Source organism: Alteromonas sp. LMIT006 (assembly GCF_024300645.1).
GTDB lineage: Bacteria > Pseudomonadota > Gammaproteobacteria > Enterobacterales > Alteromonadaceae > Opacimonas > Opacimonas immobilis.
Window position 1 is genome coordinate 230,686 of record NZ_CP101291.1, and the last position, 115,343, is coordinate 346,028.

Consider the following 115,343-nt stretch of genomic DNA (forward strand, 5'->3'; position numbering starts at 1 on the left):
AACGCTTCAGCACGGATTACGTCAAGCGTGGTCACACCGAATAATTTGTTTTTGTCGTAAACGCCTTTTGCTTTCAAGGTTTCGGCTGCAATCGCAACTGTCGTGTTCACAGGGTTAGTAATGATGCCAACACATGCGTTTGGACAGTTATCGGCAATTGCTTCAACTAAGTTTTTAACAATACCAGCGTTGATATTAAATAAATCAGAACGATCCATACCAGGCTTACGAGGCACACCCGCTGGAATCAAAACAATATCACAACCTGTTAATGCGTCTGCTAAATTATCCGCACCATGACCAGTTACTGCAACAGCAGTTGGGATGTGGCTTAGATCAACCGCAACACCAGGAACCACTGGAGCAACGTCATATAACGCAAGTTCAGAACCCGCAGGCAATTGCGTTTTAAGTAATAAAGATAATGCTTGGCCGATACCGCCAGCAGCGCCTAAGACTGCTACTTTCATGTTTTTCTCCTAAACGATAGTAGATAGTGTGTTGTTGCCTTCCACCCTAATCGACATGGCTTGAGTAAGCAATTGTCCATTAGTTGTAGGTATTAGTTGTAGGTGATAGTTATAGGTACGAATTGCTTTATTTCAAGCCCTAATGCAAAATACCAATAAAAATAAGTATTCTTGATCAAGGGATCATTATGCCTACCGCCAAACAAGAAGAGTTGATTAAAGCGTTTAAAGCGATTCTTACCGCCGAAACCTGTGGCTCTCAAAGCGATATTGTTGAACAACTCAAAGCGAGTGGGTTTGACAATGTCAGTCAATCAAAAGTCTCTCGCATGCTGACCAAGTACGGCGCTGTGCGAACACGTAACGCGCTCGGTGAAATGGTATATTGCTTGCCGCCTGAATTGGGTATGCCCACTGCCAAGAGCCCTTTAAAACAGCTGGTGTATGATGTCACTCATAACAACGTGATGGTGGTTATTCGCACAAGCCCTGGGGCCGCACAGTTAATTGCAAGACTACTGGATTCACTGGGCAAGAAAGATGGAGTATTGGGGACCATAGCTGGGGATGATACGATTTTTATCGCCCCCGCTGACATCGCCAAAATAGACGATGTGTGTCGCTACGTGGAAGATTTATTTGAAAATGTGTAACTAAGCGTCTACTCTCCCGTTTGGGAAAAGGCAACATCACGGATAATTATGTTCAACAGACGCTTCGTTTATTCTTTCTTTCTGGCATGTACATTGACCGCATGTGGCGGTGGTGGAGGTGGCAGTGCAACACCTCCTCCCTCCAATAATACTGGTACCCCTTCACAGCCTACTGCAAGCGACAGAGACGTCATTAACAATGGCCTAAATCGCAGTCAAACCGAGCTTGAACGCGCCGCCAAAGGCCTTGTTGATAGCAGCTATACAGGAAGCCAATCCCCATCCACCATGAGCCTGAGCAATGTGTTACAACAATACGATATGCTCATTGGGAATATGCAGATCAATACCGTCGATATTGCACTGGAAAATGCTTTGGATTTTGAAATTGGTTCTGCTACGAGTTTTTCTAGTGTCTGTAATTATGGTGGCAATATGGTCATCGCAACCAAACTCAACAGTGATGCAGAAGGTAATATCACCATCAAATTTAATCGGTGCCAAGCTAACCTTGACATTATTATCAGCGGGCAAATGACAGTCGTCATCACCGAGAACACCAACTCATTTATTAGTATGTCTGCTTACTTTAGCGACATTGCTGTGAATTATTTCGATGAACTGGTCACCATGAATGGCTTCATAGACACCCGTTTTCCAACTTATGGCGTCACATCAACTGCTTCTGAAACACAAACTATGTACTTGCATTTTGCTCGAGCAGGCGAACCTGATATGTGGCTAGATAGCTCCGCTACGATGTCAGGCAATACTCAATTTGGTTTAATGTATTCTGGAAATGGTCGATTGTATGTTGCAGACGCAGGATATGTGGATTTTAACTACAGCAACTTTGCTGATTTGAGTCCTTATTCCACTCTTGGCAGTATTACTTTTACCGGTTCACAAAAAGCCCGTTTCACCCATGAGATGGCTTCGAACGGTCAAAATGTCATTCGTTTAGAATTCGATGAAAATAACGACGGAACCTATGATAGAGGCACTTACTTTAGCTCTCCAAACGCCTTAATAGAAGCTGATCCAACAACATTTGTTCTAGTGCCTGTCACGGACATGTCTATTCCACCAAGTCCATATTATCCTAACTTTGTCAACTATTCTGCCACTACTGAAACCCCTATTCAAGTCTATTCAAATGGAGGCCTAGCCAGCGACCCGGATACTCCAGAAAATGAATTAACGTTCAGCTTTAGATGGTACCTGAATGGGCAAGAGCTCACCGAATATACTGGCGATACGTTACCAGCAGGCATTGCTGTTTACGGTGACACCGTCGCAGTCAGCATTGTCGCAAGTGATGGTGGTACCCCAATTGTTGGTCCGCAAAGCAGTATTGCCCTATCCGATACCCCGCCACAAATTCGCTTTAGTGACGCTCCCACCACCGCATCCCTGGGAGAAACAGTAATGTTTTCAGTCAGTCTTATTGATCCTGATTTAGGTAACAGCGAAACTATACCCGTCCAGCTTTCCGGACCTGAGGGCGCGGCCATTGGTGAAAATGGCGTGATTGAATGGACAGTGCCCGCTAGTCAGCTGTTTCCTACTCAGTTTTACACCTTTACCGTAACAGCACCAGACTCAAGTGAAGTAGAAGGTGAGTTCACTCATTCGATTGCCGTCAACTCAACTACCGCTAATTTGGCTACCTTGGCAAAATTTAGTTTGTCACAAGATTCAAGTCTGCATGCTAAAGGCGATTTTGATGGTGATGGTCAAGTCGAATTAGCGATAAGCAGTTCTAACGGTTTGATTAATATCTTTAAGTATCAGAACGGCGATTTTACGTTGGCTTGGCACACAGCCTTTAACTACGGGGTACAGGACGTCCGTCGTATTTACGCAGCGGATATTGATGAGGATGGCGCTGATGAAATCATCGTTGCCAGTAGCAACAAGATTGTCATCCTTAATGCTTTTCAACATATTGATGCTATCGTCAACACCATTGATTACAGCGACTATGAAAATCGCTTGTTAGCTGACATCAACAATGATGGTGTACCTGAGATTTTTTATGTAGAAGACGATTACAGCGCTTCTTCGTATCGCGGCAACCTCGTAATGGCCTATTTATCGTCCCCAGATAACACACAAATTATTGGCTCAGTTACCGAACGCGTCAATATGATTAAAGTTGGTAACGTCGATAATGACAGTGCTTTGGAACTTGTCACCAATACCGGCACCATAATTGACCTCGCAACCATGTCTAATCAATGGATGAGCAGTGTGCCATTTGGAGATAGCTTGCTGGAGTTAGTTGATGTCGATAATGATGGAGTTAAAGAAATTATAGGTAATGACCGTTCCTTATCCTTGTATCTATACTCGGCCACAGCACAAACCCAGAATCAACTTGACTTTAACGAGGGTTACTGTGATTTGATAGTGGCTAATGTGACTAACGATGAAAGACCAGAGCTTTTAATGTCTCCATGCTACGGTAACACACCTGTTATTGGAGTGGATTTAGCCAATGGTAATCTTGAAACTGTATGGGAATACACGCCACCGGGTGAACAATTTGAAAATGTCTATTTTATGGCATTGGATGATTTTGACGGAGATAATGCTGATGAGTTGATTGTCAGCATTAGCGATCGTTACTCTGCACCAAAAAGCTTTTACTCTCTAGACATCACATCTGGTAACAATGAACTAAGACAATACAATAACTTTGTTGAGTTTGAGTCCATCAATGCACTTGGCTGGCATTCAGCGGATGGAGTGAACGACAGCCCTGTTTTTGCCTTGGCAACCAACGACTACGAATTAAATCGTCAATTTACATGGTGGGACATCAACAACCAAACTGTCAATTCGCCTCGTTTTAGTTCATCTTCATTTCAAGATGTCCATCACAGCCTTGCTGATATCAATGGTGATGGGGTCAGTGAAATTTTGCTCGGTGCCAATGGTTATGATTCAGGAATGGTTGCGAAGCAAATAACCGATGCTGCGGATCTTTATAGCTACCAGTCGTCAGGCTTTTTTAGTCCTACTGGTACACGTGTTGTTGATTTTGATCAGGATGGTCAACTTGAGTATCTAGCGCTCCATGACAATGTAATGGCCTTGTATGAGGTTATGGAATCGTCGCCTATCGCAACACGGACATTATCTACTTATGTCAATGATTGGCTCATCGATGATGCTGGGACTATAAGCTATGTGTATGTTTCTCAATTCAATCGCATTTCAGTACTGACCCAAAATACCAATGCATTTGCTGAGCTGAGCTTTCTCGATGTGAACTGTCGCAGGATATTTCTACTCAATGATGATACGGATCACCAGGCAGAACTTGGCTGTGTTGAAGATAGTTATGGTGATGATAGTACGATCAACATTTATGACAATGATGGCGGTACATTGACTTTGAAACGACAAATGACTCTGCCTATTACAGGCATTGATGAGGTTATCGCTGATCCGACTAATACAAATGAACAGTCGTTTTTGGTGTATTTCACCGTCAATGACCAGTCTTCCTCATACAACTCTCCAGCAACGCGCAGTATTGGCTATATCAGTCGAGATGGAAAGTTAATATGGCGCAGTGCTGGATTGTTAAATGCCACTCAAGACGCTAATTTGCGCGCCAAACAAAACGCGTCTGGTAAGTTAGAGTTAATCTTCAACACCTTCACAATCGGCTACTGGGTCAAACAATAGACCCAGGGTCATAAAGGGGCTAACGCAAATGCTCAGGGAAGTCTTGGGCACTGTGTCTTTGAGCAAGTTGAACATCTTCCTCACCCCAAACCTTGTTGACTAAGCGCCCCCGCTTAACGGCTTTACGAGCATTGAGTTGCTTCGCCCAGCGCAGCACGTGCTCGTATTCGTGCACCGACAAAAACTCAGCCGCTTCGTACAGTTTCCCCAAAACGAGATTGCCATACCAAGGCCAAATCGCCATATCGGCAATGGTATAAGCATCACCCGAGACAAATTCATGTTGCGCCAACTGCTTATCTAACACATCTAATTGCCGTTTGACTTCCATCGCGTATCGATTAATTGGGTATTCGTATTTTTCAGGGGCGTATGCATAAAAATGCCCAAATCCACCGCCTAAAAATGGCGCAGAGCCCATCTGCCAAAATAACCAGTTTAAGGTTTCCGTACGAGATGGGCCTGATGAAGGTAAAAAAGCTTTAAATTTTTCAGCTAAATGCATCATGATGCTGGCAGACTCAAAGATTCGCACTGGTGTATCGCCTGAATAATCCCATAGGGCTGGGATTTTTGAGTTTGGATTAGCCGCGACAAAGCCACTGGTAAACTGATCGCCCTCTTGAATATTGACAAGCCACGCATCGTATTCAGCATCGGTAAAGCCCAACGCCAGCAATTCCTCAAATAAAATAGTCACTTTAACCCCATTCGGCGTTGCGAGCGAATACAGTTGAAATGGGTGGGTGCCTCTTGGTAACTCAGCGTCTTTCGTCGCTCCTGAAATAGGACGATTAATATTGGCAAATTTACCACCATTGGCACTGTCCCATGTCCACACTTTTGGAGGAGTATAGGTTGTCATTGCAATATCCTTTAAAATTAATGAGTACGGTAATAGACCTGATTCGGACTGAATAATTTCACAAATACAAAAAAAGCCCTAGATTGTTTCCAATCTAGGGCCAACTTTACAACTAATTTTGTTCAGTTTAGAAGCGGTAGTTTACGCCTACACGCACTTCCCACTGAGACGCGCCATTGACGACGCCATCGCGTTGTCCAGCAGGTAGATATGTTTCATACACATACTGACCTGCATCGTTAACAGATGCTTCAACAACTTCTTCAGACACGAAGTTACCTTGCTTCAACACGCCCCACTCATCGTTGAGTAGATTGCCTAGGTTTTCAATGACGAAGAACGCTGATGCACTATGGTCTTTGTGGAACGCAGGTAACTGTTGTGAGATACGCACGTCAACTTTGGTCCACCAGTCGCCGTTGACTGAGTTACGACGCATGATTTGACCTCGAGTTAAGCCTTCATCTGCAATAAACGCGTTGAATGCTGCCAAGTCAAAGTCAGGACCGTACACAACATTTGCATCGTTTTCAGTTGGGATATAAACCAACTGTCGACCGTTTGCATTGCCGTCACCGAAGTAACCATCAATTCCCTCTTCAAACGTGTAAGACATGCCGCGACCTTCGTTTGCAGTAGCGAACATTGAGAAGCGCGTGTCATAACCCGCAATCAATTCAGCGCTGTAAGACAAGTTCAACGTGAAACGATTAGGGATATTGTAGTTTGACACCGCTGGACCAGGGTTATTCGGATCAAACGTCGCAAAGTTATTGTAGTTTGAACCGGCCACCGAGCTGGTCATCGGGTTAACGTCTTTAGAATCGTTGTAAGCGTATGCAAACGTCATGTCGATGCCGTTATCAAACTCTTTTGATACCGCTAGTGACAAGGTTGTCGCATCACCGCTGTTACCGTCTACGTTAGACAAGATGTAAGTGCTGTTAGAACCCGAGTACACAGGACGACCGTCTGGTGCAGTCCCCGTTTGTGTGCGTGCAGTTTCTAAGTAAATAGCCGCGTCACGCTTCTTCGTATACAACAAGTCACCTTGGATCAAGTAATCTTGATCAGATAGATACGTGAAACCCAATGCGTATTTTTCTTCAGAAGGCATATCGTAATCAGGGTCAATTGCTACGACGAAACGTGAAGAACCATTGGTTGGGAAGTCTGCAACATAATCAAACAGAGCCTGAGCAGGTGAGTAGATTGGATTGCCACCGCCTACTAGATCTAAGTCGAAGATGCTCGTAGTACCAGCATCAAAACCTGGAATATTACGCTCACGTGCAAAAACCTGAGTCACACCGTCATTTGAATATGCATTAGATACCCAAACATTTGGATTACCACCAGAGTAAATACCAAAACCACCACGAACTTCTAACTGATCATCTACAGTGTAGTTAAAACCAACACGAGGCTGGATTAAGCTAATACCGTCAAGGTTGTTGGTATTGGCATAGCCATAATCCGCTTCAAACGCCGAGTTATAAACAGGACGGTCATCTGACGTCCACTTGTCGTAACGCAGACCCAAGGTCAAGGTCAAATCATCCGTTGCGTTCCACTTGTCTTGGATGTAGAACGTCGTGTTGGCATATTCAAAGCTTGCCGCGACGTCATTTGGATCATTAGTACCCGCTGCGTTATTGTAGTAAATACGTGCTGGGGTGCCGTTGCGGAAATCTTCGATTGAATTAAAACGATACTCACCAATGCGGTGCTGCATGAACAGGTTAAACACATTCAAGTTTTCATACTCTACACCCGCTGTGATGGTGTGATCACCGTGGTAGTAAGTACCTGCCAACTTAAAGGTGTCCGCTTCCCAGTTCAAGTCGTTTGCTTGACGTGAATCATCCGGGCCTAGATAAACGGTTGCGCCACCTGGTACGCGAATTTGGACTTCACCGAAGCCTGTCGCGGCATCAACTGAGATTTGACGATTATCTAGTGTCGTATTACCGATGCGAAGTTCAGTTGAGAAATCATCGGTCCAGTCAGAGAATAACGAAAGAACTGTGGTTTCGATTTCCGCGCCACGCTCATAGAAGTGACCATCAAACGATACACGAGTTGAACCAGTGTCAGATTCACTGATGGTAAACCCGTCATTCCAGTTATAGACGAATGAAGCACGGTGCTGGTCGTTGATGTTCCAGTCAATTTTGGCAATGATCTTTTCATCTGTTACTGGTGAAGACCCTTTGAAGCCACCCGGATCGTAACCGTAAACGTCACGAGAAATTTGTGCGATTTCATCCAATTCTGATTGCTCAACACGAGAGAAGTTATAGTTGTGCAAGCGAACGCCTTCTTTTTTCTCATAAGCACCAAAGAAGAACAGCTGGTCTTTGATTAATGGGAAACCAACGGTTACACCGTAACGCTCCTCTGTGTAATCACCTAAGTTGATTTCACGACCATCAACTTCATCTCCTTTGAATGAGTCAGATGTGTAATCAAAAAATACTGAACCAGAGACATCGTTTGTACCTGATTTAGTCACAGCATTGATGTTACATGCAGTAAAACCACCGTACTGTACGTCAAACGGTGCTAACTCAACTGCAACCTGCTCAATTGCAGAGTATGAGAAAGGCATTGCTTCGGTTGGGTAACCATTTGAGTTCAAACCGAAGTTATCGTTTAAACGCATACCGTCAAGCGTTAAGCTGTTAAAACGAGGTGATGCACCCGCACACTGAACGGCATCAGAAAATGACTCGTCAATATAAATACGTGGATCGGCACGAATGACGTCTTTAATATCACGGTTAACAGAAGGTGCATTTTCTAAGTCTTCAAGGCTGAACACTGTTCCTGGACCTTGTTGACCAAATGCAAGAGAACTTACTTGTGAAGCGGTAACGGTGATTTTTTCAATGGCTTGTTCTTCCGCTAGTTGGAAGTTAAACAACGCCGGCTCACCTAGTGACAAGAAGATATCACTCACTAAAGCATCTTCAAATTTATCAGAATCCAAAATAATTTGATATGGACCACCCACACGAAGACCTGATAGGTTGATTTGACCGTTTGCGCCAACCACAACTTGTTTTGTTGTCCCTGACGGTAAGTGAGTCACTGTCACTTCGGTGCCGGCCGCTGGATTCCCTTGAGGACCAGTAATCGTTCCGCGAATTGATGAGGTAGTTTCTTGAGCCATGACTGGTACCGCGAGGCCAACAGACATAGCAACTGCGACCGCAATGCGGTTTAAGCGCTTATTTATAATCATAGTATGTGTTCCAAATAGTCGTTATATATAAGGTTTGTTACCGTGTTATGATAAATTATCATCCATGACGACGCATTTGTTTCTTTGGTATGCGTTTAATTATTATCCTAATTGATTTGTGTGACAGTTCTATTAAACTGCTCATCACATACACACGAATCAAGTAATCAGTAATTCAGATTATACTACGCAAAGACGATAGAAAAAATGCTTAATTTCACATCATCATCGAATGTACATAGGCCCTATTTAATAAGGATTTGTGGTGCTTCTGGTTCAGGCAAATCACTTTTTACCTCAAACTTAGTCAACAATTATTTACAGTCAAATTGCCAAAATATCCTTGTTTTGCAGGAGGATAGATATTATCGAGCACAGGATGACAAGCCAATGGCTGAGCGTGTAATTACCAATTATGACCATCCTGATGCGTTTGAACACAGTCTTTTGCGTAAACATTTACACAGTTTACAATCTGGAGGAAGCATCGACTATCCTGAGTATTGCTACAAAACCCACACTCGCCTACCCGACACTACGACGGTCGATGCTAAAAAGGTGATTATCGTTGAGGGTATTATGGTGATGTCTGCACCAGAATTAGAAGGCGTGTTTGATTTGAGTTTGTTTGTCGATACCCCACCGGACATTTGCCTATTGCGCCGAATGCAACGCGATATTAACGAACGTGGACGCACAGTAGATTGCGTTTCCGAGCAGTATCAAAATACCGTCAAACCGATGTACCACGCATTTATTGAACCGAATAAATACAGTGCAGACATGATTATCACTGGTGGAGGTGAAAACCAAACTGCTTTGCAAGTGGTAGCGCATCACGTACAATCTGTTTTAGAACAAAAATAATAAAGGCTTCTTATGCTTGGAATCATCGGCATCGTTTTACTTTTCGCCATTGCGCTTATGTTTAGTAGCAATCGAACCGCCATTAATTGGCGTACGGTTGGAGGAGCGTTTGCGATACAAGCTGGCATTGCGTTATTTATTCTATACTTCCCGCCAGGTGTCGCAGCACTTCTTGCCGCAACCGATTTCATCGCCAATATAATCAGCTATGCCGATGCAGGGATTAACTTTGTTTTTGGTGCGGTTGGCAACAAATCTTTAGGCTTTATCTTTGCGTTTAATGTATTACCAGTCATCATCTTTTTCTCAGCGCTTATTGCTGTGCTGTATCATCTAGGCATAATGAACGTCATCATCAATATCATCGGCGGTGGCTTGCAAAAACTGCTTGGTACCTCAAAGCCAGAGTCGATGTCTGCTGCTGCTAATATCTTTGTCGGTCAAACCGAAGCGCCATTAGTTGTTCGGCCGTTTATCCCTAAAATGACTGATTCTGAATTGTTTGCGGTCATGGTGGGTGGTTTAGCGTCTATCGCAGGCTCAATTATGGCCGGTTATGCAGGCATCGGCGTTGAATTAAAGTACTTACTGGCAGCGAGTTTTATGGCCGCTCCGGCAGGCTTAATGATGGCCAAAATCATCTTACCTGAAACCCAAACTGCCAATAACGAGCTCAGTGAGGTTGATGAAGATAACACCGGATATACCAACGTGCTTGATGCTGCCGCATCTGGCGCCTCATCTGGCTTACAACTTGCGCTGAATGTTGGCGCTATGTTGTTAGCATTTGTCGCGTTGATTGCACTTCTAAATGGGCTTATTGGTTGGGCGGGCGCTCTGTTTGGCTACCCTGAACTCACGTTTGAACTCATTTTGGGTTATTTATTGGCACCACTCGCATGGGCGATTGGTATTGATTGGTCAGAGGCTGTGGCAGCTGGCAGTTTTATCGGGCAAAAAATCGTCGTCAATGAATTCGTTGCCTACTTGAGTTTTGTAGAGGTAGCTGAAACCTTAAGTCTTAAGAGTCAAGCGATTATCACCTTTGCTTTATGTGGCTTTGCTAATTTTTCTTCGATTGCCATTTTGATGGGTGGGATTGGTGCCATGGCACCAAATCGCCGTCCGGATATCGCTCGTCTAGGGCTCAAAGCTGTTTTGGCTGCGACCTTAGCCAACCTCATGAGCGCTGCTCTCGCTGGTATTTTTATAGGATTAAGTTTATGAGTCAATTAATACCCGTTGATTACCAAGCACCTGATGCCAAACAACAATTTGTCTCTTCATTACGTGAAACTGGGTTTGGCGTATTAACCAACCATCCAATTGAACAGCATGCCGTTCAAGATATTTATGAGCGCTGGCAGTCCTGGTTCGATCTGAGCGATGCCGACAAAGAAGCCTATTTGTATAACAAGGGCACGCAGGATGGTTTTTTTCCTGCGCGGATTTCTGAAACCGCCAAAGGACATGTCAAGAAAGACATCAAAGAATACTTTCATTACTATCCTTGGGGACAGTGTCCCGATGCCTTGCGGGGTCAGCTTGATGATTATTATCGCTCGACGACGGCATTTGCTGCCGAGTTGCTCAGCTGGATTGAAGAATTATCCCCCTCTGATGTGTCAGAAGGCTATTTTGAACCCTTGTCCAATATGATCAACGGCTCAAATCAGACACTGTTAAGAGTATTACATTACCCACCATTAGATGGAGCAGAAGAGCCTGAAGCCATTCGTGCTGCAGCTCACGAGGATATTAATTTAATTACTATATTGCCAGCTGCCAATGAGCCCGGTTTACAGGTGAAAAGCAAAACAGGCGAGTGGCTCGATGTACCCAGTGATTTTGGCAATCTGATCATCAATATTGGCGATATGCTGCAAGAGGCTTCAGGTGGATATTTTCCATCCACATCCCATCGGGTGATCAATCCTGAAGGCGCGGATATGAGAAAATCTAGGATCTCTTTACCGCTATTTCTTCATCCTAGACCGGATGTACAACTGTCGACTAGGCATACGGCTAAGTCGTACCTGATAGAACGCTTAACAGAACTTGGCGTTATTTAAAGACAAAGATTAGGGCGTATCAAGGCGCCCTACTTCTAAGACTGGTGCGGCATCAATCTCGGCCGCATCCATCATAGTTGCGATGCGCTGCATCGTGGAGACCATCAAAGATTTTTCCCATTCTTCTAGGCTATTAAAGCGATTGAGAAAGTGTTCTTGCAACGGTAATGGCGCAGCAGCTAAGGCGGCCTGTCCCGTTTCACTCAAAAACACCCCGACTTTGCGCTTGTCTTCGGTACTCCGCACACGGTTGACCAGGGCACGTGCTTCCATTCGATCCAGAATGCTGGTAATGGTTGCCGGACTAAGATTAATACTTTGAGCAATTTGTTTGACCATAACCCCTGGGTTTTTGCCGACTTCTTGCAATACGAGTAACTGCGGACCAGTCAGCCCTACGTCTTTGTTGAGTTGGCGTGACCGCATATCGATTGCTCGGATCACCTTACGTAAAGCAACTAACAGTTCTTCGTCTTTTTGCATGCTCAAATATTCTTTTAAAGTTGTTGTAGAAAGTGCACGTGTTTTTGGTACTGCTCAATCACGTCGTGAATGATGGCATCTTTTGACCAGCTCATCACACAATAATCTTGGCCACCCTGGGAAAGATGAACCTCTGCGCGATAATACTGATTTTGTGTGCTGTTGTCATCTTGAGTTAGACCGTCTGGCTGGTGTGCAACTCGAACCTGGACACTATAAACAAAATCAGGCTGGTCACCATGACTTATCATAAGACTGATACGATCTGCACTGGTAGTGAGTTCTGCATCAAGAGATTGAGAAATCATCTCTTGTTGCACTTCAGTCAACGCGTTTTTTACTTTTGATTGAAGGAATTGCTTAACGCTATGCTGATTAGGAAAAGCAACGACCTGTGCGAGTTTTTCGCGCCAATCAACCGATTCAACGCCAATCATCGCAGGTGATAACTCCAAACTTTGCTGTTTAGTCGCATCGATACTCAACGCGCGATATGTGCCAAACAATGCCATCAGGAGGACTATCGTAAAGGGTAAGGCTGACGCTATCGTCAACGTTTGTAATGCACCAAGTCCGCCAGTAAATAAAAGAATTCCAGCCACAACACCAATCATTCCAGTCCAGTACAAACGTTGCCAAATCGGTGTGTTATTTTCTCCGTATGAGGCTAGCATATCAACGACCATCGCCCCTGAATCGCATGAAGTGACAAAGAAAATCACCACCATAATCAGCGCAACACAAGATACCAAGAAGCTCAATGGGTATTGCTCTAAAAAAGCAAACAGCGCCAAGCTGGTATCGGCTTTCACCGCCTCTGCTAAACTGGCTAGATTTTGGTTATTGATCAAATCAATAGCGGAATTACCAAAAAACGTCATCCACATAAAGGTGAAAAAAGACGGTACGATCAATACCCCGACAATAAATTCTCGAATTGTTCGACCTTGTGAAATACGAGCGATAAACATTCCGACAAAAGGCGACCATGCTAGCCACCACGCCCAGTAATAAATCGTCCAGCCACCTAGCCAGTCCGTTTGTTCGTAAGCAAAGAGGTTAAATGTGTTGTACACCAGCTCGGATAAGTAGGCTCCCGTATTTTGAACCAGTGCCTGCATCAAAAATAAACTCGGTCCATTAAGTAACACAAACAACAATAAGGCAACGGCTAGTAGCATGTTAATTTGCGATAGAAGTTTGATACCCTTATCCAAGCCTGAAGCAACAGAGACTGATGCAAGTACCACGACCACCAACATAATTACTAACTGAACCGTCTTACTGACACCAATATCAAACAACAAATTAGCACCCGCATTAATCTGTAAGACACCAATCCCCAGAGAAGTCGCAACACCAAATACGGTCGATACCACAGCAAAAGCATCAATCAAATCACCACGCCATGAAAAGATTTTGTCTCCCCAAACTGGGTGTAAAGCCGAACGCAAGGTCAATGGTAGATTGTGACGGAAAGAAAAGTAAGCCAGAATTAAAGCCACCGTGGCATAGATAGCCCAACCGTGGAAACCCCAATGGAAAAAGGTCATCTTCATCGCTTCTTTAGCTGCCTCAACCGACTCTGGCGTAGCGGTAGGTGGAGTGAGATAATGCATCACCGGTTCAGCGACGCCATAAAACATTAAGCCAATGCCCATACCTGCCGAAAATAGCATCGCTAGCCATGTACTAAAACGATATTTAGGCTGTTGATGGTCTAAGCCAAGTTTTATGTCGCCGTATTTGGAAAAACACAAATAAATAGTTGTCACTAAGATAAAGGCAACACACAGCACGTAAAACCAACCGGCGGTATCGACAATAACGGTTTGCAAACTTTGAAACCGTTCAGTAACTTCTTCTGCATTCCACAGTGTTAATGCAACCAATAGCGCGATGATGAGAGAGGCCGAAGCAAATACACCATAATTTAAATTATTTTTATTCTTATTAACTGACCCAGACACGAATCTTAACTCATAAAACCAAAACGCCTATAAGATACGCAATATCCCATCAAAAATCCATCCACACCTCCAAAAACCCAACCATTCGAACAAAAACCAATCAAAATTAGCACTAAAAATCAAGCAGGCAGTAAACCCAAATAGTTTGTATTCTAACTAATTTGCATAATTTTTCCGTTTTGCATACAATGTAAGCGTTAAAATTAAATTGAATTAAAACTATCAGGACACACATGCAATACCCTAAGTCACACTCAATGCCTTTAAGTGCATTATCTATTGCAGTTATCACTGCTTTTTCTGGTCAGACTCTCGCTGATGAATCGAAGAACAAAATTGAAACGATCGAAGTCACTGCAACCAAGCGTTCGCAAAATATTCAAGAAACACCAGTGGCAGTGTCAGCATTAAGCGCCGAAGCGTTAGCCGAACAAAACATTGGCAACTTTGATGATTTTGCACGTTATGTACCTAATTTGACTCTGGGTGGACGCGGTCCTGGTCAGAATGATGTATTTATTCGTGGTATGGCAATCCAACCGATTACCGTAATGCTCTCAGGGGCTCAAGGCACCATGCCAAATGTGGCACTGTACGTTGATGAACAACCGGTTACCGCACCTGGCCGTAATCTAGATTTGTATGCAACGGATTTGCAACGTATCGAAATTTTACCTGGACCACAAGGCACACTCTTTGGTGCAAGCTCTCAAGCAGGAACCATTCGATATATCACTAATAAACCGTCGACCGATGGTTTTGCTGCAGGATTTACGACACGTTTGGAAAGTACTAAAAACGGCGAGATGTCGACGACAGGGGAAGGCTTTATCAACCTCCCATTGTCTGATGATTTGGCATTCCGCGCCGCGATTTACTCTGTTCAGCGTGGTGGTTACATTGACAATGTTGCGGGTGAATTTACTCTTGACCCAGCATTGAACCCAAACAGCTCAGTTGATCTTGGCCCAGATGCAACCTACGAAAGCACTAGCAACTTACCATTAGTCGAAGAAGACTTTAATGACTCTGCATACGAAGGTGGTCGTTTTGGTTTGCAGTATTTCATCAATAACGATTGGACTGTGCTTTTGCAACACACCACACAATCATTGGTTGCTGACGGTGTGTTTGATTTCGATCCTGAAGTGGGTGACTTGCAAGTACAGCGTTATTTTCCTGACTCCCTAGAAGACGATATCAACCTTACAAACATGGTAGTCGAAGGGGACTTGGATGATTTGAACGTAGTCTATGCTGGGGCTTTCCTAGACCGTGATGTAGAACAAAATATTGATTACACCGGTTACAACAACTCAGGTGGCTATATCGCGTATTACACCTGTACGTATACTAACCCTGATTACATCGTTAACTACAATATCGATCCTCAATTCATTACTGAAAATCGTGAGTGTAAAGACCCAACAAAGGGCTTTATGGGCAAACAAGAACACAAACGCATGACACATGAATTGCGTGTTTCTGCTGACGTATCTGATCAAGTCAGTATTACTGCAGGTGTGTTTTATGATGATACCGAACTAAAAACACAAGATGACTATGTATATCTTGCGGTTGAGGAGCTTGGTTTTGCTCCTAATGCACCAATTAGTATTTCAAACAGCATTAACCCAACTACTCGTCCTGCAGGCGTAGCATTCTTCAATGACATCACTCGATCAGAAGAACAAGTTGCCGTATTCAGTGAAGTAAATTGGAAATTCTCTGAGCAATGGGCAGCGACGTTTGGCTTGCGTTGGTACGAAATAGAAACTGACTATACTGGCTCATCTAACTTTGCTGATGGCATTTTCCAAGGTTCACAGAATACCGACCGTGGCCGTGATTATGATACCTCTGGAGGACATTCAACGGATCCATTGTCTGAATCTGGTGTCATTCCAAAATTCAATGTTGCCTACACAAGTCATGCCGGTGATTTGTTCTATGCAACGTATTCTGAAGGTTTCCGTCCAGGTGGATTCAACCGTGGTGGTGGTATTCCTTCATCGAATCCAGAGTTTCCAACAGTTGGAGTTACTTACGAAACGGATGATGTCAAAAACTACGAATTTGGTTGGAAAATCCTAGACTGGGATGCGGGTTATAAGTGGAATGGTAATATGTATTACATCGATTGGTCGAATATGCAGACTTCTCGTTTTGACCCACAAAACGTATCGATCCTAACCTTTATTGAAAATGCAGCTGACAGTGAAATCCGTGGTATTGAGACAGATATTGAATATCTCGTTAACGACAACACTACCTTGTATGCAGCGTTCTCTTACAACGATACGGAGTTAACTGCAACCAACGCACAAGTTATTGAAATGGCGCCTGTGGGTTCCGAACTGCCCCTCACGCCTAAATTCCAGGGTAACATTCGTGTGCGTTATGATTGGGAAGCCAGTGGCTATAACATGGATATACAACTGGGCACACAATTCGCTGCCAAAAGTTACAGCTCGATTGTAGCAAGTGAACGAGAAGCACAAGACAGTTATAGCATCTTTAATGCCTCTTATGGTGTCACTATGGACAGCTGGCGTATCAAGTTCTATATCGATAACATTTCGGACGAGCGTGCAACATTATTTATTAATAATATGGATGACATTCGTCGTATTAGCACCAACCGTCCTCGTACAGTTGGTATGAGTGTGAACTACTCTTATTTTTAAATTACGATAATTAGATTTATAACCCCGTCTATTTTCAATATGCGGGGTTTTTCTTTATACTAAATTCATGACTGACACGATTCGACAAGCTGTTGCCTTGATGCAACAACAACAATTTGAACAAGCTTATGACGTTTTGTCTGCGGATTCAGTTGCCACCGACTCTGACCCCAAAATAAAATTTTATCAAGCCGTTTGTTTGCGTTATTGTGGGCGATTTAATGAAGCTTTGGATGTATTGTCAGCTTTGTTAAACCAATATCCTGACTACGCTAAAGCCTATCAAGAAATCGGTCATTGCCATCGCGACCAACACGAAAAACATCTCGCGCTAAGTGCATACGAACATGCCGTTCAACTCAACCCAATGCTCAACGCGAGTTGGACCAATATCGCCCAACTTCTCAAACAACAACATTTACATGCCGGAGCACAACAAGCCCAAGACAAAGCGATGTTCAACGCTTCGTTACCGGTGCCAGTGCAGCAAGCTTACCACTGGTTTTATGAAGGCAAAATCAAACAAGCAGAACATCAGGTCCGCAGAATTTTGCGAGAACAACCTCATAATATACCTGCAATGCGCCTCCTCGCTGAGATTGCAGTAAAATTATATGTATTACAAGATGCAGAAACGATTTTGCGCAAAGCGGTAGCTTTAGTACCAAACGAGCGCGATGTTCGTCTTGAATTAATTCATGTGTTACAAAAACGGCAAAATCACTCTGATGCCATACATGTAGCCCTCGAAGGTCTCAAACAACATCCCAATGACCCCTTTTTGACTTTGTCTTTGGCCTCTCAATATGCTGGATTGAGTGATTTTAATCAAGCAATGCCGTTATTTGATAAGGCATTGAATATGTTACCCGACTACGCATTGGGCTTTTTGCAACGAGGACATCAACACAAGACCCTAGGCAATATCAATGAAGCCGTTCGTGACTATCTTGAAGCAATGCGCTTAAAACCCGACTTTGGCGATGCGTATTGGAGTTTAGCCAATACTAAAACCTATGAGTTTACAGATGCTGAAATTACACAAATGCACACTCTACTTACTTCTGGGCATATCAGGAAAGTCGACCAATATCACATTGCTTTTGCCTTAGGTAAAGCCTACGAAGACCGTAAATCATTCGATAATGCCTTCCAGTATTATCAGCTTGGCAACGCGACTAAACGCCAGGTTTTACGCTACGATCCAGATATTGTGACGGCTGAAATGGATGCGCAAAAACGCGCCTGCCCACCCGCATTTTTTGATACAGTCTCTAGATGCACAGACCCTGATCCAATATTTATTGTCGGTCTCCCCCGTGCAGGGTCGACCCTTATTGAACAAATTTTAGCTTCGCATTCGTTAATCGAAGGCACCAGCGAATTGCCCTATATTATTGGTCTATCACGATACATCAAACAGAAATATGGTGAGTATCCTGACGTGCTTCACACCTTATCAGAGGATGAGTTGACAGAACTCGGAGAACGCTACTTATCACAAGCGCGTGCCCATCGCATTACAAACAAACCATATTTTATCGATAAAATGCCCAATAACTTCAGGCATCTAGCCTTAATCAAAAAAATCCTGCCCAACGCCAGAATCATCGATGCGCGAAGAGAGCCTATGAGCTGTTGTTTTAGCGGTTACAAACAGCTCTTCGCGGAAGGTCAAGAGTTTAGCTACGACTTAGACGATATTGCTCAGTATTACAAAGATTATCTAGCGCTCATGACGCATTGGCAATTGTGTTTTGGTGAAAATATCTTGTTGGTTAAACATGAGGACGTGGTATCTGATTTAGAGAATAGTGTACGAAGGATGATGAGGTTTTTAGGCGTTGATTTTGAACAAAGCTGCTTACAATTTTATCAAACCGAGCGAGCTATCAAAACCCCCAGTGCCGAGCAAGTCCGACAACCTATAAATCCAAATTCAAATGAGGCATGGAAACGTTTCGAGAAACATTTAAGTTCCTTAAAAGAGCGTTTCTTTATTTCGACTAATTAATACACCTTGACAGCGTTAGTGGCACTTTTTAAGTCTTTTAGGCGCATTTCACCTTTGGGATCTATGTCATAAAGCTGTGCATAGAATAACTCCAATGTAGCTTGAGCATCGGATAATGCATTGTGCAATGGCGAAGAGAGTAATTCAAAGCGTCTACGACAGCTATCCAGTGTTGCTGCATCGTGTTTGACACCGTATTGTCCCGTACCTTTACTTAGCTTATGCAGTGCAAGTTGCATCGTATCTATAGTAGTGATTGCAGGCATTGCCTCGCCAAACCGATACGCTAATTCTTTGAGCATATTCATGTCGAGGTACGCATTGTGCAATACCCAAACATGGGTAGTTGCATATTGCATGAGTGAGCTATACATCTCTTTGGCATGTACCCCTTGAGCAATATCACGCGCTGTCAAACCATGAATGATTGGTGATTGCTGCAAATCGCCTTTAGCCCGAATTAATCGATAATAACTTTGGTCGTAATCAATTTGGAAATGCTGACCTGTAACCCATCCAGCCGACATGAATTTAACTTCTTTTTTGTGTAAAGAATTAAACTCAAAATCCAGAGCAAGTAATGGCAAATCAGCCAAAGGTGAATGGACGTAATCTGCTAACATCCCTTTACCCACCATACTTGCCAACCAGTTTTTCATCTTAACTCAACCCTCCAGAGAAGCGATTGACTGCCACATCTTGAGCGCGCTGAATACTTTTGAATGCGGCTTTTAACTGATGCCTTTCGATGGATGATAAGTCTGAAATACTGATGATGTTATCCGTCGCATTATTGCGCAGTTGATGACGCCAACGCAAACGATTGAGGAATAACCAAATATCTCTGAGGTTGTCTGCATCTTGTTTATTTATGGTTCCGATTTCACCTAAAATATTAAGCCTATCCACCGTCCCAGGAATGGTAATACCGGCAGACAATGCGTATAAACGAGCTAAGTCATTAATCAATGCTACCCCGTTGTTTTTGATATTGATACAGTCTTTTTTGCCGTTGTGTTTTTGATAAACAAACTTGTTAAAAATCGATAAAGGCACCGCTTGGCTGCTCGCTGTGCGCGCCACTGCAGCTAAAAACATGCTTTCTTGGAAAGATTTTTTGCGCTCTTGCTGTAAAGTTTTAAATAGCAATCTCTCTCCAGCTACCGCTCTGGCGTCTAAATAGATGTTAAACTCTAAAATTGCCTCAGGCGTGAACTGGCGTACCCAGCCTCTAGCCTGTTTAAGTGCCGCCCCCACACTTAAACGCAATTTGGGGTTAGAGGCCATGATATTGCCTGGGCAAAGTTTAATACCGCATTTCCCCAAACTCTTGCAGACGTATTCGGACATTCTGGCAAAATATTTAGCTTGTGCTTCGTCGGGTTCTTGGGCAAGTAAAAGAGCATTATCTTGGTCTGAACCCATCGTCTGGTCTTGTCGAGCCTGAGAGCCGTAGACGACCCAACAATAATCAAGTGGCGGTTGACCATGCTGATCGATAAAAAATTCAATGAGCTTTCGCGTCATAATATCCGTTGCTTGAGAAAGTACTTTACCCGCAATATCAAAGTCCCCTGCACGTTTCGCATTGGCTGCAAAATATTGCGGCATTTGCCAGGCCAGACGAGTGAGTTGATACAAGTTTTCCGCTTTGGCAATTTCACCAATCATGAATACGACGTTTCCGCGTTGTTGCCTCACTACATCGGTAGTCGTTACCATGCCCATCGGCTTGCGATCATCGGAATGCAAAATAGGAAGGTGATGGATATTTTTTTCACTCATCAAAGCGATGGCTGAGAACATATTCTGATTGTGCAAGATATACGCAGGCTTTTCAGTCATTATGGTATGTACCGGCATCTGAATATCTAACCCTGTGGCCACCACTCGGTTCCGCAAATCTCGGTCGGTGACAATCCCAATCAAATGATCGTACTCGGTAATAATGATTGAACTCACACCGTTTTCAGACATGACTTCAGCCGCTTTTTGTATAGAAACATCCTGCTCAATGGCAATAGGTGGGCGCTCTAAAATTTCGCATAAAGGACGATATAACCACATGGTATTGGATTCAGATACCGCCTGGTTCTGTAACACATCGTCTTTGGCTGCTTTAAAAAAACTCAGAAATTGCCGATTCTCACAGCTTTCAATAAAGGACGTTTCAGAAATAGCATAAACAATCCCAGGGCTATCCACATCAATCTTGATATTACCCACCTGTTTATCGAGTAATTTTATATAGCCAAAATAATCGCCTTCACTGAGAAATCTCTCGTTGCCATTTTCATCGTGAATCGTAAATTGCCCAGATTGAATCAAAAACAGACTCGGCATCATCTTCATGAGTGTTGCTTCGCAGTTGTGCGGGGTCACATAAACAACTTGAACATGCCTAGCTATTCCATGCAAAGTATCTTCATCAAAAACATCAAACGGAGCAGATGCACCTAAATACTGCACGACTTGTTGTGGTATATCTGACATAACGACCCTTGACTACAAAACAAACAACTGCTTGAAAGTATAAAACAAATTTATTTAACTAATATTGATCTAAGCCTAAAAGCGTAAGATTGAGTTTTAAATACTATTCGTGATACTCTGCTGAAACAAGAATGTAACACAATCAGCAAGTGAGTTCCTATGGCCTTCGGATGGGTGGCGTTAGCCATTACCTACCTTTTGATCCTATTTTGGATCGCACAATGGGGAGATAAAAATACCCCTCTCGCTCGACGCATTACTTCAAGCCCTTACGTTTACTCACTTGCACTTGCTATCTATTGTACCGCTTGGACCTTTTTTGGGGCAGTGGGCCAGTCTTCTCGTGATCAGTGGATGTATTTGCCGGTTTTACTTGGCCCAATTCTCGTTTACCTATTTGGTGCCCCTCTTATTCGTAAACTGATCCTAGTCAGTAAAAAACAACACATCAATACCGTAGCCGATTTCATCGCCTCGCGTTATGGTAAACGTCAGACGGTTGCTTTGGTGGTCACTATCATTGCACTGTTAGCCACCATTCCATATATTGCCCTGCAACTTAAGGCCATTGGCGCCATGTTCTTGGTTATGTCGGGGCAAGGCAATGGGCAGCTGGTCGTTTTGATCGCGACAATATTTATTGCGGTGTTTGCGATTTACTTTGGTACCAAACAAACCGATGTCACCGAGTATCGTCGAGGTCTGATGTTAGCCGTTTCGTTTGAGTCACTGATCAAACTCATCGCGTTATTGGCCATTGGGTACATTGCCTTTACCTTGTGGTATAACAAGCCACATCAACCTTTTTTGCAAGATTATTATACTCCTGAGGCTCTCGGCCAATTTACTTCCTTGTCATTTTGGGCACAGACATTAATGGCGGCGGCTGCCGTAATATGCTTGCCCCGACAGTTTCACGTTGCGATTATTGATAATTTGAACATTGAACATTGAACATGTCAAAACGGCTCGTTGGTTATTTCCTGTATACCTAGTCCTCATGTCCGCGACGATACCGGTGATTGCCATGGCGGGCAGTAATATTTTTGGTGCAGCGGGCACGGAACCCGACCAATATGTTTTAGCCTTTGCCGTTTTAGCTGATTCGTTATGGATTCAGATATTAGTATTTGTAGGCGGGTTATCTGCAGCAACGGCCATGATCATTGTCGCAACACTCACCTTATCGACTATGTTGGCGAATGACGTCGTCTTGCCTAAATTATTATCTATCAATTCACAATCTGGGCAAATCACTAACTACAGCAACAAAATTCGTGTTATTCGGCGGATTATTATCGGAGTGGTTCTGCTCCTCGGCTTCATTTACCAGCAACAGATGACCGAAACGAGCTCTCTTGCGTCCATTGGTTTAATTGCCTTTTCACTTGTGATTCAGCTATTACCGTCGATCATTGGCGGGCTCTACTGGAAAAAAGGCCACGCGCATGGTGTCTATGCTGGCTTACTGATGGGCTTTGTGTCATGGGTATTTTGGCTGATTTTACCTCTTACCGACATGACAATTAGCGGTTATACGCAAACCGAGATTTTAAGTCAGGGCGCAATAGTAAGCTTATTGGCAAATACCATCGCTTATTACACCTTTTCTCGGATCGCGCCTGCACGTCTGATTGATAAGATCCAATCGGAAGCATTTGTTCACCCGTTGGACACCTCGCGCACCAATCACAAATCCACTCAGGTCAATATTACTAACGGCGATTTGGTCACGTTACTGACGACATTTATGGGCCAAAGTCGCTGTGAGCAATTACTGTCAGAGTATTCGCGGCGCAATAATGTCAATGTTGATTTGTCGGATAAACCCAATATTCAAATTCTGTCATTCTGTGAACGCGCATTGGGTGGGGTAATTGGTTCATCGAGTGCTCGTGCTCTTGTGAATAGTGTTGCTGAAGGCAAAAAGCTTGACTTCAGTGAAGTCATAAACTTCTTTGATGGCACCACACAAGCTATGCAGTTCAATATGACAGCACTGTTAACTTCATTGGAAAGCATGGAGCAAGGGATCAGCGTTATTGACAAAAATCTCAACCTTGTAGCTTGGAATAAGCGTTATACTCAGCTATATGAATATCCTGAAGAATACCTAGCTGTTGGTACCCCTATTGAAAAACTCATGCGATACAATGCATTAAAGGGAGAATTAGGCCCTGGTGACGTGGATCACATGGTTACCAGACGTTTAGAGCACCTTCGTAACGGAACGCCGCATCGTTTTACTAGGCAACGAGCTGATGGTCACGTAATCGAAATGGTAGGCAATCCACTCCCTGGTGGAGGCTTTGTTACCAGTTTTAACGACATCACTAGTCACGTAGAGATACAACAAGCACTTGAAGAAGCCAACATTGATTTAACCACTCGCATCAAAAAACGCACCGAAGAGGTCCACTCAATCAATGCCGACTTGCGCTTAGAAATTGAAAAGCGCGCCGAAGTTGAACAAGAACTCATTCACGCACGCAAAATTGCCGAGGAAGCCAATGCCAGTAAAACCCGTTTCTTGGCTTTGGCAAGTCATGACATCATTCAACCCCTCAATGCAGCAAAGCTGTATTTATCAGCATTACAAGACTCCACGTTGAGTGAAAATGCGCGCGACATATTGTCAAAACTGAACCATTCTGTGAATTCTTCAGAACATCTAATCAGTACTTTGCTCGATATTTCGCGTCTTGACCAAGGTGAGATGGCACCGACTATTACCAATATACATTTTAAAGAGATCATCGAACCATTACTTTCTGATATGACCGTCAAAGCCCACAATAAAGGCTTGGAATTTAAGCATGTAGTACGCGATTTGTGGATCAAAGCGGACAAAACCTTTACCTATCGCATCATTCAAAACTTGATCTCCAATGCCATCAAATATACCGATCAGGGCAAGGTCTTAGTGACCGCTCGTGTGCATAAGGGTAAAGTCGAAGTGCGCATCTATGATACGGGTATTGGAATTCCCAAAGACAAACTCAATGCCATTTTTAGCGATTTTTACCGCGTCCAAGAATCCAATGAATCGGGAGTTGGCCTCGGTTTAGGTGTGGTACGCCGCTTAACTCAACAAATAAATGGCACGATTATAGTGGACTCCGTAAAAGATAAGGGTTCGTGTTTTACATTATCCTTACCTTTAGGCGAAGCACAAGCGACTCAACAGACCGATGCGCGGACATCAAATAGCACTTTAAGCGGTCTGAAAGCGCTGTGTGTGGATGACAAAACAGAAAATCTTGATGCACTTAGCTTGTTATTAAACAAGTGGGGCATTGAAGCAGAACTTGCCAATACATATGAGACAGGTCTGGCCAAAATAGCTGACTTTGATGCGGACATTCTTCTGATTGATTATCAGTTAGATAAGGACCAAAACGGTGTGAGCCTGATCCAAGAGCTACAGGTTGCGGCGCGTAAAGAAACCCCTGCAGCAATATTGACGGCTCTACACGATGAGCAACTCAAAGAGCAGTGTAAGTCACTCAATATTCAGCACCTCAATAAACCATTAAAGCCCGCAAAACTGCGAGCTTTAATAACGACTATGGCCAAACAGGCCAAAAATGTGAACCGCTATTAGTTATTAACTGGCGGTTCTAATTCAAGCTGAGAAGCAATCAGTACTGCTTGTGTGCGGTTGTTAATGCCTAACTTGCGGAATATAGCAGTAACATGAGCTTTGACGGTTGCCTCAGCGATATCTAGGTTGTAGCCAATTTGCTTGTTCAATAAGCCATCGCGCATATAACACAATACTTTGTACTGTGACGGCGTTAAGCTCGCAACACTGTCTGCTAACTTAGAGAATTCCTCATCCACTTCTTCAATCTTGTCAGAAATACCTTCAGGCAACCAAACATCACCATCTAGTATCGTTTGAATGGCCTTGGCAATTTCATCAGAGCTAGCGGTTTTAGGAATAAACCCTAAAGCACCTACACCCACGATTTTGGAAATAATGTTCGCGTCTTCTGTACCTGAGACAACAGCAACTGGAAGATCAGGATAGAGTTTTAAGATGTGTAACAAACCAAACAGATCATTACTACCCGGCATATGCAAGTCGAGTAGTAATAGATCAATATCGGTTTCTTCAAGCACCTTGATGGTGCTAGGAAGATCTTCGGCTTCGAGTAGCTTCAGATCTTGGAGCGAGACTGACAACGCTCCCCTTAAAGCATCCCTATACAACGGGTGATCATCTGCGATAAGTAAGGTTGCCATGCTTGCTCCTTTTTATTGTTACTTGTTAAGGCGTTCCTCAATCAATGATTCAACAACTGAAGGATCGGCTAAGGTAGACGTATCACCAAGTTGCTCGTATTCATTGGCGGCGATCTTACGTAAGATACGACGCATGATTTTACCAGAACGGGTCTTAGGTAAACCGCGAGTCCACTGAATCAAATCAGGTGTTGCAATTGGGCTCAATTCCTTGCGAACCCATGCACGAATCTCTTTGGTTAAGGCTTCATCTGGTTCAACACCCTCAATTGGTGTGACATATACGTAGATGCCTTGACCCTTAATGTCGTGAGGATAACCCACAACCGCTGCTTCTGCAATCACTTCGTGTGCCACCAATGCACTTTCGATTTCAGCAGTACCTAAACGGTGACCAGATACGTTTAATACGTCATCTACACGGCCAGTGATCCAGTAGTAACCATCTTCATCACGACGACAGCCGTCACCGGTGAAGTAAACATTGTTGTAAGCTGAGAAGTAAGTTTCGATGAAACGCTTGTGATCACCGTAAACTGTACGCGCTTGTGAAGGCCAGCTGTCTTTAATGACTAGGTTACCTTCAGTTGCACCTTCAAGCTCGTTACCGTCTGCATCGAACAATGCAGGCTGCACACCGAATAGAGGCTTAGACGCAGAACCAGGCTTGTTAGAAGTCGCCGTTGGAAGTGGAGCAATCATCATGCCACCAGTTTCTGTCTGCCACCAAGTATCAACGATTGGGCAACGCTCTTGACCGATGACACGGTAGTACCATTCCCACGCTTCTGGGTTGATAGGCTCACCGACTGAACCAAGAATACGTAGTGAAGATAAATCACAACCTTCTACTGGCTTCTCACCGTGTGCCATTAACGCACGAATTGCAGTAGGCGCAGTGTATAAGCTATTAACTTTGTATTTTTCAACAACTTGAGCAATACGACGTACGTCTGGATAGGTTGGAACGCCTTCGAAGAATACTTGCGTAGCACCCGCGATTAATGGACCGTATGCCATGTAAGAGTGCCCCGTGATCCAACCCACATCAGCTGTACACCAGTAGATGTCGTTTTCACGATAATCAAAACCGTATTTAAACGTCATTGCTGTATATACACAGTAACCACCCGTAGTGTGTACAACACCTTTTGGCTGACCGGTAGAACCCGATGTGTAAAGTATGAATAGCGGGTCTTCAGCTTTCATTGGCTCTGGCTCACACTGAGCAGAACAGTCTTCTACAAGCTCGCTCCAGATAACGTCTACGTCGTTGTTATAATCAACGTCGCCACCGGTTAATTTGTGAACGATGACGTTAGTAATTGAAGGACAGGCACCGTTTGCTAATGCTTCATCAACGTTTGCTTTCAGTGGCACTGAACGACCAGAACGACGACCTTCGTCACATGTGATAACCACTTTAGCAGACGCGTTGTTGATACGGTCTGCAATGGCATTTGGCGAGAAACCACCAAAGATAACTGAGTGAACCGCACCGATACGCGCACACGCAAGCATTGCATAAGCAGCTTGTGGTACCATAGGCATGTAGATAGCAACTACGTCGCCTTTCTGAACGCCTAATTTTTTAAGACCATTAGCTAGCTTACAGACTTCATAGTGAAGCTCTTGGTAGGTTACGTCTTGGCTATCAGTAGGCTCATCGCCTTCCCATAAGATAGCTGATTTCTTCGCATTCTGTGCTAAGTGACGGTCAATACAGTTGTAAGAGGCGTTTAATACGCCATCTTCAAACCAGCGAATATCAACGTTGCTTGGATCAAAAGATGTATTTTTGATGATTGTTGGTTCTTGGATCCAATCGATGATGTTCTTGTGTTCGCCCCAAAATGCTTCTGGGTTTTCAATCGATTGCTTATACATCTCTAAATATTGTTCTTCCGAAAGAATACCCTCTTCTTTCAACGACTCCGGTACAGGATAAGTTTTGGCAGTCATATTGCCTCCATTGCAGTTTTAAATATTTGTTAAATTACTAAGGACTAATGTAGCGATTCTGAGGTTTTTAAAAATAGGACTTTGGTCTATGCAAATGGTTTTACCAAACACAGCAAAGCTAATCATACCAAGGTATGTAAGACGAACGCAGTAGAAAAAAAACACCTACTGCGTTAGGTAAAAACCACCAAAATGAGCGTTGTTTTATAACAATATTTTTTAACAAATGGGCCATTAAAAGGCAATTGGATAGCGTTTGAAGATGGCTTGAATACTGTCAAACTCACTTTCCGTTAGAGGCGTTGCAAAGGCATCGATATCTTCTTCAAGCTGACTGAGTTTAGTGGCGCCAATAATGGTTGAGGTCACCCCATCAATGTAATCACACCATTTGAGTGCGAGTTGTGAGGGTGTCATGCCAAGGTCTGATGCTAGTTGTACGTATTCCGCTACAGCTTTATTGGCAATTGGCGTATCTCTAAACAGTCCCATGCGCTGCTCCATACTCCAACGAGACCCTTTTGGACGTGCGCCGTTTAGATATTTACCCGATAACATCCCTGCAGCAAGGGGCGACCATGGTAAGTACGCTATGTTTTCAAACACACAGGTTTCGATAAGATAAGGCCAGTCTTTCGCATGCAGTAAGTTAAACTCGTTTTGAATGGAGACCGGACGAGGGACCCCTAACTCATCACACAAATTTAAAAAAGTATGAATGCCCCATGGCGTATCATCAGATAAGCCCCAATGACGAATTTTACCCGAATTTATTGCATCTCCAAGTGCCTCTACCACGCCTCGCTTGCGTTCGATTTCTTTTTGCACATCGGTTTTAGTTGCTTTGATATCATTTGGCCAATGCGTGCCAAAATGCGCAGTCCCACGGTTTGGCCAATGTAATTGATATACATCAATGTAATCTGTATGAAGTTGTTTGAGTGAACCTTCTAATGCAACAGATATTGACGCTTTATCAATGCCTTTGCCGCCTCTGATCCAAGGAAGGCCTTTGCCAACAATTTTGGTCGCGAGGATCCAATCACTGCGTTTAGTTGGATTGCGAGAAAAATAATCGCCAATGTAACGTTCGGTTGCGCCCACAGTTTCCGCTGAAGGAGGCACTGGGTACATCTCGGCCGTATCCATAAAGTTGATGCCGCGCTCAAACGCATAGTCAATCTGTGCATCAGCATCAGCTTGATTGTTTTGCAGGCCCCATGTCATAGTGCCCAAGCAAACACGAGAGACATTCAGGCCAGAAGTCCCAAGAGGAGAAAATTCCATACCGGTTGTCCTTATTTATTATTATAAAAGAGTTATGAACAGTACTATGGTTGATCTAAACATACCTTACCTAGCCTTGCCATGTAAAGTCAGAATAACATTCTGTAATTTCATTTAGCCCCGCTTACAATAGCGCTTTCACATGCGCCACCACTGAACGCCCTAACGCACTCAAGGCGTAACCGCCTTCTAACATAGACACCAACCGACCTTGGCAATGCTTATCGGCTAATCTGCGCAATTCCCGTGTGATCCACATGTAATCGTCTTCAACCAAACGCACATGCCCCAAATCGTCTTCTTGGTGCGCATCAAACCCAGCAGAAATCAGAATGAGTTCCGGTGCAAATTCATCAATGGCTTTAAACCAATGTTCTACAGCTTGACGAAACACATTGCCGTCATCCCCCGCTTTGAGTGGCACGGGATAAAAATGGTCTGGCTGATCATCCACGCCGCCAAACGGATAAAACGGATGTTGAAACGAGGAGCAAAACAACACCGACGGCTCATGTTGAAAGATATCTTCCGTGCCGTTGCCATGATGCACATCAAAATCCACGATGGCAACACGCTCTACCCCATAACGATGTTGCGCATAAGTTGCTGCAACGGCTACATTATTGATCAGACAAAATCCCATTGCTTTGCTGTGACAAGCATGGTGGCCAGGTGGTCGAATCGCACAAAACGCTCTAGTATCTTGCCGCTGAAACACCTCATCAACAGCATCTTTAGCACACCCTGCTGCGTATAACGCAGCAGTCAACGAATCTTGCATCATGATCGTGTCATCGTCGAGCCAAATATGCGGATTGTCCTCCGTTTTGGCTTTCTCTTGGAGCAGTGCGTCTTGATAAAACAACTCATCAATGTATGGGTGACTGTGGGCGTGGTAGAGATGCTCACGTTCAATTTTACTGCCTTGGACTTGTTCCACCACCGTCGCAAGCCCTGAGGCAATAAGCTGATCTTGAATTTGGCTCAAACGCTCTGGACACTCTGGATGCTCAGGATCCATATTGTGTTTGCGACATTTTGGATGAGAGAAGATACTGATTGCCATTGGCCTGTCCTTGTCTGATGTTCGGTAACGCTATGCCTTTACCATAGCAGGTGTCTATCTACTGCGCATTACAACTTCAGCAGGAGTTCTTTTTCATGAATATCGCTATCGTCTATTACCGCAAAGCCAAATTTATAAAATACCGCCAACATAGGCTTATTTCGGGATCTGACCATCGCATAAATAGATGACAACCCCCTATCTCGTGCAATGCCGATCAAGTTCTCCACAAGGTAAGAGGCCATGCCCTGACCTTGGGAAGCTTCTCGCGTCACAAAGGCGATTTCACAACCTTGATTTTGAGTCTGATAAAATCGTCCCACAGCATGAATGATGTCATGTTTCCCTTGTTCCTCGATGATCGCAATCGCACAATCCACAGACTGATCCACTGAGACCAATGCGCTGGATTTTTGTCTCGATAGCTGCTCTGGTGTATATCCGTAGCGCAATACGAGAGTATCATCCGAATGAGAATAGAAAAAATCTTGCAACGAACGTTCGTCCGCAGGATGTAAGGGTCTCACTATATAGTCTTTATCTTTAAAGTGATGTTTACGCAACTGAACCGTTCCCCATTCAGGGATTTCTGCGACCGTTGGTGCTTGATAATCTGGTACCCAATAATACTGACGTACCTGTTCTAATAACTCTGCACGAAACTTAGGGTGTGCGATTCGAATAAGCTCCAAGGCTCTTTCTCTGACTGATTTACCTTTGAGCGCAGCAATCCCATATTCGGTGACAACATAATCCACATGTCCTCGGGAAGTTACGACGCCCGCACCTGGCGTGAGTGTGGGCACAATGCGAGAAATCGAACAATGCTTGGCCGTAGAAGGTAACGCAATAATGGCCTTACCACCAACGGACATTGTTGCTCCAGAAACAAAGTCCATTTGCCCACCAATGCCAGAATAAAAATCATGACCGATCGAATCAGCGACCACTTGTCCAGTCAAATCCACCTGTAACGCGCTATTGATGCTGATCATGTTGTCGTTTTTGGCAATATTCGATGGTAAGTTCACATACGAGCTTGGCAAAAACTCTATATGAGGATTATTGTTGACATAATCATACAAGCGTTGAGACCCCATGCAAAAACTAGTCACAGACTTACCCGGATGAAAAGTTTTGTACTTATTGGTGATGACGCCATATTCCATAAGCTCCAATAACCCATCGCTGAACATCTCCGTATGCAGTCCCAAATCAACATGGTTTTTTAACGCGCTTAATACGGCATTTGGGATCACGCCAATACCCAATTGCAACGTAGCTCGGTTAGGCACCAACATAGATACATACTGACCAATGCGCTGTGACACGTCATCAATCGGCGGTATCGGTAACTCTGGTAAAGTCTCCTCCGCTCTGACCATGGCCGCAAATTGCGACACATGCAAAAAAGAATTCCCAGAAGTGCGAGGCATCAGAGGATTGACTTGGGCGATGACTTTTTTGGCAGCTCGCGCAGCGGAATGATTGACATCCACTCCGACTCCACAGGAGACATATCCGAATTCATCAGGAGGTGAGACCATGATCAGCGCTACATCCAAGGGTAAGGTGCCCGTGCGAAATTGCGTTGAAATCTCGGATAAAAAGACAGGTGTATAATCCGCGCGTCCTTGTTCCACCGCTTGTCGCACATCTTGTCCATGAATGAATAACGCATTGACCTTAAAATGCCCTTCGCATTCCTGTCTTGCCCAAGGAGCCTCGCCAAGTGTTGAGATCTGAACGATCTCAATATCTTGGAAATCGGCTTTATGTACAATCAGTTGATTGATTAATGTTCGAGGTAAACAGGCATTTGAACCGATGTAAATGCGCTGGCCAGAATGGATGTACTTGATCCAGTCACTTTGACTCATTTGCGGGCCTTTTGAGAAGCTATGTCATTATGTATCCGTTGTATTATGGAAAAACTGAGTAGAATATTATTGATCTAAAGCAAAAAACAATTGATTGAACTGTGCGCATTTTACTCCGTTATATCGGACAATTATAAACGAGGTATTAAACGTCCCTTACAAGAGGACCTTGATGAATTATTAAGCCGCTAAGTGACGAACTGCAACTTAGCCAGATCGTGATATAAGTCGCAACGCAGCATCAACTCCTCATGCGTACCGCTATCCACTATCTGACCTTGATCCATGACCACGATGATATCAGCGTGTTTTACCGTCGCGAGACGATGTGCAATAACAATCGTGGTGCGATCTTCCATCAAATTGGCAAGACCTTGTTGTACGGCTTGCTCACTGCCCGCATCCAACGCACTGGTTGCTTCATCTAACAACAAAATAGGGCGATTGGCGAGAAAGGCTCTGGCAATGGCGATGCGTTGTTTTTGACCACCTGATAACTTAATGCCTCGCTCCCCAACTTGGGTGGCATATTGTTCTGGCAAAGACATAATAAAATCATGCGCATTAGCGAGTTTAGCTGCCTGTACAATCGCCTCTCGGGATGCGTGATGATCACCATAACCGATATTCTGCGCGATATCAGTAGCAAAAATAACTGGGTCCTGTGCCACTAAAGCAAACGATGCCCGGATTTGCGTTTGCGATAATTTAGAATATTCAGTGTTAGCAAGAGTTATTCGGCCAGATGTTGGCGGATAAAAATCCAACAGTAGATCCATCAACGTAGATTTACCAGCTCCACTAGGACCAACTATCGCAACAGTCTGCCCAGTACTGATGGAAAAATTGAGATTGCGCAAAGCGTATTCGCCTATGTCTTGGTAACGAAAAGAGAGTGCTTCTAGCCGCAAAATGTCCTCTATCGTTTCAGAAAACACCCAATCTGGTTGCATAGTTTCCCGTATCTGTACCGGCTCGTGCAATAATTCACGGACCCTTGCGGAGGCACCTTTGGCTTTTTGGATCTCACCAATCACTTCGCTGATCGTCGCCACAGCACCACCAGCCATGACTGCATAAAAGATAAACGCACTCAAACTGCCTGGACTTAACTCACCGCTGATCACAGCTGTCGCTCCAATCCATGCGACAAACACCACCGCAAAAATACTGATGGCCATAATACAAATGATCAATAGTGCGCGATAATGAATGCGTTGTTCCGCTGCACCCATTACTTGCTCGACTTTGCGGTGTAAAGACGAGACATCATGCGCTTCTTGAGTGTAGGCCTGAATCGTGTGAATGCCATGCAAAGACTGGTCGATATGCGCACTCATATCTGCTACTTTGTCTTGTGAGACTTGTGCGTAGTAGCGGACTTTTTTACCCAGCAATTTAATAGGCAATAAAATAAAAGGGATCGCCAACATGACAAGGCCGGTCAGTTTCACGCTGGTAAAGAGCATCAAAATAAACGCGCCAATGAACGTCACTGAGGAACGAATGGCCATCGATAATCCCATCCCGATGACGCTTTGTAACACCGTGGTATCTGAAGTAAATCGTGAAATGACTTCGCCAGTGCGATTGCGACTGTAAAAACCCATATCTAAGCGTAACATTTGCGCGTAAAGCGCATTACGTATGTTAGCACTCACTCTTTCGCCAAGCCATAGCATATTGTAAAAACGAAAGTATGTCGCAATACAGCCAACCACTGCAATGGCCACAACCGCCAACAGCATTTGATTGAGGAAAGCTTCGTCATTGGCAACAAACCCGCGGTCAATCACAAGCTTTATGCCTTGTCCGAGTACCAACCAGCTCCCAGCACTGATAAGCAGTGCAACCATTGCAATGGCAATGCGAAGTTTATGAGGTTTTAGAAACTGGTATAACCATAAAATTAAAGAGGATTGAGCCATTACCTGACCATCAAGAACGTGATGATTGCATCCTAGAAGGCTTTGCACTGAGTGTCAAATAGGGCAGCTTGCACAACCACTTTACACCTTAGCCTAAACGCAAATGAAGCGATAAATCACTATTCCGAAACTAGCCTCCCATAAGGTCTTTTAGTTTATCTTTCATTTTGTCTTTAAGTTTGTCTTTTTGTTTATCTAGCGCTTCATTGATTTTGTCTCTAGCGGCATCCTTAGCTGCCTTTTTGGCCTCTGCCTTAGCTATTCTAATGACTTCAGTGAGTAGTGCATCCGTCACCGCAGCGCCGATCTGATCAGCCGGGATCCCGTTCGGTTGCCCAATGGCTCCCAAATGAAAACTAGGTAACGTTATTGCATATGCGGTTTGCTCAACGCCCAGCTGCTCCACTGGCAATGCGGAAAAATCCAACTTTAAGCGCGTAGCATCAATCACTATATCATCAATGATCATCATGGGTTGTGCTGTCTTGGTAGGCGTTGGTGTGGCTTCTTTTCTAGGTAGTTTAGACTGTATATGATCTTTGATAGTGAGAAGATTACTGCCTGTACTGTTATCGGTTTCATAAAGAATTTCAGGTACATTAATGACAAATTGATCCACAACATACGCATCACCGCGTGGTGCCCCCAGATCCAAGGTGATAAGCTGTAAAGACAAAGCATTATTTTGCGAGAAGCCTTGTGGGTTTTGCACGTTTAAATCAGATAAAGATAACCGACCATCAGAGAGGGAAAGCTCTGCATTGCCAAGAGATACCTTAGTGCCAAGATATTCCGAACCTCGTTGTTCTACTTGTTGCTTGATTAACGTGTCAGTTTGACTAAAGACATACCATATACCTCCAGCAATCACAGCAATAATAACAGATATGATAATGACAATTTTTTGCATGGAGAAACATCCCTTGTTTTATTTAAAGATTTCTTTTAACTATAGTCTAGTTGACGCATTATGGTCGATTAATTCGGTAATTCAAAATCAAAAATGCAATAATAACTGAGTCATTTTTTTTCATTTGTACCATCTTAAAAGGGAACTTTGGAAACTCACGGTATAATGGGATAGCACACTTCATAAGCAGGCCTTTTAGTAATATCTTCGTAGAAGAAACGTATTAGTACTCCGGGCCTCCTGCCCTCCGCCCTTCGGGCCAAATAAAAAACCCAGCCGAAGCTGGGTTTTATTATTCGTTCTAATTTGTTCCAGACAAATTAGTCGATGATTTTCGCTACAACGCCCGCACCTACTGTACGGCCACCTTCACGGATTGCGAAGCGTAAACCTTCGTCCATCGCGATAGGTGCAATTAGCTCAACAACAAACTTCAAGTTGTCGCCTGGCATTACCATCTCTACGCCTTCAGGTAGCTCTACCGCACCTGTTACGTCAGTCGTACGGAAGTAGAACTGTGGACGATAGCCTTTGAAGAATGGCGTATGACGGCCACCTTCGTCTTTGCTTAGTACGTATACTTCTGCTTCAAACTTAGTGTGTGGGTTGATTGAACCAGGCTTCGCCAATACTTGACCACGTTCAACTTCATCACGCTTAGTACCACGTAATAGAACACCAACGTTCTCACCTGCACGACCTTCGTCAAGCAGCTTACGGAACATCTCTACACCAGTACAAGTAGTAGTCGTAGTCTCTTTGATACCAACGATTTCGACTTCTTCACCAACTTTGATGATACCTTGCTCAACACGACCGGTTACAACAGTACCACGACCAGAGATTGAGAATACATCTTCGATTGGCAAGATGAACGGCTTATCGATGTCACGCTCTGGCTCTGGGATGTATGAATCTAGCGCTTCACCTAATTCAATGATTTTCGCTTCCCACGCTTCGTCACCTTCTAGGGCTTTCAGCGCTGAACCTTGGATAACTGGTAAGTCATCGCCTGGGAATTCATACTCAGAAAGAAGTTCACGAACTTCCATCTCGACTAATTCTAATAATTCTTCATCATCAACCATGTCACACTTGTTCATGAATACGATGATGTAAGGTACGCCAACCTGACGACCTAATAGGATGTGCTCACGAGTCTGTGGCATTGGGCCATCAGTCGCCGCAACAACCAAAATCGCACCGTCCATCTGAGCAGCACCAGTGATCATGTTTTTAACATAGTCAGCGTGTCCTGGGCAGTCTACGTGCGCGTAGTGACGAGTAGGTGTGTCGTATTCAACGTGAGACGTTGCGATTGTGATACCACGCTCACGCTCTTCTGGAGCGTTGTCGATTTGATCGAATGCTTGCGCTGAACCACCGTAAGTCTTTGCTAGTACAGTAGTGATCGCTGCGGTTAATGTCGTTTTACCGTGGTCAACGTGGCCGATTGTACCTACGTTAACGTGCGGTTTCGTACGTTCAAACTTTTCTTTTGCCATTGTTCTCTTTCCTAGCAAAGTTAATATTAAAGGTAAATTTTCAAAAAAGTTGATGATGGTGCTGATAGGCAGATTTGAACTGCCGACCTCACCCTTACCAAGGGTGCGCTCTACCAACTGAGCTATATCAGCAACTTTCAGTCAACTGGAGCGGGCAGCGGGAATCGAACCCGCATCATCAGCTTGGAAGGCTGAGGTAATAGCCATTATACGATGCCCGCAACTACTTTTTGTAAACCCGTTATTCGAGTCTAAAAACTTATGTAGCCTCGCTTTTTTCTAGCGCCATCAAGTCTTCTCGAAAAAAGTCCGTGTATTATAGTGAGTGGTTATCTCGCGTCAAGTGATTTTACAAGTGATTTTTAGATACCAAACACAAAAAAACCACCTTAAGGTGGCTTCAGAGCAGTTTGAGTAATCACTCAAACCAAAAATGGTGGAGGGGGCAGGATTCGAACCTGCGAAGGCTGAGCCGGCAGATTTACAGTCTGCTCCCGTTGACCGCTTGGGTACCCCTCCGAGTTGATGGTGCCGACTGCCGGAATCGAACTGGCGACCTACTGATTACAAGTCAGTTGCTCTACCAACTGAGCTAAGTCGGCACGTCATCAAGAGGTGCGCATATTAGAGTAAACCACGGTGCTTGGCAACACTTAAATGCAAAAAAATATCAAAAAAGTGGGTTTTTTATTATTTGTGTACAAAACGCGCCCATAATCCCAATAAAACCGCGTTTTGCAGGTGTTTTTTTGGTCGATGTTGTGTGTTCAACAATCTATAACCATCACCACCACTTAATATGAGTAAATATTGCTCAGAATATTGTGCAATTTGTGCTCGTGCGACTTCAACTATCCCTTGCAGTTGGGCTAAACAGCCATTTCCGACACATTCGTCTGTATGTTGACCTAACTGAATGTGGATCGGCCAATCTTCTGGCGCAAAGACTCTATCAGTATTTTGTAATAATATTTCTTGCAGTTGATGTAAGCCTGGCGCAATGAATCCTCCCTGATGCTGTCCTCTCACCACCACATCACAGGTTATCGCGGTGCCAGCATCCACCACCAAAAAGCTATCATGCTCGCATAATTGTGCCAAATACATGCCAGCACACATAGCCAGCCAGCGATCCACGCCCATATTTGCAATATTGGTGTATGAATTTTGTAGAGTTTCCCCTGCAATAAGTGCGTATTTTTCGGACTTGGCAATCGTCACCGGACATATGGTTGCAAGTGTTCGGGCGAAAGTTTTTGCACGTTCCGGATGTTTGACTGAAGAAATATACGCCGCATCTAAAGGCCCAATATTGTTTAATAGCGTCTCTGGTGAATCAACAACCGCTTCTTCACCTGGTCCATATTTATCAGCAAGACAATATTTGACTCTGGTATTGCCAATATCAATCAACAGGACGGACACTGATTTCACCTCCGTGATATGCTTTAATTTCGCCATTAACCTGAACCAGTAACGCGCCTTGTTCATTTACCCCCATGCAAATCCCTGTAACTGTTTGTTTGCCAAGCAGGAGTTTCACTGGTTGGTGGTTAAAGGCATTTAGACGTTCCCAGCGCTCCTGGAACGGCGACAAGCCTTGCGTAGAAAACACCGTTAAATAATAATGCATTTTGGCTAGTAAGTTCGCCACTAACACATTGCGTTCAATCGGCGTATCAATATGACGCTGGGCACTCGTATAAGCCTGACCCAAGTCCAAGTCGTCGGGCAGATCAACATTTAATCCTATGCCAATCACTGTATGAACATCGTCCGCCACTGTGCCTTCGACTTCAACCAAAATCCCCGCCACTTTTGCCATATTAATATACACATCATTTGGCCACTTGAGTCCGATTTGTTGTATCCCCAAATCATCCAACACATCGGCGACCGCAATCCCGACTACCAAAGATAGACCAGCAATAGTTTGATAGCCTCCACTAAAACACCAATACAAGGACAGATATACGTTGCTTGCAAAAGGTGAGTGCCACTGTCGTCCATGTCTTCCTCGTCCGGCAGTTTGCGCCTCTGCGACACATGCATTGCCGCTATGCAAATGCATGATCCGGTCTTTGAGATAGGTGTTGGTCGAATCAATGACAGGTAAGACTATACAATGAGCACTTCCTTGTCCTGTAAACTGATGATAATGATGATTAATCATATTGGCATCTAACAGAGACAACGGTTTAGCTACGCGATACCCTTTGCCTTTTACCGAATAAATATCCACACCGATATCTTGCAAAGCTTTGATGTGCTTACCAATGGCTGCACGTGAAATCGAAAAGTACTCACCCAGCTCGGTACCCGAATGAAATTTGCCATCGGCCAAAATCCGCAGTAATTCATTGCGTAAATAGTTCATTTATAATTCAACCAGTCCATTACGTCCCAATAAGCGGACTTCGTTTTCTAAACGGATGCCAAATTTTGCCCAGACAGTTTCGCTGATCGTGCGCGCAAACGCTAAAACGTCTTGCCCTTTGGCATCTTTATAATTTGTCAAAACAAGTGCCTGTGTAGGATGGCACTGCACACCGCCGTGAGTAATTCCTTTAAATCCACATTGCTCAATCAACCATCCTGCTGCAATTTTAACCTGTCCATCCGCTTGTGGGTAACGAGGCACGTTGGAAAATTGAGCCAAAATCTCGTTCGCTTTGTCCTGAGAAACCACGGGGTTTTTGAAAAAACTCCCCGCATTACCAATCACAGATGGGTCTGGCAATTTGCTTCGTCTGATATCGATCACTTTGGTGTACACATCATGCATGGTCGGATTATCAAGCGCAGCGAGTTCACCATAGTGAGTCGCTAATGAATAGTCTTTGGGTAACCTAAAATTCACTTGCGTAATAAAGACCCTGCCATGCAATGATTGTTTAAAAATGCTATCTCGATAACCAAACAAGCATTCATTCGCCTGCTTAGTATGGAATGTATCTTGGTGAATATCATAATATTCTACAGAATGGATCAAAGTGCCTACCTCGACCCCATACGCGCCGATATTTTGAATGGGTGCAGCCCCTACTGTACCAGGAATCAACGCTAAATTCTCAAAGCCTCCAATGTTTTTATCCATACACCAAGTTACTAGGTCGTGCCAGTTTTCACCTGAAGCAACGGATAACCAATAAGCCTCTTCGGATTCTTCAAGTGAGATCCCTTGCAATTTGTTGAGAACGAGCGTACCAGAATAGTCATCGATAAAAACCGTGTTACTCCCCTGACCTAATAAATAGAAAGGAGTAGATAGTTGGGATAACTGAGAGACATCGTTTTGACACAACAACGAGATACAATGCTGAGCAGAGTGTTGAAGGCCAAAGGTATGGAGGGATTGAGCGTTGATCACAAGACAAAATTCGTTTTTTGCTTAGTATACCAACGCTCAGGTTCGTTACACAAGGTTAAGCATCAACCATCAGATAAGGCATCGTGTTTTCAACCGAAACGGGCAGGTCATCATTCAGTTTTGCTCGAGCCTAAATGTTCCAATCGGTTTAAACAAAAGATGACACGGCGCAGGCAATTTCGTTCTGCCTCAATCTTTAAATGGTAGTTTTGCACTGGCGTCCGCGAATGTGGCGCTGGCGTGAATTAAAAACATGGGGGCTCGGTGTATTTCAAGGTCGTAATTCACTCGATTACACTATCAAGTACAAGGCCCGTAAATTATTTGTTAATACTGCGGAACTATTTACATTATATTCACTCATAGGCATGTGTGTAATTTTGTATCGTAGTAAGCCATAGGATGGGCTGATTTGGTAGGTGATAGTATGTTTGAGTTCAGAAGTCTTGTCTCATTGAGTTTACTGGCTTTTTGTTTATCGGGTACTGCGGTAGCAATGGAAGCGAACGTTGATTCCAACAACAATGCTGAATGGAAACTAGATCAAGACTTTTTGGAACGCCAAGTTGCACAGTCAATGTCTCCAGGTCGTTCGGTAAGAACGCTTATTGGACACTACCCAGAAAGTATCAGGAGCATTGTTTCTGTCGCGCTAGACACTTACCCAGATAATTACAAAGAAATTATCCATTCTGCTATTTCTGCACAACCATTTTCTGCTGAAGATATTGTGACAATTGCGGTTGAGAAAGGGATAACAGAATGCGAATCGATTGTTGAAACTGCAATCAAAGCTGAGCCGAGTTATGTGAGCTTCGTGACTCGTGCTGCAGCGAATGCTTCACCTGAAGATTTTGAGGATATTTTGCGTGTTGCTGTGGTCACCGAGCCCGAATCAGCAGACAAAATCATTCAAATTGTAGCCAAGTCATATCCTGAACGCATTGCCGAAATTTTGTCTAACACATTACAGTATGTACCCTATGTGGGTGAGTATGTTGTCGATGCCCTGCTTGCAGTATTTCCAGACAAAGCCGAAGAAGTTGTTGAGGTTTCAGTGCGAGAAGTACGCGCGGAAACTGCACAAGTGGAAAAAGTCATTTCCGCTGCCCTTAATGCAGGTGTCGATGCTGAAGTGGTTTCTCAATCTGCAATCAAAGGGGGGGCTACCTCTGACGAAGTGATGGCAGCCATTAATAAACAGAGCAATAATTAATTGTAATCAGTGCCCAGATATAGTGCCACACAAAACAAAAAACCCGCCATCAAGCGATAGGCGGGTTTTTAGTATTGAGCAATAATTACTCTTCCGTTGCTTCCACTACTTCTTCAGCAGCTTCAACTTCTGGACGGTCTACTAATTCAACGTAGGCCATAGGTGCTTTATCACCAGTACGGAAACCGCACTTTAAGATACGTACGTAACCGCCTGGGCGAGCTTCGTAACGTGGGCCTAGTTCGTTAAATAATTTACCAACAACTTCTTTATCACCGGTGCGAGCCATCGCTAAACGACGGTTTGCAACGCTGTCACGCTTAGCCATAGTAATTAATGGCTCAATAACACGGCGTAATTCTTTTGCTTTAGGTAAAGTCGTTTTAATCACTTCATGCTTAACCAATGAACCGGCCATGTTTTTAAACATAGCTTTACGATGGCTGCTGTTGCGATTTAACTTACGACCACTTTTAAGATGGCGCATAGCTTTATCCTTCTATTCCGCGATGCTTTCTGGTGGCCAGTTCTCTAGGCGCATGCCTAAAGACAAACCACGTGAAGCAAGCACGTCTTTAATTTCTGTTAATGACTTCTTACCAAGGTTAGGAGTCTTTAATAACTCAACCTCAGTACGTTGTACAAGGTCACCAATGTACTGGACTGCTTCAGCTTTTAAACAGTTCGCTGAACGTACGGTCAATTCTAAATCATCCACTGGACGCAATAGAATTGGATCAAATTCAGGCTTCTCTTCTTTGGCTTCTGGCACAGAAACATCTCGTAAATCTACGAATGCATCCAGCTGTTCAGCTAAGATAGTAGCAGAGCGACGAATCGCTTCTTCTGGATCTAAAGTACCGTCAGTTTCCATATCGATAATCAACTTATCTAAGTCAGTGCGTTGTTCAACACGCGCTGATTCGACTGAGTATGCGATACGAGCAACTGGGCTGTATGAAGCATCAACCAGTAAACGACCAATTGGACGATCATCATCTTCTGAAGAACGACGCACTGATGCAGGAACATAACCACGACCAAGCTCTACTTTGATGCGCATTGCAACGTCAGTATTACCGGTAATCGTACAAATAACATGGTCAGGGTTTGCGATTTCAACATCACCATCGTGCTGGATATCACCAGCAACAACTACACCAGGACCAGATTTTTGTAGGGTTAGTGTCGCTTCAGTTTTACCTTCAAGACGTACTGCTAAGCCTTTTAAGTTTAAAAGGATTTCGATGACGTCTTCTTGCACGCCCTCTTTTGAGCTGTATTCATGTTCTACACCGTCAATTTCTACTTCAGTTACCGCTACGCCAGGCATAGACGATAAAAGAATACGACGTAGTGCATTACCTAGAGTATGACCGAAGCCACGCTCTAAAGGCTCTAATACAACTTTTGCGCGTGTTGGTGAAACGTTTTCAATCTCAACCAATCTTGGTTTTAGGAATTCAGTTACAGATCCCACAATGCATCCTCTTTAGTTAACTTACTTAGAGTAAAGTTCGACGATCAACTGTTCGTTAATTTCTGCAGATAGATCTTCACGCTCAGGTAAACGTTTAAACGTACCTTCAAGTTTAGAACCATCTACTTCGATCCACGTTGGCTTCTCACGCTGTTCAGATAACTCAACAGCTGCAGTGATACGAGCTTGTTTCTTAGCTTTTTCACGAACAGATACAACTGTTTCTGCAGAAACCTGGAATGAAGGAATATTAACCACTTGTCCGTTGACACAAATCGCTTTGTGGCTTACAAGCTGACGCGCTTCAGCACGTGTGCTTGCGTAACCCATGCGATAAACGACGTTATCAAGGCGTTGTTCTAACAACTGTAACAAGTTTTCACCTGTGTTACCTTTTAAACGAGCCGCTTCTTTGTAGTAGTTACGGAATTGCTTTTCAAGTACACCGTACATACGACGTACTTTTTGTTTTTCACGTAATTGTAAGCCGTAATCAGATAAACGACCGCGACGAGCACCGTGCTGGCCAGGAGCGTTTTCTAATTTACACTTAGTATCAATTGCACGAACGCCACTCTTAAGGAACAAGTCAGTTCCTTCGCGACGACTTAGTTTGAGTTTAGGACCCAAATATCTTGCCATGATCTTTCTCCAACTGTCCGTCGATTAAACGCGACGTTTTTTCGGTGGACGACAACCGTTGTGAGGAATAGGCGTCACATCGGTAATGTTAGTGATCTTGTAACCAGTTGCATTCAAAGCACGGATCGCAGACTCACGGCCTGGACCTGGACCTTTAACGAACACTTCAAGGTTCTTAAGACCATATTCTTGTGCTGCTTCACCAGCGCGCTCCGCCGCAACCTGTGCAGCAAATGGGGTAGATTTACGTGAACCACGGAAACCTGAACCACCAGAAGTCGCCCATGCTAAGGCATTGCCTTGACGGTCGGTGATAGTCACAATCGTATTGTTGAAAGAAGCATGGATATGAGCCATACCATCAGCAACTTGACGTTTTGCGCGTTTACGCGCACGAGTAGGTGCTTTTGCCATTACTTTATCCCCCGCTTACTTTTTAATTGGCTTACGAGGACCTTTACGGGTACGCGCATTGGTTTTAGTGCGCTGACCACGTAGAGGTAAGCTACGACGGTGGCGAATACCACGGAAGCAACCTAGGTCCATCAAACGTTTGATGCTCATTGATACTTCACGACGTAAGTCACCTTCAACAGTGAACTTAGCTACTTCATCACGAAGTTTATCAATAGTTGTTTCGTCAAGATCTTTGATCTTGGTTTCTTCTGCAACACCAGCAGATGCACAAATGCTTTTTGCACGTGTAGCACCGATACCGAAAATCGCTTGTAGCGCGATTACTGTATGCTTGTGTTCAGGAATGTTAATGCCGGCTATACGGGCCATTAACAGCACTCCTCTAGTTTTGGGTTGACTAATCGTAAAAAGCCCGTAAGGATACTTACTTGTCAACAATTTTGCAAATAAAAGAATAAAACACCTAACCTTTGGTTAGGTGTTAAACATTCTCAACTTTGATTAACCTTGCCTTTGCTTATGCTTAGGCTCGATGCAAATCACTCGAACAACACCGTTGCGCTTAATGATTTTGCAATTACGGCAAATCTTTTTTACGGATGCACGAACTTTCATTTCATCACTCCGAATGGCAAACTTATCGGTAACAGCCTTAGCGGCCGTAACCTTTAAGATTCGCTTTTTTCAGCACTGACTCATACTGACTCGACATCAGATGGGTCTGTACTTGTGCCATGAAATCCATAATTACGACCACAATGATCAATAATGATGTGCCGCCAAAGTAGAACGGAACATTCCACGTTAACAACATGAATTCAGGCACTAAACAAACAAAGGTAATATAAATCGCACCAGCTAGTGTTAAGCGCGTCATTACTTTGTCGAGATAACGTGAAGTTTGTTCACCAGGACGAATCCCAGGGACAAACGCACCAGATTTTTTGAGGTTATCTGCTGTTTCTCGCGGGTTGAAAGTCAACGCCGTGTAGAAGAAGCAGAAAAACACAATTGCTGCTGCATACAAACCCACATATAACGGTTGACCTGGCGATAACATTAACGCCACGTCTTGCAACCAAGAGGTCGCTTCATTCTGTCCAAACCAACCAGCAATCGTGCCGGGGAATAGAATGATACTTGAGGCAAAAATAGGAGGTATAACACCTGCCATGTTCACCTTTAATGGTAAGTGTGAGCTTTGTGCTTGGTACATCTTACGACCCTGTTGACGTTTTGCGTAATTCACAACGATGCGACGCTGTGCACGTTCAACGAACACGACCAAATAAGTAAGACCCATCACAATCGCAGCAATCAAAAGCAAGAAAATTAAATTGATCTCACCTTGACGTGCTTGCTCTGCAGTCTGACCGATAGCCGTCGGTAAGCCTGCCACAATACCTGCAAATATCAGAATGGAGATACCGTTACCAATACCTCGTTCCGTAATTTGTTCACCTAGCCACATTAGGAACATGGTTCCTGTGACCAAACTAACTACTGCTGTAAAATAGAATCCGAAGCCAGGATTAATCACTAGACCACTGATCAAGTTAGGTAAACCAGTCGCCACACCAATTGATTGGAATGTAGCAAGTACTAACGTCAAATAACGTGTGTACTGGCTAATTTTACGACGACCTTGTTCACCTTCCTTCTTCAATTCCATCAGCGGAGGATGTACCGCTGACAACAATTGAACAATAATCGATGCAGTGATGTAGGGCATAATCCCAAGCGCTAATATCGATGCACGCTCTAAAGCACCACCTGAGAACATGTTAAACATTTCTACAATAGTGCCTTTTTGTTGCTCAAATAATTGAGACAACACAGCTGCATCAATACCAGGAATTGGCACGTATGAACCTAAGCGGAATACGATTATCGCACCGAGTACGAAAAACAATCTGCTGCGTAGTTCACTTAAGCCGTTCTGCGCGCCTGAAGTCATACCTGGTTTCGCCATCGGATTAGTCCTCTACCTTACCGCCAGCTGCTTGAATCGCTTCGAGCGCGCCTTTAGTTACCTTCAAACCACTTACAGTTAGCGCACGATTTACTTCACCACTTAAGATAACCTTAACGAATTGAATTTCTTTCTTCACTAAGTTTGCATCTTTAAGAGCTTGTAACGTGACTGTATCGCCTTCTACTTTGCTGATTTCAGTCAAAGTAACCTGGTCAGTAACAAAACCTACACGAGATTTGAAACCGAACTTAGGTAGACGGCGTTGAATTGGCATTTGACCGCCTTCAAAACCTGGCTTCACAGAACCGCCTGAACGACTCTTTTGACCTTTGTGACCGCGGCCACCTGTCTTACCTAAACCAGAGCCGATACCACGACCCACGCGCTTACCAGAATTTTTAGCTCCTGGTGCAGGAGCAAGAGTATTTAAACGCATCTGTTACTCCTCCACTATCTCAACCATGTACTGTACACGGTTGATCATGCCACGAACTGCTGGAGTATCTTCAAGTTCACGAACTTGGTTGATCTTACGTAAACCCAAACCTACCAACGTAGCTTTGTGCTTAGGTAGACGACCAATCGCACTTTTAGTCATTTTAACTTTTAGTGTTTTAGCCATGATCAATTACCCCAAAATATCATCTACTGATAACCCACGCTTAGCAGCCACACCCTCTGGAGAGTTCATGTCTGTAAGGGCGTTAATCGTTGCACGAATAACGTTCATTGGGTTAGTAGAGCCGTAACATTTAGAAAGTACGTTCTGTACACCAGCCACTTCTAATACTGCACGCATTGCACCACCAGCGATGATACCCGTACCTTCAGAGGCAGGCTGCATGTAAACTTTAGAACCCGAATGGCGACCTTTAATAGGATGTTGTAACGTATTGCCGTTAAGCTCAACTTGAACCAAGTTACGACGAGCTTTTTCCATTGCTTTTTGGATTGCAGCTGGCACTTCACGTGCTTTACCGTAACCAAAACCAACGCGGCCATTGCCGTCACCAACTACCGTTAACGCAGTAAAACTAAAGATGCGACCACCTTTAACTACTTTTGATACACGGTTTACAGCAACGAGCTTTTCGTTTAAATCACCCTGTTGTTGATTTTCTACTTTAGCCATTATCTTCTCCTAGAACTGAAGACCAGCTTCACGAGCTGCATCTGCTAAGGCCTTAACACGACCGTGGTATTTAAAACCGCTACGGTCGAAAGCCACTTCTTTGATGCCTTTCTCGATAGCACGTTCAGCGATCGCTTTACCTACCGCAGTTGCTGCTTCAACATTACCTGTTGAAGAAACAGCGCCTTTGATAGCTGCTTCAACCGTTGACGCCGCCGCTAATACTTCAGAACCGCTAGGTGCGATTAACTGTGCGTAAATGTGGCGTGGAGTACGGTTAACGACCAAACGGTGCGCGCCGAGTTCACTGATTTTCTTACGTGCGCGAGTTGCGCGACGTAAGCGAGCTGATTTTTTATCCATCTCACCCACCTACTTTTTCTTAGCTTCTTTACGACGAACAATCTCATCCGAGTAACGTACACCCTTGCCTTTGTAAGGCTCTGGTGGACGCCAGCCGCGAATGTTCGCTGCGATCTGACCAACCGCCTGCTTATCAGCGCCTTTGACGATGATTTCAGTTTGGCTAGGAGTTTCTACAGTGATGCCTGCTGGCATTTCTACCACGACAGGGTGAGAAAAACCTAAAGTCAGGTTTAACTTGCTACCTTGTGCTTGCGCACGGTAACCAACACCGTTTAACTCAAGTTTCTTTTCGAAACCTTGTGATACACCAATAACCATTGCGTTTAGAATTGAACGCGCTGTACCTGCCTGAGCCCAACCGTTTGGAGCGCCTTCACGAGGAAGTGCTTTCAACTGGTTGTCTTCTTGGACAACTTCAACTTGTTCATTAAACGTACGTGATAATGTACCGTTTTTACCTTTTACTGTAACGTCTTGACCGGCGATAGATACTTCTACGCCTGATACAACGTCGACAGGTGCTTTTGCTACACGTGACATTGATAATCTCCCGTTACGCTACATAACCGATGATCTCACCACCCATGCCCGCTTTACGCGCTGCACGGTCAGTCATCACACCTTTTGATGTAGATACGATTGCGATACCTAAACCACCCAATACTTTTGGCAACTCATCTTTTTTCTTATAGATGCGTAGGCCTGGGCGAGATACACGCTCGATTGTGTCGATTACACGCTTGCCTTCAAAGTACTTTAATGTCACTTCTAAGACAGGCTTAACGTCACCAGATACTGCATAATCAGTGATGTAACCTTCTGCTTTCAATACTTCAGCAATCGCTACGCGTTGCTTTGATGAAGGCATAGCTACTGCCACTTTAGATGCTAACTGGCCGTTACGGATGCGGGTGAACATATCCGCGATAGGATCTTGCATACTCATAGACTGCTACTCCTTACCAACTTGCTTTTTTCAAGCCAGGGACTTCACCGCGCATCGCTGCTTCACGCAACTTGATACGGCTCAGACCGAACTTACGTAGGTAACCATGTGGACGACCTGTTACACGGCAACGATTTTGTTGACGTGAGCTAGATGAATCACGTGGTAGTTGTTGTAGCTTAAGTACTGCATCCCAACGCTCTTCTTCAGAAACGTTGACATCGCTGATAGTCGCTTTAAGCGCAGCACGCTTTGCAGCATACTTTTTCACTAATTTGGCACGTTTTGCTTCGCGCGCCTTCATTGATTCTTTTGCCATAACCCTACACCTTATTTTCTAAACGGGAAGTTAAACGCTGTTAACAACGCTTTCGCTTCTTCGTTAGTGTTTGCGCTAGTCGTGATAGTGATATCCATACCACGCACTTTATCTACTTTATCGAAATCGATTTCAGGGAAGATAATTTGCTCTTTAACACCCATGGAATAGTTTCCACGGCCGTCAAATGATTTAGGATTCAAACCACGGAAGTCGCGGATACGAGGAATTGTAATTGAGATTAAACGCTCAAAGAATTCCCACATACGCTCGCCACGCAGGGTTACTTTACAGCCAATCGGATAACCTTCACGGATTTTAAAGCCCGCTACTGATTTTCTCGCAACTGTGACGACCGGTTTTTGACCAGCGATTGCAGCCATATCTGCCTGCGCCGCTTCCAATACCTTCTTGTCAGCAATTGCCTCACCTAAACCCATGTTTAGAGTGATTTTTTCAATCCGAGGGACTTGCATGACGCTTTTGTATCCGAACTGCTTAGCAAGTTCAGCTACGACTGTTTCTTTATAGAAATCATGCAGTTTCGCCATCGTACTCTCCAATTAATTAAACTAAGTCGCCGTTAGACTTAAAGAAACGAACTTTCTTACCGTCTTCTTCACGGAAACCAACGCGATCTGCTTTGCCCGTTGCTGGGTTAACAATCGCTACATTTGAAACATGTAAAGACGCTTCTTTTTCAATGATGCCACCTGGCTCACCCAATTGTGGGTTAGGCTTAGTGTGCTTCTTGACTAAGTTAATGCCTTCTACAACGACACGGTTATCAGAGGTTAATACTGATTTTACTTTACCAGTTTTACCTTTATCTTTACCCGCTAATACGACTACTTCATCATCACGACGAATTTTTCTAGCCATTATCGTGACTCCTTATAGTACCTCAGGGGCCAGTGAAATAATCTTCATGAAGTTATCTCCACGAAGTTCACGAGTGACCGGACCAAAGATACGCGTACCAATAGGTTGCTTGTTTGCATTAAGCAAAACAGCAGCGTTGCCATCAAAGCGGATAGTTGAACCATCTGCTCGACGAACACCATGTCTAGTACGCACCACCACCGCATTTAAGACGTCACCTTTTTTCACTTTACCGCGAGGAATTGCTTCTTTCACAGTAACTTTGATGATGTCGCCAATATGTGCATAACGGCGATGCGAGCCACCTAGAACCTTAATACACTGAACCCTGCGAGCGCCAGAATTGTCTGCCACATCCAGGTTAGTTTGCATTTGGATCATGTTAGTGCTCCGCTAATAAATTACGCCCAAAACGGGCTATTAAGCCGCTAAAACCCACAAAAACCCTGAGGTTTGTGCAAATTTTAGACCATACCCCATAAAAAGGGCGCGCAATGATAACAGATATTTACAGACGATGATAGTGTTGATTGCAATAAAAAGGCCACCATTGCTATGATGGCCTGTCAATATAAGAAAAGATTGGTATGAGAGTTTACTTTATGTCGAAGTACTTATCGTCAAAGCCTTTGAAGGTTCTTCTGGTCTCTGCTACCCAAATAAGATTCCCGTTAGGGTCTCTCATTAACGTGTAAGTTACCTCGTACTCCCAGATTAACCCATTCTCACTTCTGACAAATTTATATGTTGCTACATCCCCTTCCTCATTAAAAATACTAGGAAAAGGAGGTGGAGCAGAACCTCTTGTCATTTTTTTCATTGGTTGTGCCGAATAAGTAACGGTACTCGAAAAATCTAAAACTGTAGCGTCACCACTTAATTCAACCAATTCATTAATAAGAGATTCTGGCAACCAATTTAGGTCAAGCAGCTCCTGTAGACTGTATTGTTTAACCAGTTTGCCTTCAACAATAGAGCCACCTCTATCATAAATATCGGCGACCGCACTCGATGTTAAAAATAATAATGTAATAATAATAAAATAATTTTTCATAATATCTCTATCTATATCAATTAAATTTTTTAAAATATTACACTTGTTCATAATAACAAGAAATTCGATATTATCGTGGGTATTTTATCTGTCAACATAATGGATTTCATCCATTTTCTTCATAAAAAACCCCGAAGGTTTTGTTAAACTTTCAGAGGAATTTTACATACTATAGACATTTGTGATTTGAGGTTTTTATCCCCACCGTTTGGCTCGGCGACGCAATGAAAGCACCAACCTAGAGCCAATAGAGCTAATGCATCAGGTTCTTTATCCGGATTCAGGCAGCCGTGATGTCTAAATACTAGATTATCGATACCACCAGAACTTGAATACCTTATTACCATACAGTTAATTCCAGTGGCATTAAAGGCTTCGCGTGTAAAATCACTATCGCCAGTGTTTGGCACAAATCCATATGTTTTTTCATTGTTGCCTTCATAAAACGAAATACGATTTTTGTCGTTGTTGCTGCCTTCTTCAAAATCAAAAAAGTCTAAGCTGAGAATATCAACCAAATCAGCAAATACAAATTCGACACATGAATTATTTAAGCCCCCCACGCTGCCGCACCACTTCATACAAACAGACCCCTGTCGCTACGGATACGTTTAAACTAGAAACGGAGCCATACATTGGTAGTTTAATCAACTCATCGCATTTTTCACGAGTTAAACGACGCATCCCTTTACCTTCAGCGCCCATCACCAAAGCGATAGGTCCTTTAAAATCACAATCATACACCAGCTGAGTGGCTTCCCCTGCTGTACCAACAACCCATACTCCTTGGTGTTGTATATCGACCAACGTCCGCGCAAGATTAGTGACTTGGATCAGTGGAATCACATCTGCTGCGCCACAAGCGACTTTGCGCACAGTGGCATTGAGCGTAGCCGACTTATCCTTTGGCACAATAACCGCATCGACACCAGCAGCATCTGCTGAACGAAGCACAGCACCGAGGTTATGCGGATCGGTCACTCCATCTAAAACGAGTAAAAAAGGCTTTTCGGCCTGTGCAATAATTGTATCAAGGTCATTTTCATTTAAAGGTTTCGCCGCGATAGCTCGTGCTAGGACACCTTGATGCTGTTCACCTTGAGCTTTATCATCTAGCGCCTTGCGCTGCGCAAACTGCACACTGATACGATGTTTGCGGGCAAGATTAACAATATTATGCAGACGCTCGTCATCGCGACCTTTGGCGATGAATATTTCTAGAATCCTCTGTGGCTCTCGCTGTAAAACAGATTCTAGTGCGTGAATACCATATAACCACTCATGTGACTGTGCCATATTAAATTATCTCTTTTTATTGCGTTTAGATGCTTTGTTTTTTTTCTTTTCGCGGGTGCTTTGCTTCCGTTTTTGACCTTTACTGGTTCTAGAAGGTGAGCTTCGCTCTGCATCAGAAGGTTTACTGCGTTTTGCTTTACGCGGTTTTTTACCACCTTTCGTAATTGGCTCATCTAAGATCAAATCAATTTTGCGTTCATCCAAGTTAACCGATGCCACTTTGACTTCCAATTTATCACCTAAACGGAATACTCGACCAGAAGCCTCTCCTACAAGTGCTTGGCGCACATCGTCAAAATGATAATAATCATTACCCAGTGCAGTCACATGCACTAAACCATCTATACCAAACTCGAGTAAACGAACAAACAAACCAAAATTCGTAACAGACGACACCACAGCAGGGAATACATCTCCCACGTGATCTTGCATAAACTCACATTTCAACCAATCAGCTACATCTCGTGTTGCTTCATCAGCACGACGTTCCGCCATCGAGCATTGCTCGCCCAACTGCTCAACTTCTTCATGGACGTATTTTTTGGCACCGGTAGTGGCTTTTTTCTGCGCCTTAAGCACTGCTTTTATCGCACGGTGAACCACCAGATCGGGGTAACGTCGTATAGGGGATGTAAAGTGCGCATATTCTTCTAAAGCTAGGCCAAAGTGTCCAATGTTTTCGCAATCATACTGAGCTTGTTTCATGCTGCGCAACAACATGCTCTGAATCACCTCGGCATCCGGTCTAGCTTTGATCTTGTGGATGATTCGGGTGAACGCACGTGCAGAGGGTTCTGCTTCGAGCTGATGCGCAACGCCGACTTCATTGAGATACGTGGTAAACGACAGTAAACGGTCGCTATCAGGTTTATCATGGATACGATACAGTCCAAGGGCTTTGTTCTTTGTTAATAGCCGAGCCGCACAGACATTGGCCAAGATCATGCATTCTTCAATGAGTTTGTGCGCATCATTACGGACTAACGGAACGATATGTTCTATTTTGCGCTCCGCGTTAAAAACAAATTTGGTTTCTCGGGTTTCAAATTCAATTGCGCCACGCCCATCCCTAGCGCCTTTCAAAATGCGATAAATATCTTCTAGGTGTTTCAGATGCTCTACAAACGCCGAATAGCGCTCAACAAGTACTTCATCACCTGACAAAATACCGGCGACTTTGTTGTAGGTTAAACGCGCATGAGAGCGCATGACCGCTTCATAAAACTCAAACTGTGTGACTTGTCCAGTAAGGTCTACCTGCATCTGGGCAACCATGCATAAACGCTCAACATCAGGGTTTAGTGAACATAATCCGTTGGACAAAGCCTCAGGCAACATGGGAATGACTTGCTCAGGAAAATACACCGAAGTCCCTCGATTAATAGCTTCCTGATCCAAAGCAGTTCCGGGTCTGACATAATAAGAGACATCTGCAATGGCGACATATAATTCATACCCTGTAACTATGCCTTCTTTACAAATAGGCTGACAAAAGACCGCATCATCAAAATCACGCGCATCTTCACCGTCAATGGTCACTAATGGTAAGTCTCTTAAATCTACTCGGCCAACTTTTGCTTCTTCCGGCACAGACTCCCCATAAGCTTTTGCTTGCTTAGTGACGGCTGGTGGCCAGACATGAGGAATATCATAAGTACGCAAGGCCATTTCAATTTCCATCCCTGGCGCCATGTGTTCGCCAAGGACTTCAGTTATTTTGCCTACCGCAGAGGATTGACGACTGGGGCGCTTGATAACTTGCACCACTACGACATTACCCTGTCTTGCGCCTAAGGTATCTTTCGCACCAATATAAATTTCATGACCAATTCGTTGATCATCAGGAATGACCAAACCCACACCGTGTTCGGTAAAATAGCGACCGACAATGGATTCTTCGCGTGGCTTAATAACGCGTGTAACACGCCCTTCCGTTTTTCCCTTTCGGCCTGAGCCTTTACTCACCACCTCGACTTCATCGCCGTGCATCAGCTGCTGCATTTGTCCTTGGGATAAGTACCAATCAGGCTCATCTGAGGAAAATGATACAAAACCAAAACCATCGCGATGACCAATGACTCGACCGACCATAACGGCTTCCGCTGCAAGTAATTCGTATTTTTTTTGCCTATTGAATTGCAGTTGGCCTTCTCGCTCCATTGCCCGCAGTCGGCGTTGAATACCAACTTGCTCAGCATCGGAAGTAGCATTAGCTAAATGACAGATATCGAGAAAACTAAGAGCCTGATTGGCCCCTTGAATCAAGGCTAGTAAGTGCTCACGACTAGCTACAGGGTTTTCATATTTGACCTGTTCACGTTCAAAATAGGGATCGTTGGACATTCAATCACATCGTTCTTTTTAAGTGGTTCAATTATAACATGCTGACGGTGTTTAACGCACCAGTTCAATTTGATCCCTTTCAAACTCTTGCTGTTCTAAATTTGAGTTTGCCTAACCGGTCAATCAGTTTATTCCAAATTATTCAGGGTGAGGATGATCAATAAAGGTATTGCTCTGGTATAATTGACCATAATTAACCTAAAACTTTGAATAGGTTTTGTAATGCAATACAAAGATTTACGTGATTTTATCGAGCAATTAGAGGCTCGCGGTAAATTACTCCGCATCAGCCAATCCATTGATACGGATCTGGAAATGACCGAAATTGCTGACCGCACCCTTCGCGCTGGGGGCCCGGCGCTGTTGTTCGAAAATCCCAAAGGTCATGATATGCCTGTATTAGCAAACTTGTTCGGTACCCCTGAACGCGTCGCAATGGGTATGGGCCAAGACAATGTTGAAGCACTGCGCGAAGTGGGAAAATTACTGGCCTACCTCAAAGAGCCCGATCCACCCAAAGGCATTAAAGATTTGTGGAGCAAACTCCCTGTCTTTAAACAGGTATTAAATATGCCAGCAAAAGTGGTACGCAAGGCGCCTTGCCAAGAAGTTATCCTAAGCGGCAATGAGGTTGATTTGAGTAAAATCCCCGTCCAACGTTGCTGGCCGGGGGATGCTGCTCCTCTTATTACTTGGGGTTTAACCGTCACCAAGGGGCCACACAAAAAACGTCAAAACTTAGGCATCTATCGTCAGCAAGTTATTGCCAAAAACAAAGTCATCATGCGTTGGCTATCGCATCGAGGTGGGGCTTTGGATTTTCGCGAATGGTGTCAACAACACCCTGATAAGCCATACCCAGTTGTGGTTGCGTTAGGTGCAGATCCAGCAACCATACTCGGTGCAGTCACTCCAGTTCCAGATACACTATCTGAATATGCCTTTGCTGGACTATTGAGAGGCAGTAAAACCGAAGTAGTCAAAGCAATCAGTTGTAACTTACAAGTACCAGCTCAATCTGAAATTGTATTGGAAGGTCATATTATGCCCGGAGAAACGGCTCCTGAAGGGCCTTACGGTGATCACACCGGCTACTACAACGAAGTAGATGAATTTCCGGTGTTCACTGTGACTCACATAACAATGCGCCAGAACCCAATTTATCACTCAACCTATACTGGCCGACCACCCGATGAACCAGCCATATTGGGTGTAGCGTTAAACGAAGTTTTTGTGCCTATTTTACAAAAGCAATTTCCTGAGATTGTGGATTTTTATCTACCTCCGGAAGGTTGTTCATATCGTATGGCAATCGTCACAATGAAGAAGCAATACCCTGGACATGCGAAACGAGTGATGTTAGGTGTTTGGTCGTTTTTACGTCAGTTCATGTACACCAAGTTCGTGATTGTATGTGACGATGATGTCGATGCACGCAACTGGGAAGATGTCATATGGGCGATTACCACTCGTATGGATCCCTCCCGTGATACGACAATGATCGACAACACACCAATAGACTATTTAGATTTTGCCTCACCTGTGTCAGGCTTAGGCTCCAAAATGGGTATGGATGCAACGAATAAGTGGCCTGGTGAAACCGACCGTGAGTGGGGTGAACCCATCGTAATGGACGAACAGGTCAAAGACAAAATCGACGCAATGTGGGATGAACTCGGGATCGAAGCCCATTGCCAAACCCCTTCAAAAAGGTAACCAATACTTTGATGCAACTCAACTTAAAAACTATAGAAAACGTCGGCCATGACGTCTACCGTATAATTTTGTCTGCAGATGACGAATTACACTATTTTGCGGGCCAGTATCTACTGGTGCATATGGGCGAGGATGATGCTCGTCCTTTTTCTATTGCAAGCAGCCCAAGTAAAGATAAATTTATTGAATTACATATTGGCGCAGTACCAGAAAATCCTTATGCGTGGGATGTAATCGAGCGTTTGCGAACTCTTGGTAATATTCAAGTCACTTTGGCTAACGGTAATGCCTATTTACAGCCTCAAGAGGACAAGAACATTGTTTTGATAGCTGGTGGTACTGGGTATTCTTATCTCAAATCCATCGCCTTTGAAATTGCAGAACAGCAACTTGATGCGCCTGTGCATATTTTCTGGGGGGCCAAACAAGCCAGCCAATTATATGAATTTGATATCATGCAAGCGTTATGCGACAAATATGATAATTTCTATTTTCACCCAGTCGTTGAAGAAGCTGAAGCCGATTGGGAGGGTCAAACGGGTTTGGTTCACCTTGCAGTTATTGAACAAATGCAATCACTAGCTAGTGCCCAAGTCTATATTGCAGGGCCCTTTCCAATGGCAAAAGTTGCTAGAGAAGACTTTATGAAAGTAGGCTTGAAAAAAGCTTGTTTATTTGGGGATGCTTACGCATTTATCTGAAAAGGGATATAACTCGGTACTTAAACATGTGAATCTTTGACAGGCTTACAACAGCTAAGTACCGAGGTTTTGAATGATATCAATTAGACGCTAACAACGTTTGCTGCTTGCAATCCTTTTTGACCTTCTTCAATTTCAAAAGTTACCTTTTGACCTTCTGGTAAGGTTTTATACCCTTCGCTTTGAATAGCACGGTAATGCACGAATACATCCTTGCCACCATTGTCTTGAGTAATAAAACCATAACCTTTTTCGGCATTAAACCACTTTACAGAACCTGTATACTTTGACATATCGTCACCTTGTAACTAAATAACTAACCACTTGCTAAAAATGCACTGCGTGCATACTTGCGTTCCATGTATTCATATCAGGTAATTGGCGATACCTGTTCCACATATAACACAAGTCTTTTGCCTGTTTCGTTATTGTAGACGTCAAAGGCCTATCAATCAATTACATATAAAGTCTAACACTTCATTTATATTTATAAAAGTCTGAAGGTTAATTATTTATCAATATGAATATTGATTTATGTCAAAAGATTGTTAACCGTACAATAAATATACAAAAATTTAATGCCGAAATCCTGAAAAGTTACGGTGTTAAAGCTCTTTCACCACGTGCCAAACCACAAATACCCGTGCGCGCCGACTCAATAATCGTCGCATTGTGAGACAATGTAGCAATAAACGCGTCCAGCTTTTCTTTCGCCCCAGTCAATTCTAAGGTGTAGTTGGTTGCATCCACATCCAAAACTTTTGCCCTGAAGATATCTACATTACGAATAATTTCAGAGCGAATTGCTTCATTATTAGCAACGACTTTTACTAACATTAATTCACGCTCAACGTGCGCTGACTCTGTCAAATCCGTTACCTTTAACACGTCAATCAACTTGTTCATTTGCTTGATGATTTGTTCATTGACTTTATCGTCTGCGATGGTAGCGATCGTTAAACGCGACAAGCTCGGATCATCCGTATTGGATACGTTTAGCGAGTCAATGTTAAAACCTCGTTGTGAAAATACACCAACTATTCGCGATAAGGCGCCAGGGGCGTTTTCCATTAATACAGAAATAATACGTTTCATTAGGTACGCTCCGTTTTACTTAGGCGCATGTCATCCATTGCACCATATTTGATTTGCATAGGATATACGTGCTCGTTTTGGTCAACGGCGATATCCATAAATACCAGACGGTCTTTTTCGGCGAAACAACGCGCCATCGCATCATCTAATTCGTCCAATGAATCTACTTTAATACCAACATGACCATAAGCTTCAGCTAGTTTTACAAAGTCCGGCATCGAATCCATGTAAGAATGTGAATGACGGCCTTTGTAAATCATATCTTGCCATTGACGTACCATACCCAACGCACGGTTGTTCAATGAGATGATTTTGATCGGCAAGTTATATTGTAAACAGGTTGATAACTCTTGAATGTTCATCTGAATCGAGCCATCACCTGTGACCACTACAGACGTCGCATCCGGATGTGCAAACTGGACACCCATCGCCGCTGGTAAACCAAAGCCCATCGTGCCAAGCCCACCAGAATTGATCCAGCGACGCGGTTTAGCAAAAGGATAATATAGCGCTGCAAACATCTGATGTTGACCAACATCTGAGCTCACATAAGCATCACCATTGGTGTGCTTATACAACGACTCAATGACTTTTTGTGGCTTGATGACCTGACTTTCTTGATTAAACGACAAACACTGCTGAGCGCGCCATGAATTGATTTGTTCCCACCAATCGGCTTGTTTTTCAACTTGCTTGCTCAAATCTTCATTGGTAAGTTCTTCTAAAAACTGCTTCACCACAACGTCAACGGAACCCACTACCGGGATATGTGCATTCACTGTCTTAGATATTGAGGCAGGATCGATGTCAACGTGAATGATGTTCGCGTTAGGACAGAATTTTTCGACGTTATTCGTTACCCGATCATCAAAACGCGCGCCGAGTGCAATGATACAGTCTGAGTTGTGCATGGTTTTGTTCGCTTCAAGCGTACCGTGCATACCGAGCATACCAACAAATTGCTCATGTACTCCCGAAAAGGCACCTAAGCCCATAAGCGTACACGTTACTGGACAACCTAGCTTTTCAGCAAGCTCAGTTACCTCACCCTCTGCTTGAGCAGCTATGGCACCACCGCCAACGTATAATACTGGACGCTTGGCTTCCATGATGGCGTTAATGGCTTTGCGAATTTGTTTGCTATGCCCTTTGGTCACAGGGTTGTAAGAACGCATTGTGACATCGGTTGGAAACTCATACGGATGTGAATCGGCAATGTTTACAATGTCTTTAGGCAAATCAACTACTACTGGACCTGGACGCCCAGAGTTTGCAATATAATAAGCTTGCGCAATGGCTTTAGGGATATCAACGGCGCGTTTTACCAAAAAACTATGTTTTACGATTGGACGAGAACAGCCAACCATATCCGTTTCTTGGAAAGCATCTTCGCCAATGTGCTGTGAAGGAACCTGACCAGATAAGACCACCATTGGAATAGAATCCATATAAGCGGTCGCAATACCAGTTAAGGTGTTAGTTGCACCAGGACCTGAAGTGACTAAGACAGTACCAGTAATACCAGTCGCACGGGCATAACCATCTGCCATATGCGCAGCAGCTTGCTCGTGACGTACTAACACGTGCTTGACTTCGTCTTGGGCAAATAACGCGTCATAAATATCTAAAACGGCACCACCAGGGTATCCGAACACATGTTTTACACCCAAATCATTGAGTGTTTGCACCACCATTGCGGCACCAGACATCATCTTCATGAGTCTCTCCAGGTTGTTATCTTTAATGAATGTGTATTCTACGTTAGGGATTAGGAAGAATAAACACGAATAAATCAAAAAGTGAAATTTATATCCTATATATACTTAATTTTAGGATAAAAATTTTAATAATAGCGGAATTTTGTAGGTTAATTAGGATTTTTAACATTATAATTACATCGCACTAACTTAACATCCTACACGAATGAGATTTAATAGTGAATCAGACGTTTGGTTAACGCTTCTTAGGTATCCATGCCCACACATAGGATGTCGCAACAGGTTCGATTCCCGCTTCGTCGGTAATAATCACGGTGACTTCCACTTCACCTTTATCTTTGGTAAGCATCATCTGGATCTGTTCATCCGTTAACGATGCCCTAGCCTCAAGGGTACCCGTCGCCCGTTTGAGATAGTCGACGTGCATGGACTTGAGTAAGGGTAACTTATCTCCCGGTAAATTGACACCCACCACAAAACCTGTAGCGGATTCTCCCAATAACGCTGTTCCAGCGGCATGTACCCCACCAATGTGGTTTTGTACCCGTTTAAGATTGCGTTGACGAAACGTGACTGTTTTGAGATCCGTTTGCAGAATATCTTGTTTTGCAGTACCACTGAGTTTCACGGTATACCGAAATAATCGGGTCAAAAGAAACTGCTGAAACCATAGCGGTTTATCCATCAGCTTTAGTACCATTTTGCGCAATGGATTGTTGCGATGATCGGTCATATTATTGCTCTTATTATACTCTGGTTAGACCAGTCTATGCGCTTTTAAGTATTCATGCAAGGGCTCAAGTGCTGGGCCAAATTTTTTCCAACGACCAATACTCGAAGTGTTAATCGGTTCCCTTACTTGAACTTTACTTGCAGTTGAGACTGGCGTTTTATTTTGTTCAACGTGAAGGCATTGACTCTCAAAGGGCAAATCACAAAACTCGAGCAATTCTTTTACCTGCGCTTCAGGGTTAGTAGCAAGTAATTCGTAGTTTTGCACCCGAATAGCGGAGCCATAGCGCTCATGCATTAACTCAATATGCTTGCGAAACGCCACATAAAACTCACCAATACTCTGTAAATCAAATGCATATTGATAATACGGAGAGTTCAGAGAAAACATTTGGCGGTAGTTGCCAATACAGGTGTCCATCGGATCGCGTAACATGACGATGATTTTGGCCTGAGGCAACGCCGCACGAATCAAGTCGATATAAAAAAAATTAAACGGTAATTTGTCGATAAAGTGCTGTTTATCTGAAGCAATACGCTGAGTTTTTTTAATGTAAAATTGCCCCAACTCAGCCATATCTAGGTTCACAGATTGCTCAACTGTCAATGGATCCAGCACAAGTTGGCCTGGCGTTTGGGTTAATTGCTTCACCGCAATCCCAAAATCCTGTAGTTCACCACCAGACCCGACCTGAGAGTGATGAGATAAAATGCGCTCAACCAAGGTAGTACCGGAACGAGGCATGCCAACGATAAAAATCGGACGCTTAGAGTCATGACCAACCTGCATGGAAGGCAGAGACCATTGCTGACAGGCTGCGAAAATGCGCTCATCGCGTGCAAAATCATATCGCGTTTGGGTCAGTTTGCGTTGTTTGGCTTGATGCAACACTTCTAAGGCTCTAGGGTGCTGTGCCGTGTTCTGATACTCAATTGCCAAGGCATGAGCCAGGTGTAATTGAGCATCTGGATCTTGTGGTGGTGATGCCAAAAGTGACTCAAGCTCTTTTATTCTTCGCTCGTGCTGATCGTGTTTGGGCATATCCGATATGGCAAATTGCGTTGGCGGATGAGAGGGGTCGATGTGTAAGACTTTGGTAAATTGAACTAAAGCAGATTTGAACTCCCCGGCAAACTTTAATGACATACCGTAATTATAAAAATACATCGCTTTAGTATTATCTAACGCAATAGCCGCTTCAAAAAACACTCTTGCACGCTCATGAAATCCGAGTCTAGATAGTGAAACGCCTACAGTATCCAACGCATTTGGTTGCTTTAATGCAGCAACATCAATGTTATCAGCTGCCTCTAGCGCTTGATTGCTATTGCCTAAAAGCGCTTGGCATTTGCAATAGTACGCTAAATATTCTGGCTTAACGTTCAGGCTCAATGCTTTTTCAAAACACTGACTGGCTTTGTTAAACTGACCTAATTCCGAATTAATGATACCCAGTAAAAAATAGCCTTCGGCTTGTAAAGAAACATCTGCTTGCTGTTGCAAAAAAGCCACAACCAAAGGGTGTGCTTGGATAAACTGACCTTGGTTGAGGAGTTGGTTGATCTGAGACAGTGCTTGAACAGGATTCATAAGTGATAAGCATTTTTTTTAGGTATTAAAACAAAAAAACCGGCTCATTTGAACCGGTTTAACACGTACTTAAATGGTTTAAAGTTCAAACTTATAAGTGAACTTCACACCAATCTTACGCGGTGGGATCAAGAAGCGACCATAATTACGTAGCTGGTCAACCCCGTTCAAATCACCCACTTCATAGCTATTTAAACCTAAGTCACCACGATCTCGGCGGATTGAGCTGTAAGCGTACTTGTCAAATAAGTTGTTCACATACAATGACACTGCCCAGTTGTCCTCGGTAAGCGTCGCACTAATGTTACTGAGTGCGAACCCAGGAATGAGTTCACCATCAGCACGAATACCAACCTTAGATGCAACCTCATCCTGGTAAGTCAAACCATACACTAGGTCTAAACCTTTGCCATCCAAAATTTCAGTTGAATATTTAAGGCCGAATGACGCTTGTGTTTCTGGTGAGCCAGATAAGCGGTCGCCTGCTTTACCGTCATAGTAATCTTGGATCAAACCTTCTTCGGCGAGGATATCGCCAGAACGGTCGAATTTAACCCCAAATAAATACGGAGCATCTTCAGTCAATTTTGCATTTACCGATGAGAATGTTGCATAAGCAGTTAACTCATCAGTCACGATTGCACGAGCTGACAATTCGATACCTTTACTCTCAGCACCTTTCGCATTAGCCGTGATCGGTTGAGCACCATTTACTGTTGCACCGGCAACTTGGGCATCATCCCATTCAACTAAGAATGCTGCTGCATTGATTTGTAATTTATTACCCAATAACGCTGATTTAACCCCCACTTCATAATTCGTGGTGGTATCGGCTACGTACACTTGCTCATTTGGCAAGGCGCAAACGATTTGGTTTTCAATTTCATTGATGTTAGAAGGACATGCCGCCACACCATTCGCACCACCGATACGGAAACCTTCAGACAGGGTAAAATACGTCATCACATCACGGTTTACTTGATAAGAGGTATTGAATTTTAACAACGTGCCACTGTCATCGGCACTTTCTGAACCGTAATCAAGAACGATTGAGTCCTGCGCTCGGCCAGTGAATACTGTGTAGTAAAGCGGTAAATCAATCGCTGAACGCGTTTCGACTTCGTACTCATAAGCACGGAAGCCAAGCGTCACATCCCACTTATCGTTAATCTCATAAGTCGCTTCACCAAAAATGGCTGATTCCGTTACGGTTGATTCACTCACAGATAAGTATTCCAAATCGTCAGGACGATTTTGCTCGGCTCCCCAAACGTCAACTGCGTATTGCGAGAAGCCTGGAGTGAATTCTGAAGAAGAACCATCCGATTCAGCCTTGTTGTAAAATGCGCCGACAATCCAGCTCAATTTGTCCGTGTCTTTAGATACTAAGCGAACTTCCTGAGTAAAGATATCAGTGTTATCTAACTCGCGGGTAAAAGCAGAAAACGCTGGAAATGCTTCATAGCTATAATCAAGGCGAATTAAAAGGTCAGTCTGATCACGTTGACCATCTGCTTCAAACGAAGACAAACCTGTTGCGGACACTAAGTCAGCAAAACCAAGATCCGCATTCACTTCGAGACTCAATAGTTGATCTGTTTTTTCACGCGGCTCTAAATAACGGTACGCCGAGCTATATTTACCCACATCCGCTTGTGACAATGGATTGCTCTCAGGAAGTGCGTTGTAATGAGAAATAGAGCGGCCTTCAACGTCTTGATTTTGGTAAAAATATGATAATGTCGCATCAATATCATCTGTTGGTTGCCAGCGTAAGGCAGCTCGTCCTGTGAGTGTTTTTTCGCCGTTTGCGTCCTTGACTGAACGCAAATTCGCATCGACTTCAGAAGCGTTATTCCAATCTACGTCTGGAAGAGATACTCCCCCTTGTCGAACCACATAATCATAGTCGATGAAACCTGGATCATTGTAAAAATTAACCGATGCACGGAAACCTAATTCATCATTGATCAAAGGCGTATTAAAGACAAAACCGTATTCACCCCCTAAGCTATCTGATTCAGACATGGATGAGATGTTTCCGTAGACTTCGCCTTCAGTTAAATCCAAATCCACGCCTTTAGGGATGTAGCGAATTGCACCGCCTAACGTGCCCGCGCCGTATAAAGTTCCTTGTGGACCAATCAATACTTCTACGCGTTCGATATCTGTCAAACGCATATTGAGTAACACAGGAATTTCACCAAAGTAGGTCGCAACCGTGCCACCATTGGCACCTGGACCAAGTGTATTGGTGTTTAGACCACGAACAATAATAGGTGAGTCACTGCGTCCACCTTGATCTACAACGGTTAAACCTGGTACCCAGCGCGCAACGTCTTCTAGTTGGCCAATATTTTGCTCTGAGAGCGTGTCGGCTGTTAACGCTGTAATATTCAAAGGTGCTTCTTGAACGGTACCCGTACGGCGAGTTGCCGTAATTTCGATACGTTCAACTTGAGCTTCTTGCGTTTGCGCTAAGGCCACTGATGTGGGTGCTATACTTGCAGCAATAGCAGCCGCTACCAACGAGGTTTGAAACTTCGGTAGTGTTTTCATGATGTGTTTCCCTAAAAAGAGTGGATATCAAATTGATAGATTATTATTAGTGTTATCACACGATAATATGTCAGGGATACAAAATGTACAATAGTTACCTAAAATTCGTACTAAATTTTAAATACGTGTTTGCGATAATGAATCAGCTCGGCAATGGACTCACGGATATCGTCTAAGGCCAAATGCACGCCTTTTTTGACGACTTGATCCACAATCTCTGGTTGCCATCGACGAGTCAGTTCCTTGATGGTCGATACATCGATATTGCGATAATGGCAATAACCTTCAAGGCTAGGCATATATTCAGCCATGAAACGACGATCTTGACCTATACTGTTACCACACAAAGGCGACTGTTGTGGACCAACCCATTGCTTAACAAAATCCAAGGTGATCTTCTCTGCATCGGATACAGAGTATTCACTCTCTCGACAGCGTTGAGTCAAACCCGTTGCACCATGAGTTTTGATACACCATTCGTTCATGTTGTCCAAAATATCATCAGATTGATGAACCGCTACGACTGGACCTTCGGCAAGGATATTTAGATCTTTATCGGTAATGATGGTTGCGATTTCTAATACGACACATTCTTTAGGGTCGAGTCCGGTCATTTCCATATCAATCCAAATTAAATTATCCGAAGAAAGTACTGGGGTCATGCAAAAATTCCTATATCAGAGTAGCATTAGCATTATAGCTAGCTTAACGGTAATATATAGTCAGTTTTTAATTTATCTTGTAATATTTCGTGGCCAAAAAACCAAAACTCAGCGACCGTCAACGCCGTCAGATTGCGCATAATCGGCGTAAAAAACAAGCCGCTCCCAAGCTCGATGTCGCCCACCTTGGCCCACTTACGACGGGTAAAGTCGTTAGTCGCTTTGGCAAGCAAGCCATTGTAAGAGATCCGCAAGATAACCAAGTACAAGTTCACATTCGCCGAACCATTGATTCAGTAGTATGCGGCGATGACGTGCAATTTTATCCTCCCTCAAGCCCTGAAAGTAGTGACTTGGGCGTAATTGAGCTGGTTGAGGAGCGACAATCTGTACTAACACGCCCAGATTTTTATGATGGAGTCAAACCCATTGCGGCCAATATCGACCAAATCATCATTGTCAGCTCCATTGTGCCAACCCTGTCGCCCCATATCATTGATCGCTACATAGTCGCTTGTGAAGACGTCCATATCACACCCATTATCGTCATTAATAAAGTGGAATTACTCGATGACGAAGACTTTGCCATCGTGGAAGAAATGACTCAAGTGTATCGAGATATCGGCTACCAAGTGCTGTATACCTCGTGTAAAGCCAATATAGGTATTATCCAGTTAGCGGATTTATTAGTCGATAAAATCAGTGTGTTTGTCGGACAGTCTGGAGTTGGCAAAAGCTCATTAGTCAATGCTCTATTGCCTGAATCTGAAGAGTTAGTTGGCGATGTTTCGGCCAATTCAGGATTAGGTCAACACACCACAACCGCTGCCAAGCTCATTCCTTTTGCAAAAGGTGGAGAGCTGATTGATTCCCCTGGAGTACGTGAATTTGCCTTGTGGCACCTACCTGAAGAACAAATTACTCAGGGTTTTATCGAATTCAGGGAATATTTGGGTGGCTGTAAGTTTCGCGACTGCAAGCACCGAGACGACCCTGGATGCTTGTTACGGCAAGCTGTTGAAAATGGTGACATTGATCCTGAGCGCTTTGCCAGCTATCACAAAATCCTTGAGTCTATGTCAGACAAACGTCCTAATTTTGCAAAGGATTTTTAATTCTTTCTGCGTCAAATCCATGTACAATATGCGCTCTTATTTATGGAGAAAAACACCGTGCTGGATTGGTTCAAAGTTCGTTTACAGTATATTCTACCGAAACACGCTTTATCGCGCTTAGTCGGCAAATTTGCCGCCGGCGAATATGGCAAGGTCACCACAGCTGTGATCAAGGCATTCATCAAGCAATTTAATGTGGATATGAGTGAAGCTAAATACGAAGATCCAGCTCACTACTCAAGTTTCAATGCTTTTTTTACTCGTGAACTTAAAGACGGTTTACGCTCTTTTTCTGACAATACAAATGAACTCGGTCATGCTGTCGACGGTACTGTCAGTCAATGTGGTCCAATCGAGGGCGAACAGATTTTTCAAGCCAAAGGACATCATTACAGCCTAACGGCGCTACTCGGCGGGGATGCAAAATTGGCCGCACCATTCAAAGGCGGGGATTTTGCGACTATTTACTTGTCACCTCGTGACTATCACCGGATTCACATGCCATTGACAGGCAAGCTTACCGATATGGTGTACGTGCCTGGCGAACTTTTCTCAGTGAACCCTCTGACTGCTGAGAACGTGCCGGGTTTGTTTGCTCGCAATGAGCGCGTGGTGGCGATATTTGATACTGCCATTGGTAAAGTCGCTATCGTCCTCGTGGGTGCGACCATTGTTGCAAGCATCGAAACATCTTGGGCGGGTACTGTGACACCACCTGCTGGCAAAAACGTCACCCATTGGCAATACACAGACAGTGCCGGTGATAGTATCACGCTACAAAAAGGGGAAGAAATGGGCCTATTCAAATTGGGCTCTACTATTGTCGTGTGTTTTGAGCCAAACCGTGTCGATTTGCGCGATTTAAGTGCCGGTCAAGTGACACGTTTAGGTGAAACCTTCGCCACCATCCAAAATGCTGACATTAAGTAATATTGATGGATCCCGTTAAACGCAGTCTTTATTCACTACACTTTACAGTGATGTTGTTGGGTGGTACTGCATTATTTTCGCAAATCATTCCGTTAACCGCCCTCGACATCACTATCGGTCGCTCGATCTTCGCCTGTTTGTTTTTGTACACTCTGATTAAGCTCATGGGAGAATCTTGGCGCTTGGACAATCGTCGCGATTATTGGGTGGGTGCCGGATTGGGTGTGATCATGGCAGTGCATTGGATCACTTACTTTGCTGCGATGCAATATGCGGGTGTATCCGTTGGCATAATTGCGCTATTTACGTTTCCAGTCATCACGGTGTTGCTCGAACCATTTTTTGAGAAAATTCGACTGCTTTGGCAAGATGTTATCAGTGCCATCGTCGTCTTCATTGGGATCATGTTGATCGTCCCAGAAAACAACCTCGATAACGACATTACCATGGGTGTTGCCGTTGGGGTCTTTTCTGCGTTGTTATACGCTTTGCGTAATTTGTTACACCGACAGTATTTTTCGCATTACAGTGGTGCCAAAGCAATGAGTTATCAAACTTTGATTGTCTCAGCATGCTTAATTGGATTCACATCAGAAGAAATGCTGAATATGTCCGGACATTCTTTGCTGTTACTGTTCGTATTAGGTACTTTATTTACTGCCGTACCACATGCCATGGTTGCCGCTTGTTTACAACACTTACGCGCCAAGACATTTTCACTGGTTGCTTGTATGCAACCGTTTTATGGGGTGATTTTGGCTATTTTACTGCTTGGCGAACAGCCTAACTGGCAAACTTACATTGGTGGGCTTTTAATTGTTGCGGCAGCGGTGTATGAAACCATCATAACGGGTAAACGTCATGCAGATACTCGCACATAGAGGAGCTTCAAAGCGCTTTTTAGAAAATTCGATGGAAGCGTTTCGCTCTGCCATCAGCAGTGGTTGTGATGGAATAGAATTTGATGTGCATTTTTGTAACGGGCAAGCGCTGATCATCCACGATACAAACTTATTGCGTACGCATAAGGTGGATGTGAATATAACCGAACTCAATGAAACGCTCCGACAACAATATCAAATCCCTACCTTGACACAAGTAATGGCGTTACTGCCACCGGATTTGATTATTAATATCGAAGTCAAAAGCTGTGATGATGTCCCGTTTATGCAAGAATATATGGCAAAGTTATCTCACTTAGGTTTGTTCGGTGACCATGTTGTCCTATCGTCATTTGATAAACGCCTTTTAGAGCATCTGCAATGTATTAAATTGCCTGTGAAGTGGGGATGGTTATCGGAAGATAACCATGCAGAACTGCCATCAATCCGTGGAGATATTATTTATGATATTGTCGGGATCAGTTCTGAAATAGCCACTGCACAACGCATTACTACGATTAAGCAAACTGGTAAATCCGTATGGGTCTTTACCTTAGATGAACCTACTCAATGGGAGGATATGCTTCAACTTGGCGTTGACGGATACTTTACCAACACCCCGCACGAAGCCGTTAATTGGTTTAATGCCCGTTAAGAGGGGCTAGCAACCTTACTGCCACATCCTTTACACGCTTTGCACAGGCGAATATTAAGGATGTGAGAAGCGATGATCAACACTGCACCAATAGTCACTACTAATGGTTCAAAGTGATGTCCAAACATATCTTTTTGCCAATAGATAAAACCGCCCATGGCTAAAGAATAAATAGGATACAATTGTCTATGATACTTGTAAAATCCGATGAGCAAAGCAATAAAGCCGACCACAATTGAGAGTAACAAAACCATACGCTCAAACCATTCTTCTGCAAAAAATGAACCGGCAAGCAATGGCACTAAAGGAAGAATAACGGGCACTGCAATACAATGAAGCGCGCACAAGCTGGTGAGCCATACACCCACTTGGTCTATCCTATTGTCTTTGCTAAATATGAAACGCATTTTTAAAGTGACTTACCTTACAATTGTTATATTGTAACATCATAATAAAGTGATCACTAACTTATTTTTAGGTTATGGAATTATTTGCACATTGATGAGGGTTCGTTCTTGTGTTTGAGTTACTGCAAGGTTGTTATTTTTATTGACTCACGCAATGCAACATATTCAGAAATACTGATAAGTTCAACCCAAAACGGTTAAAACAACTAAAGAAATAGGAATATTTAATGAGCAAACCATTGTTTTGGATTCAGAGGAATGCCTTTGTGTCTGAGTTCAAAGTAGAGATTTGGCGTGCTCTGGCCGCCACTTTGTCCCATAAGCGCAATGGTCTCACCGCGATTTACGAGATCGCCTACAGACTTTAATAGCGCTTGATTATGACCGTAAACCGTCATATACCCAGCCCCGTGATCCACAACTAGAACCAAGCCAAAACCGCGCAACCAATCTGCGAACAGAACCTTGCCGTTCGCAACCGACGTAATCGAGGTTCCAGAATCGCCGTTAATAACAACACCTTTCCACTTGAGCTGCCCTTCCCGACGTTTACCAAAATGGTACTGAACCACTCCATCCGCTGGGATTGTTAAATCACCTTTAAAATCGGCTAAGCCGACAAGAGACTCGGTCAATGTTTGTTTTCTAGTTGCTTCGGCTATGGCTTGAGTTAGTTTTTGTTCGTCGACTTGCAATCGCTCAATCCGAGCAATATCAGAATCTATTTGTGCTTGCAAAGCATCTAGTGATTTTTGTCTGGCTAACTGCTCACTGGCTAGTTCAATAGACTGGCCTTCTAACCTTGCTAATAAACGCATGGTGCGTTCTTGCTCAACCTCTAGTGCTTGCTCTACTTTTTGGATCCGGGCAATCCCTTGGCGAAACTCATCTATCGCGGTTTTTCGACCTTTATAAATGTACTGGTAGTAAGTCAACATTCGCTCAAGTTCTGCAATGTCTTGTTGATTAAAAATCATCTTTGCCAAATCGTAATCACCCGCGACAAACGCTGAACGAATTTGTTGGCCTAGATGGTCTCGTTGAATTACCAGTGCATTTTTTAGTGCCGCTATTTCTTGCTCAAACGTCTTTATCTGAGCGTTATTTTGTTTGATTGCAAGATTAATTTGATTGAGTTCTTTCGCAATATTACTGATTTTTTTTTCTTGGCTTTGCAGCGTGCCTAAGATTGCATCGCGTTTAGCTTCGCGAGCCGCTTTCTGTTTTTGCGCTTCCGCAATTTGTTGTTGGATATTTTCTAAATCAGCTTGTTGCGCAAATACCGGAGGAATAACAGCATACAGGCAGGCAAGCGCAATGACGCTTGCCTTGATGATGCCTGTCGCCACTATCCTTCCCCTATTCCGCTAGGGTGACGATAGGGGTACCGGTCATTTCGGTGGGCTGCTCCATACCTAAAAGATGTAACATAGTAGGCGCTACATCACTGAGTGTGCCACCGGTTCTAACTTCAGCTTTTCGACCATAATAAATAAAAGGCACTGGCTCACTGGTATGTGCCGTATGCGCTTGTCCGGTGTTTGGATCCTGCATCTGCTCAGCGTTACCATGATCAGCCGTAATCAGACACTCACCACCCACTTCAGCTAACGCGGCAAGCACACGACCAATAGCTGTATCAACAGCTTCGCACGCTTTTACAGCCGCATCAAAATTACCAGTATGCCCAACCATATCGCCATTCGGGAAGTTACATATGATCACATCGTGACGCTTATTTTTGATCGCATCGACCAACTCGTCAGTTAACTTAACTGAGTTCATCTCTGGTTGTAAATCATACGTAGCCACATCTGGTGACGGAATTAACACGCGCTGCTCACCATTAAATTCATCTTCTTTACCTCCAGAGAAAAAGAAGGTCACATGGGCAAATTTCTCTGTTTCAGAAATACGTAATTGAGTCTTGTCATGCTTAGCTAACCATTCGCCAAGTACATTCGTGAGTTTTTCCGGAGGAAAGGCACATGGGTTAGTAAGGTTACTTTCGTATTCGGTTAACATCACAAAGTCACATAGCGCTATTTTGTCACCACGGGCAAAGCCAGTAAATTCGTCATCCACAAAGGTATGTGCGAGTTGCCTTGCGCGGTCAGCACGGAAGTTCATGAAGATGACTGCATCTCCAGCATCCATTGTGACGGCTTCGCCAATCACAGTGGCTTTGACAAACTCGTCATTTTCATCGCGCTCATACGCAGACACCAAACCAGCCACAGCATTATCGGCTTGATAAGCGCCTTCCCCTTTGGTTAAAAGCTGATAAGCTGTTGCAACGCGATCCCAACGATTGTCACGATCCATCGCAAAGTATCTTCCTACAATAGTAGCGGTTCGACCGACACCAACTTCAGCAAACACCTCGTCAGCTTTTTCCAAACTGGCTTGAGCTGAACGAGGTGGCGTATCACGTCCATCTAAGAAGCCGTGCAAATAGATGTGCTGTGCGCCACGTTGAGCGGCTAGGCGAATCGCTGCAAAAATGTGGTCTTCATGAGAATGCACGCCACCTGGTGATAATAAACCCATGATGTGCACGGCTTTGTTTTGGGCAACCGCTTTATCAATCGCTCCAGTTAACGCCGGATTTTGTGCAAAATCCCCATCTGCAATGCTTTTGGTGATCTTCGTAAAGTCTTGATACACAACCCGTCCAGCGCCAAGATTGACATGGCCAACTTCTGAGTTACCCATTTGACCATCAGGTAAACCAACATCGAGTCCAGAACCTGATATAAGTGTATTTGGATAGCTCTGAGTCAACTCATCTAATACTGGAGTGTTTGCTGCCAAAATTGCATTGTTTTCAGGATCTTCTCGATATCCCCAGCCGTCCAAAATTAACAGTGCCAGGGGTGCCTTTAGTTGACTCATACTCGCCTCAAATAATATAAAAAAACGTCAAAACTTTAGTGCGTATAAAATACCATTTTTTCCAGATTGGGAAAAGACACATTATCGGCACTAGTCAAATCAATGAGATGCGTTATACTGTGCGTCGTTTTTTTATATTAATACGTGAAATAGGGTTATTCATGGACCAACTTATCGAGTTTGCTACCGCTAATGCATTATTATCTGGGATTTGGTTAGCGCTAGTCGCACTTCTTTTATACACGTTTATTGCGCCGTTACTTTCTCCAGTGAAAAATCTGACCACCCACGAAGTCACTCAGAAAATCAACAAAGAGGACGCCGTTATCCTTGATATCCGCAAACCAGAAGAGTTCAAAAAAGGGCACATTACTGGAGCGCGTCAACTCAAGGCAGACGAAATAAATCAAGCCAATTTTACCAAGCTTGAAAAGTACAAAAACACCCCCATCATTGTTGTATGCCCTTATGGTATGAATGCTGGCAAAACAGCTCACAAATTAGCTAAAGCCGGTTTTTCACAAGCCTTCACATTAAAAGGCGGTATGGAAGCTTGGTCGAGCGCCAACTTACCGGTAACCAAATAACCTTGCAGACAACGACAAGAGAACAATATGGCTAAAATCGAACTCTACACCAAAGATTACTGCCCTTACTGCAAGCACGCTTTGGCTTTATTTGCCAGTAAAGGGGTTGAGGTGAGCAACATTGAAATCCAAGCAGAACCAGGCCAACGAGGTGTGATGATTGAACGTGCTGGCGGACGCACTACTGTGCCGCAAATTTTTATTAACGATCAACACATTGGCGGATGTGACGACCTTTTTGCGCTTGATGCTCAGGGTAAGTTAGACCCGCTCTTAGCGTAATTTAATACTTTAAACATTTAGGAATTCCCATGGCTGACGAACAAAATCAAGCCGCTGCTGAGCAGCAACCACAACAAGCACCTATTAGCATTCAGCGCATTTATGCGAAAGATATTTCTTTTGAGACGCCTAATTCTCCTGTCATATTTAACGAAAAGTGGGAACCAGAAGTTAAGTTAGATTTGGACACTAAGAACAACACATTAGGTAACAACTTACATGAAGTTGTATTGTCCGTCACTGTTACGGTAAAAGTGGGCGAAAAAGTCGCATTTTTGTGTGAAGTTCAGCAAGCTGGTATTTTCTATATTGCTGATATGCCTGAGCCAAACGTTAAGGCTGTTATTGGTACCTTCTGTCCAAATACCTTGTTCCCATACGCACGCGAAACTATTTCAAGCTTGGTAAATCGTGGCACCTTCCCAGCGTTTAACCTAGCTCCAGTAAACTTTGATGCCATCTTCCAAGCGTATATGCAACAACAAGCGCAAGAAGAAGCTCAGAAAAAAGACCAGCTTGACGCTTAAGTTATGACTGAACGCAGGATTGCGGTGTTTGGTGCAGGCTCTTACGGCACTGCTCTAGCTCTACAACTCTCACGCAACGGTGTAGAGACCTTGTTGTGGGCTCGCAATCCGGAACATGTTCAGCAAATGCAACAAGAGCGCGCCAACTTGCGCTTTTTGGATGCATCTTTTCCGGACAATCTCTCGGTGACAGCTCATATGCAATCTGCAATTGAATTTAGCCGAGAGATCTTAATAGTGGTGCCTTCTGCTGCCTTTAATGAGTGTATCATTAACATCGCCCCTCACCTGCGAGCTCAGCATCGTATAGTCTGGGCAACGAAGGGGCTCGAGCCCAAGACAGGTCGTTTGCTATCTGAAGTTGCAATGGATTATCTTGGTCCTGATCGACCCATGGGGGTCTTATCCGGTCCGACTTTCGCCAAAGAAATGGCTGCCAATCTACCCACAGCAATAAGTTTAGCGACGACTTGTGACGAATTTGGCCAAACCATAGCTGATTATTTGCACAATCCCAAAAGTTTTCGTGTGTATTTGAATCATGACATGGTCGGCGTTCAATTAGGCGGAGCTGTTAAAAATGTCATTGCCATTGCGGCTGGGTTGGCAGACGGTTTGGGGTTTGGCGCGAATGCACGAACGGCCCTCATTACTCGTGGCTTGGCTGAAATGGCCAGACTAGGCGCAACCTTAGGCGCTCATCCTGAAAGCTTTATGGGCATGGCTGGGCTTGGCGATTTGGTGCTTACCTGTACCGATAACCAATCGCGTAACCGTCGCTTCGGCCTTGCTTTGGGTGAGGGCATGGATGTAAATTCGGCAATCGAGAGCATCGGGCAAGTCGTTGAGGGTTATCGCAACACGGAAGAGGTGCACATCTTGGCACAAAGACAAGGAGTTGAAATGCCAATCACTGAACAACTTTTCGCCGTTTTATACGGTGGTAAAGATGCTAAGGATGCAGCAATGGCATTATTAGGTCGTGATTTGACAAATGAGTGATGCTTTCTAGCCAGCGAAGATGACGCTATACCGCGCCATCAAACCCCAACTGACGCCATGCCTCATAGACAAAAACCGCAACGGAATTTGACAAATTCATGCTTCTAGAGTGAGGCAACATTGGGATCCTGACTCTCTGTTCGGGTGGTAAACTAAAAATAAAATCTTCTGGCAATCCTCGAGTTTCCGGGCCAAAAATCAAGGCATCCCCCGCTTCATATTGTGCTTTATGATGGTGTTGTGAACCTTTTGTAGTACAAGCCAAAATGCGCTTGGGTTGGGCTGCTTGTAAATACTCATCTAAGGTCTTGTGAATTTGTACTGGCGCTAACTCCGAATAATCCATACCTGCCCGACGCACTGATTTTTCATCTAATGAAAAGCCCAGTGGCTCAATCAAATGCAAACGAAAGCCTGTGTTACCACACAAACGAATGATATTGCCGGTGTTGGGCGGAATTTCTGGTTGGTATAACACAATATCCAGCAAAGTTTATTCCTCAAAAAAAGTCATAATTGCATCCAGTGTCGCATTTCTGTACACATCCGTTTCAAATAATAGCTCGTGATATGCCCCATCAACACTGTGCCAACTCGCATTTGGCATCAGGTTAACGATGCGTTGTTGAGCTTCATTGTCTACAATTTTATCTGCTCCAGCACTGATGCACAATAACGGAATATCGGTGTGAGGTGCCTGTTTTTCGAGGGTGTATAGGGCTTGTATTGCCGCAGCTACCCAAGCATAAGTGACACCGCCTAACTGAGTATCAGGAAAAGCCTGTTGTTGCTGACGAAATATCTCATAACGAGTTGGACTATGGGTGAGCTTATTATTAGCAAATGGTTCGGGCAGGTAGTCCTTTTGACCGATAAAATATAAAGGTTTTTGCAATAAATTACTGCCCATCAAGCCCAATGCTAAGACAAGCTTAGTTAACCATTCTGGAAGCGGGGCTTTTAAGCCGAGCATAGGTGCCGTTAAAGCTACTTTGGCAAACCAGCTTGGCTGTTGTTGTACAAGCATTAAACCAATCGCACTGCCCATCGAATGACACAATAACCACGGCTGCGCAAACCGAGGCTGAACGATTTCTTGTATGAACTCAGCCAAATCATCTCGATACGTAGTAAAGTCAAGAATATGCCCATGCATTCGGTTAGGACTTATCCGCTGTGATAAGCCTTGGCCACGATGGTCACATGAAAATACCGCGATTCCGCGTTGTGCCAATTCATAAAACAGTGCATCGTATTTGAGGTAACTTTCCACCCTGCCAGCGCTTATCACAATCGCTTGTTTGGCATTGTCCGGAATATGTAACGCATACGCTAATTTAATCCCTTCCTTACTATGCAATACATCCTGCTGTACATGTTCTAAAAACCAGCTTGAGATAATGGGTTGTTTTAAGAGCAGTTCTTGTTCAGATAGCCAGTTCATTGATTCATTCACACTAATTTTATCGATTGGGCCCAGAGCATTTATGCATGTCTATAATATGCGACTGATGCATTATAGCCTTTTTTTGCTGCTTCTTGCAGACTGTTCTTATGTGGTAAACACAGTGCACTAACAATAAATATTTCTGAATATAAATACATTTTTATTGCATAAAAAATCATTTTTACTATAATTAGCTAAATATATATATAAATTGACAGTTTAGAATATGTTCGATTTTTTAACGACACACTACCGATTTAACACTCTCCCTGCCTTGCTGGATGAGGTTATTTGACGAAAGCTAGATAATACTCTGTAAAGCAACACTTTTATCTTTACCCGATAATTTGACGGTAAGGATAAAAGTGATTTTTCTTTTTTAGGAACCGAGAGATGATCAAAACCTGTATTATAGGCGCAAGTGGATACACCGGCGCAGAACTTGTAAGACTCATTAGCCAACACCCGAGTTATGTATTGGATGCGATATTTGTGTCATCCAACTCTCAAGATGCACATAAATCCATAAGTGATTTGCACGCTGCCTTAATTGGTGTGACCGACCTTAGCCTATGCCCACTGCAAGATGATGCACTAGAACAGCTTGCATGGGATTACGATGTGATTTTTTTGGCAACGCCGCATGAAGCCTCACATGAATGGATCCCAACACTTGCCGGTAAACGCGCAGTGATTTTGGATTTATCGGGCGCCTATCGACTACAAGATAGAAGCGTCTTTGAGCAATATTATGGCTTTGCCCATACCGACCAAATTTGGTTGGAGCACGCTGTATATGGCCTCGCTGAGTGGTATCCACAACAGATCAGTGATGCCTCAGTGGTTGCTGTTCCTGGCTGTTATCCAACCGCAAGCTTATCAGGCTTAAAACCTCTGTTTAATGCAAACTTACTTGATACGAATGTGAGACCTGTGATTAATGCAATATCAGGGGTATCAGGTGCCGGTCGCAAGGCTGCACTGAGCAATAGTTTCTGCGAGGTCGGCTTGCAAGCCTATGGAATTTTGGCGCATCGCCATATGCCCGAGATCACTGAGCATCTCGGTACCGAAGTCATCTTCACTCCGCATTTAGGAACATTTAAACGCGGTATTTTGGCCACCATTACGGTCAAATGCTCTGACAATACCACGATTGAACACATAAATAGTGCATTCGAACAAGCCTATCCAAAGGGGGGCTTGGTTCGCTTGAGACGTTCCGCACCAAAATTAGACGATGTTGTGCATACGCCCTTCTGCGATATTTTTTATGCTTATGACGCTACCTCACAATATGCAGTTATCACCGTCGCAATTGATAATGTCCTTAAAGGTGCAGCAGCACAAGCTCTGCAATGTGCAAATTTGACTCAAGGCCTTGCTGTGAATTCAGGTTTGATCGCGGAGGCAGAATGAAACCTTTAGTCATCAAAGTTGGCGGTACCTTTTTGGAACACCCCAATTATCACACTGACTTTTTTGCACATGTAAAGGCGTTACAAAAAAACAGACCCGTCGTCCTAGTACATGGCGGTGGTTCATTAGTCCAGGCACTGTTTGATAAGCTAGGCAAGGCCACGCAAAAACGGGAAGGCCTTAGAGTAACTCCCAAAGACGACATGCCATATATTGCTGCCGCATTGGCTGGTCAATGCAGTACAGCACTGTTATCGGCTGCATTACAAAACCAAATCACCGCAACGGCAATAACATTAGCCGATGGGAATATAACTTATTGTACCTTAGATAATGCTGAGTTGGGTCAAGTTGGTACCCCACATCAAGGCACACCAGATTTTCTCAATGCTTTACTTGAGCTAAACGTCCTACCAATCATCAATTCAGTGGGGGCTACGCAAACTGGCGAACTAGCAAATGTCAATGCCGACCACGCTGCAACGATTATTGCTCAGTTGATTGAGGCAGATTTATTACTGTTATCCGATGTGCCTGGAGTGTTAAATGCTGACAAACAATTGTTACCTACACTCAACATGGAAGAATTCACTCAGTATGTGGAAAACGGTGTTATTACCGATGGCATGATTGTCAAAGTCCAAGCTGCTTTGGACACCGCCAGTCAATTATCCGCACCGGTTATTATCGGGGCATGGCAAAATACCCAGGCGCTCATGAGCGGTAACTTAACCGGATTTGGCACGACTATTCATCCACAACAACAGACAGAAACTGCTTAAAAAAGCAAAAGGAAACATAATGCAACAGGATTTATTGACCTTTAAACATTCTACTCCAGAGCAGATGCAGGAATTGCTAAATTTGGCTTTAGCCGTCAAACGCGCACCATCTGATTATCGCAATGCCTTGCAAGGCAAATCTTTGGTTGCGTTGTTTGAGAAACCCTCTTTGCGCACACGAGTGAGCTTTGACATCGGTATCAACAAACTAGGTGGGCATTTGGTGTATTTGGATGCGCAAGCCAATAACCTGGCCGGGCGCGAAGACACCAAAGATATGGCGCAAAATTTATCGTGTTGGGCGGATGGCATCATTGCCCGAGTCTTTGCTCATGAAACGCTTCAAGAGCTTCAAGAGTTTGCCAGTGTTCCCGTAATTAATGCACTGTGTGACCGCTACCACCCATGTCAAGGCTTGGCTGATTATCTCGCGATGGCGGAAGTATTCCACAATGTGCAAGGTCGCACTATGGCCTACATCGGTGATGGCAATAATGTCACTCATTCATTGCTTATCGTGGGTAGTCTCCTTGGTGTCAATCAAGTGGTGGTCACGCCAGAAGGCCATGAAGCAGACGCCGATATCGTGGCGTGGGCAAAGCAAATGGGCGAGACGACCGGTGCAACGATCACTGAAATCAATGATGTTAGTCAATTAGGCGTAGCCGATGTGATTTATACTGACACTTGGCTATCCATGGGGGATAATACACCGTTGGCTGAAATAAAAGATAAATTCATGCCTTATCAGGTCAATCACGCACTCATGGAACAGTGCGGTGCACAATATGTGATGCATTGCCAACCGGCGCATCGCGATTTAGAAATTACCGGCGAACTAATGGATTCGGACGCCTCATTATTAATGTTACAAGCAGAGAACCGTATGCATGCTCAGAACGCGATTATGGTGACCTTGCTTGGTGCAAATGTGTAAGAGTTATCATTCATGAAAAAAGATATCAAAAAAGTCGTTTTAGCTTATTCTGGCGGTTTAGATACTTCAGCTATTATTCCTTGGTTAAAAGAAAACTACGACTGTGAGGTCGTTGCTTTTGCGGCCGATGTTGGTCAAGGTGATGAAGAATTAGAAGGTTTGCATGACAAAGCCATCGCCAGCGGCGCCAGCGAGTGCTACATCATGGATTTAAAAGATGAGTTCGTAGCAGATTACATTTTCCCTACGGTCAAAACTGGCGCCGTATATGAAGGTGAATACTTACTTGGTACCTCAATGGCGCGTCCAGTAATTGCCAAAGCACAAGTAGAAGTTGCGCGCAAAGTGGGTGCAGATGCATTGTGTCACGGTTGTACAGGTAAAGGTAATGACCAAGTTCGTTTCGAGTCAACTTTTGCCGCTCTCGCACCTGATTTGACGGTTATTGCGCCGTGGCGCGAATGGGATATGGTTTCGCGTGAAGATTTGCTTGATTATCTAGCTGAGCGCAATATTCAGACAACTGCTTCTGCGACTAAGATATATAGCCGCGATGCGAACGCATGGCACATTTCACATGAAGGTGGTGAATTAGAAGACCCTTGGTGTGAGCCAACTAAAGGCATTTGGACACTCACTGTCGATCCAATGGATGCACCTGATACACCAGAAACCGTCACATTATCTTTCGCTAAAGGTGAATTAGTGGCAGTCAATGACCAAGCACTTGCACCGTATCCTGCTTTAATGGAGTTAAATCGCATTGGTGCAGCGCACGGTGTTGGACGAATCGATATCGTTGAAAACCGCCTAGTCGGCATGAAATCTCGTGGCTGTTATGAAACGCCTGGGGGCACGATTTTGGTCAAAGCTTACAAAGCACTTGAGTGTTTAGTGCTAGACAAAGCCGCTCTGAAACACCGTGAACAACTAGGCCTTGAGTTCTCTCATGTTATGTATGACGGACGCTGGTTTACGGCACTTAATGATGCCTTACTTGCAGGCGCTAACTCATTTGCGCAACTCGTTACCGGTGACATTGTGGTAAAACTGTACAAAGGCACTGCAACAGTGACTCAGCGCCGTTCACCGAACAGCTTGTACTCTGAAGATTTTGCGACTTTTGGTGCGGATGATGTCTATGACCAATCACATGCTGAAGGCTTCATTCGTTTATTCAGTTTATCAAGCCGCATCAAAGCGATGCACGATATGGATAAAGCCAAGTAAGTAAAGGTTAGGAGTACAAGATGGCATTATGGGGTGGGCGTTTTGCCCAAGGTAGTTCGAACATGTTTCGTCAGGTCAATGATTCCATTGGCTTTGACCAAGTCATGGCTGCGCAAGATATCTGGGGATCCATTATCTGGTCTCGTGCGATAGCTAAAGCTGGTGTATTGACTGCGGATGAACAAAACCAAATTGAAACTGCCTTGGATACATTACTAGCCAAAGCAAAAGCGGGCGAGTTGGATTTTTCGCAGACCGATGAAGAAGACATTCATGCTTTTGTTGAGGCTGAGTTGACCAAACAACTCGGTGATATTGGCCGCAAACTTCATACTGGGCGTTCGCGTAACGATCAGGTAGCCACAGATTTTCGCTTGTGGGTCAAAGACCATGTCAGTATGTTACGCCGTGATCTGATTGCTGTGATTACGGCGTTGGTCAATGTTGCGCAACGTACGCAAGATGTCATTTTCCCTGGCTATACGCACTTACAACGTGCTCAACCGGTGCGCTTTGCCCATTGGGCGCTCGCGTATGTCGAGATGTTCAAACGCGATGTATCACGCCTTGATGATGCCCTTGCGCGCATGAATTATGCGCCACTTGGCTGTGGCGCACTTGCCGGAACCACCTTCCCAGTGGATCGTCATGAGATTGCCTCTCAACTTGGCTTTTCTGGACCTTGTACCAATTCATTGGATGCCGTATCAGACCGAGATTTTGTTCTGGAGTTATTGTTTTGTGCTTCCACCTCGATGATGCATATTTCGCGTATGGCGGAAGATTTAATTTTTTACAATTCAGGTGAATCTGGCTTTATTTCGCTTGGCGATAGTGTGACCTCAGGTTCTTCTTTGATGCCACAAAAGAAAAATCCCGATGCGTGTGAGTTAATGCGCGGTAAGTGTGGTCGTGTCTTTGGTGCCCTGCAAGGACTACTGGTCACGATGAAAGGCTTGCCTCTTGCATACAATAAAGACATGCAAGAAGATAAAGAAGGTGCAATGGATGCCGTCACGCAATGGCACATTTGTCTAGCGATTTCGGTAGAAGTACTTGACAGCATGCAAGTGGATAAAGCTCGTTGTGAACAGGCCGCTAAGCAAGGCTATGCCAATGCTACAGAACTCGCAGACTACTTGGTCGAGCGCGGTATTCCTTTTAGAACGGCGCACGATATTTCTGGTCAAGCGGTGGTGTACGCCATCGAACAGGGTAAGGCTTTAGAGGAACTAACTGTCACAGAGTTGCAACAGTTTTCCTCTATCATTCAAGACGATGTATACCCTGTCTTGCAATTAGAGTATCTGGTTGATAAACGCAATATCCTTGGCGGTACTGGCAAAGAACCCGTCACAAAAGCCATCGAACATGCCCTTGCGTTTTTAGCCGCTCAGCAAGTATGTTAGTGTAGAGGGTTTTACTATGGTTTTAACTCACCTTGACATGATTTCACTGTTTCGCAACTCCGCGCCTTACATTAATGCGCATCGAGGCAAGACCTTTGTCATTATGTTAAGCGGTGAAGCAGTTGCAAGCCCTAATCTGCCGACCATCATTCATGACATTGCGTTGTTAAATTCGTTGGGTGTTCGATTAGTCATTGTGCACGGTGCTCGTCCTCAAATTGAGGAGCGTGTTGCGATGCGCGGGTTTGATTCACGTTACCGTGATGACATTCGTATCACTGACAAACCCACTCTTGCCTGCGTGCAAGATGCTGCGGGTTCGGTTAGGGCTCAGATTGAAGCATTGTTGACTATGGGTCTAGCCAACTCCCCCATGCACGGCTCCGATGTGCGAGTTGCTTCTGGTAATTTGGTTGTAGCAAAACCTATCGGGGTCCGCGATGGTGTCGATTTTGAAAATTCAGGTCAAGTACGCCGTATCGATAAAAGCGGTATCACCAATCACTTAAACGATGGTTTCATCGTGTTGCTTTCACCAATTGGTTATTCTCCCACAGGTGAAGTGTTTAATCTTTCTCATGAAGACGTTGCCGTTGAAGCTGCTCGTATATTGGATGCAGATAAATTGATTGCGTTTTCGGAGCACAAAGGCTTAATTGATAATCAAGACCGATTGCTGCGCAACGTTTCGTTATTACAATTAGAAACCTTGCTCGAACAAGACGCCCTAATCAACGAACCCAATGTGCTCAACGCCCTCTACCACAGTGTGGCGAATGGCACTGAACGCTCTCATTGTGTTAGCTATAATATTGATGGCTCATTACTCAAAGAACTATTTACCCGAGACGGCACCGGTTCGTTAGTAACCGAAAATCACTATGAACAGTTGCGACCGGCGACAATTGAAGATGTAGTCGGAATATTACAACTCATCAAACCGCTTGAAGAAAGCGGTGCTTTAGTCAAGCGCTCCCGGGAACGTCTCGAAAATGAAATAGAGCATTTTACTGTCATTGAGCGTGACGGTATGATCATTGCGTGCGCAGCGTTGTATCCCTATCCAGACGAGTCTTGTGGTGAAGTTGCTTGTGTGGCTACCCACAGTGATTACCGAGGAAAAAACAGAGGCGAGCGCTTGCTTGAAGCACTCATCAATGAAGCGCAGCAAAACGATCTTACCACCCTATTTGTACTGACTACACTAACCGCACATTGGTTTATGGAGCAAGGTTTTCAACCTGGGGATGTGGCAGACTTACCTACTGCAAAAAAAGAGTTATATAACTTTACTCGCAACAGCAAAGTCTTTACATTACAAGTCGCAAATTAATTTACACACTCACTCGCTTATACTCCCGATACTCCGGTTGCCAAAACTGAGCGTCAATACGCGAGAGTAGCTCTTCATCAGACACACTCAAAGCATGACCCTGTTGCATCGCCACCTTGGCCACAGCAAAACCAATCGCTTTACTGATAGAGTGAATAGCCGTGATGGGTGGCAACAACGCGCCTTTCCCCGTGTTGGCCACCGGAGAGAGCTCCGCTAGAGTGCTCGCGGCTACCATTAACATCTCATCACTGATAACGCGTGATTTGGCCACCAAGGCACCCAGTCCAATACCTGGGAATATATAACTGTTATTACACTGCGCGATCGGAAACGATTTGCCATTATGAAGCACCGGATCAAACGGGCTACCTGTCGCAACAATGACCTCACCATCACACCAGTGGATCACTTCTTCAGGGGTTGCTTCAACCCGTTTTGACGGATTGGAGAGTGGAAAAATAATCGGTAATTTATGTTGTTTCGCCATGGTTTTCACGATTTCTTCAGTGAATAATCCCGGAACGCCTGAGACACCTATCAAAGCATCCGGTTTGGCATGAGAGACAACTTCTAACAACGAAGGATATTCGCCACTAATTTGCCAATCCGAAATAGCATTTCTAGTTTGGGCTAGAGCGGCTTGAAAATCTCGAAGTTCAGGTGTGTCGTTGGTAATTAAACCTAATCTATCGACCATGTAGATCCTCTCGCGCGCATCTCCATCTGATAATCCTTCATGCTTCATTTGTTGAATGAGCATCTCGGCAATCCCGCAACCAGCTGAACCACCACCAACAAATGCAATACGCATACTCGAAAGCGTCTTACCTGCTAAACGACACGCAGATAGTAGTGTACCTAAAGCCACGGCCGCTGTGCCTTGGATATCATCATTAAAACAGCAATAGTCTTCGCGGTATTTTTGCAAAATCGGCATGGCATTAGGCTGTGCAAAATCTTCAAATTGCACCATGGCTTCTGGCCAACGTCGTTTTACCGCCTGCATGAATAAGGCGATGAATTCGTCATAAGTCTCTTGGTCAATACGCGTATGACGCTCTCCCATGTACATAGGATCGTCCAGCAGTGCCTGATTGTTCGTGCCGACATCTAGAGTAATTGGCAAGGTATAGGCAGGACTAATCCCACCACATGCGGTATATAGGGAAAGTTTACCAATTGGGATCCCCATCCCTCCAATGCCTTGGTCACCCAAGCCCAAAATGCGTTCACCGTCTGTCACAACGATGACTTTTACTTTGCGCTTTGTGGCATTACGCAGAACATCATCAAGATGATGGCGCTCTTTATAGGAGATAAATAAACCTCTTGAAGAGCGATAAATATCCGAAAAGCGTTCACATGCTTCCCCAACGGTAGGCGTGTAAATGATGGGCATCATTTCAACGATGTGCTCTTGTACTAATTTGAAGTACAAGGTCTCATTGGTGTCTTGAATCGCACGAAGATAAATGTGTTTGTTGAGCGGATCATCAAAGCTCTTATACTGTTGATAAGCGCGCTCCACCTGTTCCTCAATGGTTTCGTATCTAGGAGGTAAAAGACCCATTAAGTTAAATGATTTGCGCTCTCGCTCAGAAAATGCACTGCCCTTATTTAACAGTGGAGTTTCTAAAAGTGCAGGGCCAGCATGTGGAATGTATAAATACCCTTTATCTGTCATCGTAAATCCTGTCGTGTGATGAGGTTATTCTTATTGTTGTGTTATTTTTTATAGAGGTATTACTTGATTGTTATAATACGAGGTAGACGTTAAAAAATATCATCTCCCTCAGCAGACTCTGTTGATTTTTCTTGCTTTAAGGGATCAATCACTTGATCTGAACGCACCGATAACGTCGGTTCTGTGCCTAATGCAAAATATTCGAATAAGGCTGTATGGTCATTGCGTGAAGTCAACTTACCTGTTGCTCGATCAACTCTGACCTGAGTGATTCCCGCTGGAATCGTCACAGGTTGAAATGCAACATCCTCCAATGCAGATTGCATAAAATAAATCCAAGCGGGCTGCGCACCCTTGGCACCATCTTCAGCGCCAAACATACCATTACCAATCCAGTTAAATCGGTCCGGATTCATATTGACTAAATGCTGATTGCGTGTGGTACGTCCCAGCTGGCGACTGCTATCATCAAATCCCAGCCAACTGGTGGCGACTAAGCCAGGCGCAAAACCACTGAACCAAGTGTCACGGGCATCATTGGTCGTGCCAGTTTTACCGCCAATATCAGTTCGTTGTAAAATGTTACGAGCGCGCCAGCCAGTGCCCAACCAATACGTTTTGTTGTTCCACGAGCCGTTGGCTCGAACTGCGGTTCGCATCATTTCAGTAACTAAAAAGGCATTTTGTGCCGATATCACCTGAGGCGCCTGGCGCGAATAATCGACCTCTGATATGGCAAAAGGATCATTAGGATCTACGGTTGTAACACATGCTGGACAGGCCAACAATGGCTTAGCTTCCCAAATTAACTCGTCGTCATTGCTGGTAATTCGCTCTATAAAATACGGTTTTACCGCATGACCACCGTTGACAAACACCGCCAATCCGTTTGCCACTTCAAGCGGGGTATGCGAACCAGAGCCTAATGATAAGGTTTCATCACGCGGGATATCATCGAGTTGAAAACCAAAGTTAGCCAGATAACGTGCCGCATTTTCAATACCAATGGCTCGCAATAAGCGCACCGAAACGACGTTTTTAGATTTGCCTAGCGCAACACGCATACGAATTGGGCCATCGTATACGGCAGGTGAATTTTGTGGGCGCCATGCCACACCGGAACTGGCATCCCACTGATTAATTGGAGCGTCGTTAATCACACTCGCTAAAGTATAGCCGGATTCCAATGCCGCCGAATAAATAAAGGGTTTTATATTAGAACCGACTTGGCGTTTGGCTTGGGTCGCACGATTAAATTGCGAAGCATAAAAGTTATAACCACCTACCACTGCTCTCACTGCACCATCGTTAGGATCCAGTGCAACAAATGCAGCGCCTACGGTAGGCAATTGACTCAATGACCATTGTTCTGAAGCGATTTCACGGACATTTACTACATCACCAACGTTAACAATATCCCTAGCCGTTTCAGGAATTGGGCCTTGGCGATGGTCATTGATATATGGTCTTGCCCAAGCAAGACCCGACCATTCAATTAGAGTATCGGTGGCTGTTCCTGCAATCCTCACGCTAATATCACGCTCATTGACTTGGGTCACCAAGGCCACTTTCAGCGGTTCGACTGCATCCACCTTGTCGAGTAATGCAAAATCGCTTTCTTGGATGACAACGTCTTGAATTTCTTCAGAATTAGCTAATGGCGTTTCTTTTTCAACACTTGTTTCTATCGCATTTAATTCTTGTTCTGCTTCGCGTAACTCGCGAATAGTTGTGAGGGGACCGCGATAACCGTGACGCTCATCGTAATCGTGCATATTTTGTTGTACTGCTTTTTGTGCGGCATCTTGTAGTGCTGCAGGCGCGGTTGTGTAGACTTTAAAGCCAGCAGTCTCGGCAATCTCTTTGCCGTATAACTCAACCATTTCGTTATATACCAAATCCGCCAAATAGGGAGCAGCTAGATCAAGCTCTGCACCGTGTTTTTGTGCCGTGACAGGAGCATTCTTAGCTAATGTATACTCGTCCTGTGTAATGTAGCCTTCGTCTAACATCCGATACAAAACAATTTTGCGTCGTTCAAATGAGCGGTCTGGTCGACTGATTGGATTTAAAACTGAAGGGGCTTGAGGCAGTCCAGCAAGAGTGGCAATTTGCGCTAAGGTTAGTTCATTTAACGGCTTGCCATAATATACTTGGGCAGCCGCACCAAAACCAAAGGCGCGATGTCCTAACTCAACTTTATTAATGTAAAGCTCTAAGATTTCATCTTTATTGAGAGTTTGTTCTATGTGCCAAGCGATGAAAATTTCTTTGACTTTGCGAATATAGGTCTTTTCACGAGTTAAGAAAAAACCACGCGCCAACTGCATGGTAAGTGTCGAACCACCTTGCCCTTTTTGGCCGGTTACAACTAGGTTGACCAAAGCACGGGTCATGCCGATTGGATCTATCCCATCGTGATCGTAAAAACGGGAATCTTCAGTCGCTAAGATGGCATTAATCAGACTCTGCGGCACATCTTGAATGGCTATTGGGATGCGACGTTTAACTCCATATTGACCAATTAATTGCCCATCCTGAGTGTAAATACGCAAAGGCGTTTGCAGACGAATGTCTTTGAGCACTTCTACTGAAGGTAAATCCGGCTTGACCATAAAATAAATTGTCGCCACAGCTAGCATGCCAAGGGTTGTCCCAGCAATGAAGATGACGGCAATAAATTTAAAAGCTTGTTTTAGCCTTTGCATGGTAATCCTACTCTCAGGCGCATCCGAATTCGCAGGGCTATTCTACACATTTGCTCTGCGCACTGCATCTTCTATCGCCTTTGATTTACCCTCGATTCAGGTTGAGCAACAGTCTCTTGTTCTCAAACTTAGCAAACTGGCCACAAAACTGGCCAAACTTGTGCTCATTTAAGGATATATTTGTATACCTAAGTGTGATTTTGTGGCTCCCCTAATGACTTATCAGGGGACATTCTTAACCTAGTATTTTACAAGAGGTTTAACACGTGCAGCGTTCTTGGTTTAGCCAGAAAAAAAGACCATTACTAGGCATTGATATCGGCTCTAGTACTGTAAAAGCATTACTGTTGCAACCGAGTAATGACGGTTTTTGTGTATTGGGCGCAGCCATTGAAGCGTTGCCAGACCAAGCCTTACACAATAGAGAAGTCAAAAACTTTGACGCCCTTGCCATTGCATTAAAAAAAATCAAACGTCAAATCAAAACCCATCATTGTGACATTGCGCTAGCTATCGCTGGCTCACATGTCATTTCTAAAAAAGTGCAATTCGAAGCTCAGCTAAGTGAATATGAACTTGAAGAACAAATCCTACTCGAGGGTGATAGTTTTTTACCTTTTCCTCTTGAGGATATGTATTTGGATTTTGAACATTTAGGTATCAGCAAAACGCATCAGGGTAAAGACGATGTTCTGTTAACTGCTGCGCACCGTGAATTAGTCGATGCCCGATGCACGTTATTGCGTGAAGAGAAACTCGAACCCACTGTGATGGATGTAGAATACAATGCACTGGTCAATGTCATGCAAAGTGAACTCACAGGACGTGCTGATACCGTTGATATTGTGTTTCATATTGGTCACGAAATGATGCATATCTGCGCACTTTACGATAATGAACTTGTATATCACAAGGAACACCAATTTGGATTGAGCGCTTTAGTCAGTGATATTATGGCTTCGTACCAACTAGATCGTGATTCGACAGTCAATTCTTTGTTAGACGGAAGTATTGAGCAGACTTGGCAAGATTCAATCTATCCAATTTTTGTTGCACACTGTGCCCAGCAATGTGAACGTGCTTTGCAGCTGTTTCAGCATTCGTTTTTATCGGACCATAGCCAATGCATTTGGTTAAGCGGAGGGGTCTCACAATTACCCAATATCCAAGAATTACTTGGCAATGAACTAACTCAGCAAATTAATATATTAAACCCGCTTGCAAAGTTGAAATGCAAGAATGAAGCAGCCACTGAGCTGTTGGCTCGCCATGGTTCGCAGTTTACTTTGGCGTATGGCTTATCTTCAGGGAGTTTATTATCATGTCATCGATAAACCTTCTGCCGTGGCGTGAAAACAAAGCCAAATTGGAAAAGCAACGGTATTTAACCATCTTAATTGGCATTGCGATAAGTTGTTTTATTGTTGTAATAGCCGGTTCGCAATGGTTGAGTTACCAAATCATCCATCAAGAGGCACGCAATGCTTTTTTGACGCAGCACATCAATCAACTCGACAAAGAAATTGGTGAAATTCAATATATCAATAACAAACGCGATGCCTTAGCTAAGCGGATGCAGTTAATTGAGCAACTACAACGCTCGCGTAATACAACGGCGACGATATTTTCAGAACTGGTTACGCATACTCCTGAAGGGATTCGCTTAACTTACTTGAGCCGAGTAGATAATACCCTTCTGATCGACGGAAAAGCCAACTCCAACAACCGCTTATCGACTTTTATTCGCAATCTCAATGACTCGATCTACTTTACATCCCCTGAATTATCATCAGTGACCGCAACCAAGCCATTCTCTCAAGCAATGAGTGAGTTTCGCTTAACCATATCCTTATCGCATGAGTTAATTCCTCTTTCAAGCACTCATGCTGATACTCTAGCCGCAGCAGAGACAAACCTATGAACTTTGACTTTCAGCAACTCAAAAAACTCAACCAATTGGATTTTGACCAAGCTCATCGCTGGTCCAAAGAAATGCGTATTGTGGTTGCTTTTAGCATTGCTGTGTTTGTATCGATACTCGCCAGTTACTTACTTGTGGCGCCTAAGCTTCCGCTGTTAGAGCAAAGTCAATTAACTGAGACCGAGTTGCGAACGCAATTTTTGGCGAAACAAAGAATTGCATCAAACCTACCCGCATATCAAACACAATTTGCCAAACTAGAAGAAGATTTTTCGCAGATGCTTAAGGCATTGCCAACGAATAACGAAACACCAGGATTGCTGGATGACATCACCTACGTGGGGACAACCTCTGGCTTGCGCTTTCAACTTTTGCAATGGCAACCCGAACAACGCGAGAGCTTTTATACTGAGTTACCTATTCAGCTTGAGGTAACCGGGCAGTATCATGCGTTCGGCCAATTTGTTGCCAACATTGCGAACTTGCCGCGCATCGTGACTTTGCATGATTTTACGGTCAATTTTTCCAACAATAGTCTAAAACTGCAAATGCAGGCACAGACTTATCGCACGAACGATCCTGATGAAACCAATCTCGATCACGCGGGAGAATCGCAATGAAAATAAAGGTATTCCCTTGCTTTATATTCATTGGGTTGCTCAGCGGTTGCAGTACCGATGTAACCGACCTAGAGGTATTTTTAGAGAGCGCCAAAACTCAACCATCTGCTCCAGTTACCCCTTCACCCGGATTTGTTTCAGTGCCTAGTGTGCAATACGAGGTAAAACACTTACGCAGTCCTTTTGCGCAACTAGCGCAAGCGGCCCAAGTCGAGTCGGCAAAACGACTCAAAAACTGTTTAACACCTGATTTTACTCGTAGCAAAGATCCTCTAGAAGTCTACGGCATCGATGCGATTCAACTACAAGGCACTATCCAGTTGCAAGATGAAACCGGCGTCACGCAAAGACATTATGCATTACTCACGACCAACGATGGTCAAGTGCATAAAGTCCAAAACGGGGATTTCATTGGGCTATATCATGGCAAAATCATTGCTGTCGATAAAAGTAGTATCACGGTCAGACAAATGATCCCTGATGGAACAGGTTGTTTTATTCAACAAAGTACCACCATAACTCTAAATAACCTCCAGCTGGAGCAAGACAATGTTTAGATTTTCCGTTTTTTTTGGCTCATTGATTGCAGCCCTGGCATTGTTTGCTGCACCAATTTTCGCTAATACATTATTAGGAGTGGATTACAAACGCTTAAATGATCAAGCTGGACAAATAACTCTGACTTTTTCGGAATTGCCTCCAAGAGTCAATCAGGTGAGCGAAGCTACACAGACCTCTCTGACATTTCGCAACACCTCAATGGCACCAGAACAACTGGTACACATTGACGTGTCTCAGTTTGCCACCTTTGTTGATGCCTTGGAAACCTTCCAAGAATCCGGTTCAGCCAAACTCGTCATTAGCCATCAAAAAGCCGCAACAATTAATCAGAATCAAAACGGTAATCAACTCTTGATAGATGTGATTGCCAAACCAGAGCAGGCGTTGACTGCACAACTTGTCGCTGGTTATAGCGGTAAGCCGATTTCGTTGGATTTTCAGGATGTGCCGGTTCGTCAAGTCCTGCAAATTATTGCGCAAATCAATGGCTTTAACTTAGTCACAACCGATACCGTCAATGGTGCTGTAACGTTGAACTTAAATAATGTGCCATGGGATCAAGCGTTGGATATGATCCTAAATATCCGAGGGTTAGACAAACGAATCCAAGGCAATATCTTACTCATTGCGCCTCGAGATGAGCTCAATGCGCAAGAAGCCGCTGAGCTACAAGCGCAACAACAAGTCCAGAAGTTAGTCCCTCTTAGCAACAAAAACATTGCCGTCAATTATGCCAAAGCATCGGATTTGGCCACTCTGTTGCGCTCGGCTAACGGCGGTCTTTTGTCATCACGCGGTTCTGTGGCAGTTGATGAACGCACCAACACCTTATTGCTCAGAGATACCAATGACTCGATCGCCGCGATTGAAACCCTCCTTGCAACTCTGGACGTACCGGTAAAACAGGTCAGAATTGAATCTCGCATGGTCACGGTCAGAGACAACTTAGATAAACAATTGGGTGTACAGTGGGGTCTCACTGCCCAAAATGGGAGTTTTCGTACTGCGGGTAGCGCGGCGGCAAATAATGCCACAACCATTGGTGGTGAAACGGATTTATCGCAACGCCTTAATGTCAGTCTTCCTGTCACTTCGCCCGCTGGACGCATTGGCTTGCAAGTAGCTAAACTCATGGACGGGACGATTTTAGACCTTGAACTTTCCGCGTTAGAAAGTGAAAACAAAGGTGAAATCATTGCCAGTCCACGCATTACCGTGGCCAATCAGCAAGAAGCATACATAGAGCAAGGAACTGAAATCCCTTATGTCCAAGCGACCTCTTCAGGAGCAACGTCGGTAGAATTCAAAAAAGCCGTACTTAGCCTAAAAGTCACGCCACATATCACACCGGACAATCGGATTATTTTGGATCTGACGGTCACGCAAGATACCCGAGGAGAAACGGTTACCACTCCCACTGGGCCTGCGGTAGCAATTGATACTCAAGAGATCAAAACTCAAGTATTGGTGCAAAATGGCGAAACGGTCGTGTTAGGCGGTATTTTTCAGCAAATAAACACAGACGATGTGGCCAAAGTCCCAGTCTTAGGCGATATGCCGATTGTGGGTAGGCTGTTTAAAAACGAAGTCAATATTGAACAAAAACGTGAGTTATTGATCTTTGTTACACCTAAAATTATCACAGATTAAACTTGAACATTGGCGCTAAGACTGAGATAATCTCGCGTCTCGAAAATTTCACGAGGAAATTGGCGTCATGGCTCGTAGCATGCCTACGGCGTGACATGTGCTGGGATTAAACATTACTGAGCCCCAAGCATTTCTTTCACATTCACAAGCGAATTATCCAGATATGGCTGAAAAACGTAATATCTTTTTAGTTGGTCCTATGGGTGCTGGCAAAAGCACTATTGGTCGCCATCTAGCTGACGAGTTACATTTAGAGTTCTTCGATTCTGACCAAGAAATCGAGCGCAAAACTGGCGCTGATATCTCATGGATCTTTGACATCGAAGGGGAAGATGGTTTCCGCAAACGCGAAGCAGAAATGATCAACGAGTTAACCGACCGCCAAGGTATTGTGCTTGCAACCGGTGGTGGTTCTATTATCAATTCAGCAGTACGCAACCGTCTATCTGCCCGAGGTATTGTGGTCTATCTCAAAACAACCATTGATAAGCAGGTTGCCCGTACTCAGCGCGACAAACGTCGTCCATTATTACAAGAAGACGATCCTGAAATCGTACTAACCAAGCTTGCCGAAGAGCGCAATCCATTATATGAAGAAGTCGCAGACTATATTGTCGATACTGACGAGCAAAGCGCACGTGCGGTTGCCAATCAGATCATGCAAAAAATCGGTCACTAATATCGTTAAATTATGAGCAAAACGCCCCATGCACACTCTTACCGTTGAACTTGGGGCGCGTAGCTACCCCATTATCATCTCTCCAGATTGCTTAAACCAAGCAACTATTTCACCTTTAGTGAAAACCAATAAAGTTGTCATCGTCACGAACGAAACCATTGCGCCTTTGTATTTATCGCAAGTTGAAAACGCGTTGGACGGTTTTGCTGTATCGCATATCGTATTACCAGACGGCGAGCAATACAAAGACTTAACGCGCTTTGAGCAAATCCAGACGTTTCTACTCGAGCAACATGCCTCGAGAGATACTACGTTAATCGCTTTAGGCGGTGGGGTTATAGGCGATCTAACTGGTTTTGCCGCGGCATGCTTTCAGCGCGGAATTGATTTTATCCAGATGCCAACGACATTGTTATCACAAGTCGACTCATCGGTTGGCGGTAAAACAGCCGTCAATCATCCGCTTGGCAAAAATATGATAGGCGCTTTTTATCAACCCAAAGCGGTGTTCATCGACCCTAAAACATTGAATACTTTGCCTGCAAGAGAATTTGCTGCCGGGATGGCCGAAGTTATCAAATACGGTGTGATTTACGATGGGGCATTTTTTGCCTGGTTGGAACAAAACACGGCCGCCCTGAAAGCCTTAGATTTACCAACCTTGCGCTATGCTATTGAGCGCTGTTGCGCCATTAAAGCCGAGATTGTGGCGCAGGACGAGCAAGAGCGTGGACTGCGTGCCTTGCTTAATTTAGGACATACGTTTGGTCATGCTATTGAAGCCGAAATGGGCTACGGCAACTGGTTACATGGTGAAGCCGTTGCAGCTGGTATTAATATTGCCTCAAAAGTCGCTATGGCGCATAACATGGTGACTGCATCTGATTGTCAACGCATTGAAGCACTACTTGAGGCGTTTGACTTACCCATTGTCGGTCCTGAAGATATGAACTATCAAACCTATGTAAAACATATGGCACACGACAAAAAGGTACAGGCGGGTAATATACGCTATATTTTACCTACCGGTATTGGTTCGGCGATTGTTACCGACGCAGTGGATACTGAAATTTTGACACAAATTTTAGGTGCTTAACCATAAAATGAGCCCCATCACACGGGGCTTATCCTGATATCACAACTACATGAATGACTTGATCACTTAATTCATTACTCGTCACAGCGAATTATTGTCATCGGCGAGACAGTCGCCGAGCTGCAATTATTGTACGAGCTCTAGGACTCAAGCTTAGAACAAAATATGTTCGATAATGACGTATTGTTCAGCTTGCCTAATAACGTTTGGTTATTGCAATTAGTCGGTGTGCAAGACCACGATGCAATCATGCAATACGTTAAAACTCATGCCTTGCAGGATCAAACATGGCTGTATCAAACCCAAAAATTCAGAGGCAATTGGTATGCTCTGCTGCTCAATATTGATTTTGCAACTAGGCAAGAGGCGCTCAGCATTGTAAACTCATTGCCACCAGAAATCATTGCTGCAGGCCCATTTGCTAAATCAAGTCTTGCAGTACAACGTGAAATACTCGTAACTGATGAGAATAACCAAACACCGCGCATGTTTAAAATGGGCAGGTGGCAAAAAAAAGTTAGTTCCAGAGATCCAACGCTGTCTTCCAAAACGCGGCATTAATCGCTTAATCGAGCCTTTTGTCGGTGGCGGTTCTGTTTGTTTAAATACAAGTTATGAATCGTACTTACTCAATGATATGAATGCGGACTTGGTCGGTTTTTATCAAGCACTCAAATCTGACATTTCTCGTTATATCGATGCAACCAGTGATATGTTCACTCCAGAACACAATTCCGCAGAGTCTTATTATGCCTTACGAGATGAGTTTAATCAGTGTAGTGAACCATTTCGCCGCGCGTGCTTATTTTTGTATCTCAACCGTCATGGCTTTAATGGCTTGTGTCGTTATAACTCCAAAGGTGGTTATAACGTACCATTTGGCCGCTATAAAAAACCTTATTATCCTGAACCTGAACTACACCAAATGTCCGCCAAATTACAATCGGCTCAGTTGATGCAAGGGGATTTTGCTGATGTCTTTGCACAAGCCCAAGAAGGTGATGTGATTTATTGTGATCCGCCGTACACCCCTCTTACGGTGACCGCGCATTTTACTACTTATGCGGGGAATGCTTTTTCTCACTCAGAACAGATGCGTCTGGTTGAATGCGCTAAACGTGCTCAGCAAGATGGTATTACTACCGTTATTTCCAATCACGATATTTCAGAAACCCGGCAACTTTACACGGAAGCCACTCGGATAAAACGCTTACAGGTTCATCGCTCAATTTCACGTCTCGCTCAAGGTAGGGTGAAAGTAAGGGAGTTGCTTGCGATCTATAGCGCTTAATCAAGCTAACCTAACATTGCCTTGACCCAAACCACCAAGGTCGCAATGAAACACAATACAAAAATAACCCCAACAATGAGATAAGGCACAAAAGAATTTGCTTTAGCATCTTGTTCGTAATTAGCCTGGGATTGTACCCCGATGGCACTTGCCGCAACGGATTTGATAATTTGCCAAAGACTTGGTTTCACAATCGTTCTCAAAAAAACTATTGCGTATTAGGACGGTTTGCCCCACCTGACGAATAATCATTGTTATTATTCGGTGTGAGTAATTCGAGCAAATCAAGGTAATGAAATGTCCCTGAATTAGAATCAGAAAACACCCAATCCAACCAGCTTACTTCATTTTGTTTGGCGGCAAGACATTGATTGAGTTGTTTTTGAGCGGTTTGAGATAATTCTGCTGGTATGGAGGGACGAGTGATTGAACTTAATGGGTTAGACACCAAAGATGTCGAATGAACATCACTTATGGAAAACATGGAATCGGTCTGCAAAAAAGCATAGCAATCCTTGGTTTTGCTATGTGCCAAGTAAGAATCGATGCCTACTACTGCAACCGCGAAAACCGCAAAGGCTACTACTTTATTTGAAATAACCATAACCTGTCCTAGTTGAATATATGTATTAAGTATAAACCACTTTCCTATAAAAACAAATGCTAGATGCGTGAACACCTAGCATTCGTTTAGTACACTTTTTAAACAAATAAGTTCAAAAATTATAAGTCGAATGATTTACTCAAAGACAAGTACAAAGACTCAGAATCATCTAGGTCAGAACCGCTTACGACTAGACCTAAGCCTACATCAAACTCACCCACCGATGTACCGTAACCAAATTCAAAGTATTCGCCTTCAGTGTCCTTACCAAAGAAACCAGCCGTCGCATACAGACCGTTTTCACCTGCAACCGTTAGGCCAACAAAATCATAATCTACGTCCATTTCGGCGCCTACTGGGCCATCCCATGTACCAACTGAATACTCAAGACTGAACATACCTGCGCTTAAACCAAAGTTAAACTCGTTATAAGCAGAATCAAAATCACCTGTGTATTGATAGGTGGTATAGCCGATGCTACCACTTACTCCATCAGTGATGTCAAAACCGTACCCACCGTATAAATCGACTTCCAGACCATCTTCAACTTCAGCAGTCCAAACGCCGGCATAAAAACCACCATTTTCATAATCAACACCCGCAGAGGCTGATGCAGATTCCGTTTGCTGGATTCCACGGAAGTGATAGTCAGATACAATGCCAACATTTGCAGACCAATCAGCCATAGCCGTTGTAGATAGTAAAGCAGCACCGATTACGGTTAATTTTGCTAGTTTCATGTGTTTCTCCATTGAGTAAAATTAAATTCTTAGCACTTATCGACAGTGCTTTAGAGGAATTGAGCAAATAAAGTTCGCCTTACGAAAAGTTATTCAAAATACGAGCCAACTCTGTAAGCTGTTGTTTAATAAGAACTAAAACAATAAAATAAATAGATTTTTACATTTATTTAAACTCGCAAATGGCTTAATTGCACCAATATTGAGCATAGCGCCCCATCCTAGCTCATCACCATAAGAGCGTTACATAACTTGTATTTACCTAAACTGAGATTGCATTTGGGATAAAGAGGTAATCTCGTGTAAAATGCTAAAAATTTTTTTCCATATCCAAAAGGCCGGCCAGATGAAACCCTACTTAATCGCCCCTTCCATATTGTCTGCAGATTTTGCTCGTCTTGGTGAAGAGGTTACCTCTGTCATCAATGCGGGTGCGGATGTTGTGCATTTCGATGTAATGGACAACCATTATGTCCCCAACCTTACTTTTGGCGCACCAATTTGTAAGGCATTGCGCAATTATGGCATTACTGCCCCGATTGACGTGCATTTAATGGTATCGCCAGTCGACAGTTTAATTGAACAGTTCATTACAGCCGGTGCAAGCATGATCAGCTTTCACCCTGAAGCGTCGCAACACATTGACCGCAGTATAGAATTGATTAAGGCTGGTGGTTGCCAGGCTGGACTAGTGTTAAACCCTGCAACACCATTACACATTCTAGAACACGTATTATACAAACTGGATTACGTGTTATTAATGTCGGTTAATCCGGGCTTTGGCGGACAAAAATTCATCCCCCATACGTTGACCAAAATAGCGCAAGTGAAAGCATTGTGCGCTCAGGTGAATCCGGACATCCGCATTGAAGTCGATGGTGGAATTGGCCCTGCCAATATTGCAGAAGTGGCTGCTGCAGGTGCTGACATGTTTGTCGCAGGCTCGGCGATTTTTAATCAACCAGATTATAAGCAAGTGATATCGCAAATGCGCGAGCAACTTGCCACTGTAACATCATAAGAGAAATAGAACATGACAAAACCTGTGGTATTAAGTGGCTGTCAGCCATCTGGACAACTTACAATTGGCAACTACATGGGAGCGCTCAAACAATGGGTTGCCATGCAAGAAACACATGATTGCTTGTACATGATTGTTGATTTGCATGCGATCACAGTGCGTCAAAATCCGGCTGATTTGACAGCTGCTTGTTTGGATGGCCTTGCGTTGTACCTGGCCTGCGGTATCGACCCACAAAAAAGCACGATTTTCATGCAATCGCACGTCCCTGAACACGCACAATTATCCTGGGTGCTAAACTGCTACACGCAAATGGGTGAGCTCAATCGCATGACCCAGTTCAAAGACAAATCTGCTAAAAACGAAAACAACATCAATGTCGGCTTATACAGTTATCCCGTGTTGCAAGCAGCAGACATCTTGTTATACCAAGCCAATGAAGTACCTGTAGGTGAAGACCAAAAACAGCACCTTGAATTAACCCGAGATATTGCCACGCGTTTTAATAATTTATACGGCGATGTCTTTACTTTACCTGAGCCTCATATTCCAAAAGCAGGTGCTCGAGTCATGAGCTTGCAAGAGCCGACCAAAAAGATGTCAAAGTCGGACGACAATCCTAATAACTTTATTGGATTATTAGAAGACCCCAAAAAAATCACTAAAAAAATCAAGCGTGCCGTGACCGACTCTGATGAGCAAGCGAACATTTATTTCGATCCTGAGAACAAAGCCGGTGTCTCGAATCTTTTGTCGTTATTATCGTGCACCACAGGTCGTAGTATTGATGATTTGGTTCCTGAGTACACTGATAAAATGTACGGTCACCTCAAAAGCGATGTTGCAGATGCTGTTGTGAGCATGCTTGAGCCCATTCAAGCCCGCTTTGCAGAAATTCGCAGTGACCAAGCTTATTTGCAAGAAGTCATGCATCAGGGTGCCGAAAAAGCCTCTGCTCGAGCAGCAAAAACGCTCGCTGATGCTTATCGTGCGCTGGGGTTCATTCCTGCCCAATAACACACGACACCAAACATGATCTTAGTCATTGATAACTTCGATTCATTTACCCACAACCTAGCTCGGTATTTTGTTGAGCTAGGTTGCGAAGTAGTGGTCAAACGAAATAACGAGATAACCCTTGATGAAATCGGGGCACTTGCTCCAGATGCGATTGTAATTTCACCCGGACCATGCACTCCGAATGAGGCTGGCATTAGTTTAGAAGTCATTAAGCAGTGCCATACTCACTATCCAATTTTGGGCGTGTGTCTGGGACATCAAGCGATTGCACAAGCCTTTGGAGCTAATATCATAAGAGCACCACACGCAATGCATGGTAAAGTATCGACCATCCGCACAGCCAGTGGCGTATTATTCAACAATCTACCTGAGCAATTTACCGTCACCCGATATCACTCTTTAGTCATCGAGCCAAACCGCTTACCCAGTGGTTTTGTCGTTACCGCGACAACTGATGACAATGTTATCATGGCAATCGAAGCCCCTACAAAACGCCTATTCGGCGTGCAATTTCATCCTGAGTCGCTTCTGACAGAACACGGTCATGCCGTGTTAAACAACTTCTTATTACAAATTTAGTCGAAGTTAGCATGCGCTTTTTGGTCATTTTGACCCGCGATTAAAAAAGATAAAAAATATTTTTAAATATTTACGCACACTTTTTGAACTGAGTTCGGATACTTATGCAGAGTTTATGCATGCTTTATGCAAAACCCGCAAAACCCTTTATTTTACAAGGGATAAAGGCATTTACACCAGGCCGAAAAAGGCGTATTTTAGATACATTAAACGAAATAAAAGGTAAAGAATATGCAAGTTAATCGCGCGACATTTGATGATGTGATGGTGCCTAATTACAACCCTGCCGCGATGGTGCCAGTAAAAGGTCAAGGCTCTCGTGTCTGGGATCAAGATGGTCGAGAATTTATCGATTTTGCAGGTGGGATCGCTGTGAATGTCTTAGGTCATTGCCACCCAGAATTGGTCAATGTGTTGCGCGAACAGGGTGAAAAATTGTGGCATTTATCTAATGTGTACACCAATGAACCGGCCTTGCGATTGGCTAAAAAGCTCAATGATGCGACATTTTCTGAGGCGGTGTACTTTTGTAACTCTGGTGCAGAGGCTAATGAAGCTGCCTTAAAACTTGCTCGACGCTGGGCACTTGACCATCACGGTGCTCAAAAAGACAAAATCATTGCCTTTACCCAAGGCTTCCACGGCCGCACCTTCTTTACCGTAACTGTGGGCGGACAGCCTGCGTATTCAGACGGTTTCGGCCCAAAACCTGGCGCCGTTAGTCATTCTCAATACAACGACTTAGAAGCGTTTGCGGCGTTAATTGATGATGATACCTGTGCCGTTATGATGGAGCCGCTACAAGGCGAAGGTGGGATTATTTGTCCTGAACCTGAGTTTGTCAAAGGGGTGCGCGAGCTATGTGATAAACACAATGCGTTATTAATTTTTGATGAAGTCCAATCAGGAGTTGGTCGAACCGGTGAGCTTTATGCCTATATGGGCTTGGGCGTGACGCCAGATATTTTGACCACAGCCAAATCCCTGGGTGGCGGAATTCCTATCGGTGCAATGCTGACTACCAAAGCGATTGCTGCAAGTTTTAAACCGGGCACACACGGATCAACCTATGGTGGTAACCCTCTGGCGTGTGCGATCGCGGAAAAAGCACTTGATATAATTAACAATAAAGAAGTATTAGACGGCGTAAAAGCCAAAGAGGCACTCTTTCGCAAAGAGTTAGAACGCATTAATGCAAAATACAATGTATTTAGTGAAATTCGTGGTAAAGGCATGTTACTCGGTTGCGCTATGAACGAGCACTATCATGGCCGTGCACGTGACTTCATGGTAGCGGCCACAGATGAAGGCTTAATGTGCTTAGTCGCAGGGATGAATGTAGTGCGCTTTGCGCCCTCGCTGGTCATTGCTGACGAAGACATTCTCGAAGGCTTAGTGCGTTTTGAGCGTGGTATTGCCAAAGTGGTCGCGGCTGAGACAGCAGAAGCGTAATATTTATGAATGTCATACGTCCGATTGCGCAAAAGGACTTTGCCGCGTTGCTTCAGATTGCAGAAGAGTCTGGTATTGGTTTCACCTCATTACCGGTGGATGATACCTTGTTGCAAAACAAGATCGAAAAGTCACAAACGTCTTTTTCAGCCCAGATTAGCACTGCCGGTGACGAAGGATACTTGTTTGTATTAGAAGACTCTATCACCGGTGAGATTTTGGGCACATCGGGTATTGAAGCAAAAGTTGGCGTCACCGACCCATTTTATCACTATCACATGGGTAAAGTCGTGCACGCCTCACGTGAGTTAAACATCTACAATACCGTAGATATATTGACCTTTTGTAATGACTATACCGGAGTCAGCGAGATCTGCACGTTGTTCCTGCGCGAAACGGCTCGAGTCAAAGACATGGGCAAATTTTTGTCCAAAACACGTTTTTTATTTATGGCTGAGCACCCTGAGCGGTTTTCAACCACGGTTATCGCAGAGATGCGCGGTATTAATGACGAAAATGGTCGCTCGCCGTTTTGGGAATGGCTAGAAAAACACTTCTTCTCAATCGATTTTCCTACAGCGGATTATCTTACCGGGATTGGCAAAAAAGTCTTCATTGCTGAGTTGATGCCCAAATACCCAATTTACGTTAATTTGCTCTCTGATGCCGCCCAAGCCGTCATTGGTAAAGTACACGACAAAACCAAACCTGCTTTAAATTTATTACAAAAAGAAGGTTTCGTATGCCGAGGGTATGTTGACATTTTTGATGCAGGGCCAACGGTCGAAGCGGATTTACCTCAGATTAAAACGGTTCGGGAGTCCATTTCTAAGCCCGTCATTGCTGGCAAGCTTGACGCAAATGCTTCCAAAGCCATGATCTGCAATACCTCACTCTCTAATTTCAGGGCGGTAATGCAACCGGTAAACGAAACCCCTGACCATATCATTGTCAGCTCAGAGACACTGGCAGCATTGCAACTTGTGAACGGGGATCCCGTGCGCTTTTGTTACTTGTAAAAAACACCTATAACGACAGAAAAAATAAGGCTCCCTATGAACACACATTTTATCAATGGCGAATGGCTGGCCGGTGAAGGCCACCCAATGACCTCACTGAATCCAACCAAGAACACGGTTTTATGGGAAGGCGTGAGTGCAACGAATGAACAGGTTGATCACGCCGTTGCATCAGCCAGAGAAGCGTTTGCCGCGTGGTCAGCGCTAAGTGTTGAACAACGCTTAGATTACATCAACGCCTACGCAGAAGCACTGACAGAACACAAAGACGATATTGCTCAGCTCATCGCCCAAGAAACCGGTAAACCGCTGTGGGAAACTGCGACGGAAGCGGGCGCAATGATTGGTAAAATTGGTTTATCCATTAAGTCTTATCACACCAGAACCGGCATCACTGAAAACCCGATGCCAGTGGGAAAAGCCTTTATTCGACACAAGCCACATGGTGTGGTTGCCGTATTCGGGCCTTACAACTTCCCCGGCCACTTACCCAATGGACACATAGTGCCAGCCTTGATAGCGGGTAACACGGTCGTATTTAAGCCCAGTGAATTAACCCCAGCGGTCGCTGCCAAAATGATCGGACTGTGGGCTTCGATTGGCTTACCTAAAGGCGTTTTGAATTTGGTTCAAGGTGAGGTAGAGACAGGCAAGGCATTGGCCAGTCATCCGCAACTCGATGGGTTGTTCTTCACTGGGTCTTCCACAACGGGCAAACGATTACACGAGCAATTTGCGGGTCATCCCGGCAAAATCCTCGCGCTTGAAATGGGTGGCAATAACCCCCTGATTGTTGCTGATGTCAAAGATATTGATGCGACCGTGCATGACATTGTGCAATCGGCCTTCATCTCAGCAGGACAGCGTTGTACCTGTGCCAGACGTTTATTTGTGCCCAACACCCCACACGGCGATGCCATCGTTGAGCGTTTGATCGAGGTGACCAAAAATATCCACGTTGGCCATTACGATGCTCAACCACAACCGTTTATGGGATCAATGATCTCGCAGCGTGCTGCCACACAAATGCTAGCAGTTCAAGCTGAACTTATTTCACAAGGCGCCAAGCCGTTGCTCGAAATGCTTCATCTCGACATGCGTTCTGGCTTGGTTTCACCAGGCATTTTGGATGTGACGCCAATGCTTAACAAATTATCGGATGATGAGCATTTTGGCCCATTACTCAAAGTGATCCGTTACGATGATTTTGGAACTGCCATTGCCGAAGCTAATAACACACGCTTTGGACTCTCTGCAGGATTATTAAGTGATGATGCAGAGCAGTATGAAACGTTTTATCGTTTGATCCGTGCAGGGATTGTGAACTGGAACCGCCCAATTACTGGCGCAAGTGGCGCAGCGCCATTTGGCGGCATCGGTGAAAGTGGTAACCATCGCGCCAGTGCTTTTTATGCAGCCGATTATTGTGCGTATCCTGTGGCATCCGTTGAGTTAGAAGAAGGTCTGCTACCGGAGACTTTCAGCCCAGGTCTTAACTTCCAATAAAGAAGGAGAATAAAGGATGTCTCAACAACACCATATTAATGAATTGTTTGTCAGAATTTGGAACGATTACCTGTTAATAACCCCAAGTGCAGAGAAAGTCCACGCGTTACTGGCTGCATCGGATACAGCACCTAAAATCGTCAACGACCATATTGCTTTGCGTACACTCAATTTGCCTCACATGGGGATCAGTGTGCTGTCTCAACATTTTGAAGCGCTCGGTTACAGACATGGTGGCGACTATGATTTTGGCAGTAAAAAGCTCAACGCGATGCATTTTGAGCATCCAGATGGCAATCATCCAAAAGTCTTCATCAGTGAACTTAAAGTAGATGAATTGAGTGACGCCGCGCAAACTATTTTGCATCGCATTAGTCAATCCGTTACGCCGGAACTCATGTCTGAGTCAAACTGCTTATACTCTGGCAAATGTTGGCAGTTAACGTATAATGACTACCAGAATTTATTGGCGGAAAGTGAATACGCGGCGTGGTTTGCTGCATGGGGTTTTCGAGCGAATCATTTTACAGTAAGCGTAAACCATTTAGCGACGCTCACTGAACTTGTCGAAGTGAATTCACTTCTCAAGCAACATGGATTCGTACTCAATACCTCCGGTGGTGAGATCAAAGGCAGCCAAGACGTGTGCCTTGCGCAATCTTCGACTATGGCTGACAAGATGCCCGTTGTATTCACTGACCAAACTGTGGATATTCCTAGTTGCTTTTATGAATTTGCACAGCGCTATCCATTGCCAAATGGCGATCTATATCAAGGGTTTGTGGCAGCATCTGCTGATAAAATTTTTGAAAGTACCAATGTAAATTAAATATGTCGAATGACCAATACCAAGGTCTAATGCACCATTATGGAAGTCGGTGCGTAATAATGGTGTTATTTTGTAAAAGGATTTTAATATGTCTAGTGCGGTGCTAAGTGGGTATTCAGCAAAACGTCGATTTATCAATTCTGCTCAACTGCAGAATATCCAACTAGATGATATCGTCCGCTACTCAGCATGTGGAGCATTTCGCGAATTCATTAAACCCATTGATTGGGTGTCCATGGTGTTTCGCTTCCCAAAATTACTCTCTCTACCCAAAGGTCATGGCGAGCCCGTAGTCCTTGTGCCAGGATATTTTACCGATGAAAAAACTCTGTGTGTACTGGGGCAATTTCTCAAGTTTTTAAACTATCGGGTATTTCAGTGGGATGTTAAACACAATGCGCAGGAATTGTCGAAAGACGTTGCACTTCTCGAAGAGCATCTTGTCCAGTTGATGCAAAACAATGCCTTGCCTAAAATCAGTCTAGTTGGGTATGGCTTGGGGGGATTGCTCTGTCGAGCCATAGCGCAGCGTGAAACAATCCCGCTCAAACAGCTTATCACACTTGGCACACCGCTCAATTTAGAGAATCCGTTTACGCCTCTTTCCAAGCGTTATGCGCAACGAATTGGGGTCGACCTAGATAGCCTTTTGAACAATTCAAAAGCGATATGTGAGGCGAAACTGACATTACCAGTAACGATTCTATATGCGCCTGATGATGAGTTTGTGACACCTGAAGCCACAAGAGATAAAGTAAACGAACATGCGAACCATCATTTAATTAATGGCTCACATGTCAACTATACCCACAACGCTAAAGTGTGGGAGACCATTGCATCAACTCTCGTTACTGTCTGAATTCAACTGACTTGATTCGTCCTGTATTTCCTCTGGTGGAGTCGAATTAAGCTCCACTGAAACATAATCAACACGTTGTAAGCCACGCGGAAGTTTATTCCCTCTACGACCTCTTTCGCCTTGATAATGCAACAAGTCAGTTGCTTTTAAGGTCATGTTGCGTTTACCTGCAGATAACACAACACTAGCCCCCTCTGGCACAATGGCAGAAGCAACGACATACTCTTCTCGAGTTTTAGCTTTGGCAGAAGGAATATTGATCATTTTGTTCCCCTTGCCTTTGCCTAGACATGGTAAGTCACGTAACGGGAACAACAGCATACGGCCTTCATTGGAAACAGATAGGCACCAATCGGTTTCAATATTATTAACCGGGATTGGCGCCATTACTTTGGCTGCAGTTGGCAAGGATAAGAACGCTTTACCTGCTTTGTTCTTACTCAGCATATCTGAGAATTTACCAACAAAGCCATAACCCGCATCACTACTAATGAGATAGCGCTGTTCATCCGTTCCCATTACCACATGCGAAAAAGACTCGCCAGCGACGACATTAAAGCGCCCGGTCAACGGTTCACCCTGAGAGCGCGCAGATGGTAGACTGTGCGCATCACAACTAAATGCTCGCCCTGAGGTATCGATGAAGACGGCTGGTTGATTTGAGCGACCTTTCGCACTGGCTAGATATTTATCATCACCTTTATAACTCAAATTAGGCGCATCCACATCGTGACCTTTGGCACAACGCGCCCAACCTTTTTCAGAGAGAACCACAGTCACTGGCTCTGACGGAACGAGTTGCTTTTCACTTAATGCTTTGGCTTCACCACGCTCAACAATCGGTGAGCGACGCTCGTCACCATAGGTTTCAGCATCGGCGAGAAGCTCTTTTTTGACCAGTGTTTTAAGACGACGGTCTGAACCCAAGATAAGCTGCAATTCATCTCGCTCTTTGGCGAGCTCATCCTGCTCACCTTTGATCTTCATTTCTTCAAGCTTCGCTAGATGACGTAGCTTTAGCTCAAGAATAGCTTCGGCCTGTTTATCTGACAAACCAAAACGGGACATCAACTCTTTCTTTGGTTCATCTTCATTGCGAATGATGGCGATAACTTCATCAATATTGAGAAACGCAATCAATAAACCTTCTAGGATGTGCAAGCGAGCTAAGACTTTATCCAGACGGAACTGCAAACGTCGCGTGACCGTATCTTTGCGATAAGTTAACCATTCGCTCAAAATCACTTTCAAGTTTTTGACTTGAGGACGCCCGTCTAAGCCAATCATGTTCAAATTGACCCGATAGTTTTTTTCTAGATCTGTCGTGGCAAACAAGTGTTGCATTAACTGTTCGACATCGACTCGATTTGAGCGTGGCGTGATAACCAGTCGAGTGGGGTTTTCGTGATCCGATTCATCCCGTAGATCACTGACCATAGGCAGTTTTTTGGCCGTCATTTGAGCGGCGATCTGTTCTAGGATTTTTGCACCGGAGGCTTGATGCGGTAAGGCATTGATGATGATATCGCCATTGTCCTGCACATAGGTAGCACGCATTTTGATGGACCCGCGACCGGTTTCATAAATTTTTTGAATTTCCGCTTTGGGCGTAATGATTTCGCCATCGGTTGGATAATCTGGCCCTTGTACAATAGTAAGTAATTCAGATAGTTCTGTGCGCGAATTGTCTAATAACAACGCACAAGCATTTGCTAATTCACGCACGTTATGAGGAGGAATATCAGTCGCCATCCCGACCGCAATACCCGTGACGCCATTGAGTAAAATGTGTGGTAAGCGAGCGGGTAAAACTTTGGGCTCTTTTAACGTACCATCAAAATTAGGCTGCCAGTCAGCCGTGCCTTGACCAAGTTCAGTCAGTAACACTTCACTGAATTTAGATAAGCGGGCTTCGGTATAACGCATCGCAGCAAACGATTTGGGATCATCCGGTGCGCCCCAGTTACCTTGTCCGTCAACTAATGGATATCGGTAAGTAAAAGGCTGTGCCATCAATACCATGGCTTCATAGCAAGCAGAATCACCATGTGGATGGAACTTACCTAATACATCCCCCACGGTACGAGCGGATTTTTTATATTTGGCATTGGCACTCAAACCCAAATCGGACATGGCATAAATTATCCGGCGCTGAACAGGTTTTAAGCCGTCGCCAATGTGCGGCAACGCGCGATCCATGATCACGTACATCGAATAATTTAAATAGGCTTCTTCCGTAAAACGTCGAATGGGGAGTTGCTCGACACCGTCCTGACTAATTGTGACTTCGTTACTCATTGATTATTTTACCCACACAGCAGGTTATTTTGATTGTATTTATTCTTATTACCGCATAATAAACCACATAAACACAGAGTTACAGTGTTTTGATTCGCATAATATTAATAGTATGTACCTAAAATGGTTAGCACACGCCTTAGGATAGTTTAGGCCGAACTCTTTTGCTTATCGATCCGATACCTGAGTATCGTCACGGTATCGTTAAACTATGCCACACAGTGGGTATGTTGGTATATTCATATGAAAACCTTGCTTTGTACTCACCTAGTCGACTACACTGTGACCATATTATTGTATCAGTGTCATAGTGCCATCACTCTCACTTTAACCAAATTAAAAAGTACATTATCGGTTGAACAAAAGTTGAAACAAAACCCTATGCAGCATCGTTTGGCAAATATGTCGCAACTAAATATCTTGGCTGTTGACGATGTGCCTCTCAACCTCAAGCTTTTAAGCACCTGGCTAAAAGACACCCCAGTAAAACTGATGCTTGCCTCAAGAGGCCAGGAGGCGATAGATTTTTGTCAAAAACAAGACTTTGATCTCATCTTAATGGATATTCAGATGCCGGTCATGGATGGTATAGAAGCCACACGCCTCATTCGTCAAACCAAACTTAATATAGGTACCCCCATTGTGGCACTGACGGCACATGCTTTTAATGAAGAGCGAGATAAGTTCTTGCAATCTGGGTTTGATGACTTTATTGCCAAACCAATCAATCTGAATCATTTACTCGATATTATCGATTTGTGGTGTACACAAAAACCCGCAGACGCGGTAGAAGATGCGCATAAAACACAAGAAGTTTCTGTAATCCATGATAGTACTATTGATTGGGACCTTGCGTTGAAACGCGCCAATTACAACGCCCAGTCTGCGCAACATTTACTTTCTGAATTTAACAAACTGCTTCCTGGCATTATCAAAGAAATAAACGAACATTACACCTTATCGCGAAGTAAAGAGGTACATGCGACCGTCCACAAACTGCATGGAGCATGCTGTTATACAGGAGTACCAAAACTTCAGTCTTTGTGTGCAACAATCGAAAACTGTTACCGCAACAAAGTGACCGAAGACGTCGGAGCTCTTGTTGGTCAGCTTAACGAAGAATCGAAAAAAGTCGATACTGCGATCAGAGAGAAACTAACGGAACTGACTAGCGATTAATAGACTCCTGATTTGAATGTATTTTTTTACAATATTTGCGTACCCTTAACGTCGATTGCTGATCACGTCACTTTGACAAGCACTGAGCAACGCCACAAAGTCTTTGGGCGCTCGATCAAGTTCCGCTTCATTGATGTATATATCAAACCCCAAACGCTTCCTCAACAATGCCATTCTTTGCACAAACATAGCTTTTACCCCAGTTAACACTGTGCCATCGGAAAGTTTGACTTTGCCTTTTAACACAAGGTCTTCTCCAGCACAAAACCCCGTCGCACAACCATCATCATTGTTGTAGGCTAAAAGTGGACGTTGCTCCATTAACATATTCGTCATCAAGCGCTGTGAAACCGTGTGCAAAAATTCTGGATAGGTTTTGAGTTTGATGCCCACTAAATGCAAATCAATGAGATCAAGTCCTCGGTTTGCACGTGGTACATCTATGCGCTGCACATTATCCCAATCGATAAACCATTGACCGTAACGATGTTGATATAAGATACCCTTCTCATCGATGGTCATTGCGTAGTCAGGTTCTTTGAGCTTGTAGTACCCTATAATACTCGTAATAATGCCTAAGCAGACAATAATGAAACCAGCGATAGCCAATTCACTGGGTAAAATTTTTAAGGTAATAAACCCCGTCAATAACAACCCAACTCCAAATATACTGGTAGTTAAGCCATTAGTCTTGGATTGAGCTTTGATTAATAGCTGTTTGGGGGCAGCCACATCACTGGTAATAGACAAAGTAAACTCCCATCGCAATTAGGGCAAACAACACGAGCGCTCGTGCACGACTGCCCGCGGATTATTGGTATACCATAAGGTTTTTATGCGATGCAGCAATGAATGGTTCATTGGTTTAGAGATTTTTTTAGGCAAGTTCGGCCTCATCTGATGCTTGTTTGATTTGTTTACGCGCACGAATACGACACAATAATGCTACAACCGTTGGTGTGAAGACCAAACCTAAGATCACGGTAAATCCAACCCCACCGGCGATAACCACTGCTAGCGGGGGCCAAAACGAGCCAGTTGAAAACAATAATAGTGGTAATAACCCACCCACGGTCGTAATCGTAGTAGAGAAGATGTGACGAGTACACCCCATCGTTTCGCAGACAATTGCGTCAATGTCGCCGCGCATCGCACGAGGATTTGCCTTGATTGCAGCCATCACAACGATGGAGTCGTTAATCGCTACGCCAATCAAACCGACTGACCCAAGTAGTGGATTGAAACCCATTGGCAAACCCGACAACCACAAAGAGAGGAAACCAAATCCCACAGATAAAATGGCCACGGCTCCAATTATTCCTGCAAAACGCACACTTTTGAAGGTCAAAATCAGTGCGGTAAACATCATGACCAATAACACGGGTAAGTAAGTACCTAATTGCCCTAACGCCCTTTGCTGCTCACCAGCATCACCACCAAGCTTGATGTAATAGCCCGATGGCAGTGGATAATCAGCGAGCGCATCTTGTACTTGCTGAGCTACTGAAACGGCAGCGACACCTTGTTCAAGGAAAGCCGAAATGATATTAATTCGCTCGCCATTTTTGCGGGTAATAGAGGATACCACTGGCCGCAGTTCAAAATCTCCTAATAACGCAACTGGAAACCAAGGGTTACTGGGATCGTAAAACTGTGTCGCTAGAGGCAATGCAGCCAAACCAACCAAATCACTGCGCTGCTCATCACTTATGCGCACACGAATTGGGATTTCTTCGGTTTGCTCCACGATCGAGCCTCCTGCTTGCCCGTTTAAAGCCAGTTGCAATTGAGCTGATAAATCCGTGAGTTGGATCCCCGCTTGACTGGTCAAATCCCGAGTCGTATTGATCACCAACTCTGATTCACTGGTGGTCACCGTAGCAAATGTTTGCACAATGCCGGGGATTTGCGACATGATAAGCTGAATATCACGTCCTATTTCTTCGAGAACTGCAAGATCTTGACCATATACATCAATTTCAACTGGCGCAGGAATTGGTGGTCCTTGACCAAAGGACTTCACCACAACTTTGGCTTGAGGAAAACTCGATTGCAGATCTTGTTGTAATTTGTCTAACATGCCTCGGGCACGTTCCGCTGAATCGACTTGCACAATGGCATTGGCAAATTCAGGGGAGTTATCTCGATTCATGACAAAGTTGTAATAGACTTTGGGGGTCGACGCGCCAACTAGCCAAGTGACTTGTTCTACTCCTTCGTAAGACTGGATCACCGTATCCATTGAGAGCGCCAAGTTTCTGGTCGTTTCGATGGCCGTACCGGCAGGTAATATGGCTTCAATGGCAAACTGATCACGGTCAGCTGATGGAAAAAATACATTAGGCAAGGTCGTGGATAAACCAAACCCCATAAAGCTAAGTAAAACGACCACTGGGAGTACGATACCTGGCCGAAGAATCATTGCTCTTAGCCAATGTTCTAAGGCTAAGGCAACCGTCGGTAGTTTAAGTCCTTGGCTATACCAAGGTGCTTCGCCATCATCGATTCTTGGCAAATATCTCGCTGCAAGGGCACCAATAACTGTCATTGATATCCAAAAAGAACCAATGAGCGCCATGACCACGCTGATCGCAATCGATCCGATAAAATCCCCGACATTGCCGTTTAACAAAAATATGGGCATGAATCCCAATACCGTAGTAATGGTCGACGACAACAGAGGCACAAACAAATGTCGAGTGCTTTTAACCAACGCTTCGAGGCGAGACAATGAACGGTCAAGTAAGTTTTTGCGAATTTCATCGGTCATCACAATGGCGTTATCAATCAACAAACCAATAGAGATAATAATGCCAAAAATCGACATTTGATGAATTTCTTCGCCAAAAAAACTCAAGCTAAAAATGGCAAAACTTGCGCATAACGGCAAAGAAAGCCCGACAATCCAGGATGCTTTCAGTCCCATGAATAAAAAAATAACGGCAATCACCACTGCAAAACCCAGAATCATATTGCCTTGCAACTCAGATAAGCGATTGTCAGTATAGACGTTTTGATCAAATGTCAGTACAACATTGATAGAACCTTGGTAGCGCTCAACAAAGTAGTCCACTTGGTCTTTGACACTGGCCGTCCACTGGTCGACACGCAAGTTCGTTTGCATCCGAGCCGCGACAAAGATCACTTCTTCGCTGTCTAGCAATGCCATCTGTGACATTGGCAGTTGCCAATCTCGGGTAACTTCCGCCACATCCGCTACGCGTAAATATTCCCCATTGCCCGTGACCAGAGGAATATTGCGGATCACGTCCAAAGACGCTAACTCTTGTGCAACTTGCACACGAAGTTGTAGAGCGTCGGTATAAACCACTCCTGCTGGCAATTTAGGATCAGCACTGCGTATTGCCTGACTGACTGCTTGCCCCGTCAACCCAACCAAGGCTAATTTATCCGGGTCGATACTGACTGTAATTTGCTCTTGTGGTGCCCCGTAAATATCGACCAATTCAGTCCCCGCAATATTGCGAATCTCATCGGCTAACTCTGCAGCAAATCGCCCTGTCATCCCCAAAGACATAGTATCTGGATACGTAGCGGATACTGCATATTTTATGGTATAGGACGTCTCGTTGCGCTTTTCATCTAAGATTGGCGTCCCTGCGGTAGCTGGAAAGCGTGTTGCAGCGTCTGCTAATCGATCCCGCATTTTAGAAAAAATTTGCTGGTTATTTGTGTTATCGACCCAGTCTTGTAATTCAAAGGCAATGATTGATAACCCCGCCCGGGAGGTCGAGTCGATATCTTTTATTTCGTATAGCTCTCGTAGCTCATCTTCGATGACATCTGTAACTAATGCTTCGACTCGTTCAGCGCTTGCGCCAGGGAAAAGTGTCAAAATCTGCCCATTACGAGTATCGATACGGGGATCTTCTAAGCGCGGTAGAGTATTTATCGCAGATAGACCAGCCACTAAAACAATAATGATCGTCAGCGCCAATAAATGACCACTGCGCAAAAACATGGTGTACCATGGATAAGAATGTGTTGGCTGCATGCCCAATGCTCCTTATTGGCTTTGCGAGACTAAATTACTGCGCGTTGCGAACACTCGTTGTTGGGGCACAAAGCGATGTGTTCCGTTGAATACCAACCAATCGCCATTTGTGACAGCGCCCGTTATATAAGCACGATTACCATCGGTATAAATAACTTCAACCGCGCGCGCTTGCACCTCGGTATCCCCCAATTGCCCAACCACAAAAACGGTCCACATGCCTCTTACTCCTCGAGCAAGCGACTCAATCGGTACCCATAACCCTCGTTGTGGCAGTTCAATCTCAAGCTTAGCGGCAATCAAATCGCCAACCAACAGTGGTTGCATAGCAGGGTTGATGGCAAACAATGTATCCAGCGTCCGTGTTCTTGCATTACGCTGTGTGCCGATGCTAATTAACTGTCCGGATATCGTTTGCTCATCGACAATCAATGGATAAAATTCACCCACTTTTAAATTCGCTGCAATCTTTGGTGGTAACGGAATACGTGCGGTCAGTGACGCGTTGTTAGCCAGTTCAAAGATTGGCTGACCTGCCTCAACCACCGCTCCCGGATCGACATTACGTCTCACCACACTGGCCGCATACGTTGCGGTAATGGTGGATTTTTCTAACTCAAGTTTCACAGCATCGAGGCTGGCTTGGGTTTGGGTGACGCGTGCTTGAGCAATATTTTTGTTTTCTGCTACCTCATCAAGACGTTGCGGAGATTCAAGGCGTTTTTGCACCAAATCAATAATGCGCTTTTCGGTATTCTCGGCTAAACGCAATTGAGCTTGTGCTAGATCTAATGCGGCCGTTAATTCTTTAATTTGCGCCTCAACACGAGCCGTGTCGAGCGTTGCAATCATTTGACCTGGGACTAAGGTATCACCGTCATCTACTAACACACTTGCCACACGACCACTGCGTTCAAAACCAACCCCAGCCTGCTGCGCGGACTCGATTCTCCCCATCGCACGATAGGCTTGGGCGTAACTCTCTTGGTATTGTACCTCAATCACTGCCACATCCTGTCGCACCACGCCAGAACCTTCTTGACGGGCAAAACCATCGCCAGAAAACATCATCAATAAAACAAGCAACAATGCTCCAACAGTTATGCAGACTGTTAACGCTTTGTGATTAGGTGAAAGAGACTGTGAATCACGCATGCTATTCCAAAAAAATAATTAAAAAAGATTAACCTAATGCTAGACTTTAAATACTAGACTGTCTAGTATGATTATTAAATAAACACAAAAATTATCCGTCTTTATACAAATTTTTTGCCTTAGGAGCTCGTTTGAAACAAAGCAATAAACATGCCGCTGGCCGTCCTAAAGACATGAAAAAACGCAATTTAATATTGTGTAGCGCCAGTGAACTTTTTTTACGCCAAGGTTTTGGCCAAACTTCGATGGATGTGGTCGCCCGTGATGCTGGGGTATCCAAGCAAACAGTGTATTCTCACTTTGCTAACAAAGACGAATTATTTGAAGCGTGTATCACGCGCACCTGTCATGAATACCAACTCGATAACATTGATGCCATATCAGTCTCTCAACCTGCAGGACTTGCCGAAAAACTGCATGCAATAGCCACGCAATTTGTTGCATTAATGCATGATCCTCGAGTGATCGCTATGTATGCTGTGGTGATTGCCGAGTCCAAAAACAACCCGAGTGTGGCCGAGATTTTTTATAAAGCAGGGCCGGATCCAGCCATCTTAACGGTGTCAGAATGCTTGATGCAAGCGGATGATACGTTGCCACCAGACAAGGCGCACGAACTGGCCATTGACTTTTATAACCTTCTCAAAGGTGATTATCATTTTCGCAGTATTCTAAGTATGTCATATGCTATGACCAAAGCGGAACAACGTCATTTTGTAGACAAAACCTGCCATAAATTCATGCGTTTATTACCATCGAAATAACGCGTTTGCTATATTCTACTTTGGCGCATTTATCCCTTTTGCTATAATCCACATACTTTATTTTTTATAGTTGAATCAACCATGGCAACCGACCTGACTGGACAGCATATTTTATCAGTCACCCAATTTGACAGAGATGCAATTGAACGCGTATTTCACGTGGCAGACCTCATGCGCCCTTACGCCCTGCGTGAGAAACGCACCGAAGTTTTGCGCGGTGCTATTTTGGGTAATTTGTTCTTTGAACCCAGCACGCGAACTCGTGTCAGCTTTGGCACGGCGTTTAACTTACTCGGTGGGTCGGTACGGGAAACCACTGGCATGAGTAACTCTGCGCTGGCTAAAGGCGAGTCCTTATACGATACTGCTCGAGTACTTTCAGGATATTCGGACATCATCGCCATGCGCCATCCCGATGCGGGTTCGGTCGCAGAATTTGCCACTGGCTCACGTGTGCCAGTATTAAATGGCGGAGATGGTGCCAATGAGCACCCGACACAAGCACTTTTGGATTTGTATACCATTGCCAAAGAATGCGCAGCGCATGGCAAAGGCATCGATGGCCTGCACATCGCGATGATTGGCGATCTAAAGCATGGTCGTACCGTGCATTCACTGTCGCGTTTGTTGTGTTTATACAAAAATATTCGTTTTACCCTCATCTCACCTAACGAATTGGGCATGCCTCAGTATATTTTGGATGACATCGTCAATCACGGTCATGAGTTAGTCATCACCGAACAGCTAGAGGGCAGTGTGAATGCCGATATTTGTTATCAAACTCGTGTGCAAGAAGAACGTTTTGCTTCTCAGGATGACGCCAACAAATATCGCGGTAAATTCCGTCTTGACCAAGCCATTTATACCAAACACTTCCAGTCTAATACCGTGATCATGCACCCTTTACCTCGCGACTCACGGATGGAAGCCAATGAACTAGATAATGATCTCAACAGCCACCCCAACTTGGCTATTTTCCGACAAACCGATAACGGGGTACTCGTGAGGATGGCACTTTTTGCCTTGACGCTCGGGGTCGCTGATCAGGTCCAGGAACACGAAAAACCAGTTGTCTGGTTTCGCAACAAAAGCTAACAAGGTTGTTTTATAATATGACAATTTCAGAAGAATTATTTGCCCGAGCGCAAAAAACCATTCCCGGTGGCGTTAACTCCCCAGTGCGAGCATTCAAGGCAGTTGGCGGGACGCCTCGTTTCATCACTAAAGCCGATGGACCTTATATTTGGGATGCCGATGGCAAACGTTACATCGATTATATTCAATCTTGGGGACCGATGGTATTAGGTCATAATAACCCAACCATCCGAGAGGCGGTGATTACTGCAGCGCAAAATGGCTTGAGTTTTGGTGCGCCGACAGAAGCAGAAATCCACATGGCAGAAAAAGTCGCTTCCATGGTGCCATCAATGGAAATGGTTCGAATGGTGAACTCGGGTACCGAAGCAACCATGTCTGCCATTCGTCTTGCACGCGGTTATACGTCACGCAACAAAATCCTCAAATTCGAAGGCTGTTACCACGGTCATGCTGATTCACTGTTAGTAAAAGCTGGTTCCGGTGCATTGACCCTAGGGGTGCCTTCATCGCCAGGCGTGCCAGATGATTTTGCTAAGCACACCATTACGGTTGAATTTAATAACCTCGATAGCGTTGCGCAAGCCTTTGCTGAAGAGCCTAATGATATTGCCTGCATCATCGTTGAGCCAGTCGCTG

106 protein-coding genes, 4 tRNA genes and 1 pseudogene (2 of these 111 only partly in view) are annotated in these 115,343 nt (G+C 44.2%); 47 read left to right on the forward strand and 64 right to left on the reverse strand.

The window, feature by feature from the left end; genetic code table 11:
• Positions 1–470, reverse strand: the 5' portion of a protein-coding gene (mdh, locus tag NLG07_RS01090) for a malate dehydrogenase (RefSeq protein WP_254855854.1). Its footprint begins 469 nt before the window's first position; the window shows 470 of its 939 coding nt (coding positions 1–470); its start codon is at positions 468–470; the stop codon falls past the left edge of the window.
• Between the two features lie 188 nt (positions 471–658).
• On the opposite strand from mdh, the gene argR reads away from it, so the two are divergent.
• Together argR and NLG07_RS01100 are read left to right on the forward strand one after the other, a co-directional pair.
• The gene (gene argR, locus NLG07_RS01095) at positions 659–1,123 is read left to right on the forward strand and encodes a transcriptional regulator ArgR (protein WP_254855855.1); all 465 of its coding nucleotides are present in this window, start codon (positions 659–661) and stop codon (positions 1,121–1,123) included.
• Positions 1,124–1,171: 48 nt separating this feature from the next.
• Positions 1,172–4,822, forward strand: a complete 3,651-nt coding sequence (locus NLG07_RS01100) for a VCBS repeat-containing protein (RefSeq protein WP_254855856.1) — start codon at positions 1,172–1,174, stop codon at positions 4,820–4,822.
• A gap of 19 nt (positions 4,823–4,841) precedes the next feature.
• Here NLG07_RS01100 and yghU read toward each other — a convergent pair whose 3' ends face one another.
• Both yghU and NLG07_RS01110 read right to left on the reverse strand, forming a co-directional pair.
• Complete coding sequence (gene yghU, locus NLG07_RS01105; RefSeq protein ID WP_254856779.1) at positions 4,842–5,693, reverse strand: glutathione-dependent disulfide-bond oxidoreductase; 852 nt, start codon at positions 5,691–5,693, stop codon at positions 4,842–4,844.
• Positions 5,694–5,814: 121 nt separating this feature from the next.
• Positions 5,815–8,934, reverse strand: coding sequence for a TonB-dependent receptor (locus NLG07_RS01110; protein WP_254855857.1), 3,120 nt, complete (start codon positions 8,932–8,934; stop codon positions 5,815–5,817).
• 207 nt (positions 8,935–9,141) lie between these two features.
• Between NLG07_RS01110 and udk the strand changes: the two genes are divergently transcribed.
• From udk to NLG07_RS01125, 3 genes are read left to right on the forward strand one after another with little or no spacing between them, the layout of a single operon-like run.
• A complete protein-coding gene (udk, locus tag NLG07_RS01115) occupies positions 9,142–9,801 on the forward strand; it encodes a uridine kinase (protein ID WP_254855858.1) in 660 nt (219 codons plus the stop codon).
• Positions 9,802–9,813: 12 nt separating this feature from the next.
• Positions 9,814–11,028 (forward strand): NupC/NupG family nucleoside CNT transporter, encoded by a 1,215-nt coding sequence (locus NLG07_RS01120; protein ID WP_254855859.1) that lies wholly within the window; start codon positions 9,814–9,816, stop codon positions 11,026–11,028.
• Entirely contained in the window at positions 11,025–11,873 is an 849-nt protein-coding gene (locus tag NLG07_RS01125) for an isopenicillin N synthase family oxygenase (RefSeq protein ID WP_254855860.1), read from the forward strand. The genes NLG07_RS01120 and NLG07_RS01125 overlap by 4 nt, the downstream gene beginning before the upstream one ends.
• Before the next feature lie 9 nt (positions 11,874–11,882).
• Here the strand turns inward: NLG07_RS01125 and NLG07_RS01130 are convergent, their stop codons facing one another.
• Both NLG07_RS01130 and NLG07_RS01135 read right to left on the reverse strand, forming a co-directional pair.
• The gene (locus NLG07_RS01130) at positions 11,883–12,356 is read right to left on the reverse strand and encodes a MarR family winged helix-turn-helix transcriptional regulator (protein WP_254855861.1); all 474 of its coding nucleotides are present in this window, start codon (positions 12,354–12,356) and stop codon (positions 11,883–11,885) included.
• Between the two features lie 14 nt (positions 12,357–12,370).
• Positions 12,371–14,326 (reverse strand): BCCT family transporter, encoded by a 1,956-nt coding sequence (locus NLG07_RS01135; RefSeq protein ID WP_254855862.1) that lies wholly within the window; start codon positions 14,324–14,326, stop codon positions 12,371–12,373.
• Positions 14,327–14,559: 233 nt separating this feature from the next.
• Here NLG07_RS01135 and NLG07_RS01140 point away from each other — a divergent pair, with 233 nt between their 5' ends.
• Positions 14,560–17,013 (forward strand): TonB-dependent receptor, encoded by a 2,454-nt coding sequence (locus tag NLG07_RS01140; RefSeq protein WP_254855863.1) that lies wholly within the window; start codon positions 14,560–14,562, stop codon positions 17,011–17,013.
• 67 nt (positions 17,014–17,080) lie between these two features.
• Positions 17,081–19,027 carry a tetratricopeptide repeat-containing sulfotransferase family protein gene (locus tag NLG07_RS01145; protein ID WP_254855864.1) on the forward strand — a complete coding sequence of 649 codons (1,947 nt, stop codon included), beginning with the start codon at positions 17,081–17,083 and terminating at the stop codon, positions 19,025–19,027.
• Here the strand turns inward: NLG07_RS01145 and NLG07_RS01150 are convergent.
• Positions 19,024–19,686, reverse strand: a complete 663-nt coding sequence (locus NLG07_RS01150) for a 3'-5' exonuclease (protein ID WP_254855865.1) — start codon at positions 19,684–19,686, stop codon at positions 19,024–19,026. The genes NLG07_RS01145 and NLG07_RS01150 overlap by 4 nt on opposite strands.
• Position 19,687: 1 nt before the next feature.
• Positions 19,688–21,520, reverse strand: a complete 1,833-nt coding sequence (locus NLG07_RS01155) for a DUF294 nucleotidyltransferase-like domain-containing protein (protein ID WP_254855866.1) — start codon at positions 21,518–21,520, stop codon at positions 19,688–19,690.
• A gap of 159 nt (positions 21,521–21,679) precedes the next feature.
• Between NLG07_RS01155 and NLG07_RS01160 the strand changes: the two are divergent.
• Positions 21,680–25,124: pseudogene (locus tag NLG07_RS01160) on the forward strand (PAS-domain containing protein).
• Here the strand turns inward: NLG07_RS01160 and NLG07_RS01165 are convergent.
• From NLG07_RS01165 to murB, 15 genes are all read right to left on the reverse strand, one after another.
• Positions 25,121–25,768, reverse strand: coding sequence for a response regulator transcription factor (locus NLG07_RS01165; RefSeq protein ID WP_254855867.1), 648 nt, complete (start codon positions 25,766–25,768; stop codon positions 25,121–25,123). The pseudogene NLG07_RS01160 and the gene NLG07_RS01165 sit on opposite strands and share 4 nt — an antisense overlap.
• Positions 25,769–25,786: 18 nt before the next feature.
• Complete coding sequence (gene acs, locus NLG07_RS01170; protein ID WP_254855868.1) at positions 25,787–27,730, reverse strand: acetate--CoA ligase; 1,944 nt, start codon at positions 27,728–27,730, stop codon at positions 25,787–25,789.
• A 234-nt stretch (positions 27,731–27,964) separates the two neighbouring features.
• The gene (locus NLG07_RS01175) at positions 27,965–29,017 is read right to left on the reverse strand and encodes an aldo/keto reductase (protein WP_254855869.1); all 1,053 of its coding nucleotides are present in this window, start codon (positions 29,015–29,017) and stop codon (positions 27,965–27,967) included.
• 124 nt (positions 29,018–29,141) lie between these two features.
• Positions 29,142–30,083 carry a histone deacetylase family protein gene (locus NLG07_RS01180; RefSeq protein ID WP_254855870.1) on the reverse strand — a complete coding sequence of 314 codons (942 nt, stop codon included), beginning with the start codon at positions 30,081–30,083 and terminating at the stop codon, positions 29,142–29,144.
• 68 nt (positions 30,084–30,151) lie between these two features.
• Entirely contained in the window at positions 30,152–31,963 is a 1,812-nt protein-coding gene (locus NLG07_RS01185; protein ID WP_254855871.1) for a bifunctional acetyl-CoA hydrolase/transferase family protein/GNAT family N-acetyltransferase, read from the reverse strand.
• Positions 31,964–32,151: 188 nt separating this feature from the next.
• Positions 32,152–33,891 (reverse strand): ABC transporter transmembrane domain-containing protein, encoded by a 1,740-nt coding sequence (locus NLG07_RS01190; RefSeq protein ID WP_254855872.1) that lies wholly within the window; start codon positions 33,889–33,891, stop codon positions 32,152–32,154.
• A 130-nt stretch (positions 33,892–34,021) separates the two neighbouring features.
• On the reverse strand, positions 34,022–34,801 hold the full coding sequence (locus NLG07_RS01195; RefSeq protein ID WP_254855873.1) for a hypothetical protein: 780 nt from the start codon (positions 34,799–34,801) through the stop codon (positions 34,022–34,024).
• A gap of 320 nt (positions 34,802–35,121) precedes the next feature.
• Positions 35,122–36,306: an elongation factor Tu gene (gene tuf / locus NLG07_RS01200; RefSeq protein WP_254855874.1), complete on the reverse strand. Its 1,185-nt coding sequence runs from the start codon at positions 36,304–36,306 to the stop codon at positions 35,122–35,124.
• A 56-nt stretch (positions 36,307–36,362) separates the two neighbouring features.
• Positions 36,363–36,438, reverse strand: a tRNA-Thr gene (locus tag NLG07_RS01205).
• 14 nt (positions 36,439–36,452) lie between these two features.
• Positions 36,453–36,527: transfer RNA gene (locus tag NLG07_RS01210), tRNA-Gly, on the reverse strand.
• Positions 36,528–36,740: 213 nt separating this feature from the next.
• Positions 36,741–36,825: transfer RNA gene (locus tag NLG07_RS01215), tRNA-Tyr, on the reverse strand.
• Positions 36,826–36,832: 7 nt separating this feature from the next.
• Positions 36,833–36,908: transfer RNA gene (locus tag NLG07_RS01220), tRNA-Thr, on the reverse strand.
• An 88-nt stretch (positions 36,909–36,996) separates the two neighbouring features.
• Positions 36,997–37,731, reverse strand: coding sequence for a type III pantothenate kinase (locus NLG07_RS01225; protein ID WP_254855875.1), 735 nt, complete (start codon positions 37,729–37,731; stop codon positions 36,997–36,999).
• The gene (birA, locus tag NLG07_RS01230) at positions 37,712–38,683 is read right to left on the reverse strand and encodes a bifunctional biotin--[acetyl-CoA-carboxylase] ligase/biotin operon repressor BirA (protein ID WP_254855876.1); all 972 of its coding nucleotides are present in this window, start codon (positions 38,681–38,683) and stop codon (positions 37,712–37,714) included. The genes NLG07_RS01225 and birA overlap by 20 nt, the downstream gene beginning before the upstream one ends.
• Positions 38,684–39,676, reverse strand: a complete 993-nt coding sequence (gene murB / locus NLG07_RS01235) for a UDP-N-acetylmuramate dehydrogenase (protein WP_254855877.1) — start codon at positions 39,674–39,676, stop codon at positions 38,684–38,686.
• A gap of 427 nt (positions 39,677–40,103) precedes the next feature.
• On the opposite strand from murB, the gene NLG07_RS01240 reads away from it, so the two are divergent.
• Positions 40,104–40,892, forward strand: a complete 789-nt coding sequence (locus tag NLG07_RS01240) for a hypothetical protein (RefSeq protein ID WP_254855878.1) — start codon at positions 40,104–40,106, stop codon at positions 40,890–40,892.
• An 85-nt stretch (positions 40,893–40,977) separates the two neighbouring features.
• Here NLG07_RS01240 and rplQ read toward each other — a convergent pair whose 3' ends face one another.
• The 21 genes from rplQ to rnr all read right to left on the reverse strand — a co-directional run bounded on the left by rplQ (position 40,978) and on the right by rnr (position 53,744).
• On the reverse strand, positions 40,978–41,379 hold the full coding sequence (gene rplQ, locus NLG07_RS01245) for a 50S ribosomal protein L17 (RefSeq protein WP_254855879.1): 402 nt from the start codon (positions 41,377–41,379) through the stop codon (positions 40,978–40,980).
• A gap of 12 nt (positions 41,380–41,391) precedes the next feature.
• On the reverse strand, positions 41,392–42,375 hold the full coding sequence (gene rpoA, locus NLG07_RS01250; protein ID WP_254856780.1) for a DNA-directed RNA polymerase subunit alpha: 984 nt from the start codon (positions 42,373–42,375) through the stop codon (positions 41,392–41,394).
• A gap of 18 nt (positions 42,376–42,393) precedes the next feature.
• Positions 42,394–43,014, reverse strand: coding sequence for a 30S ribosomal protein S4 (gene rpsD / locus NLG07_RS01255; protein ID WP_254855880.1), 621 nt, complete (start codon positions 43,012–43,014; stop codon positions 42,394–42,396).
• 24 nt (positions 43,015–43,038) lie between these two features.
• The gene (gene rpsK, locus NLG07_RS01260; RefSeq protein ID WP_254855881.1) at positions 43,039–43,428 is read right to left on the reverse strand and encodes a 30S ribosomal protein S11; all 390 of its coding nucleotides are present in this window, start codon (positions 43,426–43,428) and stop codon (positions 43,039–43,041) included.
• A gap of 15 nt (positions 43,429–43,443) precedes the next feature.
• Positions 43,444–43,800 (reverse strand): 30S ribosomal protein S13, encoded by a 357-nt coding sequence (rpsM, locus tag NLG07_RS01265; RefSeq protein ID WP_254855882.1) that lies wholly within the window; start codon positions 43,798–43,800, stop codon positions 43,444–43,446.
• Positions 43,801–43,932: 132 nt separating this feature from the next.
• Positions 43,933–44,046 (reverse strand): 50S ribosomal protein L36, encoded by a 114-nt coding sequence (gene rpmJ, locus NLG07_RS01270; protein ID WP_083781675.1) that lies wholly within the window; start codon positions 44,044–44,046, stop codon positions 43,933–43,935.
• Between the two features lie 37 nt (positions 44,047–44,083).
• Positions 44,084–45,403 carry a preprotein translocase subunit SecY gene (secY, locus tag NLG07_RS01275; protein ID WP_254855883.1) on the reverse strand — a complete coding sequence of 440 codons (1,320 nt, stop codon included), beginning with the start codon at positions 45,401–45,403 and terminating at the stop codon, positions 44,084–44,086.
• Positions 45,404–45,407: 4 nt separating this feature from the next.
• Positions 45,408–45,842 (reverse strand): 50S ribosomal protein L15, encoded by a 435-nt coding sequence (gene rplO / locus NLG07_RS01280; RefSeq protein WP_254855884.1) that lies wholly within the window; start codon positions 45,840–45,842, stop codon positions 45,408–45,410.
• A 3-nt stretch (positions 45,843–45,845) separates the two neighbouring features.
• Positions 45,846–46,028, reverse strand: coding sequence for a 50S ribosomal protein L30 (rpmD, locus tag NLG07_RS01285; RefSeq protein WP_254855885.1), 183 nt, complete (start codon positions 46,026–46,028; stop codon positions 45,846–45,848).
• 6 nt (positions 46,029–46,034) lie between these two features.
• Positions 46,035–46,538 (reverse strand): 30S ribosomal protein S5, encoded by a 504-nt coding sequence (gene rpsE / locus NLG07_RS01290; RefSeq protein WP_254855886.1) that lies wholly within the window; start codon positions 46,536–46,538, stop codon positions 46,035–46,037.
• Between the two features lie 9 nt (positions 46,539–46,547).
• Positions 46,548–46,901 carry a 50S ribosomal protein L18 gene (gene rplR, locus NLG07_RS01295; RefSeq protein WP_254855887.1) on the reverse strand — a complete coding sequence of 118 codons (354 nt, stop codon included), beginning with the start codon at positions 46,899–46,901 and terminating at the stop codon, positions 46,548–46,550.
• Positions 46,902–46,910: 9 nt separating this feature from the next.
• Positions 46,911–47,444, reverse strand: coding sequence for a 50S ribosomal protein L6 (gene rplF / locus NLG07_RS01300; RefSeq protein WP_254855888.1), 534 nt, complete (start codon positions 47,442–47,444; stop codon positions 46,911–46,913).
• 13 nt (positions 47,445–47,457) lie between these two features.
• The gene (rpsH, locus tag NLG07_RS01305; protein ID WP_254855889.1) at positions 47,458–47,850 is read right to left on the reverse strand and encodes a 30S ribosomal protein S8; all 393 of its coding nucleotides are present in this window, start codon (positions 47,848–47,850) and stop codon (positions 47,458–47,460) included.
• Positions 47,851–47,863: 13 nt separating this feature from the next.
• Positions 47,864–48,169: a 30S ribosomal protein S14 gene (gene rpsN / locus NLG07_RS01310; protein ID WP_254855890.1), complete on the reverse strand. Its 306-nt coding sequence runs from the start codon at positions 48,167–48,169 to the stop codon at positions 47,864–47,866.
• A gap of 11 nt (positions 48,170–48,180) precedes the next feature.
• Complete coding sequence (rplE, locus tag NLG07_RS01315) at positions 48,181–48,720, reverse strand: 50S ribosomal protein L5 (protein WP_254855891.1); 540 nt, start codon at positions 48,718–48,720, stop codon at positions 48,181–48,183.
• 16 nt (positions 48,721–48,736) lie between these two features.
• Positions 48,737–49,051 (reverse strand): 50S ribosomal protein L24, encoded by a 315-nt coding sequence (rplX, locus tag NLG07_RS01320; protein ID WP_254855892.1) that lies wholly within the window; start codon positions 49,049–49,051, stop codon positions 48,737–48,739.
• Positions 49,052–49,063: 12 nt separating this feature from the next.
• A complete protein-coding gene (gene rplN / locus NLG07_RS01325; RefSeq protein ID WP_254855893.1) occupies positions 49,064–49,432 on the reverse strand; it encodes a 50S ribosomal protein L14 in 369 nt (122 codons plus the stop codon).
• Between the two features lie 214 nt (positions 49,433–49,646).
• Complete coding sequence (locus NLG07_RS01330) at positions 49,647–50,105, reverse strand: hypothetical protein (protein WP_254855894.1); 459 nt, start codon at positions 50,103–50,105, stop codon at positions 49,647–49,649.
• A 143-nt stretch (positions 50,106–50,248) separates the two neighbouring features.
• Entirely contained in the window at positions 50,249–50,668 is a 420-nt protein-coding gene (locus NLG07_RS01335) for a hypothetical protein (RefSeq protein ID WP_254855895.1), read from the reverse strand.
• The gene (gene rlmB / locus NLG07_RS01340) at positions 50,652–51,401 is read right to left on the reverse strand and encodes a 23S rRNA (guanosine(2251)-2'-O)-methyltransferase RlmB (protein ID WP_254855896.1); all 750 of its coding nucleotides are present in this window, start codon (positions 51,399–51,401) and stop codon (positions 50,652–50,654) included. The genes NLG07_RS01335 and rlmB overlap by 17 nt, the downstream gene beginning before the upstream one ends.
• Before the next feature lie 6 nt (positions 51,402–51,407).
• The gene (gene rnr / locus NLG07_RS01345) at positions 51,408–53,744 is read right to left on the reverse strand and encodes a ribonuclease R (protein WP_254855897.1); all 2,337 of its coding nucleotides are present in this window, start codon (positions 53,742–53,744) and stop codon (positions 51,408–51,410) included.
• 222 nt (positions 53,745–53,966) lie between these two features.
• Here rnr and ubiD point away from each other — a divergent pair, with 222 nt between their 5' ends.
• Entirely contained in the window at positions 53,967–55,460 is a 1,494-nt protein-coding gene (gene ubiD, locus NLG07_RS01350) for a 4-hydroxy-3-polyprenylbenzoate decarboxylase (RefSeq protein WP_254855898.1), read from the forward strand.
• An 11-nt stretch (positions 55,461–55,471) separates the two neighbouring features.
• Positions 55,472–56,161, forward strand: coding sequence for an NAD(P)H-flavin reductase (gene fre, locus NLG07_RS01355; protein ID WP_254855899.1), 690 nt, complete (start codon positions 55,472–55,474; stop codon positions 56,159–56,161).
• Positions 56,162–56,244: 83 nt separating this feature from the next.
• On the opposite strand, the gene NLG07_RS01360 is transcribed toward fre, so the two are convergent.
• From NLG07_RS01360 to orn, 7 genes are all read right to left on the reverse strand, one after another.
• The gene (locus NLG07_RS01360) at positions 56,245–56,454 is read right to left on the reverse strand and encodes a cold-shock protein (RefSeq protein ID WP_254855900.1); all 210 of its coding nucleotides are present in this window, start codon (positions 56,452–56,454) and stop codon (positions 56,245–56,247) included.
• Between the two features lie 304 nt (positions 56,455–56,758).
• Entirely contained in the window at positions 56,759–57,256 is a 498-nt protein-coding gene (gene ilvN, locus NLG07_RS01365) for an acetolactate synthase small subunit (protein WP_254855901.1), read from the reverse strand.
• Positions 57,256–58,974, reverse strand: a complete 1,719-nt coding sequence (locus NLG07_RS01370; protein WP_254855902.1) for an acetolactate synthase 3 large subunit — start codon at positions 58,972–58,974, stop codon at positions 57,256–57,258. Before NLG07_RS01370 ends, ilvN begins: the two co-directional genes overlap by 1 nt.
• Positions 58,975–59,209: 235 nt before the next feature.
• Positions 59,210–59,707 (reverse strand): DUF4442 domain-containing protein, encoded by a 498-nt coding sequence (locus NLG07_RS01375; protein ID WP_254855903.1) that lies wholly within the window; start codon positions 59,705–59,707, stop codon positions 59,210–59,212.
• A 24-nt stretch (positions 59,708–59,731) separates the two neighbouring features.
• Complete coding sequence (locus NLG07_RS01380; protein WP_254855904.1) at positions 59,732–61,297, reverse strand: tetratricopeptide repeat-containing sulfotransferase family protein; 1,566 nt, start codon at positions 61,295–61,297, stop codon at positions 59,732–59,734.
• Between the two features lie 78 nt (positions 61,298–61,375).
• On the reverse strand, positions 61,376–63,856 hold the full coding sequence (locus NLG07_RS01385) for a TonB-dependent receptor (protein WP_254855905.1): 2,481 nt from the start codon (positions 63,854–63,856) through the stop codon (positions 61,376–61,378).
• 110 nt (positions 63,857–63,966) lie between these two features.
• A complete protein-coding gene (gene orn / locus NLG07_RS01390; RefSeq protein ID WP_254855906.1) occupies positions 63,967–64,518 on the reverse strand; it encodes an oligoribonuclease in 552 nt (183 codons plus the stop codon).
• Positions 64,519–64,607: 89 nt separating this feature from the next.
• On the opposite strand from orn, the gene rsgA reads away from it, so the two are divergent.
• Genes rsgA through NLG07_RS01410 form a run of 4 tightly spaced genes read left to right on the forward strand, consistent with a single transcriptional unit; the run spans position 64,608 to position 68,099 of the window.
• Complete coding sequence (gene rsgA, locus NLG07_RS01395; protein WP_254855907.1) at positions 64,608–65,633, forward strand: small ribosomal subunit biogenesis GTPase RsgA; 1,026 nt, start codon at positions 64,608–64,610, stop codon at positions 65,631–65,633.
• Between the two features lie 57 nt (positions 65,634–65,690).
• A complete protein-coding gene (gene asd / locus NLG07_RS01400; RefSeq protein ID WP_254856781.1) occupies positions 65,691–66,563 on the forward strand; it encodes an archaetidylserine decarboxylase in 873 nt (290 codons plus the stop codon).
• A 5-nt stretch (positions 66,564–66,568) separates the two neighbouring features.
• A complete protein-coding gene (locus NLG07_RS01405; protein WP_254855908.1) occupies positions 66,569–67,444 on the forward strand; it encodes a DMT family transporter in 876 nt (291 codons plus the stop codon).
• Positions 67,425–68,099 (forward strand): glycerophosphodiester phosphodiesterase, encoded by a 675-nt coding sequence (locus NLG07_RS01410; RefSeq protein ID WP_254855909.1) that lies wholly within the window; start codon positions 67,425–67,427, stop codon positions 68,097–68,099. The genes NLG07_RS01405 and NLG07_RS01410 overlap by 20 nt, the downstream gene beginning before the upstream one ends.
• On the opposite strand, the gene NLG07_RS01415 is transcribed toward NLG07_RS01410, so the two are convergent.
• From NLG07_RS01415 to gpmI, 3 genes are all read right to left on the reverse strand, one after another.
• Positions 68,096–68,467: a MerC domain-containing protein gene (locus NLG07_RS01415; protein WP_368501262.1), complete on the reverse strand. Its 372-nt coding sequence runs from the start codon at positions 68,465–68,467 to the stop codon at positions 68,096–68,098. The genes NLG07_RS01410 and NLG07_RS01415 overlap by 4 nt on opposite strands.
• 263 nt (positions 68,468–68,730) lie before the next feature.
• Positions 68,731–69,855: a murein hydrolase activator EnvC gene (locus NLG07_RS01420; protein WP_254855911.1), complete on the reverse strand. Its 1,125-nt coding sequence runs from the start codon at positions 69,853–69,855 to the stop codon at positions 68,731–68,733.
• A 10-nt stretch (positions 69,856–69,865) separates the two neighbouring features.
• Positions 69,866–71,401, reverse strand: coding sequence for a 2,3-bisphosphoglycerate-independent phosphoglycerate mutase (gpmI, locus tag NLG07_RS01425; protein ID WP_254855912.1), 1,536 nt, complete (start codon positions 71,399–71,401; stop codon positions 69,866–69,868).
• Between the two features lie 161 nt (positions 71,402–71,562).
• Between gpmI and NLG07_RS01430 the strand changes: the two genes are divergently transcribed.
• Genes NLG07_RS01430 through gpsA form a run of 4 tightly spaced genes read left to right on the forward strand, consistent with a single transcriptional unit; the run spans position 71,563 to position 73,799 of the window.
• The gene (locus NLG07_RS01430; protein ID WP_254855913.1) at positions 71,563–71,988 is read left to right on the forward strand and encodes a rhodanese-like domain-containing protein; all 426 of its coding nucleotides are present in this window, start codon (positions 71,563–71,565) and stop codon (positions 71,986–71,988) included.
• 27 nt (positions 71,989–72,015) lie between these two features.
• On the forward strand, positions 72,016–72,270 hold the full coding sequence (gene grxC, locus NLG07_RS01435) for a glutaredoxin 3 (RefSeq protein WP_254855914.1): 255 nt from the start codon (positions 72,016–72,018) through the stop codon (positions 72,268–72,270).
• 29 nt (positions 72,271–72,299) lie between these two features.
• A complete protein-coding gene (secB, locus tag NLG07_RS01440) occupies positions 72,300–72,797 on the forward strand; it encodes a protein-export chaperone SecB (protein ID WP_254855915.1) in 498 nt (165 codons plus the stop codon).
• Between the two features lie 3 nt (positions 72,798–72,800).
• A complete protein-coding gene (gpsA, locus tag NLG07_RS01445; RefSeq protein WP_254855916.1) occupies positions 72,801–73,799 on the forward strand; it encodes an NAD(P)H-dependent glycerol-3-phosphate dehydrogenase in 999 nt (332 codons plus the stop codon).
• 25 nt (positions 73,800–73,824) lie between these two features.
• On the opposite strand, the gene trmL is transcribed toward gpsA, so the two are convergent.
• Both trmL and NLG07_RS01455 read right to left on the reverse strand, forming a co-directional pair.
• Complete coding sequence (gene trmL / locus NLG07_RS01450) at positions 73,825–74,289, reverse strand: tRNA (uridine(34)/cytosine(34)/5-carboxymethylaminomethyluridine(34)-2'-O)-methyltransferase TrmL (RefSeq protein WP_254855917.1); 465 nt, start codon at positions 74,287–74,289, stop codon at positions 73,825–73,827.
• A gap of 3 nt (positions 74,290–74,292) precedes the next feature.
• Positions 74,293–75,243, reverse strand: a complete 951-nt coding sequence (locus NLG07_RS01455) for an alpha/beta fold hydrolase (RefSeq protein WP_254855918.1) — start codon at positions 75,241–75,243, stop codon at positions 74,293–74,295.
• A 396-nt stretch (positions 75,244–75,639) separates the two neighbouring features.
• On the opposite strand from NLG07_RS01455, the gene argC reads away from it, so the two are divergent.
• From argC to argA, 6 genes are read left to right on the forward strand one after another with little or no spacing between them, the layout of a single operon-like run.
• Positions 75,640–76,665 carry an N-acetyl-gamma-glutamyl-phosphate reductase gene (gene argC, locus NLG07_RS01460; protein ID WP_254855920.1) on the forward strand — a complete coding sequence of 342 codons (1,026 nt, stop codon included), beginning with the start codon at positions 75,640–75,642 and terminating at the stop codon, positions 76,663–76,665.
• Positions 76,662–77,447: an acetylglutamate kinase gene (argB, locus tag NLG07_RS01465; protein WP_254855921.1), complete on the forward strand. Its 786-nt coding sequence runs from the start codon at positions 76,662–76,664 to the stop codon at positions 77,445–77,447. The genes argC and argB overlap by 4 nt, the downstream gene beginning before the upstream one ends.
• Before the next feature lie 19 nt (positions 77,448–77,466).
• Entirely contained in the window at positions 77,467–78,384 is a 918-nt protein-coding gene (locus tag NLG07_RS01470; protein ID WP_254855922.1) for an ornithine carbamoyltransferase, read from the forward strand.
• Between the two features lie 12 nt (positions 78,385–78,396).
• Positions 78,397–79,614: an argininosuccinate synthase gene (locus NLG07_RS01475; RefSeq protein ID WP_254855923.1), complete on the forward strand. Its 1,218-nt coding sequence runs from the start codon at positions 78,397–78,399 to the stop codon at positions 79,612–79,614.
• Positions 79,615–79,634: 20 nt separating this feature from the next.
• Positions 79,635–81,023 carry an argininosuccinate lyase gene (gene argH / locus NLG07_RS01480; protein ID WP_254855924.1) on the forward strand — a complete coding sequence of 463 codons (1,389 nt, stop codon included), beginning with the start codon at positions 79,635–79,637 and terminating at the stop codon, positions 81,021–81,023.
• A gap of 16 nt (positions 81,024–81,039) precedes the next feature.
• Entirely contained in the window at positions 81,040–82,356 is a 1,317-nt protein-coding gene (gene argA / locus NLG07_RS01485; protein WP_254855925.1) for an amino-acid N-acetyltransferase, read from the forward strand.
• Between the two features lies 1 nt (position 82,357).
• On the opposite strand, the gene NLG07_RS01490 is transcribed toward argA, so the two are convergent.
• Positions 82,358–84,043 (reverse strand): NAD-dependent malic enzyme, encoded by a 1,686-nt coding sequence (locus tag NLG07_RS01490; RefSeq protein ID WP_254855926.1) that lies wholly within the window; start codon positions 84,041–84,043, stop codon positions 82,358–82,360.
• 89 nt (positions 84,044–84,132) lie between these two features.
• Positions 84,133–86,751: a penicillin-binding protein 1A gene (locus tag NLG07_RS01495; RefSeq protein WP_254855927.1), complete on the reverse strand. Its 2,619-nt coding sequence runs from the start codon at positions 86,749–86,751 to the stop codon at positions 84,133–84,135.
• Here NLG07_RS01495 and NLG07_RS01500 point away from each other — a divergent pair.
• From NLG07_RS01500 to NLG07_RS01545, 10 genes are all read left to right on the forward strand, one after another.
• Positions 86,750–86,923 carry a hypothetical protein gene (locus NLG07_RS01500; RefSeq protein WP_254855928.1) on the forward strand — a complete coding sequence of 58 codons (174 nt, stop codon included), beginning with the start codon at positions 86,750–86,752 and terminating at the stop codon, positions 86,921–86,923. The two genes, NLG07_RS01495 and NLG07_RS01500, sit on opposite strands and share 2 nt — an antisense overlap.
• Before the next feature lie 94 nt (positions 86,924–87,017).
• Positions 87,018–88,085, forward strand: coding sequence for a type IV pilus biogenesis protein PilM (pilM, locus tag NLG07_RS01505; protein ID WP_254855929.1), 1,068 nt, complete (start codon positions 87,018–87,020; stop codon positions 88,083–88,085).
• Positions 88,073–88,672: a PilN domain-containing protein gene (locus NLG07_RS01510; protein WP_254855930.1), complete on the forward strand. Its 600-nt coding sequence runs from the start codon at positions 88,073–88,075 to the stop codon at positions 88,670–88,672. Before pilM ends, NLG07_RS01510 begins: the two co-directional genes overlap by 13 nt.
• Positions 88,669–89,292, forward strand: a complete 624-nt coding sequence (locus NLG07_RS01515) for a type 4a pilus biogenesis protein PilO (RefSeq protein WP_254855931.1) — start codon at positions 88,669–88,671, stop codon at positions 89,290–89,292. The genes NLG07_RS01510 and NLG07_RS01515 overlap by 4 nt, the downstream gene beginning before the upstream one ends.
• Positions 89,289–89,849 (forward strand): pilus assembly protein PilP, encoded by a 561-nt coding sequence (locus tag NLG07_RS01520; RefSeq protein ID WP_254855932.1) that lies wholly within the window; start codon positions 89,289–89,291, stop codon positions 89,847–89,849. The genes NLG07_RS01515 and NLG07_RS01520 overlap by 4 nt, the downstream gene beginning before the upstream one ends.
• Positions 89,842–91,503, forward strand: coding sequence for a type IV pilus secretin PilQ (locus tag NLG07_RS01525; protein ID WP_254855933.1), 1,662 nt, complete (start codon positions 89,842–89,844; stop codon positions 91,501–91,503). Before NLG07_RS01520 ends, NLG07_RS01525 begins: the two co-directional genes overlap by 8 nt.
• A gap of 163 nt (positions 91,504–91,666) precedes the next feature.
• Positions 91,667–92,182 carry a shikimate kinase AroK gene (gene aroK / locus NLG07_RS01530; RefSeq protein ID WP_254855934.1) on the forward strand — a complete coding sequence of 172 codons (516 nt, stop codon included), beginning with the start codon at positions 91,667–91,669 and terminating at the stop codon, positions 92,180–92,182.
• Positions 92,183–92,210: 28 nt separating this feature from the next.
• On the forward strand, positions 92,211–93,278 hold the full coding sequence (gene aroB, locus NLG07_RS01535) for a 3-dehydroquinate synthase (RefSeq protein WP_254855935.1): 1,068 nt from the start codon (positions 92,211–92,213) through the stop codon (positions 93,276–93,278).
• Between the two features lie 165 nt (positions 93,279–93,443).
• Positions 93,444–93,839 carry an SPOR domain-containing protein gene (locus NLG07_RS01540; RefSeq protein WP_254855936.1) on the forward strand — a complete coding sequence of 132 codons (396 nt, stop codon included), beginning with the start codon at positions 93,444–93,446 and terminating at the stop codon, positions 93,837–93,839.
• The gene (locus NLG07_RS01545) at positions 93,742–94,569 is read left to right on the forward strand and encodes a Dam family site-specific DNA-(adenine-N6)-methyltransferase (RefSeq protein ID WP_254855937.1); all 828 of its coding nucleotides are present in this window, start codon (positions 93,742–93,744) and stop codon (positions 94,567–94,569) included. The genes NLG07_RS01540 and NLG07_RS01545 overlap by 98 nt, the downstream gene beginning before the upstream one ends.
• Positions 94,570–94,574: 5 nt before the next feature.
• Here the strand turns inward: NLG07_RS01545 and NLG07_RS01550 are convergent, their stop codons facing one another.
• The 3 genes from NLG07_RS01550 to NLG07_RS01560 all read right to left on the reverse strand — a co-directional run bounded on the left by NLG07_RS01550 (position 94,575) and on the right by NLG07_RS01560 (position 95,913).
• Positions 94,575–94,760: a DUF2970 domain-containing protein gene (locus tag NLG07_RS01550; RefSeq protein WP_368501264.1), complete on the reverse strand. Its 186-nt coding sequence runs from the start codon at positions 94,758–94,760 to the stop codon at positions 94,575–94,577.
• A 17-nt stretch (positions 94,761–94,777) separates the two neighbouring features.
• The gene (locus NLG07_RS01555; RefSeq protein WP_254855938.1) at positions 94,778–95,173 is read right to left on the reverse strand and encodes a hypothetical protein; all 396 of its coding nucleotides are present in this window, start codon (positions 95,171–95,173) and stop codon (positions 94,778–94,780) included.
• A 119-nt stretch (positions 95,174–95,292) separates the two neighbouring features.
• Positions 95,293–95,913 carry a TorF family putative porin gene (locus NLG07_RS01560; RefSeq protein WP_254855939.1) on the reverse strand — a complete coding sequence of 207 codons (621 nt, stop codon included), beginning with the start codon at positions 95,911–95,913 and terminating at the stop codon, positions 95,293–95,295.
• Positions 95,914–96,259: 346 nt separating this feature from the next.
• Between NLG07_RS01560 and rpe the strand changes: the two genes are divergently transcribed.
• The 8 genes from rpe (at position 96,260) to NLG07_RS01600 (ending at position 104,198) form a co-directional block, all read left to right on the forward strand.
• Positions 96,260–96,934: a ribulose-phosphate 3-epimerase gene (gene rpe / locus NLG07_RS01565; protein WP_254855940.1), complete on the forward strand. Its 675-nt coding sequence runs from the start codon at positions 96,260–96,262 to the stop codon at positions 96,932–96,934.
• A 12-nt stretch (positions 96,935–96,946) separates the two neighbouring features.
• A complete protein-coding gene (trpS, locus tag NLG07_RS01570) occupies positions 96,947–97,951 on the forward strand; it encodes a tryptophan--tRNA ligase (RefSeq protein ID WP_254855941.1) in 1,005 nt (334 codons plus the stop codon).
• 15 nt (positions 97,952–97,966) lie between these two features.
• Positions 97,967–98,533, forward strand: coding sequence for an aminodeoxychorismate/anthranilate synthase component II (locus NLG07_RS01575; protein WP_254855942.1), 567 nt, complete (start codon positions 97,967–97,969; stop codon positions 98,531–98,533).
• A 231-nt stretch (positions 98,534–98,764) separates the two neighbouring features.
• A complete protein-coding gene (locus NLG07_RS01580) occupies positions 98,765–99,985 on the forward strand; it encodes an aspartate aminotransferase family protein (RefSeq protein ID WP_254855943.1) in 1,221 nt (406 codons plus the stop codon).
• Between the two features lie 5 nt (positions 99,986–99,990).
• Complete coding sequence (gene astA / locus NLG07_RS01585) at positions 99,991–101,004, forward strand: arginine N-succinyltransferase (protein ID WP_254855944.1); 1,014 nt, start codon at positions 99,991–99,993, stop codon at positions 101,002–101,004.
• 36 nt (positions 101,005–101,040) lie between these two features.
• Positions 101,041–102,510, forward strand: coding sequence for a succinylglutamate-semialdehyde dehydrogenase (gene astD / locus NLG07_RS01590; RefSeq protein ID WP_254855945.1), 1,470 nt, complete (start codon positions 101,041–101,043; stop codon positions 102,508–102,510).
• Between the two features lie 16 nt (positions 102,511–102,526).
• Entirely contained in the window at positions 102,527–103,339 is an 813-nt protein-coding gene (locus tag NLG07_RS01595) for a DUF1338 domain-containing protein (RefSeq protein WP_254855946.1), read from the forward strand.
• An 88-nt stretch (positions 103,340–103,427) separates the two neighbouring features.
• The gene (locus NLG07_RS01600; RefSeq protein ID WP_254855947.1) at positions 103,428–104,198 is read left to right on the forward strand and encodes a hypothetical protein; all 771 of its coding nucleotides are present in this window, start codon (positions 103,428–103,430) and stop codon (positions 104,196–104,198) included.
• On the opposite strand, the gene parC is transcribed toward NLG07_RS01600, so the two are convergent.
• Positions 104,178–106,496, reverse strand: a complete 2,319-nt coding sequence (gene parC, locus NLG07_RS01605; protein ID WP_254855948.1) for a DNA topoisomerase IV subunit A — start codon at positions 106,494–106,496, stop codon at positions 104,178–104,180. The two genes, NLG07_RS01600 and parC, sit on opposite strands and share 21 nt — an antisense overlap.
• 243 nt (positions 106,497–106,739) lie before the next feature.
• Here parC and NLG07_RS01610 point away from each other — a divergent pair, with 243 nt between their 5' ends.
• Positions 106,740–107,675 carry a response regulator gene (locus tag NLG07_RS01610; RefSeq protein WP_254855949.1) on the forward strand — a complete coding sequence of 312 codons (936 nt, stop codon included), beginning with the start codon at positions 106,740–106,742 and terminating at the stop codon, positions 107,673–107,675.
• Positions 107,676–107,720: 45 nt separating this feature from the next.
• On the opposite strand, the gene NLG07_RS01615 is transcribed toward NLG07_RS01610, so the two are convergent.
• From NLG07_RS01615 to NLG07_RS01625, 3 genes are all read right to left on the reverse strand, one after another.
• Entirely contained in the window at positions 107,721–108,425 is a 705-nt protein-coding gene (locus NLG07_RS01615) for a DUF2982 domain-containing protein (RefSeq protein WP_254855950.1), read from the reverse strand.
• 127 nt (positions 108,426–108,552) lie between these two features.
• Positions 108,553–111,690, reverse strand: coding sequence for an efflux RND transporter permease subunit (locus NLG07_RS01620; protein ID WP_254855951.1), 3,138 nt, complete (start codon positions 111,688–111,690; stop codon positions 108,553–108,555).
• A gap of 12 nt (positions 111,691–111,702) precedes the next feature.
• Positions 111,703–112,845 (reverse strand): efflux RND transporter periplasmic adaptor subunit, encoded by a 1,143-nt coding sequence (locus NLG07_RS01625; protein WP_254855952.1) that lies wholly within the window; start codon positions 112,843–112,845, stop codon positions 111,703–111,705.
• A 131-nt stretch (positions 112,846–112,976) separates the two neighbouring features.
• Here NLG07_RS01625 and NLG07_RS01630 point away from each other — a divergent pair, with 131 nt between their 5' ends.
• The 3 genes from NLG07_RS01630 to hemL all read left to right on the forward strand — a co-directional run.
• Positions 112,977–113,609 (forward strand): TetR/AcrR family transcriptional regulator, encoded by a 633-nt coding sequence (locus NLG07_RS01630; protein ID WP_254855954.1) that lies wholly within the window; start codon positions 112,977–112,979, stop codon positions 113,607–113,609.
• Between the two features lie 81 nt (positions 113,610–113,690).
• A complete protein-coding gene (locus NLG07_RS01635; protein WP_254855955.1) occupies positions 113,691–114,704 on the forward strand; it encodes an aspartate carbamoyltransferase in 1,014 nt (337 codons plus the stop codon).
• A 17-nt stretch (positions 114,705–114,721) separates the two neighbouring features.
• A protein-coding gene (gene hemL, locus NLG07_RS01640; protein WP_254855956.1) for a glutamate-1-semialdehyde 2,1-aminomutase crosses the window boundary here: on the forward strand, positions 114,722–115,343 show its start. Its footprint extends 662 nt past the window's final position; the window shows 622 of its 1,284 coding nt (coding positions 1–622); its start codon is at positions 114,722–114,724; its stop codon lies off the right edge, out of view.

Bases quoted from the DNA above. Each gene is read 5' to 3' on its own strand.
- NLG07_RS01130 (WP_254855861.1), bottom strand. From the start codon at position 12,356: ATGCAAAAAGACGAAGAACTGTTAGTTGCTTTACGTAAGGTGATCCGA.
- trpS (WP_254855941.1), top strand. From the start codon at position 96,947: ATGACAAAACCTGTGGTATTAAGTGGCTGTCAGCCATCTGGACAACTT.
- NLG07_RS01165 (WP_254855867.1), bottom strand. From the start codon at position 25,768: ATGGCAACCTTACTTATCGCAGATGATCACCCGTTGTATAGGGATGCT.
- grxC (WP_254855914.1), top strand. From the start codon at position 72,016: ATGGCTAAAATCGAACTCTACACCAAAGATTACTGCCCTTACTGCAAG.
- NLG07_RS01240 (WP_254855878.1), top strand. From the start codon at position 40,104: ATGTTTGAGTTCAGAAGTCTTGTCTCATTGAGTTTACTGGCTTTTTGT.
- rlmB (WP_254855896.1), bottom strand. From the start codon at position 51,401: ATGGCACAGTCACATGAGTGGTTATATGGTATTCACGCACTAGAATCT.
- NLG07_RS01470 (WP_254855922.1), top strand. From the start codon at position 77,467: ATGCAACAGGATTTATTGACCTTTAAACATTCTACTCCAGAGCAGATG.
- rpe (WP_254855940.1), top strand. From the start codon at position 96,260: ATGAAACCCTACTTAATCGCCCCTTCCATATTGTCTGCAGATTTTGCT.
- orn (WP_254855906.1), bottom strand. From the start codon at position 64,518: ATGACCCCAGTACTTTCTTCGGATAATTTAATTTGGATTGATATGGAA.
- rplO (WP_254855884.1), bottom strand. From the start codon at position 45,842: ATGCGTTTAAATACTCTTGCTCCTGCACCAGGAGCTAAAAATTCTGGT.
- NLG07_RS01580 (WP_254855943.1), top strand. From the start codon at position 98,765: ATGCAAGTTAATCGCGCGACATTTGATGATGTGATGGTGCCTAATTAC.
- astD (WP_254855945.1), top strand. From the start codon at position 101,041: ATGAACACACATTTTATCAATGGCGAATGGCTGGCCGGTGAAGGCCAC.
- rnr (WP_254855897.1), bottom strand. From the start codon at position 53,744: ATGTCCAACGATCCCTATTTTGAACGTGAACAGGTCAAATATGAAAAC.
- ubiD (WP_254855898.1), top strand. From the start codon at position 53,967: ATGCAATACAAAGATTTACGTGATTTTATCGAGCAATTAGAGGCTCGC.
- fre (WP_254855899.1), top strand. From the start codon at position 55,472: ATGCAACTCAACTTAAAAACTATAGAAAACGTCGGCCATGACGTCTAC.
- NLG07_RS01375 (WP_254855903.1), bottom strand. From the start codon at position 59,707: ATGACCGATCATCGCAACAATCCATTGCGCAAAATGGTACTAAAGCTG.
- NLG07_RS01520 (WP_254855932.1), top strand. From the start codon at position 89,289: ATGAAAATAAAGGTATTCCCTTGCTTTATATTCATTGGGTTGCTCAGC.
- tuf (WP_254855874.1), bottom strand. From the start codon at position 36,306: ATGGCAAAAGAAAAGTTTGAACGTACGAAACCGCACGTTAACGTAGGT.
- NLG07_RS01150 (WP_254855865.1), bottom strand. From the start codon at position 19,686: ATGAAAAACTGGTTGGCAAGTATGGTGGGTAAAGGGATGTTAGCAGAT.
- rplF (WP_254855888.1), bottom strand. From the start codon at position 47,444: ATGTCACGTGTAGCAAAAGCACCTGTCGACGTTGTATCAGGCGTAGAA.
- NLG07_RS01175 (WP_254855869.1), bottom strand. From the start codon at position 29,017: ATGGAATTTTCTCCTCTTGGGACTTCTGGCCTGAATGTCTCTCGTGTT.
- NLG07_RS01500 (WP_254855928.1), top strand. From the start codon at position 86,750: ATGGTAATCCTACTCTCAGGCGCATCCGAATTCGCAGGGCTATTCTAC.
- NLG07_RS01515 (WP_254855931.1), top strand. From the start codon at position 88,669: ATGAACTTTGACTTTCAGCAACTCAAAAAACTCAACCAATTGGATTTT.
- NLG07_RS01110 (WP_254855857.1), bottom strand. From the start codon at position 8,934: ATGATTATAAATAAGCGCTTAAACCGCATTGCGGTCGCAGTTGCTATG.
- parC (WP_254855948.1), bottom strand. From the start codon at position 106,496: ATGAGTAACGAAGTCACAATTAGTCAGGACGGTGTCGAGCAACTCCCC.
- ilvN (WP_254855901.1), bottom strand. From the start codon at position 57,256: ATGAAACGTATTATTTCTGTATTAATGGAAAACGCCCCTGGCGCCTTA.
- rpsE (WP_254855886.1), bottom strand. From the start codon at position 46,538: ATGGCTAAAGTAGAAAATCAACAACAGGGTGATTTAAACGAAAAGCTC.
- argH (WP_254855924.1), top strand. From the start codon at position 79,635: ATGGCATTATGGGGTGGGCGTTTTGCCCAAGGTAGTTCGAACATGTTT.
- NLG07_RS01610 (WP_254855949.1), top strand. From the start codon at position 106,740: ATGAAAACCTTGCTTTGTACTCACCTAGTCGACTACACTGTGACCATA.
- NLG07_RS01575 (WP_254855942.1), top strand. From the start codon at position 97,967: ATGATCTTAGTCATTGATAACTTCGATTCATTTACCCACAACCTAGCT.
- NLG07_RS01145 (WP_254855864.1), top strand. From the start codon at position 17,081: ATGACTGACACGATTCGACAAGCTGTTGCCTTGATGCAACAACAACAA.
- NLG07_RS01540 (WP_254855936.1), top strand. From the start codon at position 93,444: ATGTTCGATAATGACGTATTGTTCAGCTTGCCTAATAACGTTTGGTTA.
- rpmJ (WP_083781675.1), bottom strand. From the start codon at position 44,046: ATGAAAGTTCGTGCATCCGTAAAAAAGATTTGCCGTAATTGCAAAATC.
- NLG07_RS01495 (WP_254855927.1), bottom strand. From the start codon at position 86,751: ATGCAAAGGCTAAAACAAGCTTTTAAATTTATTGCCGTCATCTTCATT.
- NLG07_RS01620 (WP_254855951.1), bottom strand. From the start codon at position 111,690: ATGCAGCCAACACATTCTTATCCATGGTACACCATGTTTTTGCGCAGT.
- NLG07_RS01490 (WP_254855926.1), bottom strand. From the start codon at position 84,043: ATGACAGATAAAGGGTATTTATACATTCCACATGCTGGCCCTGCACTT.
- rplQ (WP_254855879.1), bottom strand. From the start codon at position 41,379: ATGCGCCATCTTAAAAGTGGTCGTAAGTTAAATCGCAACAGCAGCCAT.
- rpmD (WP_254855885.1), bottom strand. From the start codon at position 46,028: ATGGCTAAAACACTAAAAGTTAAAATGACTAAAAGTGCGATTGGTCGT.
- NLG07_RS01190 (WP_254855872.1), bottom strand. From the start codon at position 33,891: ATGGCTCAATCCTCTTTAATTTTATGGTTATACCAGTTTCTAAAACCT.
- rpsM (WP_254855882.1), bottom strand. From the start codon at position 43,800: ATGGCCCGTATAGCCGGCATTAACATTCCTGAACACAAGCATACAGTA.
- gpmI (WP_254855912.1), bottom strand. From the start codon at position 71,401: ATGAGTCAACTAAAGGCACCCCTGGCACTGTTAATTTTGGACGGCTGG.
- NLG07_RS01180 (WP_254855870.1), bottom strand. From the start codon at position 30,083: ATGGCAATCAGTATCTTCTCTCATCCAAAATGTCGCAAACACAATATG.
- astA (WP_254855944.1), top strand. From the start codon at position 99,991: ATGAATGTCATACGTCCGATTGCGCAAAAGGACTTTGCCGCGTTGCTT.
- rplR (WP_254855887.1), bottom strand. From the start codon at position 46,901: ATGGATAAAAAATCAGCTCGCTTACGTCGCGCAACTCGCGCACGTAAG.
- NLG07_RS01140 (WP_254855863.1), top strand. From the start codon at position 14,560: ATGCAATACCCTAAGTCACACTCAATGCCTTTAAGTGCATTATCTATT.
- NLG07_RS01475 (WP_254855923.1), top strand. From the start codon at position 78,397: ATGAAAAAAGATATCAAAAAAGTCGTTTTAGCTTATTCTGGCGGTTTA.
- secB (WP_254855915.1), top strand. From the start codon at position 72,300: ATGGCTGACGAACAAAATCAAGCCGCTGCTGAGCAGCAACCACAACAA.
- NLG07_RS01120 (WP_254855859.1), top strand. From the start codon at position 9,814: ATGCTTGGAATCATCGGCATCGTTTTACTTTTCGCCATTGCGCTTATG.
- NLG07_RS01370 (WP_254855902.1), bottom strand. From the start codon at position 58,974: ATGAAGATGATGTCTGGTGCCGCAATGGTGGTGCAAACACTCAATGAT.
- aroK (WP_254855934.1), top strand. From the start codon at position 91,667: ATGGCTGAAAAACGTAATATCTTTTTAGTTGGTCCTATGGGTGCTGGC.
- birA (WP_254855876.1), bottom strand. From the start codon at position 38,683: ATGAACTATTTACGCAATGAATTACTGCGGATTTTGGCCGATGGCAAA.
- NLG07_RS01560 (WP_254855939.1), bottom strand. From the start codon at position 95,913: ATGAAACTAGCAAAATTAACCGTAATCGGTGCTGCTTTACTATCTACA.
- rpsN (WP_254855890.1), bottom strand. From the start codon at position 48,169: ATGGCAAAAGAATCAATGAAGGCGCGCGAAGCAAAACGTGCCAAATTA.
- NLG07_RS01360 (WP_254855900.1), bottom strand. From the start codon at position 56,454: ATGTCAAAGTATACAGGTTCTGTAAAGTGGTTTAATGCCGAAAAAGGT.
- NLG07_RS01380 (WP_254855904.1), bottom strand. From the start codon at position 61,297: ATGAATCCTGTTCAAGCACTGTCTCAGATCAACCAACTCCTCAACCAA.
- NLG07_RS01635 (WP_254855955.1), top strand. From the start codon at position 113,691: ATGGCAACCGACCTGACTGGACAGCATATTTTATCAGTCACCCAATTT.
- NLG07_RS01525 (WP_254855933.1), top strand. From the start codon at position 89,842: ATGTTTAGATTTTCCGTTTTTTTTGGCTCATTGATTGCAGCCCTGGCA.
- NLG07_RS01410 (WP_254855909.1), top strand. From the start codon at position 67,425: ATGCAGATACTCGCACATAGAGGAGCTTCAAAGCGCTTTTTAGAAAAT.
- rpsD (WP_254855880.1), bottom strand. From the start codon at position 43,014: ATGGCAAGATATTTGGGTCCTAAACTCAAACTAAGTCGTCGCGAAGGA.
- NLG07_RS01155 (WP_254855866.1), bottom strand. From the start codon at position 21,520: ATGTCAGATATACCACAACAAGTCGTGCAGTATTTAGGTGCATCTGCT.
- NLG07_RS01330 (WP_254855894.1), bottom strand. From the start codon at position 50,105: ATGAAAAATTATTTTATTATTATTACATTATTATTTTTAACATCGAGT.
- NLG07_RS01510 (WP_254855930.1), top strand. From the start codon at position 88,073: ATGTCATCGATAAACCTTCTGCCGTGGCGTGAAAACAAAGCCAAATTG.
- NLG07_RS01195 (WP_254855873.1), bottom strand. From the start codon at position 34,801: ATGCAAAAAATTGTCATTATCATATCTGTTATTATTGCTGTGATTGCT.
- NLG07_RS01625 (WP_254855952.1), bottom strand. From the start codon at position 112,845: ATGCGTGATTCACAGTCTCTTTCACCTAATCACAAAGCGTTAACAGTC.
- rplN (WP_254855893.1), bottom strand. From the start codon at position 49,432: ATGATCCAAATGCAAACTAACCTGGATGTGGCAGACAATTCTGGCGCT.
- NLG07_RS01405 (WP_254855908.1), top strand. From the start codon at position 66,569: ATGGATCCCGTTAAACGCAGTCTTTATTCACTACACTTTACAGTGATG.
- aroB (WP_254855935.1), top strand. From the start codon at position 92,211: ATGCACACTCTTACCGTTGAACTTGGGGCGCGTAGCTACCCCATTATC.
- udk (WP_254855858.1), top strand. From the start codon at position 9,142: ATGCTTAATTTCACATCATCATCGAATGTACATAGGCCCTATTTAATA.
- argB (WP_254855921.1), top strand. From the start codon at position 76,662: ATGAAACCTTTAGTCATCAAAGTTGGCGGTACCTTTTTGGAACACCCC.
- NLG07_RS01555 (WP_254855938.1), bottom strand. From the start codon at position 95,173: ATGGTTATTTCAAATAAAGTAGTAGCCTTTGCGGTTTTCGCGGTTGCA.
- NLG07_RS01545 (WP_254855937.1), top strand. From the start codon at position 93,742: ATGAGAATAACCAAACACCGCGCATGTTTAAAATGGGCAGGTGGCAAA.
- NLG07_RS01100 (WP_254855856.1), top strand. From the start codon at position 1,172: ATGTTCAACAGACGCTTCGTTTATTCTTTCTTTCTGGCATGTACATTG.
- rplE (WP_254855891.1), bottom strand. From the start codon at position 48,720: ATGGCGAAACTGCATGATTTCTATAAAGAAACAGTCGTAGCTGAACTT.
- NLG07_RS01125 (WP_254855860.1), top strand. From the start codon at position 11,025: ATGAGTCAATTAATACCCGTTGATTACCAAGCACCTGATGCCAAACAA.
- rpsH (WP_254855889.1), bottom strand. From the start codon at position 47,850: ATGAGTATGCAAGATCCTATCGCGGATATGTTCACCCGCATCCGTAAC.
- NLG07_RS01600 (WP_254855947.1), top strand. From the start codon at position 103,428: ATGTCTAGTGCGGTGCTAAGTGGGTATTCAGCAAAACGTCGATTTATC.
- argA (WP_254855925.1), top strand. From the start codon at position 81,040: ATGGTTTTAACTCACCTTGACATGATTTCACTGTTTCGCAACTCCGCG.
- NLG07_RS01385 (WP_254855905.1), bottom strand. From the start codon at position 63,856: ATGAAAACACTACCGAAGTTTCAAACCTCGTTGGTAGCGGCTGCTATT.
- NLG07_RS01430 (WP_254855913.1), top strand. From the start codon at position 71,563: ATGGACCAACTTATCGAGTTTGCTACCGCTAATGCATTATTATCTGGG.
- rpsK (WP_254855881.1), bottom strand. From the start codon at position 43,428: ATGGCAAAAGCACCTACTCGTGCGCGTAAACGCGCAAAACGTCAAGTT.
- NLG07_RS01455 (WP_254855918.1), bottom strand. From the start codon at position 75,243: ATGAACTGGCTATCTGAACAAGAACTGCTCTTAAAACAACCCATTATC.
- rplX (WP_254855892.1), bottom strand. From the start codon at position 49,051: ATGGCTAGAAAAATTCGTCGTGATGATGAAGTAGTCGTATTAGCGGGT.
- NLG07_RS01185 (WP_254855871.1), bottom strand. From the start codon at position 31,963: ATGAGTCAAAGTGACTGGATCAAGTACATCCATTCTGGCCAGCGCATT.
- argR (WP_254855855.1), top strand. From the start codon at position 659: ATGCCTACCGCCAAACAAGAAGAGTTGATTAAAGCGTTTAAAGCGATT.
- gpsA (WP_254855916.1), top strand. From the start codon at position 72,801: ATGACTGAACGCAGGATTGCGGTGTTTGGTGCAGGCTCTTACGGCACT.
- argC (WP_254855920.1), top strand. From the start codon at position 75,640: ATGATCAAAACCTGTATTATAGGCGCAAGTGGATACACCGGCGCAGAA.
- acs (WP_254855868.1), bottom strand. From the start codon at position 27,730: ATGACTGCCAAAACTTATCCTGTACCGGAGTCGTTGAAAGAAGAGGGT.
- NLG07_RS01595 (WP_254855946.1), top strand. From the start codon at position 102,527: ATGTCTCAACAACACCATATTAATGAATTGTTTGTCAGAATTTGGAAC.
- secY (WP_254855883.1), bottom strand. From the start codon at position 45,403: ATGGCGAAACCAGGTATGACTTCAGGCGCGCAGAACGGCTTAAGTGAA.